Genomic DNA, 111154 nt, shown 5'->3' with positions numbered 1-111154 from the left:
CAGCCGGTCCTGATCTCCCTGGCCATCACCCGGGAACTGGACCTGCGCGGATCCTTCCGCTTCAACAACGAGATCGACGACGTGATCGCCGCCCTCGCCGACGGCACCCTCCACATCAACCCCGTCATCACCCACGAATACCCCCTCAGCCAAGGACTCCAAGCCTTCGAAACCGCCAAAAACTCCGCCGCATCAGGAAAAGTCCTCCTCAACTTCACGCCCGCAAGCTGAGACTGAGACGTTTGAGCGCGAACGCACACTTAAGGCCCCGCGCCCAGAGGGATTTGGGGCGCGAAGTGTACGTTCGCGCTTCAGGACGCCGGCAGAACGAATGTCGCTGTGGTGCCAGCGCCCGGGGCGCTGGTCAGGCTCATGGAACCGCCGTGGCCCTCGACGATGGTCTTGCTGACGGGGAGCCCCAGGCCCGCCCCGGGGATGGCCGTTTCGCGGGACCGCGCGGAGCGGAAAAATGTGGTGAACGCCTGCGCCTGGTCTTCCGCGCTCATGCCGACGCCGGGATCGGTGATCGAGCAGACGAGGTCCGTGCCGGTGCGGTGCGCCCGGGCGGTAATGCGGCCGCCGTCGGGAGAGTATTTGATCGCGTTCGAGAGCAGGTTGTTGACCACCTGGCGGATCCGGGCGGTGTCCATCCGGGCGGTGAGCGATGGCTCGACCTCCAGTACCACTTCGAGGCCCCGGCTGGTCGCCTGGTGGAGCCTTGAATCGACGACGTCGGCGAGGAGACGGGCGAGATCGGCCTCCTGCAGGGAAAGATCCACACGCTCTGAGGCCACGGCAATAAGATCGTTCACGAGCCCCAGGAGATGGGTCGCATTCCGGTGCACCACCAACAATTCAGCTTCGATCCCTTCGTGCCCAGGTTCCTCCAGGACGAGTTCGAGGTAGCCAAGGATGGAGGTGAGCGGAGTGCGCAGCTCGTGGGAAACGGTGCCGACAAAGTCGTCCTTGGCAGCGAGCGCGGTGATCAGCGCTGTCACGTCCACGAACGTTATGACACCGCCGCTGCGCGCGCCGTCCTTGGAGCGAATGGCGTGGGCGCTCACGGAAAAGGCGCGCTGGTCCTTCTCATCGCCTGCCCACATCAGCTCGTCCGTGAATGCCTCGCCCCGTGCAATGCGGGCGGCAGGGAACCCGCCGGGAGCCACCGGTCTGGCTCGGTCGCCATGCAGCAGGGTGGCAGTGCCCTTCGCTTCGGTCAGTCGGGCCAACGTCGGATCATCGCGCATGGCCCGGTTGATCAGTACATTGTTTCCGTCCTTGTCCACCACCCAGACGCCCACTCCCACCGCGGCGAGCACGGCGTCCAGGAGCCGCTGGCGGTCCACGCTCTCTGCGAGGGTTTCCGCCAGAGCCTGGTCTTTCCGCAGCAGCGCCTTGCGCTGCCTGTGGAGAGTGCCCGAGACAATGTGCGCGGAGACGGCGATCGCAGCCATCACCAGGGGCAGGAAGATGGTCCGGATCATCGACCCCTGGGCGGGCGGGGAGCCAAGGGCCGCTGCCGGGACGACGGTACTGAGCAGGGTGCCCAGGACGGCGAGCAGAACCCGGCCGCGTTGGCGGCCAACGGACAGCCAGATCACGGGGAAGACGAGCATCAGGCCCAGGACATTGAAGCTTGGCCCGCCGGCTTCCCTCGTAAAGCCGATGGCAAGGCAATCCAGGACCGGAATCACGGCGAATACGCCGGCAGGCAGCCGTCCCCAGGGGATCGCCACGCATGCGGCAAAGATGGCAGCATGGCCTACTAGCGCCAGCCTGAACCGCTCATCCACGAAGGTTTCAGGGCTGAACAGCCCGGCGGCCGCCACCATAAGCACCACAGTGACCGTCAGCGGCAGCTGGCTCATCACCACCTGCCCCCGGGCGCCGAGGCCCCCGAATAGCGCGTCGATCCTCCCCGCGAGGAGACCGTCGTTTGGCGGTTCCTGGCCCGGCGTCGAGCCACTTCCTTGCGTTCGATGCATCAGTCTGTCCCCCCAGACACAGCCGCCTGTCCCTCAGACACAGCCGTGATCGCTCTCCGGCTGCCTGAAGGGTCGTTGTGAAAGCCTAGCGCGCCTACCCGATCAGCAGGCTCAACGCCTCCGTGAGATGTTCCACTTCGCGCACTGAGAAACCTGGCGGCACGGGGCCGGGCCCGTTGTGACTGGCCGGGACCACCGCGTGGGTGAAACCCAAACGGTGTGCTTCCTGGATGCGCTGGTTGATGCCGGGCACGGGCCGGACCTCGCCGGCCAGGCCTACCTCGCCGAACGCGATCAGCCGGATGGGCAGGGGTTTGCGGGCCTTCGCGGACGCGACGGCCAGGGCAACGGCGAGGTCAGTGGCCGGTTCGCTGAGCTTCACGCCACCCACCGTGGCCACATAGGAATCGTCCTTATGCAGGAGGCAGCCGGCACGCTGCTGCAGGACCGCCAGGAGCATGGACACCCGTGAACTGTCCAGGCCACTGGTGGCCCGGCGCGGCTGCGAGTTTGCACTCTCGGCAAGCAGCGACTGCACCTCGGCCAGCAAGGGCCGCCGCCCTTCCATGGTCACGGTGATGCACGTGCCGGACACGGGTTCCTTGGTGCGGCTGACGAAGAGCCCGCTGGGGTCCGTGAGCCCTTCGATGCCGTTTTCATTCAGGTCAAAGCAGCCGACGTCGTCCGTGGGCCCATACCGGTTCTTCACCGCGCGCAGCATCCGGAGCCGGGAATGACGCTCGCCTTCGAACTGGCACACCACGTCCACGAGGTGTTCGAGCAGCCGCGGTCCCGCGATGGACCCGTCCTTCGTCACGTGCCCCACCAGCAAAGTGGTCATGTTCCGGCGCTTGGCAGCCGCGATGATGGACGCCGCCACCTCACGCACCTGCGAGACGCCGCCGGCACTGCCGTCCACGTCAGCGCTGCTGAGCGTCTGGACCGAGTCCACAATCAGCAGCCGCGGCTCGATCTTCTCCACCTGCCCCAGCGCCTGCCCCAGGTCCGTCTCGGCGGACAGGTACAGGGAATCGGCGACGGCGTCGATCCGCTCGGCGCGCAGCTTCACCTGCGCGGCGGATTCTTCGCCCGTGACATACAGGACATCCTGGGCGGTGCGGGCAAACTTGGCCGCGACGTCCAGCAGCAGCGTTGACTTGCCCACGCCAGGTTCCCCGGCCAGCAGAATGACTGCGCCCGGGACCAGACCGCCACCCAGCACGCGGTCCAGCTCGTCCACGCCGGTGGGCAGGAAAGCCGCCGTGGTGGCATCCACCTCGGCAATCCGGCGGGCCGGCTCCAGAACCGTTGTTGCCGCCGTCGTGCGCGCTGCAGCGGCGCCGGTTTCCTCAACCGTGCCCCACGCCTGGCACTCGCCGCAGCGCCCCACCCACTTGACTGTGGTCCAGCCGCATTCGGCGCACTTGTATGCCGGCGCCTTGGACGCGCGGGAAGTCTTTGTTGCCATGGGTTCCACCCTACTGGCGGGGGCAGACATTCCTCTGGTGCCGGGTTTCGCTCAACCACCGGTCCGCTCAACCACCGGAGCACCGGCTATAGCCCCGGCAGCACGTCCCGTGCCTCGATCGGATCCATCCCGGTGGCCTCCAGGAGGTCCACCATCAGCGGCCGGAACAGCATCACCACAGTCTCGCCCTCAAGCCGCTGGACTTCCAGCAGCCTGGGGTGCAGCCGCAGTGCAATCTCGCTGAAGTCCTGCCGGGCCGTCCGCAGATGGGCCCGCCGCGCGCCGTCGTGCGTTTCGGCGAGGCCCAGCGAGAGCTCATCAATCGCAGCCGCAGTATCCTCGAGCACCTCCGCGATGTTCTCGGTTGCCTCATCGGAAAGCGCGGCATGGTTGATGGCGCTGGTCAGCCGCCGTGCGAAGACGCGGCTGTTCCTGAGCGCAAGGTCGATGGAGTCCAGAGATTGCTTGAGCCGGTCCAGTTCGTCGCGGTGCCGGCGGTGGGCCGGCGCGAGCGTGGCCACCTCGCCGGAAGCGCGCAGGGAATGGCGCATCGCGTCCACCAGCGGCTGGCAGTTCCGGCCGCGGATCAGCGCGTGCCACGCCTGCGTGGAGTCGCTGTTGCTCAGGGCGCCGGCGCATTCCCTCAGCACTTCGGCCAGTTCGTGCAGCAGCTTCCGCACATCCTTGCGGGGCTCCCGGCGCGGATCCTTCGGAATCAGGATGGTCACCAGAAGCGCGAACACCCCGCCAACAATGGCGTCAATGCTGCGGGTGAACGGCCCGCCGTCGGGCGCCGGCAGCAGCACCACCAGCAAGGATTGCAGCCCCAGCTGCGTGGTGAAGATGTTGCCGCTGTCCAGGAAACGGGCCAGCAGGATGGAGAAGAGAAGTACGACGGCGGCCTGCCAGATTCCGCTGCCCAGCCAGTGCAGCAGCAGATCACCCACCGCGATCCCGATGGTGCAGCCGAGGCCCACCTCCATGACCCGGCGCAGCCGCGGGTCACGCGAGAAGCCCAAGGCGATCAGTGACGATGTGGCCGCAAACAGCGGGCCGGAGTGCCCCAGGACAAACTCGGCGAAGGCGTAGGCCCCCACCGCGCACGCGGTCATCTGGATAGCGGGGAGAAGAGAGTTCCGGCTCCGGACCAGGCCGGTGCGGATGCGTCCGCGCAGGAAACGCCTGCTTGCTGAGAGTCCTGCTGCTGCGGCCATGTTCTCCAGTCTATTTGCCGCCCGGGCACCCAAGACCGAAAATGTGACGCGCGCAATGGTGGCGCCGCAGTTGTAAGCCAATATGCCGCCGTCGTTAATCTTCTGTTCACCTATGGCCGCCCATCGCTTAACCTGCGGGACCTAACTTCGATGAAGGTACAAAACATACGCATCGCGCTGCAGGGCTTCTCCGGGTCCTGCCCGCAACTGAATAACCCTGGAAGGGGTACATCTAGTGAAGGCTCTCCGTTTCGGTCGCCACGCGGCTATTGCTGTAATCGCTGCCGGCGCACTCGCGCTCACCGCCTGCGGTTCAGATAACGCCACGGGCAACACGCCTGCGGGCAACCAGACTTCTGCCGGCCCCAAGGTCACCGGCACGCTGACCGGCATCGGAGCATCCTCCACCGGCGCGGCCATGGACGCCTGGAAGGCCGGTTTCGCCACCGCCAACCCCGGCGCCACCGTGCAGTACTCCCCGGACGGTTCCGGCGCAGGCCGCAAGGCAATCATCGACGGCTCGGCCCAGTTCGCCGGCTCCGATGCGTACCTCAAGGATGAAGAGCTGGCCAGCTCCAAGGCCAAGTGCGGCCCCGAAGGTGCCATCAACATCCCGGTCTACATCTCCCCGATCGCTGTCGCGTTCAACCTCCCCGGTGTCACTGAGCTGAAGCTTGACGCCGCCACCGTGGCCAAGATCTTCCGTGGCCAGGTGGCCACCTGGAATGACCCCGCAATCGCCGCCCTGAACCCGGGCGTCACCCTGCCTGACCTGAAGGTCACCCCGGTGAACCGCTCTGACGATTCCGGTACCACCACAAACTTCACCGAGTACCTGGCCGCTGCTGCTGCCGATGTCTGGACCGACAAGGCTGCCGGCATCTGGCCCGCAACCCTGCAGGGCGAGAACGCCAAGGGCACCTCCGGTGTTGTCAAGACCGTCACCGACACCCCGGGCGCCGTGACCTACGCGGATGACTCCGCGGTGGGCGGCAAGCTGGGCACCGCCTCCATCAAGGTGGGCGAGGAATTCGTCAAGATCTCCGCCGACGCAGCTGCTAAGGCTGTTGAAGCCGGCAAGCCCGTCGATGGCCGCTCCGCCACTGACGTCGCGATCAAGCTTGACCGCAAGACCACCGCCAAGGGCGCCTACCCGGTGGTCCTGGTTTCCTACCACGTTGTCTGCACCACCTACGACAAGCAGGAAACCGTTGACCTCGTCAAGGCCTTCGAAAGCTACGTAGTTTCCGACGCCGGCCAGAAGACGGCTGCTGACTCCGCGAAGTCCGCGCCGCTCTCCCCGGCCCTCGCCGAGAAGGCCGTCAAGGCCATCGAATCCATCAAGGTCAAGTCCTAGTACCTGTACCTGAACCACGTTCCCCGCCACGCCGACAGGCGGGGCGGGGAACTTGGCTTTGTACGCTCGATTTAGGCACCGCCCACAACCGAAGGGTCTGGAATGACCGCCACCCCCCTGAATAGTTCCCAGGGCGCAGGCCGCGCCGGGGATAGAATCTTTTCCGGCGCCGCCCTGACCGCCGGGTGCCTCATCCTCGCTGTCCTGTTCGGCGTGGCCCTGTTCCTTGTTGTCCAGGCCATTCCGGCGCTCACTGCCCCGGCTGCCGATATCCAGGGCGGCAAAGGCTTCTTCGCCTACATCTGGCCGATCGTTATTGGCACCCTTATTGCCGCCATCATCGCCCTCGTGATCGCAACACCCGTCGCAATCGGCGTAGCCCTGTTCATCTCGCACTTCGCGCCGCGCGGCCTCGCCTCCGGCCTTGGCTACGTGGTGGACCTGCTGGCCGCCATCCCGTCAGTGGTTTATGGCGCCTGGGGCGCGGCATTCCTCGCCAAGGAAATATCCCCGGCCTACAACTGGCTGGCCGCGAACATGGGCTGGCTGCCCATCTTCCAGGGCCCCGCCTCCGCCACCGGCAAAACCATCCTGACCGCTGGCATTGTGCTCTCGGTGATGGTCCTGCCGATCATCACGTCCCTGAGCCGTGAAATCTTCCTGCAGACGCCCAAACTCCACGAGGAAGCCGCCCTGGCCCTCGGCGCCACGCGCTGGGAAATGATCAAAATGTCGGTCCTGCCGTTCGCCCGCCCAGGCATCATCAGCGCCGTAATGCTGGGCCTGGGCCGCGCGCTGGGCGAGACCATGGCCGTTGCTCTGGTCCTCTCCTCCGGTGCCCTGACCGCCAGCTTGATTACGTCCGGCAACCAGACCATCGCCGCGGAGATCGCCCTGAACTTCCCCGAAGCCAGCGGCCTCAAGGTCAGCACGCTGATCGCTGCAGGCCTGGTCCTGTTTGTGATCACGCTGGGAGTCAACATGATCGCGCGCTGGATCATCACCCGGCACAAAGAATTTTCGGGAGCAAACTAAATGTCCTCCACTCTCACTCCCGTGCGCAGTAAGCGCTCTGCCCTCACCAAAGGCCAGCTGCCCAAGTACGCACCGTACGTTGTCCTGGCGCTCGCGCTCATCGTGGGCGCCGCGATCCTGGCACTGATCGGCTTCAACGCCTTCGGCTGGGGCATCGTCTCGGCCATCCTCTTCGCCGCCGGCCTGGTGGGCTGGAGCGCCGCGGTGGAAGGCTCCCGCAAAGCCAAGGACAAGCTGGCCACCTGCCTGGTGGTGGGCTCGTTCCTGGTTGCGATGCTCCCGCTGATCTCCGTGATCTGGACGGTGCTGGTCAACGGCGTTCCCGGCCTGATCGCCCCGGGCTTCGTCACCAGCTCCATGAACGGCGTCACGGGCGTCTACGACAATAGGGCCGTCGAAGAGGGTGCCCCCGTTATCGGCGGTATCTACCATGCCCTGTTGGGCACCATCCAGATCACGCTGGTAGCCACCGTGATCTCCGTGCCCGTGGGCCTGCTGACCGCCATTTACCTGGTGGAGTACGGCAACGACGGCCGTTTGGCACGCGCCATCACGTTCTTTGTGGACGTCATGACCGGCATCCCGTCCATCGTGGCCGGCCTGTTCGCCGCCGCGTTCTTCTTCGCTGTGGTGGGGCCCGGCACCAAAACCGGTGCCGTTGCCGCCGTCGCACTTTCCGTCCTGATGATCCCCGTAGTGGTGCGCTCCAGCGAGGAAATGCTCAAGATCGTCCCCAACGAACTGCGCGAAGCGGCGTACGCGCTGGGGGTGCGCAAGTGGCGCACCATCCTCAAGGTGGTTATCCCGACGGCGATCTCCGGCATCGCGTCCGGCGTCACCTTGGCGATCGCCCGCGTGATCGGTGAGACTGCGCCCATCCTGGTCACCGCCGGGTTTGCCACCAGCATCAACAACAACGTGTTCGGCGGCTGGATGGCCTCGCTACCCACATTCATCTACACCCAGATCCTCAACCCCACCTCGCCGGCCAACCCGGACCCGTCCTCGCAGCGGGCCTGGGGCGCCGCCCTGGTGCTGATCATCCTGGTGATGGTGCTCAACCTTGGCGCCCGGCTGATCGCCAGGACCTTTGCACCCAAGACCGGCCGCTGAAAGCTTTCCAGCAGGCCATTCCGGTCCGCGCGGCCAAACCCTAGACTTCAATCCGTACCCCAGCAAGTGAAGGAACACCATGTCTAAGCGCATCGACGTCAAAGACCTGAACGTGTACTACGGCGATTTTCTGGCCGTGGAGGATGTCAGCATCGCTATTGAGGCCAAGTCCGTGACGGCCTTCATCGGTCCCTCAGGCTGTGGCAAATCCACGTTCCTGCGCACCCTGAACCGCATGCACGAGGTACTGCCCGGCGCCCGCGTTGAAGGCGAAGTCCTGCTGGACGGCGAGAACCTCTACGGCCCCGGCGTGGACCCGGTGACGGTCCGTTCGCAGATCGGCATGGTCTTCCAGCGGCCCAACCCGTTCCCCACCATGTCCATCCGGGACAACGTGCTGGCCGGCGTGAAGCTGAACAACAAGAAGATCTCCAAGGGCGAGGCCGACGTCCTGGTCGAAAAGTCCCTCCAGGGCGCCAACCTCTGGAACGAGGTCAAGGACCGCCTGGAGAAGCCCGGATCCGGCCTGTCCGGCGGCCAGCAGCAGCGCCTGTGCATCGCCCGTGCCATTGCCGTGGAACCGCAGGTGATCCTCATGGACGAGCCGTGTTCGGCCCTGGACCCCATCTCCACACTGGCCATCGAGGACCTCATCAACGACCTCAAGGACCAGTACACCGTGGTGATCGTGACCCACAACATGCAGCAGGCCGCCCGCGTCTCGGAAAAGACGGCGTTCTTCAACATCGCGGGTACGGGCAAGCCGGGCAAGCTGATCGAATACGGGAACACCCAGTCCATCTTCAACAACCCCACCGTGAAGGCCACTGAGGACTACGTCTCCGGCCGCTTCGGGTAGGCCCCAGCCGCTCCCCAGGCTCCCCAGGCTCCCCAGGGGACCCCTGCGGCTGTGGGCCACGCCGGCAGGGTGCCCTGGCCGAGCTTGCGAGGCAAGGGAGCCGGTGGGGACAATCGATGCGGCGTTTAAGCCAGGTAGGTGGCGCTCAGGGTGTCAGCGGTGACAGCGCCAGGGCCAGCACGAAGGCCCCGGCCGCGGCTGCCGCTGGCGTGAGGACCCACAGACCCAGGATCTGCAGGACCAGCTTCCGGTTGGTGACTGAGAAATGCTGGTTCTCGCCGGCTCCCAGCACGGCCGCAGTCACAGTGTGGGTGGTGGACAGGGGCCAATGCAGTGCGATCGCCCCCATGAACAGCATCACGCCGCTGAATGTCTGGGCCACGGAGCCCCGCAACGGGTCCACCCTGGTGATCTTGTAGCCGATGGTGTGAGAAATCCGCCAGCCGCCAAAGAGTGTTCCGGCCGTGATCATCACGGCGGAAACCAGCGCCACCCACAGGGGGATGCTGTCGCCGTCGGAATAGCCCGCCGCGAGGAGGGCAAGCAGAAGTACGGCGCCCACCCGCTGGCCGTCCTGCAGGCCGTGGCCGAATGCCACAGCTCCGGCCGCGATGGCCTGGCTGCGGCGGAAGCGATGGTTGACGACACTGGGCTGGGCGTAGCGCGCCGCCCAGGTCACCGGGAAAACCAGCAGGTACGAGCCAATGTAAGCGACGGCGGGCGAAAGCAGCAGCGGCAGGAGAACCTGGACCAGCAGGGAATGATTTACGCCGCCGACTCCCACTCCGCCCACGGCCAGGCTGGCGAGGCCGGCCCCTGCCAGCCCGCCCACCAGGGCGTGCGTGGAGGAAGCCGGGATGCCTCGCCACCACATAAGCAGGCCCCAAGCGCACGCGCTGGCCAGGGCTGCCACCAGGATGCTGAGGCCGCTCACGCCGGCGGGCAAATGGATCCAGGTGTGGCTGATCGCAACCACCGCGGTAGCGCTGATCAACGCGCCCACGAAGTTGAAAAGTGCGGCCAGCAGAACAGCGACGCTGGGCGTGAGAGCCCTGGTGCGGACAGCCAGCGCCACGGACGTGGAGACGTCCCTGAAACCGTTGAGGAAGGCAAACGCTGCGGTCAACAGGACCACGGCGCCGAAAATCACTGCTGTCACGTCAGGATTCCTTGACGATGATGCTGCCTACCTGGGTAGCGATGCGGCGCATGTCCTTGGTGACTTCGACCAGCTGGTTGGCGACGTCCCGGTTACGGGAATACTGCGCCCACTTCATGTCCCGGATCATGTCCGCTACCCAGACCCTGTGGGTCCGTTCGGCGCGTTTTGCGAGCCTGAGGATCTCAATCCAGTAGTCCTCGAGGTCGTCGAGGTTGTTGAGCCGGCGCATGGCGTCGACGGTGAGTTCGGCCTGTCGGCTGATGATCTCGAGCTGGTCTGCCGCCCGCCGCGGCAGGCGGTCCAGCTGGTAGAAGGACACAAGTTCCGCGGCGCCGTCCAGTTTCTCGAGGGCCTCGTTCAGGTAGCGGGACAGTGAGTACATGTCTTCGCGGGGGAGCGGGTTCACAAAGCTCGTGCGCATGTGGGTGAGGAGGGCAAAGTGCAGTTCGGCGGATGCGGCCTCGTGGTTATGCATGTCTTCCACAAGCTTGGCGTGCTCGGACGCGGGGACGCCCAGGATCTCTGCCATGGTGGCGCTGGCGTTCACAATTTGCTGGGCCATCTGGGACAGCAGGGTCAGCCCTGCGGGCTCCTGGGGGAAAAGGCGCAGCTTCACGTTGGGATACCGGTCTCCGGGGGTGTACTGGGGTCGGGGGCCGCCCACTTGTGACTTGACGCAGGCCAGCAGCTGTGTAGATTCTACCGGCCAGCGCCTGCAGCCTGTAAACAGGCAGAAAAAATGGTGCCGAACCGGATACGCCTCTCGGCGGTAGGCCGCTCTAGGCGGCTATTTGTTGAAGCCCGGGGGTTTCGCGGCTCGACACCAGTTTCAGTGTTCTACGTTGCCCGGTCCAAGTCAACATTGACAGATCGGCGCTAGTGGTTCAGTCGAGCTCGCCCAGACGCCAGGCATTTGCTGCGTGTTCAAGGTCCTCGGCGGTCTTTACGAGCTGGTGCGAGTTGCGCGTGAGCTTGCTGGCATGGGCCGAGTTGCCGATCTCGGCGCCGTCGGCGATGGTCGCCTGGCCAAGCGCCACGACGCGGCAGAACGCGGCGGAACGTTCCAGCGCGACGTCGAACTCGCCGTCGAACGCTCCGGAGAGAATGGCGTCAGCCATGGCCCGCATCTCCTCGGCTCCCGGCGGTTCGGCGGCACCGGCCACCACATGGGAAACCTGCGCGGTGTCCTTGCCGGCGCGGAAGTACACGGAGATCCGTTCCGGGTCCTGGACGGTGGCGGCACGCAGGGCGTACAGCCGCCAGAGGGCGCCGGGCAGCGAACGCGCTGGGCTTTCGGCCCACATCTCCGCAATGGCTTCCAGGCCCTGTTCGTCCGTCAGCTTGACCAGCCGTTCGGTGATGACGGGGTCGTCGCTGTCGCGTCCGTGGCGCACCAGCGCCTGGGCGGCGAGGTGTGCGGCCTCGGAGACGCGCGCAGGATCGGGGCCGCCGGCGAACGGCTCAAAGTCGATGGGGGCGAACGGCTTGGGCTTGTGATGCCGGTTGGCTCCGCCGTAGTGACTGGGTCCTGCTTGTTCGCTCATGCCCCCACGCTACTCCTGTGCCGCGCGGGAAATCGAGTGCTGTTCGTAGCCGGGATACGCCGTGCCAGTGCCGGTGACGCTGCGCGGAACCCGGAACGTACGACGGCGGCGCACGCCTGCGTGCCAAACCCGCCCCGTGTGTGGGGTAAAGTATTTTACGTCCAGAAATGGACTGGGCTGATCGGTCGCTTGACCGTTCGGCTGGGGCCTTTAGCTCAGTTGGTAGAGCATCGGACTTTTAATCCGTGGGTCGTGGGTTCGATCCCCACAGGGCCCACCCACGCAGAAGACCAGAGACACTCCGTCTCTGGTCTTCTTCCGTTAACTGGCAGCCTAATGTTCGAAATGAGTGACCGGCGCACCGCCCGGCAGGTTCGCCAGGATCCCCTCCGCCACCTTGCGGAGCTTGATGTTCCGGTGGCTGGATGCCTTGGAGATGATGGCAATCGCGTCGTTGTAGGAGCACCTGTTCTGCGCCATGATGACGCCGCAGGCAATATCGATGGACGTCCGGCTTTCCAAGGCCGACTGCAGGTCCGACGCTCTGGTGCTGGCCGAATGCAGCTCAAGGGCCAGCCTGAGGCCGCGGGAAGCGAGGTCAGTGAAGCTGCGGGCCTCGGCGATCACGGGCAGCGGGAACGCCTGGGAGCTGGCCGCGAAGAAGGCGAGGGCAGCCTCGGTGCCCTCATCCAGGGAAAGCCGAAGACCCAGAACGCTGGCGAAGCCCGCCTCCTGCAGGTACGGCCTGTAGCAGGCCCAGCGGAAGTCGGAGGCCACGTGGTTCATGGCCGCGGTACCCGTGCCGGTGAGGGCCTCGGTCAGGGGGCCTTCGCCGACCTCCGTTTCCAGCCGGGCCAAAGCTGCGGTCTGCGTGCCGGTTCCGGCGGTGGACCGGGCGCGTTTGACCCGGTTCAGGACCAGCGCACATTCGATGGGGACACCCGCGAGCCGGCTCAGGGCGGCCGCCGCGAGGTGGACCAGGGATTCCAGGGAGTCGGAGAGGTCCGTCGAGCCGGTGACCAGATCGGGGATCAGTCCGTCGGTACCGAGCATCCCGAGGGTGATCGCTTTCGCAGCCGATTCCGTGCCCGGGTGATCGCCCGGCGCCGGGTTGGATCTGCGGTCCGGGACTGTTGCCGGCCCCGGATGGGGGACGCCATGCTGGATGACGTGTTGCGTCGGATGAGCGGACGCCGGACGCCTGCCCGCCGTCGTGTGCGCCTGGGCAGCTTCGGAATGGGACTTCATGTCCGTCTCGCCATGGTCCGCCGGGATCCAGTTGGTGGCGTTCGGTGGATGTGATCAGCGGAGATCGGAGGGCCGGCGACGGCTGGGGGAGAGGCCTTGGTCTCGAAGACCTCCTCGTCGCCGGCCCCGCTTACTTCCCGTACCCCTTGGAACGGGAAAGCGCGGTTGCCAGGTCGTGTATTCATCCTTCTCACAACCCCCTAGTGAGACATCCAATCCAGTGCGATGTGTGAGTCTTTGCTCCTAGTAGACGGTAGTTCGGGCGTGGTACCCAGCGACCGCGTAATCGGTACTTGTTTTTCAAATTAGGTAGTACTTGGTTTCTTGGCCACCTTCAAATATTTCTCCTCCGCCGAACTCCTTGACTCTCACGCCGACAGCGCCAAGACTTAGCTTCTATAACGTTGTAAATGCTTGGAAACAAAGGACTGACCGTGAGCACAGCAAAGACCACCGCCGGCAAGATCACCATCGATCCGGCGTTCACCGTAGGCCCCGTCCGGCGGAGGACTTTCGGCGCCTTCGTGGAACACCTGGGACGCTGCGTCTACACCGGCATCTTCGAGCCGGAACACCCCCAGGCGGACGCGGACGGGTTCCGCACGGACGTCCTGGAATTGACCCGCGAACTCGGTGTTTCCACAGTGCGGTACCCGGGCGGCAACTTCGTGTCCGGGTACCGCTGGGAAGACGGCGTTGGCCCGGTGGAGCAGCGCCCGGCACGGCTTGATCTGGCCTGGCACTCGACTGACCCCAACCTGGTGGGCGTTGACGAGTTCGCCAACTGGTCGGGCAAGGCGGGCGTGGAACCGATGATGGCGGTCAATCTGGGCACGCGTGGGATCCAGGAGGCGCTGGACCTGCTCGAATACTGCAATATCGACGGCGGCACGGCCTTCTCGGACCAGCGCAAAGCCAACGGAGCTGAGAGCGGCTATGGCATCAAAATGTGGTGCCTGGGCAACGAGATGGACGGACCATGGCAGATCGGCCACAAAAGCGCCCTCGAATACGGCCGGCTCGCGGCCGATACCGCCCGCGGCATGCGTATGGTCGATCCCGACCTTGAGCTGGTGGTCTGCGGCAGTTCGGCACCCACCATGGCCACCTTCGGCGAGTGGGAGCGCGTGGTGCTGACTGAGACCTACGACCTCGTGGACCTGATCTCCGCCCACCAGTATTTCGAGGATGCCGGTGACCTGCAGGAACACCTGGCCGCGGGGCACAAGATGCAGTCCTTCATCCGGGACATCGTGGCCCACATTGACCACGTGAAGTCGGTGAAGAAGTCCGCCAAGCAGGTGAACATCTCCTTCGACGAGTGGAACGTCTGGCACATGAGCCGCGCCGAATCAAAGGCGCCAACCGGCACGGACTGGCCGGTGGCCCCGGTATTGCTGGAGGACAAATACACAGTGGCGGACGCCGTCGTGGTCGGGGATCTCCTGATTATCCTGCTCCGCAACACCGACCGCGTGCACGCAGCGAGCCTGGCCCAGCTGGTCAACGTCATTGCCCCCATCATGACCGAACCGGGAGGCCGGGCGTGGAAGCAGACCACCTTCCACCCGTTCGCCCTTACCAGCCGCCACGCTGCCGGCACGGTGCTGCAGCTCGCCGTTGAATCCCCGTTGGTCAGCGGCGGCACAACAGCGGACTTCCCCGCGCTGTCCGCGGTGGCAACCCTTGACGCCGACAAGCGCGAGGCAGTCATCTTCGCGGTGAACCGCTCGGCCACCGACACCCTGACGCTGGACGCCGCCGTCGCCGGCCTCGGCAGCGTCCGGGTGGTGGAAGCGGTCACCTACGCGAATAAAGACCCATACTGGCAGGCCACCGCGGAGGACTCGACGTCGGTCCTGCCAGCGCAGAACGGGAGCGTCAAGGCCGACGGCGGCAGGCTCACCGCGGAACTCCCGGCGGTGTCCTGGTCCATGATCCGGCTGGCCCTCGATTCCTAGCCGCGGGAGGTGGAAAGATGAGGGCCATGGAACTGCATATCACCGGGGATCCGGCTGCCGACCAACTGCTGACAGATGATGCGTTTGCGCTGCTGACAGGCATGCTGCTGGACCAGCAAGTGACCATGGAATCCGCTTTTGCGGGGCCGGAGAAGATCCGGGCCCGGATCGGGTCCATCGAACCGGCCGCGGTGGCCGCGTATGAACCCCAGGCCTTCGTCGAGGTGTTCAAGGAACGGCCCGCGGTGCACCGGTTCCCCGGCTCGATGGCGGGGCGCGTCCAGGCGCTCGCCGAAAGCGTTCAGCACGACTGGGACGGCGACGCGACGCTGATCTGGACCAAAGGCGATCCAGACGGCCCGGAGGTGCTGCGGCGTCTGCAGGCACTGCCGGGATTCGGGGAGCAGAAGGCAAAAATCTTCCTTGCGCTCCTGGGGAAGCAGCGCGGGCTGAGCGCCCCCGGCTGGCGCGAGGCCGCCGGCCATTACGGCCAGGAGGATGCCTTCCTTTCGGTTGCGGACATCGTGAGTCCTGAATCGCTCGCCAAGGTGCGGGCCAGCAAGCAGGCAGCAAAGGCGGCGGCCAAGGCTGCCAAGGGCTGACCGCGCATGGCAGTGACCATGAACGATGTGGCGCGCGCCGCCGGAGTGTCGTTGAAGACCGTGTCGAACGTGCTCAACGACTACGAGTTCATCCGGCCGGCCACCAAGCAACGGGTGCAGGACGCCATCGCCGAACTGGGCTACGAGGCGAACCTGACGGCCCGCAGCCTGCGTTCCGGGAAGACCCGCATGCTGGGCCTGCTGCTGTCCGACCTTGCCGCACCGTACTACGCGGAACTGGCATCGCGGGTGATGACGGCGGCGGAGCGGCGCGGCTACCGGGTGCTGGTGGAACAATCCGGCGCCCTGGAAGCCAACGAAATCGGCGCCCTGCAAGGTCCGCTGCGGCAGCTGACCGACGGCCTGCTGTTCACACCCCTGGTGATGGGGGCCGACGCCGTCGCCTCCCTCCGCGGCACCAAGCCGGTGGTGCTGCTCGGGGAGCACATTCTGGATCCCCGGCTGGATCTGGTCACCATGAGGAACCACGACGCCGCCCATGCCCTTACCGCCCACCTGCTGGCGGCGGGCCGCCGTCGTATCGCCGTGCTCGGCGCCCAGCCTGGGGAGTCTGCCGGCTCTGCCGGACTGCGGCTAAACGGTTACCGGAGCGCACTGGAGGACGCCGGCGTCCCCTTTGACCCGGCCCTGGTGGCACCCGGTAAATGGCGCCGCGACGGGGGAGCAGCCGCCGTCGCCGGCCTCCTGCAGCGCGGAATTCCGTTCGATGCCGTCTTCGGCCTGAACGACGCCCTCGCCTTGGGCGCCATGCATGAACTGCTCGTCCGTGGCGTAAAGGTGCCCCAGGATGCTGCGGTGGTGGGCTTTGACGATATCGAGGAGGCGCGGTTCGCCTCGCCGGCGCTCACCACCGTCTCGCCCGGCATGGACGAGATTGCGGAACGGTCTGTCGGGTTGCTGATTGACCGGGTTGAGGGGTTGGAAGCCAGGGAGGACGGCGTCCATGCGGAGGCGGGCTTTGTCCTGAAAATCCGGGATTCTGCGCCCTGAGGATTGCCGCCGGACATCGGCTCCTCTAGACAACGACGGCGGCAGCCGCCGTCGTTCCTTCGCGCATCTCCGCGCCAGGCAAGGCAGTCTCCGGCAGGTCCGTTTCCGGCAGGTCCGCCGTCAGTTCGGCGGCCGTGGGCGGGTTCGCGCCCGGCCGGCGGACGGTGATGGCGGCTGCTTTCGACGCCATGCGCCCGATAGTGGTCAGGACATCCTGTCCCAGGCCCTCGGTGCGGCGCGACAGCAGGCCGTAAATCAGGGCCGCCATGTACGAATCACCCGCACCGATGGTGTCCGCCACCGTGGACCGGATGGCGGGGATGAAAAGCTGGGTGGCGGGCGTCGCCAACAATGAACCTTCCCCGCCGCGGGTGACCACTGCCAGTCCGGCGCCCAGCCGCAGGATCCGTTCGGCGGCGTCGTCAAGGGTGACTCCCGGGTACAGCCAGGCGGCGTCCTCATCGCTGAGCTTGACCACGTCCGTCAGCGGAACCAGGTCCTCGAAAATGCGCACGGCCTCTGCTTGGCTGCCCAGCAATGCCGGCCTGATGTTCGGATCGTAGGTGACCAGGCAGTCGCGGTGCGACTGTTCCAGCAGTGTCCGCACTGCCGTCGCGCCCGGAGCCAGGAACGTGGCGATGGATCCGGTGTGGAGGACTTTGGGCAGGTGGGCAGGGGCCACTGCCGGAAGTTCCCAGCTGATGTCGAAATCGTAGGTGGCGGAGCCGTCCGCGGCGAGCGTTGCCGTAGCGGACGCGGTCCGCGCCGCGGACTTTGAGCCCGGCAGGAGTTCGACGCCGGCACGCCGCAGGTGCGCCTCGATCGCCTCGCCGCGGGCATCTGCGCCCAGCGACGTCAGCAGAGCGGTGGCAACGCCGAGGCGTCCCAGGCCGTAGGCCACGTTCATCGGCGAGCCGCCCGGATGCTCGACGGGGCCGCTGGCTGAGGCGACAACGTCAACGAGGGCTTCGCCGATGACGACCACGTCGACGGCGGCCGCCGGGGCAGCGGGGGGAGTCGCGGACAGGGGGCTGGGGGAGTTGCTGTGCACGGTGGAGCCTTTCATAGGGCCGTCCACGGGCCTGGTGCAGGCCCGCGGACGGAGGTGGGGAGTGAATCGGGTGGTGCAGGGCCAGACGGTGCGGTCAGGCCGTGGCGGCACCGGTCATAATGGCCACGGCGTCAGTCATGTTGTGGGACTGCGGGGTGATTGTTGCCGCGCACTTGCCCAGGCGCTGGATGTGGATCCGGTCCGCCACATCGAACACATGGGGCATGTTGTGGCTGATCAGGATGACGGGCAGTCCCCGGTCCCGGAGGTCCCTGACCAACTGCAGGACCTGGTTGGATTCCCGGACGCCGAGCGCCGCCGTCGGCTCATCCAGCACCACTACCTTGGAGCCGAAGGCCGCGGCGCGGGCCACCGCCACTGCCTGGCGCTGGCCGCCGGAAAGGTTTTCCACCGGGACGGTGACATCCTGCAGCGTGGAGATGCCCAGCCGGGTCAGTTCCTCCTTTGCCTTGCGGCGCATGCCTTTGGTGTCCAGGACCCGGAAGATGCTGCCGAGAGGTCCGGCCAGGCGTTCTTCCCGGCCCAGGAAGAGGTTGGAGGCAACATCGAGCGCGGGCGAGACCGCCAGGTTCTGGTAGACGGTTTCGATGCCGTGGACCCGGGCGTCCTGCGGCCGCTTGAAGTGCACCGGCTGTCCCGAGACAAAGAGTTCGCCGGAGTCCGGTACTTCTGCTCCGGTGAGGCACTTGATCAGGGTGGATTTGCCGGCGCCGTTGTCGCCGATGATTGCCAGGACTTCACCCGGGTACAGGTCCAGGCTGACGCCGTCCAGGCCTACGACGCGACCGAAGGTCTTAACCAGGTTCCGGGCTTGCAGGATGGGTTGCCGGACTTCCGTCCCCGCGGACTCCAGATGCATGGCGGTCATGATTTCACCTTTCGGATCCACTGGTCGATGGACACAGCGAGGATGATGAGGACGCCCACTGCGAGGGTCTGGTAGAGCACATCGAGGCCTGCGAGGGAGAGTCCATTGCGGAAGACGCCTACGATCAGGGCGCCCAGCAGGGTTCCCCAGACTGAGCCGCGCCCGCCGAAGAGGCTGGTCCCGCCAATGACCACGGCGGTGATGGAGTCCAGGTTCAGTTCGACGCCGGCGTTGGGGCTGGCTGCGTTGGTGCGGCCGATCTGGATCCAGGCGCCGACGGCCAGGACGGCGCCGGCGGCGAGGTAGACACTCATGAGGACTTTGTTCACCGCGATGCCGGCCAGGCGGGCGGCTTCCTTGTCATCGCCTACGGCATAGACGTGCCGGCCCCAGGCGGTCTTGCCGAGGATGAACGCGATGGCGATGTAGAGCAGGAGCATCACGACGACGCCGGTGGAGATCCTGACCGGGCCTACCGGGAAAGTGGTACCTGTCCAGGTGAGCAGGTCCGGCATGGCCGAGCCGCGCACTGTCGCTCCGTTGGAGTAGAGGAGCGTCAGTGCGATGAAGATGTTCAGCGTGCCGAGGGTGACGATGAACGGGGGGAGCCGGAACCTGGTGACCAGGAATCCGTTGAGGGCTCCGGCGGCGAGTCCGACGACGAGGCCCGCGAGCAGCGCGAGAGGTGCGGGTAGTCCGTTGTCGACGGCGACTTGGGCCACGACCATGGAGGAGAGGATCATGACCGCTCCGACGGAAAGGTCGATGCCTGCCGTGAGGATGATGAGCGTCTGGGCGATGGCAAGGGTGCCCACCACGGACACCTGCTGCGTAATCAGGGAGAGGTTTTCAACCCGCAGGAACCTGTCATTGAGAAGTCCGAATACGACGACGGCGATGAGGAGGACGAGGGCGGGGCTGACGGCGGGGTAACGGTGGAGGATATTGCGTATCCGGCTAAGCGGCGTCTGCCGGTCAAGGAATTCCTCCGCCAGGTCGGCATGCCCTGCGGCGGGCGGACCGGCGGTCTGTTGCTGGGTCACGATGGATCCTGATCTTTGGTGATGGCTGCTAGGGCGGAGCTAGCTCGGTGGATGGATTGCGGGGAGACCGAAAGCGGCTCCGGTCTCCCCGCGTGACGCTGGGTGGCTACTTCTTGCCCCAGCAGATATCGGAAGCCGCGGTCGTGGTGATGCTCTTGACGCCATCTGCGGGCTTGTCCGTGACCAGCTCAACGCCGGTGTTGAAGAAGTCCAGGCCCGCGGTGTTGGCAGGCTTCTTGCCGGTCTTGGCCAGTTCAACAATCGCCTTGACGCCCATTTCGGCCATCTTCACGGGGTACTGCTGGGCGGTGGCACCGATGACGCCGGACTTGACGTTGTCCACGCCGGCGCAGCCGCCGTCGACCGAGACGATCAGGACGTCCTTCTCCTTGCCGGCGGACTTCAGGGCCTCGAAGGCGCCTGCTGCCGCGGGCTCGTTGATGGTGTACACAACGTTGATGTTGGGGTTCTTGGACAGCAGGGTCTCCATGCCGGTACGGCCGCCGTCCTCGGCGCCCTGGGAGGCCTGGCTGCCGACGATCTCGTACTCGCCGCCCTTGCCGCCGGTGTACTTGCCGGTCTTGGCTTCGTCGCCGTTCTTCTTCTTGTCGGCGGTGTCGATGCCGAGTCCGGTCAGGAAGCCCTGGTCGCGGTTGTAGTCAACGGAGACAACCTTGTCGTCAAACAGATCCAGCAGGGCGATGGTGGCCTTCTTGCCGCCAAGCTGCGCGGCGGTCCACTTGCCGATCAGCTCGCCGGCAGCGAAGTTGTCGGTGGCGAAGGTGATGTCCGCGGCGTCGGCGGGGTCCGGCGGGGTATCAAGGGCAATGACAAAGAGTCCGGCGTCCTTGGCCTTCTTCAGGGCATCCACCACGGAGGGGCCGTTGGGGGTGATCAGGATGCCCTTGTCACCTTTGGAGATGGCGTTCTCGATGGCCTGGATCTGGGTGTCCTCGTCGCCATCTGCCTTGCCGGCGGCGAGCTTCAGGTCAACGCCGTCTGCCTCCGCTGCCTTCTTGGCGCCTTCCTGCATGGAGACGAAGAAGGGGTTAGTGGTGGTTTTAACGATCAGGGAGACGCCGATCTTTTCGTCAGCGGTACCTCCGCTGGCCCCGGGTGCGCTGGAATTGCCGCCACAGGCGGTGAGGCTGAGGGTACCGAGGGTCAGGACTGCGCCGATGGCCAGCAGGCGGTGTGAAAGCTTGGGTGTGGCTTTGGAACTCAACATTGAATCTCCTACGTTCGTGGCACATCCTGTGCCTGACAACGATGTCAGAAGCTATGTAATCAACGTCACAGGGTAGAGTCAAGACAAATTCGATGATGAAGGGCGAGTTAATGACAACGATGTCGAATCGTTACCAGGCGGACTCCGCCAAGAACCGGCCCACCATGCGCCATGTCGCCGCGCTGGCCGGGGTGGGCATCAAAACCGTCTCCAGGGTGATGAACGATGAAGTGGGCGTTTCAGAGGCCACCCGGCAACGGGTGCTCGGGGCGTCGCAGCAGCTCAACTACCAGCTGGATATGGCGGCGGGCAGCCTGCGCCGCACGGGCCGTCAGACGCTTTCCATCGGGCTTCTGCTCCCCAGCGTGGCCAACCCCTTCAGCAGTGAGATCCACCGGGCAATGGAAGACGCCCTGGCGGCACGCGGGATAGCCGTTTTCGCAGCCAGCCTGGACGATGACCCCGAGCGGGAAAAGGCGCTCGTGTCCGCGTTCCTCGGCCGGCGCGTGGACGGACTGGTCCTGACCCCCATTGCCCGGAGCCAGGCGTACGCCATCCCGGAACATTCCCGGGACCTGCCCATGGTGTTCATTGACCGCGAGCCCGTGGGCATAGAGGCCGACTCTGTGGTGACGGATAACGCCGTCGGCGCGGCTCGGGCGGCAGCCCATCTCATGGCGCATGGCCACACGAAGCTTGCCTATCTGGGCGACCGCCCCGACATCCAGACCGCCCGGGAACGGCGTCGCGGATTCATTGAGGAACTGGGCCGGGCAGGGCAGGCGACGGCCGCCGTGCCGGTGCGGGAAGGACTCCACAACGAGGAATCAGCCCGGCTGGCCGCCCTGGAGATCCTGACGGCAGAGAATCCGCCCACGGCGATCTTCTCCAGCCAGAACCTCATCACGTTCGGCGTCATGCGCGCGCTGAAGGAACTTGGCGCCAGCCGCCGTGTGGCACTGGTGGGCTTTGACGACTTCACCCTGGCGGACATGATGGAGCCCGGCATCACCGTCATCGCCCAGCACCCGGAGCGGATCGGGAAGCTCGCCGCGGAACGGCTGCTGGCCCGGATCGACGGCGACGGCGGTGCGCCGCAGACCTACGTTGTCCCCTCCGAGCTCATCCAGCGCGGTTCCGGGGAGCTCCCGCCGCCCGCAGGCTGAGCCCAGATCCAATGCACAGCAGACCCAACCACCAGCAGATCCAAACAATCCAGAGGGGACAACCATGACTAAAACGCTCTACGCCGAATTCACCGTCAAGCCCGGCAGCGAAGACCGGGTGGCGGAGATGATGCGCGAACTGACCGACGAGGTAAGGCGTGAACCGGGAAACCAGCTCTTCCTGCCCTACACCCGGGAAACGAACCCCCGTGAGTACTTCGTGTTCGAGGTCTACGACGACGACGCCGCGTTTCAGGAGCACATCAGCGCAGACTACGGTGCCCGATTCAACGGCGAGCTCGCGGATCTGATCGAAGAGGACGGCTCAGTGCTGACCTGGCTCCAGCCGGTTCACTAACGCCAAATCCCGGGCTTGTCCGCGATCCTAACCTTCAAGGCAGGGAACCGAGGACAAGCCCGGGACGGATTAGCCTACTTCTGGCGGTCCTTCCCCGGTTTGGTCAACGTGCTGAACATTGACTGGGCCAGTGGCGTGACCGTGATCGACTTCAGCTGCGCGGTGCCGCCGTCGGCGAAGAGCGCCACCTGGTTGGCTCCCGCTGCAGGGAACACCTGGTCTGTGATGGTCCGCTGCCCGCCCTGTGTGAAGACCTCGACTGAGGACCTGTCGAGGTACACCCGGAGGGTCACGGTGCCGTCTGCGTCGAGGGTGACGGGCGGAGAGTCCACTGAGGTGAAGAGCGGGTGGAAGCTGGTGTCTCCCGAGTTCTGCCGGTCCACGTACACCTCGCCGGTGGTCCGGTCGTACCCGATCTCGGTGGCGGTGCCACCGTTCCCCAGCACGGTGATTCCGGCCCGTGACGCCGTGCCCGGTGCGAGCGTGACATCAATCCGCTGGGTCTGGCCCCAGGCCGCCGCAGGCAGCGCCGTGGTGCCGGGGGCAATGTCCCGCGCCCGCTTCTCTGCGTAACTCGCCTTTGAGGCAAGGTCATCCACTTGCTTGACGGCCTTCTGGGTGAGGCGCGGTCCGGCCGGAGTCTGCGTCAGTGCAACTTCCCGGGGCAGTGACATGGCGCTGCGCCACGGCGAGGTGGGGATGGCCTGGGCGTAGTCCCAGTTGTTCATCCAGCCCAGCATGATGCGTTTGTCCTGCGGCATGTTGGCGAAGGAGACCGAGGCATAGTAGTCCCGGCCGTAGTCCAGCCAGTCGTAGGTCTGGATCCGCGGTGTGGCCGCCTGCTCCGAAGCTATGAACTCATCGGCCAGGATGTGGCCCCAGCCGAAACGGTTGTTGTCGACCACCTTGATGCTGGCCTGCCGTCCCTTGAATTCGGCAACGTTCCAGGACGCCCAGTCCAGGACCTCACTGTTGGCGCCCGTGGCGGTCCGGACCACCTGGCCGTCCACCACCAGGTTCACGGTGGTCTCGTCTGACCGCGGCACCGCGGCCTGGTCGGTGAGCATCACGTGGTCCAGTGTCAGGTGGCCCCAGCCGCCGGTGGCCTGGTCCACGATCCGCAGCTGGGCCTGCTGTCCGGCGAACTCGGAAACGTCCCAGCCCTTCCAGTTCAGGGCGCCCGCGTCATCGCCGGCCAGGCTGCGGACAACGTTGCCGTCCACCAGCAGCTGAACCTCCAGCTGCTGACCTGAGCCGGCGGCCCGCTGGCCGCCGCCCACCAGCATGCTCATAAAGTTCCGGGAGAGCGTGAACGACGGCGACGTCATGGTTCCCTGCCTGTCGTCGCCCGGTGCGCCGCCGGTATCAAACGTGTTGATCCGCTTGGCGCCGATGTAGAAGTCACCGCCGGACGTGGCGGGCTGGAACGAAGGTGCGAGGTCGGCGGTACCGGTCCAGCCGGCGTCGGCCATTGACGTTCCGTCCGGAACCTCGAACCCGTTGAACAGCAGGTCGCCGGCCGGCGGGGTGTTGTCCAGCTTGTCCGAGACGCGGGGATGCTGGCCGCCGCCCACCAGGAAGTTCAGGTAGTCGCTGCTGACCGTGAACTGTGGTGATTCCGCGGTGCCCACGGGCCAGTCGCCGTCGTTGAAGGAGTTGATCAGCCCGGCCCCGGCAAAGCCGCTCACCGTGTTTTGTCCCGGCAGCGGTCCGGTGGCCGGAGCATCTCCGAACGGGCCGTTCTTCCAGTTTCCTGGTTCGTTGGCCACTGCCCAGCCCTCGTAGCTGCCGTTGTTGAAGCCGGCGAGCGGGGTTCCGGCGGGGAGGGTATCGCTTGCTTTGGTTGTCTCGGAGGTGAAGGTGGTGCCGTCGAAGTCGCCAACAAAATACTGTCCGGCCGATCCGCCCGCAACGCCGCCGGGGTTGATGTTGACCACCATGACCCACTTGATGTTGGCGGGGTCGCCGTCGACGGCCAGGGGGAAGAGGTCCGGGCATTCCCAGAGCCCGCCGGTGGCGTTGGCCGGCCCGAATTCGCTCAGGAGCGTCCAGTCCTTGAGGTTCCCGGATTTGTACAGCAGGACCTTGTGGTCTGTGGCCTCGACGGCGGCCATCACCCAGTAGCCGCCGCCACCCGGGGTGCTGTACCAAAAAACCTTGGGGTCGCGGAAGTTTGCAGAGTTCCGGTTCAGCACCGGGTTTGCGTCGTACTTGGTCCACGTCTGGCCGTCGTCCAGGCTGTAGGCCAGCGACTGGGCCTGCAGTCCCTGATAGGGCGAGCCCGGCTTGTACGCGCTGGTGTAGACGGCCACCAGCGGCGGGTTCTCGGCGGTTCCGAACCCTGAAGTGTTGTCCTTGTCCACCACCACACTGCCGGAGAAGATGTCCTGCTGGTCATCGGTGGCGATGGCCAGCGGCTGCTCCGTCCAGTGCGTCAGGTCCTTGGAGGTGGCGTGCCCCCATGACATGTTGCCCCACGCATTTCCCGAAGGGTTGTGCTGGTAATACAGGTGGTAGACGCCCTTGTGGAAGACCATTCCGTTGGGATCGTTCATCCAGTTCTGCTTCGGTGAGTAGTGGAAGGCCGGCCGGTACTGTTCCCCGCCGAGGGGCGTTCCGGAACCGGCGTCGGCCTCGGAAACGGTTCGCGCGGCTGGTGCCTGGGTTTCAGCGGAAGCCTGCGCTGCGCCCCAGGCCGGGACCGACCCGGCGAGTGTTGCGGCGAGGCTGAGGCCTGCCAGGGTGAGTGCCGAACACGTCATGACCGTTCGGGATTTGTTGATTTGCATGGATAGGGGTTGCCCTTCATCGCGCGTGCCTAGTGGATAGACAACGTTGTCAGTGACAGGAACGGTAGGGGATGTCCACAAGACAAGTCAACGGTTCGAAGCGGTCATGGACCGATGGTGAAGCAGACCGGTGCGGCCCCTGCAATAATCGGAACCAACGTGTGTCCGGGGCGCAGCGAAGCCCCGGCGTGCAAAGCAGCAATGTAAGTTCGGGCCCCACACACCAGGCGAGGCGGACATTCCATGAAGGCTCCAGACCACCAGCAAGCTCAAATTTTCGGAACACCGGTACCTCCGGGCGACGCTAATGCGGCCGGTCATGGGCGCGTGGACCAGCACCTTCTCCAGCGCCTCGCCGACGCTCACGGCGTTGGCACGTCGTTCCACGGCTGGGACGGGCTGCCGCACAGCGTCGCCGCGGAGACACTGATCAAGGTCCTGGCAGCACTCGGCGTCCCGGCCCACACCAACCAGCTGATCGAAACCGCCCTGGTCGAGGCGGAAGCGGCGCCGTGGCGGCGGATGCTGCCTCCCGCCGTCGTGGTTCAGCAGGGCGAAGCCGCGGTGGTTCCCGTCCACGTCCGGGACGGCGCCACGGCACGCCTGCACGTGGAGCTTGAAACGGGCGCGGGCGGTCCCGTGGAGGCAGTCCAGCAGGATGTCTGGGTGGCACCCCAGGACGTGGATGGCGTGGCCACCGGCCGGGCCACCTTCGCCGTACCGGAGGGGTTGCCGCTGGGCTGGCACACGCTGCGGGCAGAGTCCGACGGCGTCACAGCCGAGGGCACGCTGGTGGTGGTTCCGGCGCGGCTCACCACCGCCGATTCCCTGACGGAGCGTCGCGGCTGGGGCCTGGCCACCCAGCTCTACTCCGTGCGGTCCAAACGGTCATGGGGGATCGGCGACTTCGCCGACCTCGCGGACCTGGCCACGCTCAGCGGCGCCCGCGGAGCAGACTATGTCCTGGTCAACCCGCTGCACGCCGCCGAACCCGTGCCGCCGGTCCAGCCCTCGCCGTACTCGCCGTCCACGCGGCGTTTCTTCAACCCGCTGTACATCCGGGTGGAGGCCATCCCGGAAATCGCCTACCTGAAGCCGCGCAAGCGCGCAACGGTGGACAGGCTGCAGGAACAGGTCCAGGCCCTGAACAAGGACGGCGAACGGCTGGACCGCAACGCCGTGTACGCAGCCAAGCTCCAGGCCCTGGAACTGCTGTATCACGCCCGGCGCTCGCTGGCACGGCAGGCAGCGTTCGACGAATTCTGCCGGATCTCCGGCTCCGGACTGGATGACTTCGCCCTGTGGTCCGCCATCCGGGAAGACCTGGCACCGGACCATCCGCTCTGGACCGATCCGGACTGCGCCCTGGGATCCGCTGAAGCGGAGTCGCTGCGCGGGAAGCTTGCGGACCGGATCGGGTTCCACCGCTGGCTGCAGTGGATCTGCGACGAACAGCTTGAGAACGCGCAGCAGGCGGCACGCCGGGCCGGGATGCGGCTGGGTGTGGTGCACGATCTCGCCGTCGGCGTTGACCTCAGCAGCGCCGATGCCTGGACCCTCCGTGACGTCCTGGCGCCCGGGATCAGCGTGGGGGCGCCGCCGGACATGTACAACCAGCTGGGCCAGGACTGGAACCAGCCGCCGTGGCATCCCACCCGCCTCGCGGAGGCCGGCTACGCACCGTTCCGCAACATGCTCTCCACCGTGCTCCGGCACGCCGGCGGCATCCGGGTGGACCACGTGCTGGGCCTGTTCCGCCTCTGGTGGGTGCCGGCCGGCAACTCCCCGCGCGACGGCGCCTATGTCACGTACGACCACGAAGCCCTGATCGGCATCCTGACGCTGGAGGCCCAGCGCGCCGGCGCCGTGGTGATCGGCGAGGACCTGGGGACCTTCGAACCATGGGTGCGCGACTACCTCGCTGCCCGCGGCATCCTGGGCACCTCCATCCTCTGGTTCGAGAACGACGGCGATTCACCCCTGCCACCGGAACGGTACCGGGTGCAGGCCCTCGCCAGCGTCAACACCCACGACCTGCCGCCCACCGCCGGCTACCTGGCGGGAGACCACGTGGCCCTCCGCAGCAGGCTGGGCCTGCTGGAACGTTCTGAGGCGGAGGAACGTGCGGAGCACACGGCCACGCTCGAAAAAATGATGGGGCTGCTGCGGGAACGCGGATTGCTGCCGGAGGGTGGTGCTGGCGGCAGCGGTCCCGACGGCGGCGACGGTAGCGAGGAACGCACCATAGAGGCGCTGCACCGCCTGCTGGCCCAGACGCCGTCGGTCCTTCTCGGAGTGGCGCTGGTGGACGCCGTGGGGGAGCGGCGCGTGCAGAACCAGCCGGGCACCACCGAGGCGCTGTACCCGAACTGGCAGGTCCCGCTCGGCGGTCCGGACGGCAGCCCGGTGTTCATCGACGACCTTCCTGCCAATCCGCGGTTCAACACTTTGCTGGGTGCGGTTGCGGAGGCGCTCCGCAGCTGACCATGCGGCAACTGAGCACTGCCGCAGCTGACCCCTGCTGCAGCTGTCCTCGACCGGTAATCCACTTGCAGAGGGTCAGCGGGTAACCTCCTCCAGGAGTTCCAGCACGTGGCGGTACTGCGCGCCGGTTGCCCGCGTCATGCCCAATTCGCAGGTCCGGTTGCAGGAAGCGTGCGCCGCAGCGCCCATGTCCGCCACTTCCGCGGCCTGTTTTGCGGTAGCTGATGCCGTCAGCTCCGGGTGCAGCATGCCACGGTCCCCTGCGAATGCGCAGCAGCCCCAGTTTTCCGGGACCTCCACGCGATCGGCGACCGCGCCGGCCACGGCACCCAGGGCATCGTTGAGCCCCATCCGGGTGGAGGAGCAGGTGGGGTGCAGGGCCAACGATTCCAGCTTCCCGTGATTGGGCAGTCCGGGAAGGATCCGGTCGGCAACGAAGTCCACGGCGTCCACCATGCGCAGTGGACGCTGCCCTGGTGCCGGCGTGTCAGATTCGACGGCATGGCGCAGGCCCTCGGTGCAGGAGGACGCGTCGCAAACGATCGGCAGCTCGCCGTCCCTGGTGGCCTCCCGGAGCGCTGCGACGGTCTTCTCCCGCATCGCTTCCTGGCCGGCGGCCATGCCTTTGGAAGACCAGGGGGTGCCGCAGCAGAGGCCGTCGATCCCTTCCGGCACAAGGAGAATCAGCCCTGCCCTGGCACAAAGCTGTTCGAAGCTGTATTGGACGCCTTTCCCTTGGCGATCCTGGACCGTAGCCGCAGGCCCGAACATGGTCCCCACGCACGCAGGGAAGTAGACAGCGTCCGCTTCGCCCGCCGGCGTCGGACGCTTCCGCACCGAACCGCCGCCCGGCAGTTCGGCCGAATACAGCGGGACTGTGTCTTGCCCAAGCACTGCCCGCGCGGCCTTATTGGGCGGGGCGATGACGGCGGCAGGGAGCTTATTGACCACAGTCAGGGCCAGCGAAGCACCCCGGGTGACGCCCTCCCAGTGCTTGGCGGCGGCATTCCACACGCCGTTGGCGAGCGGGCCGGCGTCGGCCTGCCGCAGCTTCTTGACGAGCGATCCGGTGTTGATGTCCACCGGGCAGGCGGTCTGGCACATCCCGTCCACGGCGCACGTATCCACAGACTCGTACTCGTAGTCCTTTTCCAGTTCCTTGACCAGCGCCGCGTCCCCGGCCAGCCGCGCGGATTCGATGGCGCGAAGCGTGACGATCCGCTGCCGCGGCGTCAGGGTGATGTCCTTGCTGGGACACACCGGCTCGCAATAGCCGCAAGAGACGCAGCGGTCCACTTCCTCGGCGACCGGCGGGGCTGTCTTGATGTGCCGCAGGTGCGCCAACGGGTCTTCGTCCATCAGCACTCCCGGGTTAAGCATCCCGGCAGGATCAAACAGCCGCTTGATGCTGCGCATGACGTCATAGAGCTCATCGCCGTATTGCCTGCGGACGTAGGGTGCCATGACGCGCCCTGTCCCGTGCTCGGCCTTCAGGGATCCGCCCTCGGCGAGAACCAGGTCCACCATGTCTTCGGTGAAGGCGCTGTAACGGTCCAGTTCAGCGGCGGTGGCGAAACCGTCGGTGAGCATGAAGTGGACGTTGCCGTCCTTGGCGTGGCCGAAGATCACGCTGTTGCCGTAGCTGTACTTGTCGAAAAGCCGGATCAGTTCCCGGCAGGTGCGGCCCAGCACCGGGACGGGGACCACAATGTCTTCCAGCAGCGCGGTGGTGCCCTGGGGGCGCGCACCGGCGACGGAGGCGTAGAGGCCCTTGCGCAACTGCCAGAGCTGGCCGCGTTCGCGGGAATCGCCGGTGAAGCGGGCGGGGGCGGACAGCCCGAGGCCGTCGAGGATGCCCTCGCCGTTGACCTGGAGCTCGGCCAGGTTCCCTGCGCTGCCGGCAGAATACTCCACCAGGAGTGCGGCATGGTCCCGCACGTCAAGGTCCTGCACGACGGCGGGAGTTCCCTTGAGCGTCTGGCCCACCTTCAATGACAGCGCATCCATCAGCTCAATGGTGGCGGCCCCCGTTTCAACGAGGGCAGGCAGCGCCGCGTTGGCGGCCTCGAGGTCAGGGAACACCAGCAGGCCCGCGGCGGCATGCTGGAGTCTTGGGATGGTGCGGAAGATCGCCTCCGCCACGAAACCCAGGGTGCCTTCGCTGCCGACGATCAGGTGGGCAATGATGTCCACTGGGGTCTGGAAGTCCAGGAGGGAGTTCAGCCCGTAGCCCATGGTGTTCTTCATGGAGAACTGCTGCCGGATCCGCTGCACGGAGTCCGCGTTGTTTCGGACCCGCTCTGACAGCCGGGCCAGGCCTGCGTAGAGTTCCGGTTCGAGGGCGCGGAGTTTCTGCTCGGCGTCCGGCGCTCCGGTGTCGATCACTGTGCCGGAGGGCAGCACCACGGTCAGGGACTCCAGCGTGCGGTAGGTGTTGTCCACGGTGCCGCAGTTCATGCCGGAGGAATTGTTGGCCACCACGCCGCCGATCGTGCACGCCGCCTCGCTGGCCGGATCAGGGCCGAACTTCCGTCCATAGCGGGCGAGCCTCGCGTTGAGGGCCCGGACCGTGACGCCGGGCTGGACGCGGACCCGTGCACCGTCGTCGAGCACTTCGATGTCCCGGAAGTTGCGCCGGACGTCCACCAGCACGCCATCGGTGACCGCCTGGCCGCTGAGGCTGGTTCCGCCGGAGCGGAACGTCAGAGGGACGCCCTGGGCGGCGCTCGCACGGAGCAGTCCGCCTACCTCGGCGGCGCTCCCCGCCGTGACCACTGCCTGCGGGATCAGCAGGAAGTGCGACGCATCATGGGCGTTCGAGTGCAGGTCGATCGCCCGGGTCTTCACCTGGGCGGGATCCTTCACCGCCGCGCGCAGGCCAGCCAAGTCCACGGGCGCCATCAGGGGACCATCCAGCCCAGGACGGGGGTGGACTGCAGGAAGATCAGCACGGTGATGAGCGCCAGCAGGCCAAGGCTCCAACCGAGGATCTTCCGGAACAGGGTTCCCTCGGCACCGTCAAGGCCCACCGCCGCCGAGGCTACGGCCAGGTTCTGCAGCGACAGCATCTTCCCCATCACCCCGGCGGAGGAGTTGGAGGCTGCCATCAGCACCGGTGACAGGCCGGTCTGCTCCGCCGCGGTGGCCTGCATCTGGCCGAACAGCGAGTTGGAGGATGTGTCGGAGCCGGTGAGTGCCACACCAATCCAGCCGATCAATGGCGAAAGGACGGCGAAGAAACCGCCCGCGGAGGCCAGCGCAAAGCCAAGGGTAGTGGTCTGGCCGGAGAGGTTCATGACGAAGGAGAGGCCCAGCACGGCCGTGACGGTAACGATTGTCCAGCGCAGCTGTACCAGGGTGTCCCGGTAGACGCGCAGGCCTTGTGATGCGGTGATTCTGTACAGCAGCATGGTGAGCAGGCCGGAGAACAGCAGCAGCGTGCCGGTCGCCTTGAGGTGGTCCAGCTTGAACTTCGTGGCCGCGACTGCCTTGCCGGCCGAATCGGTGATGTCCAGGCCCGGCCACGCGAACGTGACGCTGCCAACCTGGCTCAGCCAGGCTTTGACGAACGGAATCTGCGCCACCGAGAACACCGCGATGATGATCAGGTAAGGGGCGATCGCCATCCAGATCTGCCGAGGCTCGGGCCGCGAGTTATCCGTGGGGACTGCGCTGTCAGTTCGTTCAGCACTGCCCGTGGCGGGCTGTTCGGCAGAGTGTTTCGAGTTGGCTCGGCTCACTGAACCGCCACCTGCGCGGGAACCGACGGGGGCTGCCTCGGCTGCTTCCGGTGCAGCCTGAACTGAGCCACCCATTCCGATGGTTTCTTTCGGCTGCCACACCTTCAGCATCAGGAGCACGGCGGCCACTGTTACCACGGCGGCCACAACGTCAGTGAGTTCCACGGCGAAGTAGTTGGAGGTGACAAACTGCGCCGCACCAAAGGCGACGCCTGCCACGAGGGCTACGGGCCAGGTCTGCTTCACTCCGCGCCGGCCGTCGACGATGAACACCAGCAGCAGCGGAACGATCAGGGCGATGAACGGAGTCTGGCGGCCGGCCATCGAGGAAAGCTCGTTCAGCGGCAGGCCTGTTACGCCGTTCAGGGCGATGATCGGCGCGGCCATCGCGCCGAACGCTACCGGGGCGGTGTTGGCCAGCAGCGAGACAATTGCTGACTTCAGCGGCTTCATTCCTGCAGCCATCAGCATGGCGGCGGAGATGGCAACTGGCGCGCCAAAGCCGGCCAGGGATTCCAGCAGGGCCCCGAAGCAGAAAGCGATCAGGATGGACAAAATCCTGAGGTCGTTCGAGATGGAACGGATAGTGCGTCCCAGCACTTCAAACCAAGGCGTGGCCACGGTGAGGCGGTAGATCCACAGCGCATTCACCAGGATCCACAGGATGGGGAACAGGCCGTAGAAGATGCCGGCCGCGGTGGCGCTAAGGGCCTGGGCCGCCGGCATCTGCCAGCCAACGATGGCAAGCACGAGGGACAGGGCGAGGCTGGACAGGGCTGCTTTGGGTGCCTTGACCCTAAAAACGCCCAGCAGAACAAATAGCAGGACGAGGGGAAGCGCCGCGAAAAGGGCGGAAAGCACTAGGGACCCGGCAATGGGGTCGAGGATCTGCTGAAACATGTGTCTCCAGATTGTGTTAGGCGTCACAACACCGTGGCGCCTTTCGATTGTCTAACAAGTACACATGTTGGTCAAGTGCATGTGTTGACTTGTCTGGCAAGATTGAAGGAATTGGGTTTTGGTTCAGTTGGTTTGGTGGTTCGGGAGGACACGCGCATGGTCGGCCGTATTGCAGCAGTTTCGATCGTGGACGCCATCGCTGCGGATCTGCGGAGCCGCGTCTTCTCGGGTGAGCTGGGTTCCGGCGAGGCGCTCACTGAGACAGACGTCGCCACGTCGTATGAAGTGGCACGCCCCACCGCCAAGGCCTCGATTGAGAAGCTCGTGGCGGAGGGGCTGCTGGACCGCGGCACGCACAAGACAGCACGTGTTGTTGATCTCGGGCCGGAATCAGTGCGGGACATCTACCTGGCACGCGCCTATCTGGAAAGCGAAGTACTCCGCCGGCTGGCGCGCACCAAAGACGTTCCGCAAGGGGCGGTCCAGGCCAACCGCGATATCGCGGCAGTGAAGTCGGGCGCGCCGCTGGACGTTGTGGAACCGGACATGCGTTTCCATACAAGCCTGATCGACGCAGTGGCCAATGAACGCATCAGCCGGATGTACCGCTCGCTTGTGGGTGAGGTGCGGCTGTGTATGGTCCGGGTCCAGTCGCTGCACCTCCTGGACACGGAGCTGATACTGGCCGAACACCAGAAGATCCTCGAGCTGATCGAGGGCGGCCAGGGCGAGGCCGCCGCCAAACTGCTGGACGAGCACCTTGGGCGCGCGCGTGAACGGCTCGTCGCCGCTATGGGGGGAACAGCTGGCCCAGAGGCTGAGTATCCGTCGGGGCTGCAGGAGTAGTCGCCAACCCGCGGTGAGCTAGCCCGCCGTGAGCAGGTGGGTGGTGTGGTCGTAGCGGAAGGTGACCGGGCCGCCGTCGTGCGTGTAGGAGATGTTGCCGCCGTTGGGAACCCCGCCAGCCCCGTAATTCACGTCCCAGCTGCGGTTCAGCGCCGCCTTGAACTCGTACGTGCCGGCCGGCAGGTCCGGCGCGGACAGCTTCCACACCAGCGTTGCCGGGTCCAGCGTCAACTGGGCCTGGTCGCAGGTGGGCTCCCAGTCGGCAGCGCACCCGAGTTCGTTGTCCAGGCTTCCCGCGATGGCAACGGCACCCGGCTGTTGTGAGGCATACCCGGCGCTGAGGACGTGCGTGCTGTTGTCGTAGCGGAACGTGACGGCCCCGCCGGGATGGTCCAGCACGATGTCGCTGCCGCCAAGCACTCCGCCGGCGCCGTAGTTCACGTCCCAGCTGCCGTTGAGCGCTGCCTTATACGCGTACTGACCGGCTGGCAGGTCTGCCGTGAGCCGCCAGATGTTGTCCGCCGGGTCCAGGGTCATGAACGCCGCCGGGCAGGCCGGGTCCCAATCCGCGGGGCAGCCCATCCCGGAGTTCAGCGTCCCGGCCACGGTCACCGAATCGGGCTGCGGGGCCTCACCCACAACGACTGTCCGCGTCTCGCTGACCACGCTGAAGCCGGCGCCGCTCATGCTGGCTCGGTACTGCACCTTCGTGCCGTCCGCGAGCTCGAGTGCCGCCAGGTCGTCAACCACGGAGTACACCGGCGAGGAATCGTCGGAGCCCACGGCCGCCCACCCGCCGCCGGCCACGCTGCGCTCGAAGGACACCACGTGGCTGGATTTTTCCGGATCGGCCGTGGCACCGAGTTCAACGGCCCCCTTCACGCTGCTTCCTTCCAAAGGCGTCTGCATTGTCAGGACCGGCGCCGGAACTGCGGCCGCCCGGGGCTGGCTGGTGGCCCGGTGGCCCCCGTTGTCCAGGACGGTGGCCCGGTATTCCAGGGCGGTGCCTGCATCCAAGGCGGCCACATCGTGGAACACCTGGTACGGCGCAGTGTCGTCGGTGCCGATCGGCGCCCAGCCACCGCCCGCTGTCCTGGCCTCAAAGGTGACCTCGTAGAACGAAGCACCGCCGACGTCGGCCGTTACGTTGATCCGGCCGTTATCCGCCGGTGCCGCGGCAGGTTCCTGGAGTGCGACGGCAGGAGCCGCCTTGGAGTGCGGAATGCGGCCCGATGACTCGTAGACCACAGCGGACAGCGGCGGGACGGTGACCGTCAGCTTTCCGTCTGCGGAGGTCTTGGATTCCTCGGCGGCGTCGCCGTAAATCCGGGTGTAGGTGCGCTTGCCGATGTACGTAGGAGCCTCGGCGGTCTGCGGCTGTTCGCTGTTGTTCAGGGCCACAACGTACTCACGCTGGTCCTCCGCGTCGGTGCGGGAGAAGGCGTAGATCCCGGGCCCCTCGGCGGCGTAGCGGTGCTGGTGGGCGCCGTCGCGCAGGGCAGGGTGGTCCTTGGCTAGGGCGGCGAGTTGGCTGATCTTCGAGTACAGCGGGTGGCCGGCGTTGAAGTTGTCGGTGGCGTGCGTGGCCTCGGTGCCTAACAGGTCGTCGTCGAGGTACTCCGGCACCTGGCTGGCGAAGAGCGTCTGCCGGGCGTCCTGGTCGCCGCCGGGGCCGGTGAAGCCCTGCTCGTCGCCGTAGTAGATCACCGGGTTGCCGCGGGAGAAATACATCAGCTCGTGGGCCAGTTGGTCGCGGGCCACCTGCTCCGTGTCGGCTGAACTCGGGTTGTCGGCCGCGATGAAGCTGCCGATCCGGCCCATGTCGTGGTTGCCCAGGAAGGTGGGCAATTGGTAGACGTTGGAATCGGCGTCGGTGTACCAGTCGTCGCCGGCAAAGAAAGTCTCCAGCGAGCGGGTGTCATGGCTCTTGGACGCGAAGTTCCGGGCCGCCTCCTGGAACGGGAAGTCCAATACGGCCTGCATCTGGTTGCGGGTGGTGAACTGCGAGGTGAAGGACTTGGTGGTGTCGAAGACCTCGCCGAACATAAAGAACTCGTCCTTGCCCTGGGCCTTGGCGTAGCTGAGCATTTCCGGGCCGAATTCCTGCCAAAACTCGTTGTTGACGTGCTTCATGGTGTCGATCCGGAAGCCGTCCACGCCGAAATCGCCGATCCAGGACTTGTAGATCTCCTCCATGCCGTCCACCACTTTGGGGTTCTCGGTGAAGAGGTCATCCAGGCCGAAGAAATCGCCATAATAGGAGTCCTCACCTTGGAAGGTGGTGTCGCCGCGGTTGTGGTACAGCGTGGGATCGTTCAGCCAGGCGGGAACTTTCAGGTTTTGTTCGGCCGGGTCAAGGACGGGAACGTAGGGGAAAGACGTCTTGGCATCAAGCTCCGGGAACTCCTTCGACCCGGCGAAGTCGCGGTCGTCGAACTCGTCGCCGGCAGCCGACTTGTACGGCTCGGCGTCCTTCGAGACGTAGGTCTTGCGGGCGCCCTCTTCGTAGCCGATCACGTCCGCGGTGTGGTTGGTGATGATGTCGAAGTACACCTTCATGCCGCGCGAATGGGCTTCGTCGATAAGGGCCTTCAACTCGTCGTTGGTGCCCAGATGGGGATCGATCTGGGTGAAGTCGGTGATCCAGTAGCCGTGATAGCCGGCTGACTTGTCCTCGGGCTGTACCGCCTTGTTTTTGAAGCTGGGAGTGAGCCAGATGGACGTGGTTCCCAGGCCCTGGATGTAGTCGATCTTGTCCAGCAGCCCGGCCAGGTCGCCGCCGTTGTAAAAACCCTTTTGGGTGGGGTCGAAGCCGGACACCATGGGGTCGGTGCCGAGGCCGCCGTCGTCATTGGTTGTGTCCCCGTTGCTGAACCGGTCAGCCATCACAAAGTAGAAATTCTCGTCCGTCACCGGGGCGCGGAGGGAGTGAAGGGCCGACGGCGACCCCGGGTCCTTCGGGCCCGGCGCGGCGTGCGCCGGGAGGACGGAAGTGGACACGAGCATGGCTGCGACGAGCAGTCCCAGCCATGGTGTGGTGGGGTGGTTGAGGCGTGGGTTGGAGCCTCTGCGGGTGCGTGTGTTCACGTCAGGAGACCTTCCTGGTAGCGGCGTTGCTGTACAGGCTGCTGGGACATGTGCTGGGGAGATGTGAGTGCGGGCGTCAGTTGGCGGTCAGGTGTGCGGTTCGCGATGGCGATTACGGAACGATCGCCAGGTGAACCACGGCACACTGTAAGCGCTTGCACCGAATAAATCCAGTCTTTTTAGACATGCCGCCGGAGGCTACCTTCGCGTACATTCAGAGGCGGGCGACGGCGCCCGGAGCCATCAGTTCGCGGAAGGTGTACTCATGTCAGCCACGGAATTTCATGTTGAGACCCTTGCGGGGATCGCTGAGCGGCTTCGCGCGGCAGGGTGCGTCTTTGCGGAGGAGGAAGCCCGCCTTCTCCTCGCCGAAGTGTCTGGCCCCGACCGCGTCGCTTCGGCGTTGGAGAGGCGCGTTGCCGGGTATCCGCTGGAACACATCCTCGGCTGGGCAGAATTCTGCGGACTCCGGATTGAGCTCGATGCAGGGGTTTTTGTCCCGCGCCGGCGCACCGGGCTCGTGGTGAACGAGGCCGCAGCGCTGCTCTGGGCGGACCCGGGGCGGGAGCGCCGGCATGGTTCGGAGCCCGCCATAGTCGTGGACCTTTGCTGCGGGTCCGGTGCCGTGGGTGCCGCCATCGCCGCCCGGATTGCAGGCCTGGAACTCCATGCGGCGGACATTGACCCGGCCGCTGTGGCCTGCGCCCGCCGGAACATTGGCCGTTTGGGTGGTGAGGTCCACCAGGGCGACCTGTTCGAGGCACTCCCGCACACCATCAGGGGACGGATCCGGGTGCTGGCTGTCAACGCCCCCTATGTCCCCACCGGTGCCATTGATTCGATGCCGCACGAGGCACGCGACCACGAGCCGTTGTGGTCGCTCAACGGCGGCCCGGACGGACTGGACTTCCACCGCCGCGTCGCTGCCGAGGCCAACGAATGGCTGCAGCCGGGCGGAAACCTCATCATCGAAACCAGTGAGCGGCAGGCCGCGGGGACGGGGTCTATCCTGGCGGGTGCAGGCTTCGCGGTCAGGGCTGTCCGCTCGGAAGAACTGGACGGCACCGTTGTAGTCGGACGGGCAGATATAAAGTGATTTGACTCACATTCAACTCTGCAATACCCTTCTTGTTAGCGCTAACAACACTAAGGCGGAAATAGGCTTCCGGGACACGAGACCTCAGCGCCTGCCTGTTGGCAGCTCTTCAGATGTCCAGGGCTCGGGCCCTGCACACCAAGGCAGTACCGCTCTACCGGCAAGCGCAGACGCCTGCCGACCCAGCACCACTTCGCGGACAAGCTTCCGCGGGAGGAGAAATCGTGAGAATTAGGAAATTCCTGGGCGCCGTCGCCGTCGTCCTCGCAGTCACTGTGGGTGCCACAGGGTGCGGAAGCCGGGGCGGAACAGCCACCCCGGAAGCCACAGCGAATCCCAGTGAGTCCCTGGTGGGTATCTCGATGCCCACCCAGACGTCCGAGCGTTGGATCGCCGACGGCGGAAACGTGGAAAAGTCCTTGAAGGGGCTTGGTTACAAGACTGACCTGCAGTTCGCCAACGACGACATCCCCACGCAGGTATCGCAGATCGAGAACATGCTGACCAAGGGCGCCAAGGCGCTCATTATCGCCGCCATCGACGGAACCACCCTGACCGATGTGCTCGCCAAGGCGAAGGAACAGAACGTCAAGGTCATCGCCTACGACCGCCTCATCAACGGCACCCCGAACGTTGATTTCTACACCACGTTCGATAACTACACGGTGGGCGTGCAGCAGGCAACGTCCCTGCTGACAGGTCTAGGCCTGGTTGATGCCAGCGGCAAGAAGGTGGAGGGCAAGGGCCCGTTTAACGTTGAGCTTTTCGCCGGCAGCCCGGATGACAACAACGCCAACTTCTTCTGGACCGGCGCCATGGACACGCTGAAGCCGTACCTGGACGCCGGAACCCTCAAGGTCCCCAGCGGCCAGACCAAGTTCGAGCAGGCAGCCATCCTGCGCTGGCAGGCCCCTGTTGCCCAGAAGCGGATGGAGGACGTCCTGACCGCGGCGTACAGCTCCGGGACCAAGCTCGACGGTGTGCTCTCCCCCTATGACGGCCTCTCCATCGGCATCATCTCCGCACTGACCAGCACCGGCGGCTACGCCAAGGGCGACCTGCCGGTCGTCACGGGCCAGGACGCTGAGAAGGGCTCCGTGAAGTCCATCATCGCCGGTGAGCAGTACTCCACCATCTTCAAGGACACCCGCCAGCTGGGTTCCCAGGCAGTGAAGATGGTTGACGCCCTGCTGAAGGGCCAGGAGCCGGAGGTCAACGACACCAAGACCTACAACAACAAGGTCAAGGTGGTTCCGGCCTACCTGCTCAAGTCCGTGATCATCACTGCGGAAAACTACAAGAAGGAACTCATCGACTCCGGCTACTACACCGACGCCGACGTCAAGTAACGCTTCTTGCGGGGTTGCGGCCAGGCCGCACGGCCTGGCCGCAACCCTTTCCCGTAGGCCCCTGCAGCCGCAGGCCGGTCCAGTTTTCCAACCAGTCAGTGGGAATTGACGATGAACACACCCATTCTTCAAATGCGAGGAATCACTAAAACCTTTCCGGGCGTGAAAGCCCTGCAGGATGTCACCCTGGACGTGAACCGTGGCGAGGTCCACGCCATTTGCGGAGAGAACGGGGCTGGCAAGTCCACCCTGATGAAAGTCCTGTCCGGGGTCTACCCGCACAACTCCTTCGACGGGGACATCCTTTTCGAAACCGAGCCCTGCAACTTCGCCAGCATCAACGACAGCGAGAAGCGCGGCATCGTCATCATCCACCAGGAGCTCGCCCTGAGCCCCTACCTCTCGATCGCCGAAAACATCTACCTCGGAAACGAGCAGGCCAAAAACGGCTGGGTGGACTGGCGGAAGACCAACCTGGAGGCCGCCAAACTGCTGGCCCGGGTGGGCCTGAGCGAAAACCCCATCACACCGGTCCAGCACATCAGCGTGGGCAAGCAGCAGTTGGTGGAGATCGCCAAGGCGCTGTCGAAGGAAGTCAAGCTCCTCATCCTGGACGAGCCCACAGCGGCGCTCAACGATGAGGACTCCGGCCACCTCCTGGACCTGATCCTGCATCTGAAGGGCCAGGGCATCACCAGCATCATCATCAGCCACAAGCTCAACGAAATCCGCAAAGTAGCAGACGCCGTCACCATCATCCGCGACGGCAAAACCATCGAGACACTTCGGCTCGATGAAGGCCAGATCACGCAGGAGCGGATCATCCGCGGCATGGTGGGCCGGGACCTGGAAAGCCTCTACCCGGACCGGGACCCGATAATCGGGGAGGAAGTCCTGCGGATCGAGGACTGGTCCGTCAGGCATCCGCAGGACCACACGCGCATGGTGGTGCACAACGCCAGCCTTAACGTCCGCAAGGGCGAAGTGGTGGGCCTCGCGGGCCTGATGGGAGCCGGCCGGACCGAGCTGGCCATGAGCGTATTCGGACGCACTTACGGTACTGCGGTGTCCGGGAAGGTGTACAAATACGGCAAGGAAATCAACACCTCCACGGTGTCCCAGGCGATCGGGCACGGGATCGCCTACGCCACCGAAGACCGGAAGCGCTACGGCCTGAACCTCATCGAGGATATCCAGCGGAACATCTCCATGGCCGCGCTCCGCAAGCTCGTCAAGGGCGGCTGGGTGGACAAAAATCGCGAAACGGTGGTGGCCAACGGTTACCGCAAGAGCATGAACATCAAGGCACCCTCAGTTGCAGCCATCACCGGCAAACTCTCCGGGGGAAACCAGCAGAAAGTGGTCCTGAGCAAATGGATGTTCTCGGACCCGGACGTGCTGATCCTCGATGAACCCACCCGCGGGATCGACGTCGGCGCAAAATTCGAGATCTACACCATCATCGCCAAGCTCGCGGCGGAGGGAAAAGCTGTCATTGTCATCTCCTCGGAACTGCCCGAACTCCTCGGCATCTGCGACAGGATCTACACCCTGTCCGCCGGCCACATCACCGGCGAAGTGCCCATCGCCGAAGCATCCCAGGAAACCCTCATGCACTACATGACCCAAGAGAAGGAATAGGACCATGTCCGCCCTACGAGAATCCCTCGGCTTCCTGACAAGCCGCCTCCGGCAGGTTGGCATCTTCGTTGCCCTGATCCTGATCGTCCTGCTGTTCCAGGTACTGACCGACGGCATCCTTCTGGAACCGCAGAACGTCACCAACCTGGTGGTCCAGAACAGTTACATCCTCATCCTCGCCATAGGCATGGTGATGGTAATTATTGCCGGCCACATCGACCTCTCGGTGGGCTCGATCGCCGGCTTCATCGGCGCTGTTGCCGGCGTCATGATGGTCCACTGGGGCTGGGCCTGGTGGCTTGCCATTCCGGCCTGCCTCCTGGTGGGAGCGCTCGTCGGTGCCTGGCAGGGCTACTGGATCGCCTACGTCGGCATCCCGGCGTTCATCGTCACCCTCGCCGGCATGCTGATATTCCGCGGCCTGACCCTGATCACACTGAAGAACCAGCAGATCACCCCGTTCCCGTCCGAACTCCGCGCACTGGGCGGCGGCTTCCTCCCGGACATCTCCGGGGGAACATCGGTGCTGGAATGGCTGACTGTCATCCTGGGCGTCGGTGCCACTGTTGCACTGCTCATCCAGGCACTCAAGGAACGCCGGATCCGCAAGAAGTTCGACCTCGAAAACGAACCCATGGCCTGGTTCGCCACCAAGACCACGTTCGTGGCCCTGCTCATGCTGATCATCACGTTCCTCCTCGCGAGCTACCGTGGCACGCCGATCGTCCTGATCGTGCTGGCCGTCCTGGTGATCGTGTACACGGCGCTCATGAACAACAGCGTCTTTGGCCGCCACACCTACGCGATCGGCGGCAACCTGCACGCTGCGGAGCTCTCCGGCGTTAAAACCAAAGCCGTCACCTTCCGGCTCTTCGTCAACATGGGCGTCCTGGCAGCACTGGCAGGCCTGGTGTTCACCGCAAGGCTCAACTCGGCACAGCCCGCCGGCGGCACCGGCTTCGAACTCGACTCCATCGCCGCTGCATTCATCGGTGGCGCGGCCGTCCAGGGCGGCATCGGCACGGTGGCCGGCGCCATGATCGGTGGCCTGATCATGGGCGTGCTGAACAACGGCATGTCCATCCTGGGCCTTGGCACCGACTATCAGCAGCTCATCAAGGGCTTGGTCCTCCTGCTGGCTGTCGGCTTCGACATCTTCAACAAGAACCGCAGTGGTGGCGGAGGCAGCACCATCGGGAAGCGGTTCAAACTCAGGACTTCTCCGCCGGCCACGTCGGAATCCCAGGCAACCGCGGGGACGAAGGACCAAACCAAGGACCGCCCGGTCCCCGTTTCCGCAGTCAAGCCTGAGTGACCAAAAACCCCTGCCCCAACTATTAATAAGGAACTGATATGTCTACCCCCATAGACCGCATCGATATAGATGTCGCCAGCCGGCACCTTCTGGATGAAGAGCTGGATGCTGCCGTCCGGAGACTTCAGGAAATCGCCCTCCCCGCCGGAACGCATGGCATCCTGGTGACCCGCATCGCCCCGGGCCGCTACACCGCAACACTGTCAGACCAGGTTCCTTTCGGGATGACCCGCGAACTGATTTCCTGAGGGCTGCCGGAACGGTGGACGAGGCCGCCAAGGAGCATCAGCTCATTGGCAGCTGGGTGGGTGGAACTGCGCGCTGGGGAGCGTAGTCCGCACCGGTGAAGCCCGGGAGACAGGGCGCCTGGATGGCCTATCAGTTGCGGCCGGTCCGTTGCGTCGGTCAGCTGATGCGCGGACGATGAGTCCATGAGGGAAAATCCATGAGCGGAACGCAAGCTCCAAACCGGCGCCGAACCTGGATCATCGCGGCGGTCGTTGCGGCGTTGGGACTGGTGATTGGGCTTGTGCTGTTCAAGCCCTGGCTTCTGTTTGTGGACGTGACCGTGGATGAACAGCTCCCCATCGTGGCCAGCGGTCCCGCGCAAGCACAACCGGCCCCGCCTACACCCCCTGCGCCGGGTCCGACGCCGGCACCCACGCCCGCGGGTCCGGTGCAGCTAGCTGTGGGTACTTTGATCAGCCATGAACACGCCACCACGGGAATGGTCCGGATCGTCCAGCAGCCTGATGGGGTTAGGCTGCTCACGCTCGAAAACCTGGATACGTCCAACGGCCCGGATGTTCACGTCTGGTTAAGCGCCGCGACGGTGGTGGAAGGGACTGCCGGGTGGTTCACCGCCGGCTCCGCTGACCACTATGACCTCGGCCCGATCAAGGGAAACCAGGGCAATCAGGTTTACCGGATTCCGGCCGACGTGGATCTGTCGAAGTACCCGTCAGTTGACCTCTGGTGCGTTCAGTTCAGCGTGTCGTTCGGTGCTGCCGCACTGCTCAACTGAGCCGGTAGGTGGCCCTGGCCTGAGACGTTGCTGGCCGCCGCGCCCCCCAAGGAGCGCGGCGGCCTGCAACGACCATTTTTAGCACAATTTCAACGCAGCTTCCGTGTCACACGGCGAATCCCGCGTAACGTCCCGGCAACGATCCCGGATCACCCCCGCCGGGGGTCAACGTTCGTGGCTGCGCCGGCAGCAGTGGCGCCGCCTTCGTCGGACCAGTCCTGGCCCTGGGTGTCGTTAAGCGCGGGGTCGGACTCGACGTCCGAGGTCCCCAGGTTCACCGTTTCCGGGTGCGTGCTGTGGGCGGGAACGTGATCGCCAACCGCAGTAGTACCAGCCGCACCGCTGCCACTGGCAGCGGTGCCGGAGGCACCCACCGAGGCGCCGGCGTCGGACGTTTTGGACTTGCTGTTTCCCGTCGCGCTGTTACCCGCCGTGGAGTCGTGGTGGACGGCGGAGCTGATGACTGTGCCCGCCCGGCGTGCGGCCTCACCCAGCTGGTCCGCCACGTCGGGAGCCTTCTCCTTGATGGCCTCCGTGGCGGCGCTGACTTTATCCTGCACCGGCTTGCTGTCCCAGATACTCGCCGCCCTGGCCTTGAGCTTGTCGTAGGCTGCCCGGCCGGACCGTGATCCCAGAACGTAGCCAGCCGCGATTCCAATACCCAAAAGAAGTTTTGATTTCATTGTGAACTCCTGCTCGTTGAGAAGGTGTCGGTCCCCGGTCCGCTTGGCCGGGGGAAAGAAAACCGGCCCCGGGAAGGTGTCCCAGGGCCGGTTTTCATGCCGGTGACGACGCTAGCTGCGGACGCTGCGCTTCGTGACCATGCCGTAAACCAGCAGCACGATGATCGAGCCGGCGATCGCCAGCAGCCAGGTCTGCAGCGAGAAGAACTCCTGCAGGCCGGTACCGAAAATCATTCCGCCAAGCCAGCCGCCGAGGAACGCACCAACGACGCCCAGGATGAGGGTGATGATCCAGCCGCCACCCTGCTTGCCCGGAAGGATAGCTTTAGCGATAGCGCCGGCAATAAGGCCAAGAATCAAAAATGCAAAGAAACCCATTTTTCGTTCCTTCTTCCTACATCAGGGAGGTGCCCGGATCCCGGGCACGCTTCATCCCTCTGCCCTAATACTAATCATGCTTACTTTAATTTCGCCACTCCGAATCTCTGCGGAATGCCTGTTCGGGGCCCCTCAGTGTCCTGTGGCGTCCGAATCGTTGCCGGCGCCGGGCCCCTCGTCCAGGATGGCAAGTTCCGCGAGATCCTGCCGGTCCAGGGAGAAATCGAAGATGTCCAGATTGTCCCGCATCCGCTCGGGATTTCCGGATTTTGGAATGACTACAAGTCCCTTCTCAATATGCCAGCGAAGCACCAGTTGAGCGGGCGATTTGTCGTACTTTTCGCCCAGTTGCGCAAGGAGGGGAGCGCCCAACAGGCTGGCCCCCGACCCGCCCAGCGGGCTGTACGATTCGGTGACGATTCCGTGCCCGGCATTGAACTCCCGTTCCGCCTCGCGGGTAATGGCCGGGCTCAGTTGGATCTGGTTTACGGCAGGTACAACGTCGGTTTCGGCCAGCAGCCGTTCCAGGTGTGCCGGCTTGAAGTTGGAGACGCCGATGGACCTGACTTTGCCGTCCGTCTGCAGCCGCTCGAATGTTTTCCACGTCGAGACGAAATCACCACGCGCGGGGAGCGGCCAGTGGATCAGCAGCAGGTCAACATAGTCCAGCCCCATGCGCGTCAGCGACCCCTCCAGGCCTGCCACCGCACGGTCCCCGCCTTGGAACTGGCCATCCAGCTTGGTGGTGACGAAGATTTCGCTTCGGTCCACCCCGCCTGCGCGGATGCCGTTTCCAACGCCTTCCTCATTGCCGTATTTCACTGCCGTATCGATGTGCCGGTACCCGGCCTCCAGGGCATGTACGACGGCGGCGGCCACCTGGTCGTCGTCCAGCGGCCAGGTGCCGAGCCCCAGCTGCGGGATGCTGTAGCCGTCGTTGAGCATGATGAGCGGTGAGAGAGTCATTTCAACAGTCTGCCGTGGTTTCGGCGTCCTAGCCTTCGAATGCCCGGAGAATATTTCCGGCCTGGTAGTCGAGGACTGTCCGTGCCACGCCGGATACCTGATCGGGCTTCTTTTGCTGGTTCAGGAACGGCACGAAGCGCTGGATGGCCTGCGCCGCTTGGGAGGCATCGCCGTTGTCCACTGCCTTTGCCGCCTGCTGCACACTCGCGGCCAACTGTTTCGCGACCGGGCCCGCCACATCGCCGGACTCAACCAGGTCCGCCAACGTTTGTTGGAGGGCCTTCACGCTGCCCGGGAGCCAGGCCGCCCGCAGCGGCACGTCACCGAAGTGCATGTCTGAGGCGAAGTAGAAGTCCGTGTAGGACGGCTGGTTGTAGGTGGTGTTCTGCCGGGCAACCTCCGCCCGGTACTGCGGGTCGTGCATGAGTGTGTAGAGCTTGTGGTTGGTCACTTCGGTGCTTATGTACATGCGGAGCGCTGAACTGTCGGCCGTCCGGACCAGCATTTCCTCCCGCCAGTCACCCACCACGTCTGCGACCAGGCTCGGCGTGCCTTTGGTGCCGTTGTTGGTCCGGGTATCCGTGGCGGTGAGCAGCCTGCCGCGCTTCCAGTCGTCAATGGTGGGGGTCTGGTCGCCGGAGCCGTTGATGATCTGGGTTGTCATGTCGGCAGCCCACTTGATGCTCATGTTGGTGCCCGGAGCGGCGGCGGAAAGCTTGTCGCCGTCAGCTGACTGCATGCCAATGGCCCAGTTCTCGATGCCGGGGACGGCCGGATCCACGTCGCCGATCATGCCGCGGCCGGTGTCTTTCCCGGAGTAGGCGCCAAACAGCACCTCGCCGGTGGCGGCGTCGCGCATGGCGTAACCGTAGGGGGCGTAGGTGCCGCCCTCGTGCACGGTGAAGATCTCCTTGCCCGGGCGGGCCGGATCGATGTCCGTGACGTGCATGGCGTCGCCGTGACCCAGCCGGGCTTCCTCTCCCGGGGTGGCGCTGCCGGCCGGCATGGTGTCGAACGAGCTGTACAACAGCGACCCGTCGTCGTCGATGGTGGCCGAGCCGTACACAATTTCCTGCTTGCCATCACCGTCCACGTCCGAGGCGCTGAGCGAATGGACACCCTGCGTGGTGAGCGTGCCGAACTCGGGGTCCGTGCCGTCGCGGCCGTGCGGGCTGTCATTGAAGGGGTTCGTCATGGGCGTCCAGCCCGAGTCCACGTTCCACACCGGGCTGAGGTTGGAGCCGTCCCAGGTGTAGGCCGCCAGGGTGCTGCGGGTGTAGTAGCCGCGGGCGAAAACAGCGGCCGGTTTCTTGCCGTCCAAATATGCGACGCCGGCCAGGAACCTGTCCACGCGGTTGCCGGGCTCGATCCGGGCCATGGCGTAATCGCCCCACATCAGGCCGTCGTCGTGCCTGCCGGGCTCGTACGCCACCGTCTTCAGTTCCTTGCCCGTGGCGCCCTCAAACACCGTGAGGTATTCCGGGCCGGAAACGATGAAGCCCTCAAAGGCCCGCAGGGCGTTCCGGGCGCTCCGGGCCGGCGCGTAGACATCCATGAAGTAGTCCGTCACCGCTTCGGCATCTGTCCGGGACAGGGGGTACTGGTACTTCGGGGCGGTGCCGAACGCTTCTTCCAGGGTGGCGGGCCAGCGGCCGGCCTTCACCTCGGGGTGGTCGCTCCAGCCCATGAACGTGTCCACCATGTGCTGGTAGTAGTCGGGCGCGCTCATCCGGTAATCGTCGGTGTTGGCGTAACCCGAGTCGAGGTCCTTCTGCAGCAGCGAGATGAAGGACTCGGCGGCCACAGAGCCGTCCGGGTTGTACGCGGTGGTCTTGGTGCCCGGGGCTGTCTTGAACATCATTTCGGAGCGTCCGTCGCCGTCGAAATCGTTCACCAGCATCTGGGTGTAGTGGGCGCCGGACCGGATGTTGACGCCCAGGTCGATCCGGTGGAGCAGTGTGCCATCGGCCTTGTACGTGTCCACATAGGTGTTGCCCGTGTAGCCCACCTGGGAGACGTCCTTGGAGTTGTTCGGATCCCACTTGACCACGAACTCGTACTGGCCATCGCCGTCGACGTCGCCCACCGAAGCATCGTTGGCCGAGTAGGTGTACGCCTGGCCAGCTGGCGTCACGCCGTCGGCCGGCTTCTTCAGCGGGATGTCCTTGAAGTTGCCGCCCCACGAGGTGGCAGTTGCACTCCGGTCCAGTTCAACACCGCCGACGACGGCACGCACGTCATACGCCGACCGCGCGGTTCCGCCGGCGTCAAGGTAGTTAGTGCTGTCCGTGACCGTTGCCAGTTTCTGTCCGTCGCGGTACACGTTGAAGTCGGTGCCGGTGAGGCCCGTGGCGGACGAGCCGGTTGCCTCGTGGCCCAGCAGGCGCCAGCTCAGGAAGACGCCCTCCGATGTGCCGGCAGCGACCAGCCCGCGGTCCAGGTAGTCCAGTTGGACTCCCGCGGAGGCGGGCTTCGCGGAAGGCTCGACGGCGGCTGCCGGAGTGGCGAGGCACCCCACCGTCAGGGCGAGGCCCGCAGCGGTGGCCACCGAAAAGTGGCGCACGGATCTCCTGCTCGGATTCATCGGTGAATCCTTTCAATTTTGGATTGGGAAAACGCTTCCCCAGTAACTTAGTGGGGGCAGGCACCATAAATCAACCCTTGCGCGCGGCGGGGATCCCGAGTATTTAGAACGTTGTAAATGGCCTGCCGGGGATGACGCGGCCGGCGTGGAGGGCGGCTTCGGGCTCCCCGGTCAGGCTGGCGCGGCTTCCTCTTCCCCGGGCTCCCAGCGCAGCAGGTCCCCGGGCTGGCAGTCGAGGACGTCGCACAGCGCCGCGAGCGTGGTGAAGCGCACGGCTTTGGCGCGGCCGTTCTTGAGAACCGCAAGGTTGGCGGGCGTGATTCCGATCCGGTCCGCCAGTTCACCCACGGGCATTTTGCGCCTTGCCAGCATCACATCGATGTCAACAATGATCGGCATCAGATCACCTCGCCCAGCTCGGCGCGTAGGTGATTCGCTTCGGCGTCGCGGGCCACGGCCTGGGCCAGCAGTACCCGCAGTACCCGAACGATCAGGGCCACTCCCGCAATCAACAGGGACATCCCGCAGATCAGCAGCACGACACCGGGAGCCGCGTCGCCCGGTGCGAGCATCACGGCAAGGGCGAACACCAATACCGACGCCGCCGCGACGGCCCAGAAGATGACGTCCACGTACCGGAAGGCGGCGTGGGAGAACAGTGTCCCGCGCCGCACCATCGTCAGTAGGCGCCACACGCACACCAGGGTGACCTGTACCGTGGCGATGCCCAGCACCACAATTACCAGGGCCAGAATGCGCACGCCCGCGTCGGTGCCGGATTCCTCTAGATCAATGGACAGCAGGGGCGCCATCCAGACCTGGACAAACAGTGAGCCGGCGAGCGCAAGTGCCAGCACGGCGTGCAGGGCGAGGGTGAGCAGCTTTCCCATTGGATCTCCTTGGGTATCGAATAACAACGGAAGTCTATCGATATTCGATGTATCCGGCAAGAACCCTGCATGGGCCGGAGCACGCAGGCCTGCGGGGGAGTGGCTGGTGACCGTGGTGAATACCGGATTTCAGGAGCACAATTCAAGGGTTAGCCGTCCCCACCATCGTCGAGGAATCAGGTCAACACCGTGGCTGAAGCAAACGCTAATGAGAACGTAGTCAACCGGCTGATCGCATGCATCAACAGCCGCCGCATAGAGATCATGGACGAGCTGTTTCACGACGACGCGGTGATGCATTGGCCGCAATCCGGGGAGCTTGTGCGCGGCGCGGAAAACCGGCGGGGAATCTACAACGCCTTCCCGCAGTTGCCCACCATTACGCCCCGCCGGATGCTGAGCGGCGGCAACCTGGTGGTGGCCGAAGCCCTGCTGGACTACAACGGGCCGCAGTACGAAACGGTGTTCATCTTCGAATTCCGGGACGGCCGGATTGCCAAGGAGACGGCCTACTGGAGCGAGCCTTTCGAGGCGCCCGAATGGCGGGCCCAGTGGGTAGAAAAGACCTAGTGCCGCGGCGCCGTCAGTCAGCCGCCCTTCGCGCCCACCTGACCAGCCGATCGCTCAGGTCCATGAATTGCTGGTCAACTGCCTGCAGTTCAGGGTGGGCGTCATACCAGTCCACGATCTCCCGGGCTCCGTCTGCGAACGGAATGGTGGCGGTGTAGCCAGGGACGAGGGACTTGATCTTGGTGTTGTCGAAAATGACCGAGTGGGAGCGGTCGCCCAACAGGTTGGCCCCCAGCTCGGCGCTGTGCGCGGCGATGGTTTCCGAAGCCACGTGGACCAGCTCAGGCTCGGGAACGCCGGCCGCCCGGGCGAACAACCGGTAGATCTGGTTCCACGGCAGGTATTCGTCGGAGGTGATGGTGTAGCTCTCGCCGACGGCCTGCGGCCTGCCCAACAGCCCCACAAAGGCTTTGGCGAAGTCGCGGCTGTGGGTGAGGGTCCACAGTGAGGTCCCGTCGCCGTGCACCATCACCGGCAGTCCTGCCCGCATCCGGTGCACGTCCGTCCAGCCGCCCACCATGGCGATCTTGGTGCGGTCGTAGGTGTGGGAGGGGCGCACCACGGTGACCGGGAAATCGTCCGACCGGTACGCCTCGAACAACAGGTCCTCGCACGCGATCTTGTCCCGAGAATACTGCCAGAACGGGTTCTTCAGGGGAGTGGACTCCAGGATCGGCAGCCGGGTGGGCGGCTTCTGGTAGGCCGACGCCGAGCTGATAAACACGTACTGGCCGGTACGGCCCCGGAACAGCTCCATACTTGACCGTGCCTGGTCCGGGGTGAAGGCAATAAAGTCCGCGACGGCGTCGAACTCCCTGCCCTGCAGCACAGCCCGCACAGCGTCCTGGTCGCGGATGTCCGCGTGCAGCACCTCTGCGCCATCCGGTACCGGCTTGCCTGAGTGGCCGCGGTTGAGGATGGCCACCCGGTGTCCCAGTACGACGGCGCGCTCCACCGCTGCGGCGCTGATCACCCCGGTGCCGCCCAGGAAGAGGACGCTCCGTGGTGCCACGGTGTCGGCCGCGGGATCCGACGCGGCGGGCTCCAACAGGGTCACCACGCGTAGTCTTCCGGCGCCGGCCGGTGTCCCGGGAAGATGTCGTCGAGCCGCTTGAGGGCATCGGCGTCGAGCGTGACCTCCAACGCCCGGATGCCGGCGTCGAGCTGTTCCTGCGTGCGAGGCCCCACGATCGGTGCGGTGACAGCGGGCTGGTGAAGCAGCCAGGCGAGCGCGACGTCGCCGGGTTCGTGGCCCAGTCCATCCGCAAGATCCTCGAACTGCTGGATCTGGTCCCGGTGCTGCTTGAGTGTTTCCGCGGCGCGTCCTTCGGTGCGCCGGACGCCCGCGCGTTCCTTCTTCAGGACGCCGCCCAGCAGCCCGCCCTGGAGCGGGGACCACGGGATCAGGCCCAGGCCGTACTGCTGTGCCGCGGGGATGACCTCCAGCTCCACCTCGCGGCGGAACAGGTTGTAGATGGACTGCTCGCTGACCAGTCCGGTGTAGTTCCGGCGGCGGGCGGCTTCCTGTGCCTGGGCGATGTGCCAGCCCGCGAAGTTGCTGCTGCCGGAATAGAGGATCTTGCCCTGCTGGACGGCCACTTCGATGGCCTGCCAGATCTCCTCCCAGGGTGTGTCCCGGTCAATGTGGTGGAACTGGTAGATGTCGATGTAGTCCGTCTGGAGGCGCTTCAGGCTGGCGTCCAGGGCCCGCCGGATGTTCAGCGCGGACAGCTTGGACTCGTTGGGGCGGTCGGTCATGGTGCCGTACAGCTTGGTGGCCAGGACGGTCCGTTCGCGGCGCTCGCCGCCCTTCGCGAACCAGCGGCCGATGATGTCCTCGGTCCAGCCCCGGTGTCCGCTGCCGCCATAGACGTTGGCCGTGTCGAAGAAGTTGATGCCCGCGTCCAGGGCGGAATCCATGATGTTGTGTGCGTCAGCTTCGTCGGTGTGCGGGCCGAAGTTCATGGTGCCTAGGCACAGGCGGGAAACTTTCAGGCCTGACCGGCCCAGGTGCGTGTACTGCATGGGGAAATCCTTCGTTGGTGGGTGGACCTAGCGGCGGCTAGAGCTGTGTGAAAGCGGCGACGGCGGGATCGGAACCGATGCGCGCGCCCCGCTCGAGGGCGGTGATGGAAGCGAGTTCGTCGTCGGTCAGTGTCAGGGACGCGGCAGCGAAGTTTTCGCGGATCCGGGACGGGTTGACCGACTTGGGGATGACGATGGTGCCGGCGGCAAGGTGCCAGGCAAGGACCACCTGCGCGGTGGTGGCGTTGTTGGCCTGCGCGACAGCGGTGACAGCGTTTCCGTTGAGGTCGCCACCCTGGCCCAGCGGGCTGTAGGCCTCCACAGCAATCCCGAGGGAGCGGCTCTTGGCGGCAAGTTCGGCCTGCTGATAGCTGGGGTGCAGCTCGATCTGGTTTACGGCGGGCACTACGTCCGTGGATTCGAGCAGGGTGTCCAGGTGGTCGGAGAGGAAGTTCGAGACGCCGATGGCGCGGATCTCCTTGGCCGCATACAGCGCCTCCAGTTCCTTCCATGCCTGGACGTAGAGCCCCTGCGACGGAACCGGCCAGTGGATGAGATAGAGGTCCACGAAGTCCAGACCCAGCGCCTCGCGGGTGTCCGCGAATGCGTCCCGGGCCCGGCCCTGGTCGCCGTTGCGGAGCTTGGTGGTCACGAAGATTTCCTCGCGCGGAAGGCCTGAGGCGGCGATGGCAGCTCCCACACCTGCTTCGTTGCGGTAGCCGGCGGCGGTGTCGATGTGGCGGTAGCCGGCTGCGAGGGCATCCTCGACGACCCGCTGGGTGTCTTCCGGCGGGACCTGGAAAACGCCGAAGCCGAGCTGGGGGATGGTGACGCCGTTATTCAGCGAGATTTCTGACATGGGGGACTCCTCGTAGTGCTGAACGGTGGTTCCTGGCGCGGGATGGCCGGCCAGAAACCGCTTTCGGGAATTGCTCCGGTACGAGCCTATGTACTTTCGCGCCGATAGTCAGTCCTTGACCATGTCCCTGTTTTTCCTAGGACTGGCAGTCCTACCTTCGTTGTAGAGCGTGGCTGCCGGGGCGTGCAGAATAGGGGCATGGGTCAGAGTGCCGAGTTCGGAAAATTCCTGAAGGCCATGCGGTCCCGGCTGAGTCCGGAAGACGCGGGGGCCGAAGCCACCTCGGGTGCGCGCCGGGTTCCGGGCCTCCGGCGTGAGGAGGTGGCCAGGCTTGCAGGTGTCAGCACGGATTACTACATCCGCCTGGAGCAGGGGCGGAACATCCACCCGTCGCGCTCGGTGCTTGACTCAGTGTCCCGCGCCCTTCGGCTGGACACGGGCCAACACGCGCACATGCTTGACCTCCTGGAAAACTGCGCCGCCAGTCCGCGGTCACCCGGACCGGCGCAGGCAGTGCGGCCAGCCCTGCGGCAGCTCCTGGAGGCGGTGGGGGACATCCCGGCCATGGTGCTGGGCCGTCGGACCGACGTGCTGACGGGCAACCGGATGGCCTACCTGTTGTTCACCGATTTTCGGGAACTGCCGGCGCACGAACGCAACCTGACACGGTGGCTGGTCCTCGATCCCGGTGCCCGGGAACTCTTCCGCGACTGGAAAACCGTGGCCGCGGATGCGGCCGGTGCCCTCCGCGTGGATGTCGGCCGGCACCCCAACGACCCGGAGGCCAACCAGTTGGTCGGCGAACTCGCCGTCCACAGCGAGCATTTCCGGCAATGGTGGGCAGGGCACCGGGTGGCCACACGGTCCGCCGGCAGCGTACGGCTCCATCATCCCGCCGTCGGAGACCTGGAACTGAACTTTGAAAACCTGGTCCTTTCGGACGATCCGGACCAGACGCTGAGGGTATATTCCGCAAAACCGGGCTCGCCGTCGTCGGACGCCTTGGCGCTGCTGAGCCTTGGCCTCGATGCCGGGACCGGCTCCGCAGTGGCCCGTCCGGGCACAACCCTGGACTCGGAGGCACTCCCTCCGGCCACCGCCGAAAGCTGACGGCTCTGCCGTTAGTGCGCCACCGGCGGGCTGTGCGTCTGCCCAGCTGACAACGCTGATTCTAGCCAGCAGTCCATGGGACCGTCTGCGGGTTTTTCCTAGGCTGGAGTGACGAACTTTTCACACCCAAGGATGGTCTCAACGATGAAACGCATCGCCCTGCTCAACGAACGCCAGGCCACTGCCGCCAGCCACTCGGCCAGAAATACTCAGGCCGAGACCGGTTCACACTGCCCGGCTTCCGGCCTCTGGAGCCCGGAAGCCGACCCCCACACGGTCCTTTCGTTTTTCGAGGGCCATGTTTTTCCGGCATTCGACGGCGCACCCACCGTCTGGCGCCGGCGCGCCGCAGGCGTTTCCTCCTCCAACTGAAGCCAAAGAGTGATGGCCGCGTCCAAAGGACGCGGCCATCACTGTTCAGACCCTGGAAAGGTCAGCCTTCGTGGCGGAAACCGAGCTTGATCCGCACCTGCCAGTCGGCAACTTTGCCGTCTTCGAGGTGACCGCGGATTTCCTTGACCTCGAACCAGTCAAGGTTGCGCAGCGTCTTGGAGGCCTCGGCGATCCCGTTACGGACTGCCTCGTCCACGCCTTGTTCGGAGGTACCGACAATTTCAGTAATGCTGTACGTGTGGTTGGACAACTTCGCTCCTCGTGATCGCCTTCGATTCCCGGTTGCGGGCCGTCCTTGAACACTAGTGGCACTTCTCAGGCGTGGCCAGACCCAATATTTCGGAGTGGATGCTGGTCAGGGCGCCTCGAGCACCAGGTTCTTGAGGTCATCCAGGGTCTGTTGCATGTGCAGGTCCATGGCTTCCCGCGACCGGCTCGGATCCCGTGATTCCAGCGCCTCGGCAATGTTCTGGTGGTGCCCGATGGCGTGCTCCTGGATGGCGGGCACGGCCGACGTTTCGGCCCGGCGCTTTTCCAGCACCCGGTGCAGCGGCGCGAAAAGGACCGCCACAAAAACGTTCTCCGAAGCGCGCAGGATCAGGTCATGGAATGCCAGGTCAGCCTCCACAAACGCGGCCAAGTCATTGACCTCATGGGCGGCCCGCATCGCCGCCACATGGCTGAAAAGTGCTTGGATGTCCGCGTCGCTGATTCGGGCTGCCGCGAGTTCGCACGCCCCGGTTTCCAGCATCCGGCGCAGTTCGATGAGCTGCACGGAGGCGGCGGCTTCGTTCTGGCCCTCCGACGCTGCGCGCAGGACTGCTTCCAGCGACGCCCACCGGTTCAGCGGGTTAACGAACGTGCCGCGGCCGCGTTCCACGCTGAGGATCCGCTGTGCTTCCAGGGTTTTCATGGCCTCGCGCACGGTCATCCGGCTCACCTCGTGTTTGGCGCTGAGTTCAAGCTCTCCAGGCACGCTGGATCCGGCCGGAAACTCCCCGGCAATGATCCGGTCCAGGAGCTCGTCTGCAACAACGCCGACCAGTGATTTCCGTGCCATATGTCCCCCTTGCGGCCTCGCCAGATATGTCAGACAAGTCTACTTGCGCGTTTCTATGTCCTGTGCCACACTATTTTCAAATGTAAGATGTCAGACATCTTACAGTTACGTCAATACTTAGAGATTTCCACACAACGGAGTGCACTGTGACGCTTGAAGCAGACATCCTGGCCGCTTTCCCGGCCGAAGTCCGGATTTCCGCCCGCCTTGTTGCGGACGCCGTCGCCGCGTCCAGCGCGGAGAACCCCCGGATGCTCGTAGTGCTCGACGACGACCCCACCGGAACGCAGTCCGTGGCGGATCTGCCCGTGCTCACCCGCTGGGAAGTGGAGGACTTCATCTGGGCCTTTGGCCAAGCGAAGCCCGCCGTATACGTGCTGACCAACACCCGCAGCCTGGACCCCGCTGAAGCCGCAGCCCGCAACGAGGAAGTGGTCCGTAACGCCCTGTCCGCCGCCGGTTCCGCAGATGCCAGTTCCGGTTCGGGCAGTGCCGGTTCGAGCCTGCGACTCGGGTTTGTGAGCCGCAGCGACTCCACCCTCCGCGGCCACTACCCGCTGGAGCCCGACGTTATCGCCGCCACCGTTGCTGACGCCAGCGGAGAAGCCACCGACTGCGTTGTGCTGGTGCCGGCGTTCCCCGACGCCGGCCGCGTGACCATCGGCGGCGTGCACTACATGCGCGGCACCGGGGACGATGCCGGCAAGCTCACCCCCGTGGCTGAGACCGAATTCGCCAAGGATGCAAGCTTCGGCTTCGCAAACTCTGACCTGAAGAAGTACGTGGAGGAGAAGTCGCGGGGACGATTCGCCGCGGAATCCGTGATTGTCCTTGACCTGAACATCATCCGCGCGGGAGCCTCCAGCGACGGTACCGACGGCGATCCGCAGGTCACCGCCAAGGCCATCGCCGACGCGATCCAGCCCGCCACGGACTCCACGCCGATCGTCGCTGACATCGTCACCGAGAACGACCTCCGCGCCCTGTCCCTGGGCCTGGAAGAAGCCGAACGGCGCGGCAAGAAGCTCCTCTACCGCGTGGGACCGCCGTTTGTCCGCGCCCGGATCGGCCAGGAAATCCGGGCCGAACTCACCGGCGCCGAAGCCTACGCCGGCAACACCCCGTCCGAGGCAGGAGGCCTGATCGTGGTGGGCTCCCACGTAGGCGTCACCACCCGCCAGCTCAAGGCCCTCACCGAGCAGCACAGCGCCGCACGGATTGTCGAGATCGACGTCGAGAAGCTGCTTGCCGCCGAAACCGAAGCAGCTGCGGACGCCTACCTGGACCAGACCGTCGGCACCGTCGTGGAGGCGCTCCACGGGGGAGACGTGATCGTCCACACCAGCCGCCTGCTGATCAAGACTGACAACCCCGCCGAAAGCCTGCGGATCGCGCGAACGGTGTCCGCCGCCGTCGTCGCCGTGGTGAACCGGACCCTCAAGACCTTCCCGCCTCGATTCGTCATCGCCAAGGGTGGCATCACGTCCTCCGACGTCGCCGCCCACGGCCTGGAAATCCGCCACGCCATTGTCCGCGGCCCCATGCTGCCGGGCATCGTCTCGCTCTGGGAGCCGGTGGACGGCCCCGCCAAGGGCATCCCGTACATCGTGTTCGCCGGCAACGTGGGCGATGACCAGTCCCTCGCCGCCGTCACCCGCAAGCTCAGCAACACTTTCTGATCCCGCCAGTATTCAAAGGAGAACACCATGACCAGCACCTACACCATCACCGTCCTGGGCCTCGGCGCCATGGGCCTGCCCATGGCCACGCGCCTGGCCAGCGAGCTCACCGTCCACGGCTTCGACATCGCCGAGCCGCGCCTGAAGCTCGCCGAAGAAGCCGGCATCCGCACCTTCGCCTCCGCCCGGGAAGCATCCAAGGGCGCTGACGCCCTGCTCCTGGCGGTCCGGAATGGCGAGCAACTCAACGACGTCCTCTTCGGCGAGGACGGTGTGGCCTCCGTGCTGGAGCCGGGCGCCGTTGTCATCCTCGGCAGCACCGTGGGCACAGAAGCGATCCCCGCCACGGTCGCCAAACTGGCCGAGTACGGTGTTGAGCTCGTGGACGCGCCGTTGTCCGGCGGACCCCAACGGGCCGGCGAAGGCGACCTGCTGATCGTGGTGGGCGCTTCCCCGGAAGCCCAGGAGAAGGCCCGTCCGGCCCTCGAACTGCTCGCCTCGACGCTCACCGTGGTGGGTGACAAGCCCGGCGACGGCCAGGCCCTGAAGACCGTCAACCAGCTCCTCTGCGGCGTCCACATCGCCGCTGCCGCCGAGGCCCTGGCGCTGGCCGACGCCTTGGGCCTGGACCAGGAGAAGACCCTCAAAGCCCTCGAAGCGGGTGCCGCGGGTTCGTTTATGCTCTCCAACCGCGGCCCCCGGATCCTTGAGGCCTACACCGAGGAAGGCGCCGAGGTCCTGTCCCGTCTGGACATCTTCGTCAAGGACATGGGCATCGTGGGCAAAGCCACCCGCGCCGCAGGCCTGGCAGCCCCCGTTGCCGCCGCGGCCGAGCAGCTGTACCTCCTGGGCCAGGCCCAGGGCCTCGCCGCCGCCGATGACTCCGCCGTCATCAAGGTTGTCGCGCCCACCAAGCGCACCGCCTAAGCGCTTTCGCCCTAAGCACGCCGGCTAAAGCACCCCCTAAAAACGTACGACGACGGCGGTCCCCCCTCCGCCGTCGTCGTATCTTCCAGCGTTCCCCAATAGAAACAGTTAGCGCCTGATTGCCCGTCTTCTGGAAGACTGGCTCGTCAAAGGAGACACCGTCATGAACCACCTGATGAACCCCCTGATAGTGCGGGCGGCCGACGCCCCCGCCATCAAACCGGCAGTAGAACTTGGCACTCCACTGCTCCTCACCATCGCAGCGATCGGCATCGCCGTCCTACTGGTGATGATCATCCGCTTCAAGATCCAGGCCTTCGTGGCCCTGCTGACCGTGAGCATCGCCGTGGCCGTAGCCTCGCAGATCCCGCTGAAGGACGTCTTCACCGTCGTCGCCACTGGTGTGGGCGGAACCATGGGCAAGGTGGCCCTGCTCATCGCGCTCGGCGCCGTCCTTGGCCGGATGATCGAGGTTTCCGGCGGCGTCCAGTCGCTGGCCGCGCACTTCACCGAGAAGCTTGGCGCCAAGCGCGTCGCGGTGGCGCTCACCGCCGTCGGCTTCCTGGTGGCCATTCCGGTGTTCTTCGAGGTGGGCATCATTGTGCTCGTCCCGATCGTCTACGCTTTTGCGAAGATCGCCAACGTGCACCCGGTCAAGTTCGGCCTGCCGATGGCGGGCATTATGCTCTCCATCCACGTCGCCGTGCCGCCCCACCCGGGCATTGTGGCCGGCGCCGGCGTGTTCGGCGCCGACATCGGGCTCATCACGCTGATCTCCCTGCTCATCTGCATCCCGCTCGGGTTCCTGTCCTACTGGGTTGCCAGCATCATGAACCGCAAGGAATACGAACTCCTCCCCGGTGTCAAGGCCCAGGTGGACGAATTCGGTTCCGACTCCCTGGTCAAGGTTGGCCACGAAGGCCCCGGCGCGGTAGGCATCGCCCCGCCGCGTCCGGCCCTGATCATCTTCCTCATCGCTGCCCCGATCGTGCAGATCCTCATCGGTACCCTGGGCACGCTCACCATTCCCAAGGACAACTCCTGGTACGGCCTCGCTGCGTTCATCGGCAACCCGTTCTTCGCCCTGCTGGTGGCCGTGGCCCTGTCCTTCTTCCTGCTGGCGGTCCGCCGCAACTGGTCCCTGAAGGAAACCGGCGAGATCTTCGAAGGCGCACTGCCTCCCATCGCATCAATCCTGATGGTTGTCGCGGCCGGCGGCGTGTTCGGTGAAGTCCTGCGGACCTCCGGCATCGGTGCCGCGCTGTCCCAGACGCTGGACCACCTGGGCCTGCCGGTGATTGTGCTTGGCTTCGTGATCTCCCTGGCACTGCGTGCAGCCCAGGGTTCGGCAACCGTCGCCATCGTCACCACCACCGGCCTGCTGACCTCCGCCGTCATGGAAGGCGGTTACTCGCCCGCCCAGATCGCCGTGATCGTTATTGCGATCGGCTTCGGCTCGCTTGGCCTGTCCCACGTGACCGACGCCGGCTTCTGGACCGTGGTGCGCTACTACGGCCTCACAGTCTCGGATGGCCTCAAGACCTGGACCGTCCTCACCACCGTCCTGGGCGTGGCCGGCTTCCTCCTGACCTTCGTGGCCTGGATCCTGGTGGGAGGCCTGAGCGTCTGATGCGCACCCGACTCGACCACCTGGTCACCTCCGCCCTCCAGCAGGGCTCTGCCGTTCCCGCGTTCACCTGCTACGACTTCACCACCGCCCTGGCTGTGGTGGGCGCGGCAGAGGACGCCGGCCACGGGGTCATCCTGCTGGTGGCCCCCAGAACGGCCGCCACGCCCAACGGCCTGCGGCTGATCGCCGCGCTCCGCGGCCTGGCAGACGCAGCATCCGTTCCCGTGGCGGTCCAGCTGGACCACGCCACCGACGTGAAAGTGATGGCCGACGCCGTCGCCGCGGGGGCGGATTCGGTCCTCGCGGACGGCTCCTCCCTGCCGTTTGAGGACAACATTGCGCTGGTCCGTGAGGCGCGCTCTGCGTTGGGTGCCGGCGTCGTGCTTGAAGCGGAACTCGGCGGTCTGGCCGGCGACGAGGACCGTGCCTTTGGTGCGGATGAAGCCGGTGTTGCAGTGGCCGGGCTGACCGACTCCGCCCAGGTGGAGGACTTTGTGGCCCGGACCGGCGCGGAACTGCTGGCTGTGGCGGTGGGCAACGTCCATGGCAAGTACAAGGGGGAGCCGCAGCTTCGCTGGGATGTCCTGCAGGACATTGCCGTGCGGACGCACATCCCGCTGGTGCTCCACGGCGCGTCCGGCATTCCGGCGGGGGAGCTGGTCAAGGCCGCCGCGATGAACGTGGGCAAGGTGAATTTCAATACCGAGCTCCGCACGGGCGTGCTGTCCACGCTCCAGGAGCAGCTTCCGGCACACCGGGCCGACGGCGAAAACCTCCAGGGCCTGCTGGGCCACTGGAACACCTCGGCCAGGGAATTCGCCACGTCGGCCCTGGGCATGCTCACCCGCTGAGGGTGGTACCGGCCGGTGTCCGGAAGGGAGGCTAGGATCAGCACATGATCCTGGCCTCCCTGCTTTTTGCCTTCCTCGCCGCCGCGCTCCACGTGTACATCTTCACCATGGAGTCCCTCACGTGGACCACCCCGGCCACCTGGAAACGCTTCGGCCTCGCCTCCCAGGCCGACGCCGAGACCACCAAACCCCTCGCCTACAACCAGGGCTTCTACAACCTGTTCCTGGCTATCGGCGCGTTCATCGGAGTGGGCTGCCTGGCCCTTGGCGCCGACGGTTCGCCGCAGCACCTGGTCGGCTGGACGCTGATCTTCAGCTGCTGCGGGTCCATGCTGCTCGCCGCCGCAGTGCTGGCACTCAGCGGGAAAAAGTATCTCCGCCCCGCGGTGGCGCAAGGCGCGACGCCGTTGCTCGCCGTCGTGCTTGGGTCGCTGGCCGTTATTGGCTGACTGACTGCGGAACCGACTACTGCCGAGGCGACGCACTACCTGTTTTCCGGCCCGGAGAACACTTTTCTCGCCGGGAGCACATCGCGGGCGGACAATTGAGTCAACAGCAGCATCGGCGCTTGTAGGGACTGCACATGAGTGGTGCGAAGGGGCTGGCCCCGCACAGTGAACAGGCGGTCCAGCGCGACCTGGTGATCGACCTTGTCCGGTTCTTCTGCCTGGCCCTGGTGGTGGTGGGTCACTGCATGATGGTCAGCCCAGTCCTCCAAAGGAACGGCACCGTGACCTCCGAAAACACCCTCGGCGATCAGCCGTGGTTCGTGCCCGTCATCTGGATTTTTATGGTCATGCCGCTCTTCTTCGTGACAGGCGGCACCACCGGGCTTCAGTCCTGGCAGCGGCTGCAGGCCCTTGGCGGCACCGGCTTCGAGTTTGCCCAGGCACGGCTTTTGCGGCTGGTCCGTCCGGCGGCGGCCCTCCTGGCGGTAATGTTCCTGGGCCTTTCGGCTGCGCTCCTGTTCGGTGTGGATCCCCAGGTGGTCCAGCTGATGGCCACCGGAGCCGGCATGCCCCTGTGGTTCCTCGCCGCCTACCTGGCAGCCCAGCTCAACATCCCGCTCCTGGCCCGGTTCCACAGCCGTGCGCCCTGGCTGACCGTTGCCGTCCTGGCAGCCCTGGTGGTGGCCGTGGACTGCTTCCGCGGGGCCCTCCCCATGCTCGCCTACGCAAATCTTGTCTTCCTGTGGTGCGCCGTGCAGCAGCTCGGTTTCCTGATGGCCGACGGTCACCTCGCCAGGCTGTCGCGGTCCGGCCTGGTGGGGATCATCCTGGCGGCCAACCTGCTGCTCGGGCTGATCACCGGCCTGGGCCTTTACTCCGGAAACATGCTGGTCAACCTCAACCCGCCCAACCTGTGCCTGCTGCTCCTGGGCGTGTCCCAGGCCGCCGTGCTGCAGCTTTTCCGGCCGGTGCTGGGCTGGGTTTCCGGCGTCCGCTGGGTGCGTGCCGTGGTGATGGTTGCCGGCCGCCGCTCCATGACCGTGTACCTCTGGCACCTGCCGCTGCTCGTGGCCATGTCCGGACTCCTGCTCCTCACAGATTTCCCCAAACCCGCGGCAGGCACCGCTGAATGGTGGTGGGCCCGCCCACTCGTCTTCCTGGGGGTTGTGGCCCTCCTGCTCCCGGTGCTGGGCGCGTTCGGTCGCCTTGAGGAACGTCCGACGGCGTCTGTCCACACCCGCGGCAGGCCCGCCGCCGCGGTGGTGACGGCCGCCGTCGTCGTCTTCATTCCGGTGGCGGACGCTGCCCTGAACGGCCTGACGCTGGGACTGCTCGGAGGCGGCGCGGCATGCTTTGTGATGGCCGTCCTGTTGCTGGGCAGGATGCCGGAACGCGTTCCGGGCGATGTCGGTGCCGAACGGGCCGCCCACCACGGACGGCAGCCGGATGGGCCATTGCCAGCCGGGCCAAGTAGTGCCAGTGTCGAACCATGACTGAGAACATGATTTCCACCGAGGACCAGTTCAGCCCTGACGTCTCGCTCTCCAGGGATGACGAGCACCACTTCTACGCGTTGCGGGTGGGCGGGAAGATCGCGGTCCAGTCCTTCTTCCGGGACCTGCCCGGACATGTGGATTTCCTCCATACCGACACCGCCGAAGACTTCAAGGGCCAGGGCCTGGGCAAGGTGCTGGCTCACTTCGCGCTCGACGACGTGGTGGCTTCGGGTAAGCGGATCATCCCGCATTGCCCCTTCATCGCCGGGTACCTCCGCAAACATGAGGGCGGCTACGAACAGCACATCGACTGGCCGGACGACTAGCGCGAACGGTCCTATAAGCCCCCGCCCACCTGCTAACCGCAACGCGGGGTCACTTCTTGCCCGATAACGGGACTTTATCGGGCAAGAAGTGACCCCGCGTGGCTTGGTTCCGGGCAGGGCGTGCGGAGTATTTTGCACCCGATCAGTGACGAGGGCCAGTCAATGACGCGTTCCCGCCTTGAGAAAGCCCGTATTCCCGCAGCTTAAGATAAATAAGTCACTAAAGTTTGACGAAAAGGTTCACCTAAGTAAGGCTTACCTTGCTAAAGACAACCCCACCGTCGAACTAAGGATGACCACTGTGCCGCTGCTGCCCCGTGTTGATGAGATGTATGTGGACGAAAATCGGGTGAGGGAAACCCTGCCTGGGCAGGATTTCGGCTCCCGCGTGGAACTGGCCCTCGCTGCCACCAACCATCTGTTCAACACCAGGAACTCCACCCGGTACGTGGCGCAGGTGCTGCAGGGCGTCAACGCCGTGGCCACCAAGCTGGACCGCACCACCCGGCCGTTCACCGGTGTCGGGCCTGCCGAAATGAAGGCGCGCATCGGCGCCGTTGACCTGGACCAGCCGCTCCCGGACACCGCCGCGGCCCTGGAGGAGCTTGAGACCGTCTACCTCCGAGACGCCATCTACTTCCACGATGCCAAGTACGCGGCCCACCTGAACTGCCCGGTGGTGATCCCGGCGCTGGTAGGGGAAGCCATCCTGTCCGCGGTGAACTCGTCGATGGACACCTGGGACCAGAGCGCCGGGGCCACCATGATCGAGCGCCGGCTCATCGACTGGACCGCCGAACGGCTGCAGCTGGGGGCTGCAGCCGACGGCGTATTCACCTCCGGCGGAAGCCAGTCAAACCTGCAGGCACTGCTGATCGCGCGCAACCACGCCGTTGCCGGGCTGCGGCAGGAGCCGGCCAACGCCGGACTCCGGCTGCCTGCCTTACTGGAAAAACTGCGCATTTTCACGTCAGCGGACAGCCACTTCAGCATCCAGAAGTCCGCGTCCATGCTGGGCATGGGCTTCGACGCCGTCATCTCCGTCCCCTGCACCGCGGACCACAAGATGGACCCGGCAGCGCTTGCCGGGGCCATGGCGGAAACGCACGACGCCGGGCTGGTGCCGATGGCGGTTGTGGCCACCGCCGGGACTACCGACTTCGGTGCGGTGGACCTGCTCGCGGACCTCGCCGCCCTGTCACGCGCCTACGGTGCCTGGTTCCACGTTGATGCGGCTTACGGCGGCGGACTGATGGTTTCCGGCCGCTACCGCCACCTGCTGGACGGGACCCGCCTGGCCGATTCCGTCACCGTGGACTTCCACAAAACGTTCTTCCAGCCCGTCAGTTCCAGCGCCCTGCTGGTCCGCGACCGCGCCATGCTCCAGCACGTCACCTACTACGCGGACTACCTGAACCCGGAAAGCGCCGCCCTGGCCGAGATCCCCAACCAGGTGGACAAAAGCATCCAGACCACCCGGCGCTTTGACGCACTCAAGCTGTGGCTGACCCTGCGCATCATGGGCGCGGATGCCATTGGCGCCCTGTTTGATGAAGCGATCGATCTCGCCGCGCGCGTGGGATCCGTGCTGGCCGCCGACGATGACTTTGAGCTCGCCACCGCTCCGCAGCTCAGCACGCTGGTCTTCCGGTACCGGCCCCGGGTCTCCGGTACTGAACTCAGCGGTACTGAACTCACCGGCGCTGCGTCCGACGCTCACGGGCGGCTGTCCGAGGACGCGGCCGACACCCTCAACCCGGCCATCCGCGCGGCGGTCTTCGCGTCTGGGCAGGCCGTGGTGGCCGGCACCAAGGTAGCCGGCAGGCACTACCTGAAGTTCACCCTCCTCAATGCCGAAGCAACCCTGGAGGACATCAACCAGATCATCAAACTGCTGCGCCGCACCGGCTCGCAGCTGCTGGCCAGCGACAATGCCAGCCCCAGCACCAGCGAGGTGTCCGCATGAGCACCCCGGACTTTAACAGTTCTGCAGAAGCGCGCATTTTCGACTTCGCCGGGATCGGCGTCGGGCCTTTCAACCTGGGCCTCGCCGCCCTTAGCGAGCCGGTGGACGGGCTGGACGGCGTCTTCCTGGAACAACGGGAATCCTTCGACTGGCACCCCGGCATGATGCTGGAGCCGGCCCATCTCCAGGTACCGTTTATGGCGGACCTGGTGACGCTGGCCGACCCCACCTCGCCGTATTCGTTCCTGAATTTCCTCAAGCAGACCGGCCGCCTCTACCGGTTCTATATCCGCGAAAACTTCTATCCGCTGCGCGCGGAGTACAACCAGTACTGCCAGTGGGTGGCCGGCCAGCTGCGGTCCGTCCGTTTTAGCACAGCTGTGCTGGATGTAACGTACGACGCCGGCGTGTACCGCCTTGCGGTAGAAGGTCCGGACGGGCCCGAGGTGCTGCTGGCGCGGCGGCTGGTGCTGGGCACCGGCACCTCGCCGTACGTGCCGGCGGCCTGTGACGGAATAGTCGAAGCGGCCGCCAACGGCGGGGGACTTGTCCTCCACAACGCCGATTACCTGTCGAGGAAGAGTGAACTGCAGGCCAAACGCAGCATCACCATCGTGGGCAGCGGCCAGAGCGCCGCGGAAATCTACTACGAGCTCCTGCAGGACATGGACACCTACGGCTACCAGCTGAACTGGGCCACCCGATCCGGGCGTTTCTTCCCGCTGGAATACACCAAGCTCACCCTGGAGATGACGTCGCCGGAGTACGTGGATTACTTCCATGGGCTGCCTCAGGACCAGCGCGACGGCCTCATCAAGAGCCAGAAGAACCTCTACAAAGGCATCAACTCCGAGCTGATCGACGCCATCTATGACCTCCTGTACACCAAGAGCCTCTCCGGCATGGTGGACACCCAGCTCATGACCCACTCATCGCTCACCGGTGCCGTGTGGGATCCAGCCGCAGGCGCCCACACCCTGCAGCTCCGGCACGAGGAGCAGGGCTCCGATTATGTGCTGGACAGCGAGGCCGTGGTCCTGGCCACCGGCTACACCTACCGGGAACCGGAATTCCTTGCCGGCATCCAGGACCGGATCGCCAGGGACACCGCCGGCCGGTTCGCCGTGGCACGCAACTACAGCACCGGCGTCGAACCCGGCGAAATCTTCGTCCAGAATGCCGAACTGCACACGCACGGCTTTGTCACCCCGGACCTCGGCATGGCCGCCTACCGCAACTCGTGCATCCTGCGTGAGATCACCGGCCGCGAGGTCTATCGCGTGGAGCGCAGCATCGCGTTCCAGCAGTTCGGCCCGCCGGGTGGCCTGCCCGAATCTGCCGAAAGGCTCGCAACCGGAAAAGCAGGGGTGTCAGCATGAGCTTCACGTTCCGCTGTGTTGACGCCGTTGCCGACGCACCCCTCCTCCACAGCTGGGTGACCCAGCCGTACGCGTCGTTCTGGGGGATGCTGTCCTCCACAGTGGAGGGCGTGGTGGAGGAGTACTCGAAAATCCAGGCAACGGGGCATCACCATGCCTTGCTGGGGATCAACGACGACGGCATCCCCGCCTTCCTGATGGAGGAATACCTTCCGGCCGCCTCGCCGCTGGCCGCGGTCTATGCCGTGCAGGAGGGTGACATTGGCATGCACCTGCTGGTGGCGCCGCCGTCGGGAGATCCCCAACCGGGGTACACGTCCGCGGTGATGGACGCCGTGCTGGAGCGGCTGTTCGAAAAACCGGGAGTGGAACGCGTGGTGGTGGAACCGGACGCCAGGAACTCCAAGATCCATGTGCTCAACGAGCGGCTGGGCTTCCAGCCGGCGGGGGTAGTCAACCTGCCGGACAAGGAAGCGCTGCTCAGCTTCTGCACACGCCAGGACTACCTCGCCGCCCGCGCGGCCCTGCGCCACCCCCAAGACCTTTCCGCCCCGATCCACCAGGGAGCATCACTGTGACCACCATCGAGCTCAACCCCGCCGCTGTCATTGACGCCGCGGACGATTTTGACACCGCCGCGGACCGGCCGGACAGCACCGCCAACACCGTTCCCCACCTCGCACCCGAGCGCTGGGCCACGGCCAACCGCCACCTGGTCCGCAAGGCACTCGCCGAATTCCTGCACGAACGCATCCTGGAGCCGCAGCGCCTACGCTCCGGCGGGGGTACCGCAGGTCAGGAGGAGCCCGCGGTGTACGTGGTCCGCAGCGATGACGGCTCAACGGCATACTCATTTACCGCCCGCGTCCTGGAGCTGGAGCACTGGTCCGTGGACGCCGGTTCCATCCGCTGCACGCGCGGCGGCGAGGATGCCGCCCCCGATGCCCTGCGTTTTATCACCGAGTTCAAGGACACCCTGGGGATCCGCGACGAGATGCTTCCGGTCTACCTTGAGGAGATCAGCAGCACGTTGGCCGGCCACTCCTACAAACAATGGCTGGGGCAGCCGTCAGCAGAAGAACTCGTGGCAGGAGTCACCGGCGGAACAGACCCCGCAGCCGACTTCCAGGCCATCGAACGCAGCATGACGGAGGGCCACCCGTGTTTTGTGGCCAACAACGGCCGGCTGGGCTTCGGCATCAGCGACTACCGGGCGTTCGCGCCGGAGACCGGAGCCCCCGTCCGCCTGGAGTGGATCGGGGTCCACCGTACCAAGGCTGTCTTCACCGCCAGCGCAGGACTGGACTACCGCGCCCACCTGGAGGCCGAGCTCGGCGCCGCTGCGCTGCATTCCTTCGACGCCGAATTCGCGGACCAGGGCGTTGACCCCGCACAGTACTTCCTGATGCCGGTGCATCCCTGGCAGTGGGAGAACAAGCTCACCGTCACGTTCGCGGCCGAGATCGCCCAGCAGCACATCATCCACCTGGGGACGGGAACTGACAGCTACCAGGCCCAGCAGTCCATCCGCACGTTCTTCAACACGGACGCCCCGGCAAAGAGCTACGTCAAGACGGCGATGTCCGTCCTGAACATGGGCTTTATGCGTGGACTCTCGCCCCAGTACATGAAGGCAACCCCCGCCATCAATGACTGGCTGCAGGACCTGATCCGGTCAGACGCGGCCCTGCAGAAGCGCGGCCTGGCCATGATCAGCGAGATCGCTGCGATCGGCTACCACAACAGTTACTACGAGGCCGCGTCCGCCAAAGGCTCGCCCTACGGGAAGATGCTGTCTGCGCTGTGGAGGGAAAGTCCGCTCCCTCTGCTGGAGGACGGCCAGCAGCTGGCAACCATGGCGTCCCTGCTGCACGTCGATTCGGCCGGCAAGCCGATGGTGTCTGCCCTGATGGAGCGCTCCGGGCTAGAACCCGTCGAATGGCTGCGCCGCTACTTCGAGGCTTACCTCGTCCCGCTGGTCCACTGCCTCTACCGGTACGAACTCGCTTTTATGCCGCACGGCGAGAACGTGATCCTGGTGCTGGAGGACGGCGTCCCAGTACGGGCCGTTATGAAGGACATCGCCGAGGAAATCGTGGTGATGGGGCGCCGGCTGGACCTGCCCGAGGAGGTGTCACGGATCCAGGTGGACATTCCCGACACCGAAAAGGTGCTGGCCATCTTCACGGATGTGTTCGACTGCATCTTCCGCTTCCTCGGTGCCCTGCTGGTGGAGGACGGGAAACTCAGCGAGGAGGAGTTCTGGGGCACGGCCGCCCGGGTTATCCAGGACTACCAGGCTGAGAACCCGGAGCTCGCGGACCAGTTCGCCCGCCACGACCTGTTCGCGGCGGACTTCGAACTGTCGTGCCTGAACCGGCTGCAGCTGCGGAACAACCAGCAGATGCTTGACCTCACGGACCCGTCCGGCGGGCTGCAGATGGCAGGCCGGCTCGCCAACCCGCTCGCCAGGTTCGCTTAGCGCCCGCTGAACCGCCCTTGATGAAGCGCGAACGTACAGTTGGCGCCCCGCGGCGAGGGCCCCAACTGTACGTTCGCGCTGTGTTGTGAGCTCGGCGGTCGAAGTCAGCTGAGCTCGTCCACCTTGCGCTCCAGCACCGCGCGCTCGGCGGCATTCGCGCAAAGGGCAAGGGCCTGCAGGAGTGCGGTCCGTGCGTCGTCACGCCGGCCGAGCCGGGTGAGCAGCTCGCCGCGGACCGCGGGGAGCAGGTGCGTGCCCGCCAGTTCGCCGCGCGCGGCGATGGCCTCCACCAGTTGCAGCCCGTGCGCCGGGCCGGAGGCCATCGCGACCGCGACCGCTCGGTTGAGTTCGATGACAGGAGACGGGGCGAGCCGGCCCAGGGCTTCGTAGAGAATGACAATCCGCGGCCAGTCCGTTTCGGCAACCGACTGGGCCACCGCGTGGCACTCGGCGATGGACGCTTGGAGCCCGTAAGTCCCCAGACCGCGGGCGGACCCTGCCGCCCTGGCGAGGGCTGCACGTCCGCGCCGGATCGCGGCCTGGTCCCACCGCCGTCGGTCCTGGTCTTCCAGAAGCACCGGGCGCCCGGACGTGTCGAGCCGGGCCGGGAACCGCGCGGCGGTGAGTTCCATAAGCGCAATCAGCCCGAACACCTCGGGCTCCGGCGAGATCCGCACCAGCACTCGGGCCAGGCGGCGGGCTTCGCCGGCTAGGTCCGTACGGATCCACTCGGCGCCGCCCGACGCGAAGGAGCCCTCCGTGAAGATCAGGTAGATAACCTGAAGGACAGACCCGAGCCGTTCAGCCCGCTCGCGCGGTTCGGGGACCGCGAACGGCACCTGCGCAGCGGCCAGCGTCTTCTTGGCGCGGGTGATGCGAGCCTGGATGGTGGCCACCGGCACCAGGAAAGCCTTGGCGATCTCCTCGCTGGCCAGGCCGCCCACCACTCGCAGCGTCAAAGCGATCCGGGCCTCCTTGGACAGCACCGGATGGCAGGAGATGAACATCAGTGACAGTACGTCGTCGTCGATCGCAGCGGGGTCGAAAAGTGCATCCGCTCCGGGTTCTTCCGCCGAAAGATCGCGGGCCAGCAGCCCGTACTTTTCGTCCCTGGCGGCCCGCCGCCGGAAGGTGTCAATCGCGCGACGGCGGCCGGTGGTGAGCAGCCATCCCGCCGGTTGGGCAGGTATCCCGTCGACGGACCAGGAGACGAGGGCCTCGGCGAGTGCCTCCTGCGCGAGGTCCTCGGCCAAGGGGAAGTCACCTGTATAGCGGGCCAGGGCGCCGACGATGCGGGCAGACTCCATCCGCCACACCGCCTCGACGGCGCCCCGCGCCTCAGCACCGCTCATTACCGGTCAGACCTGTCGGTCACAGCTGCAGGTCCGGGCTGCCGTTCAGAGCTGCCCGGTCTGCTCACGCCAGGCGCGTTCCTTCTGGATCCATTCGTTGTCCTGCGGGAACTCGTCGATGGTGGGCACACGGCGGATTTCGGTTTTGGTGCCGGCCGTCATCGGGGCCCGCTTGGCCCACTCGATGGCTTCCTGCTTCGACGCCACATCGAGGAGGTAGAAGCCACCGAACAATTCCTTGGTTTCGCCGTAGGGGCCGTCGGTGACCACGGGTGTTTCGCCGGTGAAGTCGACCACAACGCCCTCCTTCGGGTCGTCGAGGCCTTCGGCCGCCAACAGGACGCCTGCATGGATCAGCTCGTCGTTGAACTTGCCCATGGCGTTCATGGCTTCTGTGAAGTCGACGTTCGTGAACTCCGCGAGTGACTCGTCGGTTGCCCGCATGATCAGCATGTACTTTGCCATTTCGCACTCCTTGGTTATGGAAGGTCGCCCTTCGACCTTCTCACCCATAGGTCGAACGGCGCGAGGCCGGATCGACACAACATGAAAATTTTTCCGTAGTCTGGGGCGCATGGAGACTCCCACCACAGCGCTCGTAACAGGTGCAACCGCAGGCTTGGGGGCGGAGTTCGCCCGCCAACTCGCGCAGGAAGGCCACCACATGGTGTTGGTGGCCCGCGACGCCGCCCGGCTCCAGCAGATCGCCGAAGAACTGGAGCGTGATTACAGCGTTTCCACGGAGGTGCTGTCTGCAGACCTGACGGACGACGCCGGCGTGGCTGCCGTCGTCGGGCGCCTCACGGACGCCGCGCGGCCGGTAGAAGTCCTGGTCAACAACGCGGGGATCGGGCTCCTGCATTCCTTCGAAAACAATTCCTTGGACGACGAGAAACGGCACCTGCGGCTGCACGTGGCGACCCCCATGGAGCTTTGCCATGCCGCCCTGCAGGGGATGCTTGAACGGCATTCCGGCCGGATCATCAACGTGGCCAGCGTGGCGGCTTTCGCCAACCGCGGCAGCTACTCGGCTGCGAAAGCCTGGCAGGTCAGCTTCAGCCGCTGGGCCAACCTTGCCTATGGACCGAAGGGCGTGCATGTCACGGCGTTGTGCCCCGGATTCACGCACACCGAATTCCATGACCGGATGGGCATGGACAAGTCGGTCGCCCCGCACTGGATGTGGCTGCGGGCGGACTGGGTGGTCCGGGACGGACTGGCGGACAACGCCCGCGGGAAGGGCGTTTCGATCCCCACCAAACGCTACAAACTGGTGGCTGCCATCTCACGCGTACTGCCGGCACGGTTTACCTCCGGGCCGCCGCGGCGTCCGAAGCAGTAGTTTTCCGTGGGGCGCGCACAGCCACCACCACCGCGATACCGATCACGGCGCCCACGAAGGTCTCCACCGCGCGCTCCGTGACCAGGAGGCCCGGGTCCGCGGGCGCGGCAAGCTGCGTCATCAGCAGGATCACCGGAGTGAAAAAGACCATGGCCCAGCCGTAGTGCCGCGCCATGAACAGTTCGGTGGGGAACTGGAACGCGATCACCAGCAGCGCCAGCACGGCGGCGGTGTGGCCGGGGAAATACTGCAGCGGAGAGAGCGGCCCCGGGAAAAGTACGACGGCGACCAGCGCCAACCCGACGAACGTCCCCACGATGCGGTGGATGCCGCGGTGGACGCGGCTGGGCAGGTCGGCTCCGGCGAGGGGAACAGCGGCCGCGGCCATCGCCCAGTGCGGGTGTCCGCTGCCGCTCAGCACCCCGCAGGCGCCGGCGGCACCGACGGCCAGGACATAGCGGGCGGCGTGCACCAGCGCGGCCTGCCGGAGTTCACCGTTGAGACGCGGAACGTCCCGCATGGCGCCAGCCTGCCAGGCACGTACCCGCAGCCAGCCGGCGAAGCCCACGAGGATTGAGAATGCAGCCGAGGCGGCACCGATCAGCACGGCCGTCAGGAACGGAACGCTTGTCGGGACCGAGGCGCAGGCGCCTAACGCGAGGATGCCGAAGAACGGTCCGTTCGGCTTGAGCCGCACCTTGTCGGAGAACAGGGACCCGACGCCGGCCAGCAAGGCCTCCACCAGCACCAGCCACCAGGAGTGGATGTGGTTGACGGACAGGAACACGCCTACCGTGATGCCGCTGACCAGGACCACTGCCGCCTGGGCCTGGTGCTTGAGGCGCAGCTGATGGGATTCCGAGCGCCCGTACATGCCCGTCAAGGCACCGAATACTGCGTACATGGTGAGCTCGGGGCGGCCGATGGCCAGGAGTACCAGCGATGGCACTGCCACGCTGAGGGCAACCCGTACGGCCGAGAGCCGGTCGTTGTGCGCCGGACCCAGGACGTGCATGGTGCGGGCATGGGCCATGACTCTGCGCACCGCCAACACCACCTATCCTTCAGACTCTTGTTCGAAAATTAGCAGACGCCCGGACTGGCCACCATTAGCTGGGTCACAGGGCGTCGCGTAGGCCGGGCGGATCAAAGCCCGTCCGGCCGGGCCGGATCAGGGCGGGTCGGGCACGGCTAAGGCCCGCCCTTCGTGCTTCCCCCCAAGGGAAGCGCGTAGGACGGGCCTTTGAGCGCGGGCTACAAGACGGCCCAGTCAGGCCGGTTTGTTGTGCGGTGCTTAGGCTCCGGCAGGAACCTTGGCGGCCGCGGCATCGGTGACGTCCTGGGATTCGAACGGCATGTCGGCCAGGTTGATCAGAGGGTTCTCGTCCTGGGTGGCAACCAGTTCCTTGGCCTCCGCCTGGGTGTCCACGCTGGGCATGGAGCCGGGCAGCGGACGCTTGGCTGATTCCTTCAGGAAGTAGATGGCCACAGCCCCGATGGCTGAAGTCACCATGAGGTAGTACGCCGGCATCATGTCATTGCCGGTGGCCTTGATCAGCGCAGCAACGATGAACGGGGTGGTGCCCCCGAAGATGGCAACGGCGAAGTTGTAGGCGATACCCATGGCGCTGTACCTGTTGGCTGTCGGGAACTGCGCAGGCAATGCCGACGCGAGGTTCGCAACATAGAACGTCACGGGGAAGGCGATCAGCGAGAGGCCTGCCAGCGTGGACCACACCTCACCAACACCGATGAGCAGGAAGGCCGGCGTAGCCAGCACCACGGTGCTGATGGCGCCGATCCACAGGACCGGACGGCGGCCGATGCGGTCGGACAACTTGCCCGTCAGCGGGATGCACAACGCCATGATGACCAGCACGGGGATGGTCAGGAGCGTGCCGTGGACCTCGTCGTAGCCCTTGGACTCGGTGAGGTACGTGGGCATGTAGGACGTCAGGGCGTAACCGGCGGTGTTGGCAGCGGCGACAAGGATCATCGCCACGAGGAGTGAGCGCCAATAAGCCTTGACGATTCCGACCGGAGTCTTGGCGGCGTCCACGTCAGCTGCTGCTGCTGCGGCGGCCTGTCCGATGGATTCCTGCGCGTCCAGGGTGGCCTGGAACTGAGGGGATTCCTCGATCTTGTTCCGGAAGTAGATCGCGATGAGGCCCAACGGACCTGCAATCAGGAATGGAATGCGCCAGCCCCATTCCTCCATGGTGCTCTGGCCGAGGGTCAGCTGCAGGACGGAAACCAGTGCCGCACCCAGGGCAAATCCGAGGTAGCTGCCCATGTCCAGGAAGCTTGCAAAGAATCCACGGCGCTTGTCCGGAGCGTATTCGCTGACGAACGTGGTGGCGCCGGCGTATTCACCGCCGGTGGAGAAGCCCTGTATGAGCTTCAGGATTACCAGCAGTGCCGCGGCCCAGATGCCGATCTGCGCGTATCCGGGCAGGAGTCCGACGGCGAACGTGCTCGCCGCCATGATCATGAGTGTTGCGGCGAGGACCTTTTGGCGCCCGATCTTGTCGCCGAGCCAGCCGAACACGATGCCGCCGAGTGGACGGGCGATGAACGTGGCGGCGAAGGTTCCAAGCAGGAACAGCGTCTGGACGGACTTGTCGGCTTCGGGAAGGAAGACGGGTCCCATGGTGGTGATCAGGTAGCCGAACACGCCGACGTCGAACCATTCCATGGTGTTACCCACGATGGTTCCGCCGAGCGCCTTCTTAAGCATGGGCTGGTTGACCACGTTCACGTCGGACTCTTTGAGTCGGCGACGCGAAAGGATCTTAGGTTTCCGCGCACTTGTTGGCGCGGTAGGTCGTGCGTTGTTGGGTCCTGCATCGTTGGGTCGGCCGGCGTTGTTCACGCCTGCTGAAGAGTCGGTCGTGCTTCGGTCTGTGGGCATTTGGGCGACTCCTATGGAGGTCATTTGCTTGCGACTTGTAGCTGCCCCGCTCTGGGCAGGCCTTCAATTTTACGCGGTTTCCGTGGCAATTGAGAGTTTCATGCCGTAAAGTTCCCTCCTTAGAGAGCGTTTCCACTGGTTTTGAGCGATTTCTTTTGGCGGGTCTCGCCCCGTCGTTACTGGGATTCTGGCGATTCGGGCTCATCGTTATCGAATCTTTTGTTCCGGACGCATTTTCGGGACCATTTTTCCCCTGAATCACGCGGAAAAGTGACAGCCGCCACGGCCGTCCGGGCTGCGGTCCTGCCTGCCTTGCAGACCGTCATCCGGCCCCACGTAGAGGCCGGAAGCCGGGGGTTCACAACCGAGCCTGAAACTGCCTATTGTTGAGCCATGGGAACACTGATTCTTGAGTAGGCGGACGCCTGCGGCCTGGTACCACCGGCCCCGTCCAGCTGATCTCGTCAGACACACTGATTCTCCTCAGAAAGGTTCCACCAAATGACTGAAAACAACACTCCCAGCCAGCCCGACTCCGCGCAGGACGAGGCCGACGAAAAGGGCATCCGGGCCGGACTCACCGACGCACAGCGGGCCATGCTCGCCAGCAAATCCCGGGGCGGCGACGCCGGGCTGCAGAGCGTCGGCAAGAGCCACAAGCCCACGCATGCCAGCGGCAAGCAGGGCCCGGCGGAGAAGAAGGTCCGCTGGTAATTCCAGCGCCGGCACAGCACGCCAGACCTACTATTGGTAACCACTTCATTTCATTGCGGAAGGAAGAAAAAATGGCTGAAAAACATGCTGGAGAAAAGATCGAACCGGAGGTCGCGGGCCATCTCGCGGCAGCCATGGACACCCCGTCCATGCCGGACCCGGCCACCATTGCGGTGACTACTGCCATGGCAGGCGAACGCCAGTGGCCGGACGGCAACGGCAAGCGCCGGCACCCCAAAGAGCGGGGTACAGGCCACGGCCGCATGGGGCAGGAAACTGCAGTCACGGCCGTGCACCGCACCGGCCGCCCCCAGATGCCGCACTCGTCCTAGGCACAATCCCGCTGACGACGCGGATCTAACCTGACGACACAGAAACGGCTTGACGACACCCGAATTCGGGTGTCGTCAAGCCGTTTCGGTGTCCCAGGAAAATTTGCGCGTCATGGGCGAGCCGTGGCTACCCCTCCGGCACTACTTCGTCCGGGGACTTGTCCAGCCGCCAGCCCCTCCACACCGGATGCCTGAGCTTGCCGCTGCCCGTCCATTCCCCGAAAGTCACCTCGCCCACCATCCGGGGCGTCACCCAATGGGCATCCGAGGCGTCCTCGTGGGGAACGTCGTCGAACGGTGACGTCTTGCGCGCCAGATCGTCCACCTTCCGCCGGAGTTCCTCCAGTTCGCGCATGCTGAACCCGCTGCCCACCCGGCCCACATAGCGCAGCTTGTTGCCCTCGGGGATGCCCACCAGCAGCGAACCTACCGAACTTTGCCGCCCGCCTTTGCCCGGCCGCCAGCCACCCACCACCACTTCCTGCGTCTGCTCCAGCTTGATTTTGATCCACGTCCGGGTCCGTTGCCCGCTGACGTAGCGGCTGTCGGTCCGCTTGGCCATCACGCCCTCGAGGCCCAGTTCCTGTGCGCTGTCCAGGATGTGCTCGATCCTCTCGTCCAGGATGGTGGACAGCTCCACGGGAGACTCCGACGGGCGATGGAACTCCTCCAACCGCTGCCGCCGCTTCGCGAAAGGCAGCCGGCGGAGGTCCTCGCCGCCGTCAGACAGGAGGTCAAAAAGCATGAGCCGGACCGGAATCGCTGCGCGGGCCCTTGCGACGTCGCCGGGCCGGGTCAGCTTCATGCGTCCCTGGAGCAGCCCGAAGTCGGGCTTCCCGGAACGCCCGACGGCGATGATCTCACCGTCCGCGACGAACGGCCTCGCCGGCCAGCAGGCCCGGTCCGTCAGCTCCGGGTAGGTTGCGGTGACATCAATGCCGTTGCGGCTGAAGATACGGACCTTCTTTTCGTCCGCGACCAGCAGGGCACGCACACCGTCCCACTTCAGCTCAAACTGCCAGTCGCTGCCGTGGAGGTCGGCGGCGGTGCCCGCAGTGGCCATCATGGGACTGAAATCCTCCGCGCGACGTGGCGGGGAAGGCGTGGCTGCGGCCGGGGCAACTGCGGCGGCCGGCTCAGTCCTGGAAGTGCCGTCCGCCGAATCACCCGCCGCCGAATCACCCGCCGCGGAATCCGCCGTCGAAGCATCGTCCGGTTCCTCCGCCGGTTCATCTTCCATGTGGGCCCGCCGCGGATGGAACGTGTGGTGGTCCTTGTCCATCAGGTGGATGAGCCATTGCCCTTCGGCGTCCTTGCCCTGCCCGCGGCCGGTGTGGATGAGGGCGAACTTCCTGGTGCCGCCGAGGCCCCCGCCCTCAGAGCCCGTCAGGGTGGCGATGACCTCCCGGCCGTTGATCCATTTCTCCAGTTCATACGTGCCGTGGTCCCAGATGGTGACTTCACCGGCGCCGTATTGGCCTTTGGGAATGGTGCCCGCAAAAGTGGCATAGTCCAGGGGGTGGTCCTCGGTCTGGACCGCCAGGTGGTTCTTGCCACCGGATTCCGGGACGCCTTTCGGCAGGGCCCAGGACACCAGCACGCCCTCGTGCTCCAGCCGGAAGTCGAAGTGCAGCCTGCTCGCGTGGTGCTCTTGGATCACAAAGGTGTCGCCGTTTCCGGAAGCGCCGGAGAACGGTTCCGGCGTCGCGTGGGGGTCCCGCATCGACCGGTACCGCTCCAGACGGGTGTGCGCGCCGCCGTCGTCCGTCTTCCCGTCTGGGGAGCCATGGTCCCCGGCGTCCCCCGGGTGCCCGGCACCGCGGCCGACGGCGGCAAAGGCGTCCTTGCCCGCTTTCACCCGGCGCAGCACGGCGTTGTAGTCGAGGTGCTGGAGCTTGGGGGAGCCGATCTCCTGCCAGGTCCGCGGGGCGGCCACCGTGGGGGTGAGCCGGCCGCGCAGGGAGTACGGCACGATGGTGGTTTTGGCGGCGCTGTTCTGGCTCCAGTCCACCAGAACCTTGCCTTTGCGCAATGTCTTTTTCATGTCGCTGACGGCAAGATCCGGGTGGTCCGCTTCCAGCGCGCGGGCCAATTCGTGGGCAAAATCCGAGATCTGATCGGAGGTCTGGGTGCCGTCAAGGCCGGCATAGAGGTGAATGCCCTTGCTGCCACTGGTCACCGGCACAGGTTCCAGGCCCACGTCCTGCAGGATGGCCCTCGCCAGGAACGCCACCTCGGCGCATTCCGCCAGGCCTGCGCCCTCGCCGGGATCGAGGTCCAGGACCAGGCGGTCCGGATTGAGCTGCCTGCCGTGGGAGTCCACTTGCCACTGGGGGACGTGGATTTCCAGGGAATTGATCTGGCCGAACCAGGTGAGCGTGGCGGGATCGTTCACCATCGGGTAGTAGATGGTCCGGTCCTTGTGCTTGATGGCAGCCCGGGGGAGCCAGCCGGGCGCTGAATCCTCCAGGTTCTTCTGGAAGAACACTTCGCCGGGCTGCCCGGCGGTGCCCACGCCGTTGACCCACCGCTTGCGCGTGGCGGGCCGGTTGGCCGCTGCGGGAATCAGGACATGGGCCACGGCGGCATAGTAGGCCAGGACGTCGGCCTTGGTAGTGCCGGTCTCCGGGTAGATGATTTTGTCCAGGTTGGTGAGGGTCAGTTCCCGGCCCGCCACCCTGACACGCTCCTTAGGACCGGCCATGGGTCTTCACCTCCGGCCCCGCGTGATGTTCACTTGAGGGATGAGAGCCATCTGGAAAGGTGCCATTGCGTTTGGCCTGGTGAACGTGCCCGTGAAGGTCTACAGCGCCACCGAGGACCACGACATCAGCCTCCACCAGGTCCACAATGCCGACGGCGGCCGGATCCGGTACCAGCGCCGCTGCGAGGTGTGCAGCAAGATCATCGATTATTCGGACATCGACAAGGCGTTCGAGGACGACGGCCGGACGGTGGTCCTGTCCAAGGATGAACTCAAATCCATCCCGGCGGAAAACAGCCACGAGATCGAAGTGGTCCAGTTTGTTCCGTCCGAACAGCTCGAACCCATGATGTTCGAGAAGAGCTACTACCTGGAGCCGGATTCCAAGTCGCCCAAGGCCTACGTCCTGCTTCGTCGGGCGCTCGAGGATACGGACCGGGTGGCCATCGTCCAGTTCGCCCTGCGCGAGAAGACCCGGCTGGGGGCGCTGCGCATCAAGGACGACGTCCTGGTCCTGCAGTCCCTGCTGTGGCCCGATGAGGTCCGGGAGGCCAGCTTCCCGGCCCTGGATACGTCCATCCGGATTTCCGCCCAGGAACGCGAAATGTCCGCCGCTCTGGTGGAGTCCATGGCCGCCGATTTCGAGCCCGAGCACTTCACCGATGACTATCAGGTGCAGCTCCGGAAGCTCATCGAGGCCAAGCTGGAGAAGGGCGATTCGCTCGATACCGATGAAACGTTTGGCGCAGAAGCCGGTGAGGGCGGCAACGGCGAGGTCATCGACCTGATGGAGGCGCTGAAGCGCAGCCTGGAGCGGAAGCGCGGCGGCGGGAAGCCTTCCGCCGCTGAGGATGCGGGCACCGCGGATGCGGCCTCCGGGGACGCGGACGACGCCGGCACGGAAGAAAGTGCCGGCAGTTCCGGCGGGAAGGCTCCAGCCCGAGCCGGCGCCAAGACTGCAGGGGCGAGGACAACCGGTGCCAAGACGGCTGCGGCGAAGTCCTCCGGAACCAAGTCCGCCACCAAGTCCGCCACCACGGCCGCCGCTGCGAAGCCTGCGGTGAAGGCCACCACCACGCGGGCGCGAAAGGGTGCTTGATGCGGTGCGCGAACACGTTGCGTTGGGGGAGATGGCCGCCGCCTAGGATTTCCGCAGGGCGGAGATAAGCTCGCTCTTCTTTTTGGCTGAGTAACCGGTGAGGCCTATTTCCTTGGCTTTGGCCTTCAGCTGCGGGACGGTCCAATCCTCGTAATCGCCGGATTTGCCGCCCTTGCGTCCCACCGCGGAGCGGCCTTTGTTGGCGGCCGCGTTCGAGATGCGGGCGGCCTTCTGCTTGGACGCGCCGTCGTCGCGCAGCTCCTCGTAGAGTTCGGGATCTTTCAGGCTCGGGTTTTTCTTTCCGGGCATGTCGTCCTCCTTCACCGCGTCCGGAATTTCGACAGGCTCAATCTCCGGTGACTGTGCCTGTCGAAATCCCGGACGCCGTCGCACCGTATTGGCTGGTCAGGCTTCCACGCTAATTCCGGGACTCTGGAAACACAAGGAAGCAACCTCAGCACAATGGCGTCGTCGATTTCCTGCCGGTCATCCGGCGCAGAATCACCCGGACCGGTTTTGTCATCGACCATGGTCGGTCGGCTCAAAGAGCGTTCGCAGAGCGTCCGTCATGCGGCCAGCTCGTCGAACGAACGGTCTCGCCATTAGGTGATTGGGCACGGCTTGGACCAGACGGGGACAAGCTGCTTGACGTCAGGGGGGCCCAGAAGCAAAGGGGTGACCTCGTGCTGGTAGTCGCGGTAGGCCGCAGTGGTCAGGAAAGCGGCGGAGGCGGCGGCATCGCGGTACAACTGGAAGGCGCACACGACGTCTGGGTCGGCAGGGTCGACGCAGTAAAAGTAGGCGTCATGGCCGTCGTTGGCCTGGACGGCCGGGGCCATATGCCGTTGCCAGATGGCACGAACGGCATCGCGTTGACCAGGCTTGGTCCGGTGCGTGATGAATACGGCGATCTGAGACATGGTGGTCCTTTAGATTCTGACGAAACGAAGCGTTTCGGTTTGCAGCCTACACGAATCGTTTCGTTTCGGTAGACTCACGTCATGACCGATCAGCACCGCGAGAAGCCGACCCCTCCGTCTCGGCGTTCGTCACGCACGCAGGAAGCGGTTTTGAGGGCAGCGATTGGGCTATTTGAACAATCTGGATACTCACGCATGACCATCGACGGGATCGCGGACCGGGCTGGCGCGAGTAAAGCGACCATCTACCGGTGGTGGCCGGGTAAGGGAGCGATACTGCTGGAGGCGTTCTTGTCAGAGGTCGAAGCTGACCTTGCTTTTCCTGACACTGGAACCCTGCGGGAGGACCTTGTCGCACAGGTGTCCGCTCTCGCGCACGTGCTCGGAGAAACCAGTCTGGGGCAGATGGCTGTTGCGCTCTTGGGCGAGGCCCAACATGACACTCAGTTGGCGGCGGCCTTTCGGTCGGGCTGGCTTGAGCCGCGGCGGACAGTGGGGCGCGAGGTCCTCATCCGCGCCATTAAGCGTGGAGAACTGCGTGCTGATCTCGACCTCGAAGTCGTACTCGACGGCCTTTACGGACCCGTGTACCTGCGGTTGTTGTTCGGACACGGGCCTCTGGACAGGTCCACGGTCGAGGCGTTGGTTGATCAGGTTCTGCAGGGAATCGCGCAGCAGGACCAGCCCTGACCTGGCGGCCGTGCAGACGACTTCTGGGATGACACCGTTTGTAGCTCCAGACGCTTTACAGCCCGCACCGCTGCGGCCACAATGGGTCGCATTACAGCTCTGTGGAACAGCGTGCTGTCACTGGAAGCCTGTCAAGGGAAAAGCCTGTCAAAGGAGAGGGGCGCCACCATGAATGACAAAGCGGACGTAGACGAGGCAGACCGGGCATTAAAGCAAAAGCACCGGGCCATGTGGGCCTCCGGGGATTACCCGGCACTTGCCAGTGAACTGGTCCAGGATCTCGGGGCCATTTTGGTTGATGCCTGCGGAATCAAGCCGAAGCAGCACGTTTTGGACGTGGCGGCCGGTGCCGGCAACGCGGCCATTCCTGCGGCCATGATGGGCGCCCATGTGGTGGCCAGCGACCTCACCCCGGAGCTGTTCGACGCCGGCCGTCGGCAGGCTGCCGATCGCGGCGCCAGGCTTGAATGGCTGGAAGCAGACGCCGAGTCGCTGCCGTTCGAGGACCACGCCTTTGACGTGGTCACGTCCTGCATGGGCGTGATGTTCGCTCCGCACCATCAGGCCGGAGCGGACGAAATTGTCCGGGTGTGCAAGCCCGGCGGCACCATCGGCCTGCTCAGCTGGACGCCCGAAGGCTTCATTGGAAGGATGTTTGCCACCATGAAGCCGTTCGCGCCGCCGCCTCCGCCCGGAGCCCAGCCGCCGCCGCTGTGGGGCAGCGAGGATCATGTGCGGGAACTCTTCGGCGACAGGATCACCGATATCCAGGCGAAAAAGCGCACGTTGGCCATCCGCAGTTTCCACCAGCCGGAGGACTTCCTGCGCTATTTCAAGTCCCACTACGGTCCCACCATCTCGGTGTACAAGTTCATCGGCGACGACAAGGACAAGGTCCAGGCGCTGGACATGGCCCTCACCGAACTTGCCGACTCCTTCGGCGACGCGCACGGCGACGCCGTATGGCAGATGGAATGGGAATATCTGCTGTTGACCGCCAGGAAGGCCAAATAATGCCCACGAACCTTGTGGCCACATCCACTATCACCATTGATGCTCCGGCGGACCGCGTCTGGGAAGTCATCACCGATCCGGCCGCCGTCAAGGAATTTATGTTCGGCGCGGACCTGGAGACGGACTGGACGGAGGGTAGCCCCATCGCGTGGCGTGGCGAGTGGGAAGGCAAACCCTACGAGGATAAGGGCGAGATCCTTGAGGTGGATCCTGGCCGCAAGCTGGTCCACACGCACTTCAGTCCGCTGGGCGGCCAGGAGGACATGCCGGAAAATTACCACACGCTCACCTGGACCCTCGAGGGCCAGGACGGTGCAACAGTGCTTACGCTGTCGCAGGACAACAACGCCAGCGAAGACGCGGCGGAACACTCCAAGGGCATGTGGGACATGCTCGTGGCGGACGTGAAGAAGATCGCCGAACGCGGCTAACCGCCCCTACTGAAAGTGCACGAGAAAAACTGAAAGTGCACGAGAAAAGCCAGCGGCCGCCGTCGTGCCTGCCCTACGAGAGGGGACAGGCACGACGGCGGCCGCTGGCGTCCGGCTGTTTACTCGGCGTCGTGGTCCGTTTCCAGGATCTGGACCAGACGCTCCAGGGCGTCATCCGCGCCTGTGCCTTCGGCGCGGAGCACCACAACATCGCCGTGGGCGGCACCCAGGCTCATGAGGGACAGGATGCTCGCGGCGTCCATTGCCTCATCGACCGGCTCGCCTTGGCGGGCGATGGTGATGTCCAGGTCGAACTCGCCGGCGGCCTCGGCAAAGATGGCGGCGGGGCGGGCGTGCAGGCCTACTCGGCTGGCGACGGTTGCGGTGCGTTCTGACATTATTGCTCCTTCTTGTCTTTCGGCGCCGGGTTCAGCGCCGTGAATCTGTGGTGGGTAAGGCAGTGTCAGACCGTTGCGGGAACGGACTCCACGGTAGCAGCGGGCTCGCGGACGGCCCATCGCTTGAGGGCGATGACTGCCAGCGCGCTGACCACGGTTCCGGCCAGGATGGCGATGACGAACATCGCCAGGTTGCCAATGGCGAAGAACACGAAGATACCGCCGTGGGGTGCCTGGGAGGTGACGCCGGTGGCCATGCAGAGGGCTCCGGTGAGGGCGCCGCCCACCATGCTGGCGGGGATCACTCGCAGCGGGTCGGCCGCTGCGAACGGGATGGCACCTTCGGAGATGAAGGAGGCGCCCAGCAGCCAGGCTGCCTTGCCGTTTTCGCGTTCAGCCAGGCTGAAGAGCTTCTTATCGAGGACAGTGGCCAGGGCCATTGCCAGCGGCGGGACCATGCCTGCGGCCATCACGGTTGCCATGATCTGCCACGGGGCCTGGTTGGTGGCGCTGCCGGCGCTCAGGCCGGCCACTGCGAAGGCGTAGGCAACCTTGTTGACGGGGCCGCCGAGGTCGAAGCACATCATGAGGCCGAGAATGATGCCCAGAACGACGGCGGACGCACCGGACATGCCGGACAGCCATGTGTTCAGTCCAAGCGTGATACCAGCGATCGGTCCGCCGAGGAACAGGAACATCAGCCCCGAGGCCACGATCGATGCCAGCAGAGGAATGATGACCACTGGCATCAGGCCCCGCAGCCACCGGGCGACCTGCCATGTGCCGATCAGGTGGGCGATGTAGCCGGCCAGCAGGCCGCCCACAATGCCGCCGAGGAAGCCGGCGCCCATGAATCCGGCAACCGCGCCAGCGACGAAGCCCGGTGCAATTCCGGGCCGGTCGGCGATGGCGTATGCGATGTAGCCGGCCAGCGCCGGTACCAGGAAGCCCATCGACAGGGCGCCGATCTTGAAGAAAACGGTGCCAAGGTAAAGGGCCAAATTGCCGTCGGGCAGGTTGAACAAAGTGTTATTGGCCAGGATGTCGTTGGCCTTGGTGCCCAGGGCGATGTCAAAGCCCGCCAGCAGGAAGCCCAACGCGATCAGCAGGCCGCCACCGGCCACAAACGGGATCATGTAGCTGACGCCCGTGAGGAGGGCCTTCTTCAGCTTCTGGCCGATGTGCTCGCCCTTTTCGGTGGCCTCGTTCTCGGCCTGCTCCTCCGCCCCGAAGTGGGGGACGCGGCGCGCATTCGGATTCTCAGCCGCAGCGAGTGCTTCCTGGACCATCTTGGCGGGCTCGTCGATGCCGCGCTTGACGGGGGCGTTGATGACTGGCTTGCCGGCGAAACGCTCCTTGCCGCGGACATCCACGTCCACCGCGAAGATCACGGCTTCGGCGGCGGCGATGACGGCGGGGTCAAGCGGCTTCGCGCCGGAGGAACCCTGGGTTTCCACCTGCAGGTCCACGCCCATTTCCTGGGCAGCGGCAACCAGTGAATCGGCGGCCATGTACGTGTGGGCGATGCCGGTGGGGCACGCGGTCACGGCCACCAGGCGCCTGGGACCCGCGGTGGTTGAGCCTGTTGCAACCGCGCCGGCGGCAGGCGCCGCATCAGCAGAAGCAGCAGGCGCAGCAGCCGCAGCAGCCGCAGGAGCAGCATGCGCGGCCGGCTTGTCCGCCAAAGCGCCATCCACCAGTGCCACGATTTCCTCGCGGGAAGAAGCCGCACGCAACGACGCCGTGAAGTCCTTTTTGATCAGGGACCGGGCCAGTTTCGACAGCAACTTCAGGTGTTCCTGATCGGCGCCGTCGGGGGCGGCGATGAAGAAGATCAGGTCCGCGGGGCCGTCTTTGGCGCCGAAGTCCACCTTGGGGTTGAGGCGGGCCATGGCCAGCGTGGGTTCGATGACCGCGGCAGAGCGGCAGTGCGGGATGGCAATGCCTCCGGGGATGCCGGTGGCGGTCTTCTGCTCCCGGGCGAAGGCGTCGGCGAAGAGGCCTTCAACCTCTGATGCGCGTCCGGTGGCCGCTACTTTGCTGGCCAGGTGCCGGATCACGTCCTCGGGCGAGGTGCCCAGGTTCTGGTCGAGCTCGACCAGTTCGGTGGTGATGAGCTGAGTCACTGTCAATCCTTTCGAAGGGCCGTGATGGTTACGGCATCCGGGGTGGTTTGGTGGACTGCCGGGACAGTGGAACCCGGCAGCGAAGCGGCGGCGGCACCATGTGCCACTGCCTGACGGAGGCAATCGGCCGGGGCGGCGCCCTGGCCGTGGGCGAGCAGATAGCCAGCCAGCGACGAATCGCCCGCGCCGACCGTACTGACCGCGGCGACCGGCGGATGCGTGGCGAGCCACGCGCCGTCGGCCGTTACCAGGACAGCTCCCTTGGATCCGAGAGTTGCCAGCACAGCACCCACACCGGAACGCACGACGGCGGCGGCGGCCGCTGCTGCAGCCTCCGGATCCGCTTCCAGTTCGTCTGCGGTGGACGCCGTGGCGAAGCCGGCTGCTGCAGCCAGTTCCGCCAGTTCCTCGGCGTTGGGTTTGAGGAGGTCCGGTTTCCCGGACATGCCATCCAGCGACGTGCCGGAGACGGCGCCGGCGAGCGGCGCCCCGGAGGAGTCGACGGCGATGAGCGGCACGCCGCCGTCGGCCCCGGAACCAGCTGAACGCAACCGCCGGGTGACGGTGGCGTAAAAGTCGGCCGGGAAGCCCGGCGGCAGGGATCCTGCCAGGACCACCCAGCTGGCGTTGCGGGCGCGCTCCAGCAGCAGGGCGATCAAGGCTTCCTGCTGCTCTTCGCTGAGCAACGGCCCGGGCTCGTTGATCTTGGTGGTCACGCCACCGGGCTCGGTGAGGGCCACGTTGGTGCGCAGCGGCTCGTCAATGGGCAGGGCGGCGAACGGGACGCCGTCGTGCTGCAACCCGGCCAGGACGGGATCGCTGTCGCCGCCGGGGAGTACCGCGATGGTCTGCAGGCCCGACGCGACCAGCGCCCGGGACACGTTAACGCCCTTGCCGCCTGATTCCTGGCTGACCGAGATGGCCCGCTGGACCTCGCCGCGTTCCAGGGGTCCGGGCAGGGCCACCGTGCGGTCCAGGCTGGGGTTGGCCGTGAAGGTGACGATCATGCGATCACCACGTCAACGCCGGCCTCGGCCAGGGCCGCTGCCAGCTCGGGGCTGGGCTCGCTGTCTGTAATCAAGGTGTCCAGATCTTTCAGGGAGGCGAACTGGACCAGGGTTTCTGCGTCCAGCTTGGAGGAATCGGCCAGCACCACGATGCGGCGGGCCGAATGGACGAAGGCTGCCTTGACGGCGGCTTCTTCAGGATCGGGGGTGCTGAGGCCAAAGCTGGGGTGGATGCCGTTGGCGCCGATGAAGGCGATGTCCGGGCGCATCCGCTGCGCCGCCTCCACCGTTGCCTGCCCCACGGCGGCCTGGGTGAGGCCGCGGACCCTGCCGCCCAGGATCTGGAGGGCGATGCCGGGGGTGCTGGACAGCTTCGCTGCAATGGGAACGGCGTGCGTGATGACCACCAGTTCGGCACCGGCTTCGGCGGAAGGCTCGACGGCGACGCGGCGGGAGAGGAGGTCGGCCAAGGCCTCGGTGGTGGAACCGGCGTCGAGCAGGATGCTGCCGGACTTTGCCTGGGGGATCAGGGCAAGGGCCGCTTGCGCGATGCGCATCTTCTGGTCCGGGCGCTGGATGGCCCGTTCGTTGATGCTTTCTTCGGTGGTGCTGAAGCGGTCGGCCGCAACTGCTCCGCCGTGGACCCTTCGCACAGTGCCTGTGGTTTCAAGGGTGGCGAGGTCGCGGCGGACGGTTTCGGTGGTGATGCGGAAGCGCTCAGCCAGCATGGTCACGCTGACCCGGCCGGTGCCGGCAACAAGCTCGGCAATCTTTTGCTGGCGCTCCTCGGCGAACACGTACCCTCCATTGCGTAAAGTCTGGGTTCCATCCGTGACTGGTATCACATGATGTGGAATTACTTGACTTTATCTTTGCTTATGTTGGTTTGTCAATGGAAACCCACCCGAAACAAAGATGGCGGACCGGTCTTATGGACGAGCCGGTCCGGGGGACGAAAAAGCCGGACCGGACCCCGGGGGGTCCAGCCCGGCCTAGCCGGTTTCATGACGGGCGCTTCCGGTCCGGAACGCTAGATGCCGCCGTCGCGGCTTTCGTTGCGGGTGATGCGCTCGCCGGTGTTGGGATCAACCACTGAACGGGTTTCGCTGACCCGGCGGCTGCGGCCCGGTGAGGCCAGGATGAGGGAGGCGATGAGCCCGATCACGCCGACGACAATCAGGATGTAGCCCACCATGACCTGGTCTATGAAGGGGATCAGTCCCGGGGCGACGGCCCAGGCCAGGATGGCGCCGAGTGCGATAAGGAAGATGGAAGAACCGATTCTCATGACTTGCTCCTTGTTGTCCGCTGATCTTGGAGGGGCGGTACTACGCGCGCAGCGTCCTGTGCGCCGCACTTACTAAGCATGCTTTCCAGCGTCAGGCTACATCATGTGTCCCCGTGAAGGGTGGAAGGCCGGCCTCAATTCCCTGGCGGCAGAAAGGAGCAGGGATTTCGTTGGTTGACGGGATCCCCTGAGACATCGTGGCTCCAGGGGCCGCCGCTGTAAAAACCTCCTGAAGAAATTTCTGTGCATGCGCATCCATATCCGCTGCTGCGCCAGTAGTAGGGGTGTAAGCAAAACGCCCGCCAAGCGGGCCGATGAAGGAGAAGGACATGCGCAAAAGCATTTTCACAGCAGGAGCAGGCGCAGCGGCAATTGCGGCAGCAATCGCCCTCGCCGGCCCGGCCCAGGCGGCCGAAGGGGACGCCCAGCTTTCAGTTCTGCACGGCGTGCCGGGGCTGACAGTGGACGTCTGGGTCAACGGCGACCGCACCCTGGACGATTTCGCCCCCGGCAGCCTGGCGGGCCCGCTGGCACTACCGCCCGGTGCCTACGAACTCGCCATCACCGCTTCGGATGCCGCCGACGCGTCGGCACCCGTCATCGGACCTGTCAGCGTAACCCTGGCCGCGAGCGGGAACTACACCGCCGTCGCCAACCTGGACGCTGCCGGCAAACCAACGGCCAACCTCTTCACCAATGATGTGTCACAAATTGAGCCGGGCAAAGGCAAGCTGACCGTCCGGCACACTGCCGCGGCGCCCGCCGTGGATGTGCTCGCCGGTGGCGCCGCCGTGGTGTCCAACCTTGCCAACCCCAGCGAACAAACCCTCACCCTGGACCCGGGAACCATCTCGGCTGCAGTCGCCGCCACCGGCACCACCACCCCGGTGATCGGCCCGGCCGACGTAACCGTCTCCGAAGGGACGCACACCGTTGTTTATGCCTGGGGCAGCCTGGCGGACAACAACCTGCAGCTGGCCGTGCAGACCATCGAAGGCCTGCACTCGGCTCCGGGATCGGTACCGGGAGCCCGTGATGGCTCATCGGAAAACGGCACGTCCGCCGGCGGCTTCCCGGGCAGCGCTTCGGCAGGACAGGTCGTCCTCACGGTCGGATTCGCCGCTGCAGCCCTGGTCCTGCTCCTTGGCGGCATCGGTATGGCCCGCACCATCGCCGAACTGCGGGAAGGGTGAGACCAGCGCGACACGCAGCGAGGCAAGAGCAGCAAGAAGAAGCCCGGCCGCCGGCGCAATCAGGTGGCCGGGCTACCCCTCATCAGCCAAGGCAGCAAGCGCTTGTTGCGGGAAGGCACGTCATGAAGAAAAGCACGACGACGGCAGGGGAGTCCCGCCGTCGTGTTTCCGTTTTGTGGCGGGTTGCTTTTGCCGCAGCGGCGGCACTGCTCCTTCCCGCCTGCGCCCCCGAAGCGCCGTCCGTGCCGGCGGCACCTTCCACGGCGGCCACAGGCGATAGGGCAGTAGGCGGGAATCCTTCGGCTGCAATCACTGCACCGGCAGAAGTCACGGCCCCGGTCCGAACCCGCGCCACAATTCCGGTGCGGCCCGCAGCGCCCCCAGCTCCGGCAACCATTGTGCCGCCTCCGACATCGCTCACCGTGGCCGGAACGTCAATAAACATGACCGTTGTGCCGGTGGGCGTGGCAGCCAAGGCCGCCATGGAAATACCGGAGGCTTTCGACCAGGCGGGCTGGTACCGGTACGGCCCGGCTCCCGGAGCGCCCGCAGGCACCGCGGTCATCGCAGGGCATATCGACACCACGTCCGACCGGGCGCCTTTTTCCCAACTGACGACGTTGGCCGCGGGAACCGCCATGCAAGTGGGCCGGCAGGGTGCGCCTGCGTTGACCTACCGGGTAGTCAGTGTGGATCTGATGGCGAAGGACAGCTTTGACGGTGATTCACTCTTCCGCCGCACGGGCCCGCACGAACTGAAAGTAGTCACCTGCGGCGGCCGGTGGCTGGACGAACGAATGGACTACAGCGACAATGTGATTGTCACCGCGGTCCTTGAGTGAACGGTGATCCAGCCGTGGTTCTCGTCACCGATGCCGGGAAGGAGTCCAGTTTGGCACTCCCTGACCAGGCGTCTTCCGGGTGGAACGATGGGCTGACCTCCTCCTTCGTGGCGGGAGATGAGCGTGCCTTGGCAGCGGCCTACCGGGAGTTCGCTCCGCTGGTGCATACGCTGGCTGTGCGTTCCCTGCGGGACCGATCCGCGGCTGACGACGTGACGCAGGAGGTCTTTATCCGGGTCTGGCGTTCCCGGAGCACCTTCAACCCGCAGGTGGCACGGCTCCCCGCCTGGATCGTGGGCATTACACGGAACGTCATTGCGGACGCCCAGTCCGCCTCAACCCGGGAAATCCGGAAGGTCCTGGCGGTCGCCGGGGTACGGGGGCCGGGCGAGGCAGACCCGGCGCAGGAAGCTGCCGAGGTCCTGGCCGACAGGCTGCTCCTGGATGGAGAACTGGACAGGCTCGGCGAACCCCAAGGCTCCATCATGAAGCTGGCTTTCTTTGAAGACCTGACGCATGAGCAGATCTCCCGGAAACTTGAACTTCCTCTTGGTACCGTCAAGAGCCATATCCGCCGCAGCTTGTCGCACTTGAGAAAGAGATTGGAGGTAGACCATGCCGCATCTTGATCCGGACCGGTTGAGCCTCCTCGCGCTGTACGACGACTGGTTGGACGAGGACGGCCGGGAGCACCTGCGCAGCTGCAGTGTCTGTTCGGCGGAATATGCGGCCCTGCGCCGCACAGTGAACGCCGTGAAAACTACGCCGGACGCCAGCAGCCTCGAGGCCCCCGGTGCGCAGGTGTGGGCAGGCATTCATCGGGAGCTGGGCCTGTCCCAGGCAGTGCAGGAAGATCCCTTGGCACCAGCCGGGCGAACTGCCCGGATCCCCCTAGCTGGACCAGCACCCGAAGCGTCGCAGCCGCGGGAACCGACGAAGTTGCCTGAAGCGACGCAGCCGCGGGAACCGACGAGGGCCGCACGTTTCCCGCGCAGGTCCACACCCTGGTGGCAGCGCCCCAGCACCTGGCTGGCCGCCGCGGCAACGCTGCTCCTTGCTGGCGCTGCCGTATGGAGTCTGAATCAGGCCCCCATGCCGCTGGCCCAAGCGGAACTGACACCGCTGGACCAGCACTCCGCCACAGGCTCCGCCAAGGTGGTCAGGGCATCTGACGGCTCCCGCACGCTGGAAGTAAAGCTGAGCAAGGACGAAGCCCAGGGCTACCAGGAAGTCTGGCTAATAGCCCCCGACCTCTCGCGGCTGATCAGCCTTGGCATCATGAATGCGGACTCGGGTACGTTTGCGGTGCCAGCGGGCTTGGAACTTGCCGACTTCCCCATTGTGGACGTCTCGGACGAGCCCCTGGACGGGAATCCAGCGCACTCAAGCGTCAGCATCGTCAGGGGCACGCTCAATTCCTGAGACGCTCCGCCGCGGTTCCAAACACATCCGCCAAATCGTCGTCCTCGGCGACGGGGCGCACTGAATCTGGAACCTGGCCACCGCCCGCTTCCACGAAGCCGCCACACGACCCCGGAAACCATCCCAAAGCTCACCGACCTGCAAATCTGACGCACAACCGCTTTCCGGCACATTCGCGGCAATTGTCGGTGCGTGCGACTGGCCTGCCGATCGTTAGGCTGATCCGATGGAAACAGTTGTTTGGTCCAAGCCGGAGGCTGAACGGGCGGGAACCCCGCTGTTGGTCATGATGCACGGCTACGGCACTGACGAATCCCGGATGGTGCGGCTCTTCGAGTACCTGCCGTCCGAATTCACCTGTGCGGCGCTGCGGGCACCCATGGTGATCGGAGACCACTACGGCTGGTTCCTGCTGGACTATTTCCTGGCCAACGATTTCGCGGATGTCATCTCCGCCACCAACGCCGTTCAGACCTGGATCAACGTGGTCAGGGGCCAGCACAGCAGCGTGAGCCTCCTCGGCTACTCCCAGGGGATGGCCATGGCCAGCACACTCCTGCGCCTGCACCCCAACGATTACACGGCGACGGTGGGGCTGTCCGGCTTCGTGCTGGAAAACGAGCTCCTGTCCCTCAGCGAAACATTTACCACTCCGCCGCCGTTTTTCTGGGGGCGGGACAAGGCTGATCTGGTCATCAACGAGGACGCCACCGCCTACACCGAACAGTGGCTGAACGAAAACACCCGACTGACCGCAAGGACATATCCGGGCATGGGCCACGCCATGAGCAAAAGGGAGATGGTGGACGTCAGCGCTTTCCTGCGCCAATACGTCCTCGGCTGAACGGTCTGCTTGGTTGAGCTGTGTGCTCGGCCAATCGGGCGCGTTCCCGACGAGAATTCCGTCACAATCCAGGCCGAAGAGTGAGCGAAGCGAACGCCAGGTAAAAACAGTTGCGCGTCAAATTTGTAAGCGCTTACACTCATCGTTGGCCCACTCCTGCGGGCCGCTGAAACCATCGGAAGGGAAGTCGGACACATGCCAGGTGCCATGCCTCCCGTTTGCCTTGCGCTGCCGGCCCTGCTCCGTCAGGTTGTCAGGCCGTGCCAAGGCGCTCATGATGGAAGAAGACGTTCAACAGCAGCCCACCGGCCCGCCTGGGTTTTAACCCTGGCCCCCAGCCGCCCCTGCTGACCCGGCGGCATCGTGGCCGCCCTCCTCGCTTCTGCTCGGCCCCTCATTGCTGCCCAGCGCTTTTCTGCCCGCTCGACATTTTCTTCCAGTTCGATTTCTGCCTATTGACGTACCGCCCACTGACAACCGCCCGTGACATCCCGCCTGTTGCCCGCCGTCTGAAAGGACACCGCGCATGACTGACGTTCTGAAAACCCAAAGCACCAGCTGGACCACGGCCTCCGCCATCCTGTTCGATCTCGACGGAGTGCTGACGCCCACAGCCACGGTCCACGAACAGGCGTGGAAGGAACTCTTCGAGGGCTTCCTGGCATCCCGTCCGGATGTGCCCGGCTACCGCGAAGGCGACTACTTCGATCACATCGACGGCAAGCCACGGTTCGACGGCGTCCGGGACTTCCTGGCGTCCCGCGGCATCGTGCTCCCCGAAGGCGCGCCAAGTGACGGCACCACCGAGCAGGCTGCCACCGACGCCGCCCAGCAGGATGTCACACGTCTGGACGCCGCCAACGCCACCGTCCAGGGTCTGGGCAACCGGAAGAACACGGTCTTCAACGACCTCGTCAGCGCCGGCGTCGAGCCGTTTGAAGGCTCGGTGCGCTTCCTGGAAGCCGCCGTGGACCGCGGACTCAAGGTCGCCGTCGTATCCTCATCCCGGAACGCCCCTGCTGTCCTGAAGGCTGCCGGCCTCAGCGGGCACTTCGAAATAGTGGTTGACGGCGTGGTGGCTGCGGCCGAGGGCCTGCCCGGCAAGCCGAGCCCGGCCACGTACCAGTACGCCGCCGAACTGCTGGGCCTGCCCAGCGAAGAATGCGTGGTAGTTGAAGACGCTGTCTCGGGCGTCCAGGCCGGAAACGCGGGACAGTTCCACTCGGTGATCGGCGTGGACCGCGGCGCCGGCCGGCAGACCCTGCTCGACGCCGGGGCCACGAGTGTGGTCAACGACCTCGACGAACTGCTCTAGCACCAATCGCCGCCAGACGTTCCCCGGCCTCAGGCACGACGCACCTCCCCGCCCCCGCACAACGCCAAAAGGACCCCAACACCATGGCACTTATTACCGCGGACCGTGAACGGTTCCCCAACAACCCCTGGCAGCTAGTGGAAACACAGCACCAGCCGGGCAGCGCAGGCACGCTGGAGACGCTCTTTGCCCTGGGTAACGGGCATCTGGGTATCCGCGGTGCGCACTGGGCGGCGGCGGACGCAGATCTTCCGGGCAGCTTCATCAACGGCCTGCACGAGATCTGGGACATCAAGCATGCGGAGAACGCGTTCGGTTTTGCCCGGACCGGACAGCGGATCATCTACATCCCGGATGCGAACAACTTCACGGTTATCATCGACGGCGAGAGCCTCACCCTCGCCGAATCAGCCGTCCTGGACTACCGCCGGTCCGTTGACTTCGCCACCGGCATCTACGAATGCCGGATCACCTGGCTGTGCCGGTCCGGCGCCACGGTGACCACCACCGAACGCCGCGCCGTGGGCTTCGCCTCACGGGGCAGCCTGGGCATCTCGCTGGAAGTAGCTTCGGACCGCGAGGTCTCCGCCGACGTGACGTCCTCCGTCATCAACCGCCAGGACCAGCCTGTGGAGGACCACTCGGCGCATGACCCGCGCCGGGCAGGCCGCCACGCAGGCCGGGTCCTGCTGCCGGTAAGGACCGACGGCGGCGACGGCTCGCTCCGTCTTTCGTGGGAAGCGGCGGAATCCGGGCAGCGCGTCGGAATCGCCGTGGACCACTGGACATCGGCCGGCCACCAGCCTTTCGAGACCTTGGCAGACGTAGACGACAGCAGCGTCCGGTACGTCCTTGCCGTCCGCGCTGACGAGCCGTTCCGGCTGGAAAAGAACGTCAGCTACGCCGCCGGCCGCGGCGTCCAGGACTCGGACCGGGACGCGGCGGAGGCCGCCGAAGCCGGGCTCCGGTCTGTCGAGGACATCTTCACCGAGAGCCGGGAGCACTACCGCGCGTACTGGGCCACCTCGGACATAGTGGTGGGCAGCCAGTCCGAGCTCCAGCAGGCCATCCGTTGGAACTTGTTCCAGCTGGCCCAGGCCACTGCGCGGGCGGACATCGCCGGCATCCCCGCGAAGGGCGTCACGGGATCAGGCTATGAGGGGCACTATTTCTGGGACCAGGAGGTCTACCTCCTGCCTTACCTCACCTACACGAACCCCGACGGCGCCCGCCAGGTCCTCGAGTTCCGGCATGACATGCTGCCGGCCGCCAAGATCAGGGCCAAGGAGCTCAGCGTGGACGGCGCACTGTTCCCCTGGCGCACCATCAACGGCCTGGAAGCCAGCGCCTATTACGCTGCCGGCACCGCGCAGTTCCACATCGCGGCCGCCATCGCCTTCGCCACCAACCGCTACCTGTGGGCCAGCGGCGACGAAACGTTCCGCGAGGGCATGGGCGCCGAGCTGCTGATCGAAACCGCCCGCATGTGGAGCTCCCTGGGCTTCTTCGGCAAGGACGGGCAGTTCCACATCCACGGTGTTACCGGTCCGGACGAATACACGGCCGTTGTCAACGACAACCTCTACACCAACGTGATGGCCCGGTTTAACCTGCGCGCCGCGGCAGCGTTGGACCACACAGGGATCGACGACGCGGAACGCGAGCTGTGGGAGCAGGCCGCGAACCGCATGCAGCTGCCCTTCGACGAGGACATGCAGGTCTATTCGCAGGACAACGACTTCATGGCCCTGGAGCCGTGGGACTGGACCACGCCGCGGTCGAAGTACCCGCTGCTGCTGAACTTCCACCCGCTGGTGATCTACCGGCACCAGGTGCTGAAGCAGGCAGATACTGTGCTGGCTATGTTCCTGCAGTGGCAGGATTTCTCCGCCGACGAGAAGCGCCGCGCGTTCGATTTCTACGACCCCATCACCACCGGCGATTCCACCCTGTCCGCCTGCGTGCAGGGCATCATGGCTGCCGAGGTGGGGCACCCTGAGGCTGCCCTGGAGCACTTCACGAACGCCGTTTTCATCGACCTGGACGATACCCACGGGAACACGATCGACGGCGTGCACATCGCCTCCACCGGGGGTGTCTGGAGCTCGCTGGTCTCCGGCTTCGCCGGGCTCCGGGACCAGGGCCACCTGCCGTACTTCGATCCGCGGCTTCCGGCGGAGTGGGAGACGCTGTCCTTCCACCTGAAGATCCAGGGCCGGCTGCTGCTGGTGGAGCTCGACGCCGGCGCACTCACGCTCAGCGTCCGCAGCGGCGGACCGCTTGACGTGGATGTCCGAGGCCAGGTGCACACCATCGGTGAAGAAGCGGTCCGGATTGCCCTGGAGCCTGTTGTGTGTCCGGAGCGTACTGTCTTCCCCAGCGGACCCCCGACGGCGAGCCTCCCCATTGTGGGGTCTCGCGCCTGAGTCGCGGGGTGACCGGCTTGCGGTGACTGCGCTCCTGAGGTGACTGCGCGCGTGAGGTGACGCTGAAGCGTCAGTCTCCTGCCGCCGTCGTGCGTTCCACTTCTGCTGGCTTGTCCAGCGGGTGGGCCAGTTCGTCGGTGGGCATCCGGGCGGCGATCATGGCGATCACCGCAAGGACGGGGCAGACGACGCCGGCGGCAAGGAAAATCGCCCAAATGGGGAAGACCTCGGCAGCCGGTCCGGCCAGTGCCATGGAGATTGGCATCAGGGCGAGGGACACAAAGAAGTCCAGGCTGGAGACCCGTCCCAGCAGGTGGCCGGGCACGCGTCGTTGCAGCAGCGTGCCCCAGATGACCATGCCTACGCTGCCGGTGGCCCCGAAGACAAACATCGCGGCCGCTAAGGTCCAGAAGCTGTCCAGAATGCCGACGGCGGCCAATGGAAGGCTGCCCGCACCCCAGGACACCATCATGACCGTGAGGTAGCGGCGCGGCAGTTTCAGGGACGCGGTCACCAGCGAGCCGACAGCCCCGCCTACGCCCATAACGGCGAGCAGGAAGCCGAACATGCTTGAGTCGCCGGCAAGCTGGTCGCGGACCACAAACGGCATCAGCACTTCGATGGGGCCAATCAGGAACAGCACCGAAACGCATGCCCACAGCAAGGTCCACAACAACCACGGGGTGCGGATGGTGTAGCTGACGCCCTCGCGCAGGTCATGGAAGACGGACGTCTTCGCGGCGCCCGTTGTCCCGGCGTCGGCGTCGGCGCGTCCGAGATCGCTCCCGCCGTGAGCCCCGCCGTCGGCCACGTTGTGGGGCGCCGCCAGGGCATGGCGGCCCAGGAAGTTCAGGATGATGAACGCCAGCAGGTGGCAGGTGGCCACCCCAGTGATGGCGTGCGACGGCGACAGCGCCGCCACCACCACGCCCGCGACGGCGGGTCCGGCCGCTTGCTGGAGGATGGGCCGCATGGTCCCCTCCATGCCGTTCGCGGCGAGCAGATCTTCGGGCGGCAGGATGCGCGGCAGGATCGCGGAGTAGGCGGGGAAGAAGAACGCGGCGCCCACACCCAGGACAAAGCCGCCCACGGCGAGGTGCCACAGCTGCAGCCACCCTGCCATCGCCAGCCCGCTGATCGCCGCGATAACGGCCAGGTTGGCGCCTTCGACGGAAATGATGAGGAACCGCTGCGGCACGCGGTCGGCGGCGATCCCGCCGGCGAGGACAAAAGCCACCAAGCCGATGCTGCCGGCAGTGGCCACCAGGGACAGTTCCAGCGGTCCGCCGCCGAGGTGGATCACCTGGTAGACCATGGCGACAGCCCACATACCCGATCCGAAAATGGAGATGGCCAGTGCCGCGATGAGGACCCGGTACTCGCGGTGCGCAAAGGGCCGCAGGGCTTGGAGGGTGGGCATAGGGCAAGTCTAGGCTCGGCCGGTTTCTGGCGGAACTCAAAGGCATAGTTCGGGTGGGCCGGGACGGCTTAGTCTTAAGCACCCTTAGTGTTAATGCAGGGCCGCAGCCAAAACTGCCGGCGGACACAAGCAGTACAGAAGCAGAGGTGACCATGGCCAAGCGCAGCAATCCCGCAGTACGTATCGCCCAGGAGACCGCCCACAACGCGGTGTTCGACGCCGAAGGCAAGCCGAAACCCGGAGTGCACAACATGCTTCTGCGGGCAGTCGAAATCCAGCGGCCGCTGGTGCTCGCCTACGTCCGGCGGCTGCAACGCAAACACCCGCGCGCCAGCGCCGCCAGGCTCGCGGACATCCTCGAACGCGACTACCTGCGGGCGGTGACCGGCGGCGGTGCGATCGTCGGGGCAACTGCCGTTGTGCCCGGCGTCGGAACCGTGGCCTCCCTGGGACTCTCCGCGGCGGCTACCGTCGGGTTCCTGGAAGCCACGGCACTTTATGCCACCTCGCTGGCGGAACTTCACGGCATCCGGCTGACCAACCCGGAAAAGGCCAGCACCATGGTCATGGCCATCATGCTGGGCGAAGAAGGCACCGCCCTGCTGGGGACGCTGAGCGGCCAGGCCATGGGCAAGGGGTCCAGTGCCACGCAGGCGTGGGGCAACGTACTGACCAAGTCCATGCCCTCGGGTTTCGGTGCCATCCGGAACAAGATCCAGAAGGCCTTCCTCAAAAACCTGCTCAAACGCCAGGGCACTGCATTGCTTGGCCGGGCGCTTCCGTTCGGCATCGGAGCGGTGGTGGGCGGTGCCGGTAACCTCATAATGGGCCGGGCCGTGGTGGCGAATGCCAAGGACGCTTTTGGCCCCATGCCGGACACCATCCCGGGGGAACTCAAAGCTGTGGCCGCGGAACCCGAAAAACTTACTCTGGAAGGCAACAACCTTGGATCTTAACGCTGACCTCGGCGAATCGTTCGGCTCGTGGAACATGGGGGACGACGCCGCGATGTTCCGGCTGGTGACGAGCGCCAACGTGGCCTGCGGCTTCCACGCAGGCGACCCCATCACCATGCTGGACAGCTGCCGCGCCGCCTTCGAGCTTGACGTGACCGTCGGTGCGCACGTGGGGTACCGGGACCTGGCCGGGTTCGGCCGCCGGTCGCTGGACATGTCCTTCGACGAGCTTTTCGGCGACGTCCTTTACCAGCTGGGCGCGCTCGACGGCGTGGCGCACGCCGTGGGTGCCTCCGTTGACTACGTCAAGCCGCATGGCGCCCTGTACAACCGACTGGTTCAAGACGCCGAGCAGGCCTCCGCCGTGGTTGCCGCCATCCAGGCCTACGACCCCGGCCTGCCGATCCTCGGACTGCCGGGCTCGCAGCTGCTGATCCAGGCGAAGGAGGCAGGCCACCCGGTTTTTGTTGAGGCTTTTGTGGACCGCGCCTACCAGGCGGACGGGACCTTGGTGCCGCGCTCCCAGGACGGTGCGGTGCTGCACGACGTCGACTCGATCGTTGAGCGGGCCGTGCGGCTCGCGACGAAGGGCGAAGTGGTGGCCGTGGACGGAACGGTGGTTCCGGTCCGGCCCGATTCCCTGTGCATCCACGGCGATACCCCCGGGGCCGTGGAGATGGCCGCCGGTGTTCGCGCCGGCCTCGAAGCGGCAGGTGTAGGGCTGGAATCTTTCGCGTAGTCCCGCCGCCCACTGCAACGCGGGGTCACTTACTGCCCACCGGGGGCCGTTTATCGGGCGTTAAGTGACCCCGCGTTGCTTTGGAAGGCGCGGCTAGCCGAAGACCAGGTGCGCCGCGCTGAAGATGACCAGCCCGGCCAGTGAGCCCACCACCGTGCCGTTGATCCGGATGAACTGCAGGTCCTTGCCCACCTGGAGTTCGATCTTCTGCGACGTTTCCTCGGCATCCCAGCGGGCCACGGTATCGGTGATCACCCCGGCGATGTCGGAGCGGTAGGTCCGCACCAGGTAGCCGGCGGCGTCGCCGATCCAGGCGTTGACCTTGCCGGCAAGTTCGGCGTCGTTCACCAGCCGTGAGCCGAAATCGCGCACTGCCGTCTTGAATCGCACTGTCAGTTCACTGTCCGGATCGTCCACCGCAGACAGCAGGGCGCTCTTCACGGTTCCCCAGGTGCGGGAGGCCAGCTCGCGGACCTCGGGGTCTCCCAGGACCTGTGCCTTGATGTCCTCAGCCCGGGCGATCATCGCGGGATCGTGCTGCAGGTCCTGCGCGAGGTCCTTCAGGTACTTGTCGATCTGTTGCCGCACCTGGTGGTTCGGATCGGACTGCACGGCGCGCGCGAACTTGAGGATCTCCACGTACACCTTGTCGCCCACCAGCCCGTCCACAAACTGCGGCACCCAGGTGGGGGAGCGGTCCGAGACCAGCCGGCTGACGGTTTCGTGATTGTCGTCCACCCAGTCCGCGGCGCGGTCCACCAGCAGGTCCACCAGTTTGTGGTGGTGCCCGTCGGCAAAAATCCGTTCCGCCATCCTGCCTACGGGCGGTCCCCACGGCGGAGTCAGCAGGTGCCTACGCACCATTCCCTCGATGACCGCCTGGACGTCGTCGTCGTTCAAAACCTTGAACGCACCGCGGATGACGGCGGCGCCCTCCTTGGCCACGCGCTCGGCGCCGCCGGGACCGGACAGCCATTGGCCGGCCTTCCGGGCGACGTTGACACTTGCGAGCTTGTCCTGGACCACCTGTTCGGACAGGAAGTTGGTCTCCACAAACTCACCCAGCGACGCCCCGATCTGGTCCTTGCGGCGCGGGATAATGGCGGTGTGCGGGATTTTGATGCCCATGGGGTACTTGAACAGCGCGGTAACGGCGAACCAGTCGGCCAGCGCGCCCACCATGCCGCCCTCGGCAGCGGCGCGGACGTACTGCAGCCACGGATACTCCTTCTGCAGCGCGAACGCGAACACAAAGATGACCGCCATGGCAATGAGGAGTGCCAGCGCCAGCAGCTTCATTTTCCGCAGCGCTGCCGCCTTCTCGGCGTCCCCGGCGCTGAGTTGGTGACCGACGACGGCGGCCCTCGCCTTGGGGGAGTGCGGGGCGGGACCTGCGGGCCCGGCCGGGGGCTGGCGGGTAGTTGGCTCAGAGTTCACCTGCATGTGCCCAGCCTAGCCCCGCGCCGCCGGGCCGCGTCCGCTAGCGTGTCCTCATGACATTCGAGGAGTCTGAGCCGGAACGGCCACTGGTGTATGCCCACCGGGGCGCCAGCGCGGCATTTGCCGAGCACACGCGCGCCGCCTATCTCCAGGCGATTGCCGATGGTGCGGACGGGGTCGAGTGCGATATCCACCTCACCCGGGACCAGCACGCCGTGCTGCTCCATGACGCCAACCTGGACCGGACCTCGGACGGGACCGGGCCAGTTGCGGACCGGACACTGGCGGAGCTGCGGCAGCTGGACTTTTCGTCGTGGAAAGGCGCCAGGATCCCGGAGAAGTACGGCGCCCGGTCTGAGCAGTTCCTCACCCTGCCCGAGCTCCTGGACATCCTGCGCGGAGTTGGGCGCCCGATCGGACTGGCCATCGAGCTCAAGCACCCCAGTCCCTACCAGCTGAAACTGGAAGACCGGGTGCTGGACGTGCTCCGGGCCGAAGGTTGGGACGCCGGAACTTCCATGGTGGACAACGTCCGGGTGACGTTCATGAGTTTCAGTCCGGACTCGGTGAAGCACCTGCTCCGGAGCGTGCCGGCCGAATTCATCTGCCAGTTGGTGGACGACATCGACGTCGACGAACTCCGCGACGAACTGAGCCTCGGCCACCTGGCGGGCGGCGCACTCGCCAACGTGATGAAGGCCGCGCAGCTGGAAGGCGAACGCATCCTCGATGACTGCGAGGTGGGGCTCGCGGGGCCGGGAATCATATACATCCGCGAGCACGCCCGGACCGTGCAGCGCTGGCTGGAGTCCGGCCGCCGCTTCCGCGTGTGGACCGTGGATTCGGAGCGGGATGTGGCGCTCTGTCAGGGGCTGGGGATCCACGAGATCACCACGAACAAGCCAGCCAGTGTGCTGGCGCAGCTCCAGTCGAGCGGGCAACAGGTCCAGCTGCCGTCCTGAGCTGCTGCTATTTCGCCACCGCTGTTTAGCGGGCGGGGCGGCGCTGTGATTGAGTGGACCCATGCCTTTCCGCTGGTCCGCCCGGGCCACCCAGACAGCCTCCGCGGCGGCCATGAGCGCGCTCCTGATGACCAGCGCCATGAAGCACTTCCGTGAGCCCGGGTTCTTCGAGCAGGTGGTCCCCGATTACCTGTGCCGCGAGACTCCGGGTGCTGTTGGCGAGTCGCCGGAGGGGAATGGAGTACCAGCGCACGACGGCGGTACGCGGCCCCTGGCCGTCATGTCACGGGAGGAATGGATTGCGGTGAGCGGACTGCTCGAGGCGGGTGCCGCCGTCGGCCTCCTGATCCCGGTGACGCGGCGGGCAACTGCCACCGCCGTGACAGCAATGTTCGCGGTCTTCCTAGCCGGCCACTTGGACGCCCTGCGCCGCGCCTACGGTCCTGCCGGTTCGCTGACGCAGCGCAAAGTGCACACCGTCCGGCTGCCGCTGCAGGTGCCGCTGATCCTGTGGGCCTGGAGCCTGCGGAAACCGGGACGACGGCGATGAAGCTGCTCGCCTCGCCCGCTGTTCGGGTGGGAATCTCGATCAGCATTGCAACGGGACTTTACGGGATTTCCTTCGGCGCCCTGTCCGTCACCTCAGGACTCGATTTCTGGCAGACCATGGCGCTCAGCCTGCTGCTCTTCAGCGGCGGTTCGCAGTTCGCGTTCATCGGTGTGGTGGCGGGCGGAGGATCCGGTATTGCCGCCATGAGCGCGGCCACGCTGTTAGGTATGCGGAACGGCATCTACGGCATGCAGCTCAACGCTCTCCTGCATCCGACAGGCTGGCGGCGGTATGTCGCCGCGCAGATCACCATCGACGAGTCCACCGCCACCAGCAGCGGGCAGACTGATCCTGATGAGCAACGCCGCGGTTTCTGGACGGCCGGTATCGGCATCTACATCCTTTGGAACCTTTTCACCGCCGTGGGGGCCCTCGCCGGGAGCGGATTGGGCGACCCCAAACAGTGGGGCCTGGACGGTGCCGCGGTGGCCGCATTCCTGGCCCTGCTGTGGCCGCGGCTCAAAGGCCGGGAACCGGCGGCGATTGCCGTGGTGTGCGCCCTGGCTACCGTCGTGGCCGTGCCTTTCGTTCCCGCGGGCGTGCCTATCCTGATTGCCGCCGTCGTAGCTGCCCTGATCGGCTGGTTCAGCCACGGACGCAGTGACGAAGGCCTGGAACCGGATGTGGATCCCTACGACGAGCACCACGGGCGCCGGGACAAAAATCGGAACACACAGCTGGACTCGCGTCGGGACAAGCAGGGGGACGGCCTCGGCCAGGCGGGGAAGGCGGGCACATGAATCTCTGGATTTGGTTGTTGCTGGCGTGCGTCCTTGCCTACGCGTGGAAGCTGGTGGGTTATTTCGTCCCGGCGAAGCTGCTGCAGGACCCCCGGATGTCGCGTATTGCCGGCACCATGACCATCGGACTTCTTGCCTCCCTGACCATCGTCAATACCGTGGCGTCCGGCCAGACGCTGGCCGCCGACGCGCGGCTGGGGGCGCTCGCGGCCGCAGCCCTCGCATTGGCTTTCCGTGCGCCCTTCCTCGTGGTGGTTGTGGTGGGTGCCGGCGCTGCAGCCCTGCTGCGGCTGATCGGATGGAACTGACCGTCCATCGGATGAAACCGACACCAAAACAGTGGTGGTGCGGCTCACATGCGCTGTAGCATGAGGCTGGCTATGCAGTTGGCCGTGGACTCTCGTGAGAGCGCTGACCATGGAAATATGCCTGCACCCAGCTGGTTCAAGACCCGGCAAGGCCCGCCGTCGAGCATCTGACGGATGGCGCGCAGGTCTGCCGGTCAAGCGCTTCTTTACCCGGTTCCGGTCCCTGGCCGATCTGCCGCCAGAGGATCTGGATTTACTTTCCGAGCGCATACGACTGGCTCTGGACGTCAGCCAGGAAACGAATATCACTGCCCTGCACGCGGCGGTTCGGGCCGAACTCCGAAACCGGGAAATGGAACCGGACGATTGAAAGCCGGAAGAATTTCGCCGTGATCCGGTTTGCAACGCCTAAAGGAGCCACATAAATGAATGATCAGCCTGATTCCAACGCGCCTGACCCGGACGTCGGCACCGCTAACCCGCAGGGTTCGGATCCGAAGCCGCGGCCGGTGTACGACACCAGTGTCTCCGAATCGACGCGGGAACTGCGGGATACTTCCCGCCGCCGCCGCGACGCGGAGGAGAAGCTGCAGCAGCACCTGTTGGAGGCCAAGGAGCACGTGCCCCACGACTACGATCATGAGCATCACGAGCAGGAGCAGGGGCCCAGTACGCCGGATGGGAAAGACACCGCGGGACGCCAGGATGCCCCGCCCGAAGAACTCCAGCCCTAGGACGGGGTTCGCTACCGTCGGCTTTCCAGCTCCACCCCCGAGGCTCGGAGCGTAGGCCGGTCAGGCCGTTTGCTCGTCCTCTGGCGTCCCGGTCCGGCGGGCGCTTTCTTCGACGGCCAGCTCGTACCACGCCTGCGCACCGAACACCGGAGTGGGAGTGTCGAGGTTTTGGTAGAGGGCGTCCAGCAGATTGGCCAGTTCCTCCGCTGCCAGCGAAGGAAGAATTTTCACCGGGCCGCGGGGGTCGTGAATAAGCCGCGACAAGTGCGCTTGGTTCATCGGCGGACGATGGTGTTGGATTGGCTGCGCTGGACGTATTTCACGAGTGCTCCCACTGAAGATTCAGAGGCTGGCTGCGTAACCCTACCTGAGTCTAATCCAACGTTTGGGCACCAACAATGGGCGCCCCCGGGCACGCGGGTGCTCGCTGGTGCTCAGGCACGCGCCCGCAGGTGCTCAGGCGTGGGCTGTCAGGTGAACTGCGGGCCCTGCAGCTGCGGGGCGGGTAACGGCACATGCGCTGGCAGCGGGCGGCGGGGCCGTTCCGTGCGGATGGCGTCCTCGATCAGTGCCAAGGGGCGGCGCCAGGCGTCGGAACCCGGCTCCATGGTGTCCACAACGCCGATCAGCATGGCGAGCAGGCGGAACATGTCAGTCATGGAAATATCGGAACGCAACGTGCCTTGACCTTGGCCTCGGCCCAGCAGGACGCTCATGGAATCCATCAGTGAGCCGGTGATGCCGGTGAGGAGTTCGCGGCGGCCCGCAACGGCGCCCAGCAGGTTGGCATCAGCACTGGCCGCGGCCATGATGGCTTCGAGGACGCGCAGCAGCCCCGCAGTTGCGTCGATGTCAGCCAAAGCCCCCGCCATGACGGGGTCCACGGTCTCGCGGAGTTGCCGGTTGAGGGCGGTAAGGACCAGCTCTTCCTTGTCGGCGAAGTTCCGGAACAGGGTGGCCGGGCCAACGCCAGCGGTCAGTGCGATGGTCTGGAGGGGAACGTCGGGCCCATGCTCGCGGAAACACTGGCGCGCGGCCAGGATGATCTTGTCCACGTTCCGGGCAGCGTCTGCGCGTAGTGGCTTGCGGACGACAGCAATGCTCATTCGTTAAGGTTAGCAACGCCGCAGGCAGCCACCATGGTTACCGGAGGGTAGTCGGCTATGTGACGCTTCGCCCGCCTCGCCAAAACCGTTTCGGGTTGGGCTGCGTGACAGACTTGCCCTATGTTGCTTGCATTTTCAGTCGCCCCGTCCGGTACGCCCGCCGGAGGATCCCGTCCCACCGACGCATCAGTTCACGACGCCGTTGCGGCCGCCGTGCGGATCGTCCGGGAATCCGGGCTGCCCAACCAGACGGACTCGATGTTCACCACCATCGAGGGAGAATGGGACGAGGTGTTCGACGTCGTTAAGCGCGCCACCGAAGCGGTGGGCAAGTTTGGCAGCCGTGTCTCACTGGTCATCAAGGCCGACATCCGGCCCGGTTATGAGGGCGAGCTCAGTGCCAAGGTGGACCGCCTCGAAGAGGCACTCTCCGACGGTTCCTAAACAGGTTTCCTGCGCCGGGTCCTAGACCGGCACATGCCTGCGTGCCAGACTGTGGCCATGTTTGAGCATAAGACCCAGCCGGGATGGGTGGCTGTGGAGGACTTCCTCACAACCACAGTGGTGCACCCGGACGCTGCGCATAAACAGGCGGCGCGCTCCGCCGTCGACGCCGGGATGCCGCCCATTGAAGTGACCCCCAACGCCGGCAAGCTGCTTAAGCTCCTGGTCCAGCTGTCCGGCGCCCGGCGAGTGCTGGAAATCGGCACGCTGGCCGGGTTCAGCACCATCTGGATGGCCCAGGGATTGCCCGACGGCGGACGGCTGGTGACGTGTGAATACCTCGCCAAACATGCGGACATAGCCAAAGCGAATGTGGAGGCGGCCGGGTTGGAGGACAAGGTTGAGGTCCGCGTAGGCGCCGCCCTGGACACGTTGGCCGCGCTGCAGTCTGAGGGCCAGGAGCCGTTCGATTTTGTGTTCATCGACGCGGACAAGGAAAACGACGCCGCGTACCTCGAATGGGCCGTGCGCCTGGGCAGGCCGGGAACCGTGGTGGTCCTGGACAACGCCGTCTGGGAGGGCGCCGTGCTGGATCCTTCCATCGACCAGGTCAACGCCCCGGGGATCATCAGCGCCCTGGAACTGCTGGGCCTGCATCCCCAGCTCGATGCCACCGTGATCCAGACGGTCGGGTCCAAAGGCTGGGACGGGTTCGCCCTGGCGCGCGTCCGCTGAGGACTGACCGCAAGCATCTAACGGCAGGCATTGACCGCGAGCTCGTGACCCCCGGCAGCTGAGTCTTGGCGCGGACCGGACCCTTCCCCGAATATTGCTAAGTATGCTTAGAATGACTGTCCGGATGATGTCCCGTCCGGAACCGCCTGCAGTGGAGGAACACGATGAAAGCGTCACCGGCCCTTGCCAGCAACCTTCAGATGGTCCTCACGGACCTGATCGAGCTGCATCTCCAGGCCAAGCAGGCCCACTGGAACATCGTGGGCACCAACTTCCGTGACCTTCACCTGCAGCTGGACGAAATCATCGCCAGCGTCCGGCTGTTTGCCGACCAGATGGCGGAACGGATGCGGGCACTGCACGCCCTGCCCGACGGACGGAGCCGCAGCGTAGCCGCAGACACGCGCCTCGAAGAGCTCAACGGCGGACTGATTTCCACGAAGGATGCCGTCAAACTCGTCACCGCCCGGCTGGAGCGAACGGTGAAGACCATGCGGGATGTCCACGATGAGGTAGATGAAGAGGATCCAACCAGCGCCGATTTGCTGCATGCCGGCATCGAACGCCTGGAACAGCTCGCGTGGATGGTCAACGCCGAAACCATGTCTCCGTCCGCGGCCGTCACCGAACCGGCGCCAAAGTAGGCCGGGCCGGAGAAAAGCGACCATGCCTGCATCATCCCACCGGCCCGTCCGGCTGATCTCAACACAAGCGGAACTGGCTGGGGCAGTGCCCCTGCTCGACTCCGTGGCCTCCGCGGCAGGCGATGTTCCCGCGCTGCTGTTGTTGGCTCAAGACGCGGGGGGCAACTGGCCGCAGCCAGGGGGCGGGCATACTGCCCGTCTCTGGGAGCTGCTCGCTTCCGTCTCGGCCGTTGACGTTGCTGCAGGCCGCGTTTTTGAACCGCATATGGATGCCCAAGCGATCCTTGCCCAAGTGGGCATGGACCAGACGGGACAGGCTCAGACGGGGAACTATCAGCCGCGCCTTGATCCGGCGGGCCCTGTTCCTGCGGGCCTTGTTCCCACCGACGTTCCCGCCGATGTTCCCACCGACGCTCCCACCGACCCGGCGGGTGCGTGGGGAGTGTTTGCCGCCGAGGGGCCGGGGCTCCGTCTCGATGCCAAGACCGGCGACACTGGAATCCTGCTCAGCGGGTCCAAACCGTGGTGCTCACTGGCGCCACTCCTGGACCGGGCGGTCATCACTGCCCACGCCGAAACCGGGGGAAGAGCCGCTTTTGCGGTGGACCTTCGGCATCCGGGAGTGACGTGTGAGGAGCCGGCATGGGTGGCCCGCGGGTTGCGGGAGATTCCCAGCGGAACGGTCCATTTCAGCCAGGTGCCAGCACAGCAGCTTGGCAGCGGCGGCTGGTATTTCAGCCGGCCCGGTTTTGCCTGGGGCGGCATGGGGGTAGCTGCCTGCTGGCTCGGGGGCGCCGTGGGCGTGGCGCGGGACTACAAGGACTCCTTGGCCGCCGCCGCTCAGTCCGGCCGCGAACCTGACCAGATTGCGCTGGCCGCGCTGGGTGAGACAGACAGGATCCTCACTGCCTCGCTCCAGTACCTGGCGCGAACGGCAGCTCTCATTGACGACGGCCAGCTGTCCAACCACGGCAGTCTGTTCGCCGGGGAAGACGCACTGGAGGCGGGATCGCGCTCCACAGTGGAACGGACCGCGTGGAGCGAAGCGCTACGCGTGCGCGGAACTATAGCGGCCGCCGTCGAGCGTGTCCTGTCCCTGGTCAGCCGCAACCGCGGACCGGCGCCGCTGGCGTTCGACGAACCGTATGCCAAACGTATGGCCGACCTGGCGCTTTACGTGCGCCAGCACCATGGCATGCGGGACGATGCGCAGCTGGGAAGCCTGACGCTGAAGGGGGAGTATCTGTGGTGACTTTCTCGCACACAGACCAGGGGACCGACGAGGCCCGCTGGGCGGCGAGCGGGCTCGCAGCTATGGCGGAGTTGCCCTTGGGCCAGCACGAATTGGCTGCCATGAGGTTCGTTGTGCTGGCAGCGCACCCCGACGACGAGACACTGGGCGCGGGTGGGCTGCTGGCGCTGCTGCACTCGCTGGGCGCCGACGTCGAGGTGCTGCTGTGCACGGCGGGGGAAGGTTCGCACCCGGACTCGGCGACAACTACGCCTGACCAGCTCGCCGCCGTGCGGCTTGAGGAGTTTGCTGCAGCGATGGGGGTCCTGGGGCTGGCCGGACGCTGGCATTTCCTCGGGCTGCCGGACCGGGGCCTGCAAGAACTGACGCCGGAAATCGCTGTCCTGCTGCGCGAGGCCATCTGCCGGCTCCCCGGACCACCGCAGCAGCTGGCAATTGTGGCACCGTACCGGGACGACGGACACGCGGACCACAACGCCCTCGGAGCCGTAGCCGCCGACGTCGCCAACGAAGGTGGGCACGCCCTGCTGGAATATCCCATCTGGTACTGGCTGTGGGCTTCCCCGGAGGACCCGGCCTGGCAGTCCTGGCAGCGCCTTCCGCTGAGTACTGAACAGCAGGCGGCCAAGACGTCGGCGATGGCCTCACACACGAGCCAGATACGTCCGCTGTCTGGGCTGCCCGGGGACGAAGTGCTCCTCGGCGAGGGCCTGCTGCAACATTTCAGGCGCGCCTTTGAGACATTCGCCTGGACGCCGCCCCGGGCCATCCCGGTTCAATCCCTGCCACATACCAGCGCCGACGCGCAGCGGATCTTCGATGCCGTGCACTCGAAGTCCCAAGACCCTTGGGAGTACGCCACAAGCTGGTACGAGAGGCGCAAGCGCGCTTTGACGCTCGCCGCACTGCCCCGGGAGAAGTACCAGTCGGGCCTGGAAATCGGATGCTCCATCGGAACCCTGACAGCCGAACTGGCTACCAGATGCACCAGCCTGCTTGCCGTGGATGCCAGCAGCACCGCGCTTGAGCTCGCGGCCCAACGGCTCGCGCAGTTTCCCGGGGTCTCCACGCGGCGGCTGACGCTCCCCGTTGACTGGCCGGGCGGCAGCTACGACCTCGTGGTGGTCTCCGAGGTTGGCTACTACCTCTCGCCTGCGGAGTTTGAGCTGCTGCTGCAGCGGATCCAGGAATCGATGGCGCCGGGCGGCACGCTGTTGCTGTGCCACTGGCGGCACCCGGTTTCCGGATGGGCGCTCGACGGCGACTCGGTCCACGCGCTGGCCCGGGGCCGGCTGCGGTGGCCCACCGCCGGTTTCTACCAGGAACGTGATTTTGTGCTGGAAACGCTCGTAGCTCCCCGTGATGCCGGCGATCCCGGACCGCCGGTGGCCTGAAGTGGACGGGATCGAGCAGGTTGGCGTGGTTATTCCTGTCCACAACGAGGAACCGCACCTGGCACGTGCCTTGGCTGCGGTCAGTGCCGCAGCCGATGCCCTGCAGCACAGCCAACCGGACATGAGGGTCGCCATCGTGGTGGTCTTGGACGCCTGCACGGACGGATCGGACGCCGTTGCGGCGCGTTTTGCCGCTGCGGATCACCGCATCACCCTGCTCCGGGTCGGCTTCCAGAGCGTCGGCAGGAGCCGGCGTGCAGGCATCAATCTGCTCCTCGCAGGACGCTTGCCGGACTATGTGGCGGCGGGCCGCCCGCGGACGGCCGGACGGGTATGGCTGGCTAATACCGACGCCGATTCCTGCGTACCGGAAAACTGGCTCCTGCGCCAGGTAGAACTGGCTGACCGCGGCGCCGACGCAGTTTTGGGGACGGTGGAGCCGGATCCGGCGGGGATGGACGGCGAACTCCTGCGGCGCTGGCACGCCCGGCATCCGCTGGGGGAGGGACACCCCCATGTGTACGGTGCGAACTTCGGGGTGCGGGCCTCGGCCTACATTCGCGCCGGTGGCTTTCCCCGTCAGCGCTCGCAGGAGGACCGGGCGTTGGCCGCACGGCTGCGCCGCTACGGGTACCGAATTACTGCCACGGATACGGTCCGGGTAGTGACCTCAGGGCGGACCGAGGCCCGGGCACCGCAGGGATTCGGCGCCTATCTGCTGGCCCTTGGCATGGAGTCCGCTGTGGCGTTCGAACGCTGAGCAGGCATGAACCGTTGAAGCCATATCCATGCTGAGCCGCTAACAAAATGAGGGGGCCGACGACGACTGGGGGGACTGGCCTCGGTCTCAGAAGAGGCCACCTCGCCGCCGACCCCGCCTGATACCCGGGGCACCAAGCAACCGGGAAACCCTGGAGGAATCTGTTGATATTGATCTTCCTCCAAGTAGTGGTCCCTGCCTAGTCCCGCGTGGCGCTGTCTCGTCCCACGGCGCCGTCCGATCCTGACTGTTTGGTGCCGTTTTGATGGCGCTCCCGCAGCTCGCGGCCGCGCCGGATGTCGTCTTCTTCCTGTTCCTGCATCTTCTCGCTCTTTTTGGTGTCCCGCGGCGGGAGCTGAATGGTTTCTTCAGCCTCGATTCCCGCCTGGAGTTGCCGTCCCCGCTCCATCTCGGCGTCGAATTCTGCCCCGAACAGCAGCGACATGTTCAGGATCCACAGCCAGAGCAACATAACGATCACGCCGCCAAGCGCGCCATACGTCTTGTTGTAATTCCCAAAATTGCCAACGTAGAATCCGAACCCCAGCGAAGCCAGCAGGAAGATCAACAGTGCTATGCCGGAGCCCAGGCTCATCCATTTGAACTTGGGTTGCTTGACGTTGGGAGTGGCGTAGTAGAGCACCGCGATGATGACGATGATCAGCGCCACCATCACTGGCCACTTGGCGAAGTTCCAGACGTTGAGGAATGCACCGCTGAGTCCGATAAGTCCGCCGACTGCCTCTGCCACGGGCCCGCTGAGCACCAGCATGCCCGCCAGGAGGGCCACGATGACCACGGCGAGGAGCGTCACCGCCAGCATGGTCCCGCGAAGCTTGAAGAAGGGACGGCCCTCGTCCACTTCATAGACCCGGTTCATGGCCCGGCCGAACGCGCCCACGTATCCTGAGGCGGACCAGAGCGCGGTGGCGAGGCCGAGGAACAGTGTCAGCCCTGCCGCCGGAGCGCTGGCCAACTCCGCAACTGGGCCGCTAACGGTACTTACCGTCTCAGCAGGGGCGAAGCCCCGCACGATCTCCAGCAGGGCAGTGGTTGTTTTCGCGGGGTCCCCGAAAAGACCTATCAGGGAAACGAGCGCGAGCATCGCAGGGAACAAGGACAGCACTGCGTAGTAGGTCAGGGCAGCCGCGAGGTCCGGGCACTGGTCCCTGGTGAACTCCCGAAGGGTCTTTTGGGCGATGTACTTCCAGGAAGGCTTGGTGACGTCGGTGGGGCTGTCCGGTTTCCGGGAGTCGTCGGGCGCCGGTGCTTGGTCCGCCTTGGCTGTGCTGGTTTCTGATGAGTCTTGAGCGGCCATGGGGTGTCCTCTCGGGTTGAAAATGGACAGGCCGGTTCCGCCGGGGGAGGCGGAACCGGCCTGTCTGTCCTGCTGGCGGGGCTGCCGCCGGTGCTAGGGCTGGTGCCGTTACGTGTTCTGGACGTGGTCCTTGGCGTCGGTAGCACGGTCCTTAACGTCGGCCGCCGCCATCTGGCCTTCGGCCTTGACATGCTCGGCGGCATCGGTTGCCGTGGCCTTGACGTTCTCCATGGCTTCCCGTGCCGGTTCCTTCAGGCCTTCGGCCATGTCCTTGGCGGCCTCGGTCAGCTCGGTGGTGAGCGGTTCGGCCGCGGACTTGAGGGCATCTGCTGCTTCGCGCTCCTTCTCGCTGGCAGGGATCAGTGAGGACAGAAGCAGGCCGGCCCCGAACGCAATCAGGCCTGCGGCCAGAGGATTCCCTTGGGTCTTGGTCTTCACCTGGTGCGGCGCGTCACCAATGGCGGCGCCTGCATCGCTGAGTGCGTTTCCGGCACTGTCGGTGCGGGCGTGAGCGCCACTGTGCACTCGGTTGGTGACGTCGTCGGCTGTTCCCATGACTCTCTCCTTCACTCCGAAGACGGCGTCTTTCACTTTGTCTGTCTGACGATGGACGATGTTCGACGGCGTCACTTTGTCCGCGACCGCGTCCACGTTCGTGCCCAGCCGGGCACGGGTTGCCTCAATATCTGAACGGATATCGTCCGGGTTATCGCTCATCGTCTTACCTCACCGGGTTTTAGGGTTGGGGGAATTTCCTGGAGTGTTTCAGCGGTTTGGGGCATGCCCTTTACAGTTTTGAGCTCCCGGCGGCCCACTGACGCCAGCACTGCCGCGATGACGCCCCAGATGACTGCGACGACGACGGCGGACCAGCCGAGTCCCATCAGCTCGCCCAACGCGTACCAGAGGGCGATCGAAAGGAACAGCAGGACGAAATGACCGGCGACTCCGGCGCCTGCCAGCATGCCGCCGCCTTTACCGGCCTTGCTGGCGGATTCCTTCAGTTCGGCCTTGGCCAGCTCCACTTCCTGGCGCATCAACGTGGACAGGTCGCGGGTCACCTCACCGAGCAGGTCACCCAACGACGTGTTGTCCGCCTTCGCGTGCGCAGCCGAGGGGGGAGGCTCCGGTATCTGGCTGCTCATCACAGCCTGCCAGTCTGGCCGTCCGCCGAGCGGTCCTTGGTCAGGGGGTCGTTGGCCATTGGATCGTCGGCGAGCTCGCGGTCGCCCAGCGGATCGCCGGCGAGGCGGTCCCCGGAGGAAGGCTGCTGAGCGAGTTGGGGGCTGTCCAAAGGACTGGCGGGACGCGACGGGTCCCCGTAGCTGCTTCCCGGAGCGCCGCCGTCGAACCCTGCCGTGGTGGTGGACGGGCCGGGCAGCTGTACCGGCGGGGGCGGGACGGTGCCACCGCCCGACGGCGTATAGCCGGACGCGCCGGCGCCGCTTTGTCCGCCAGTGCCGTACTGCCCGGTCGCGTCGTATTGGCCGCCGGCCCTGGTCGTGTCAGACTCCGGTGCGCCTGCGCTCAGGCTGCGGCTGAGCCGCCCGGCGAGGACCCCGGCACCGGCTGCCAGGAGCAGGAAGGTTCCGGGCCGCTGCCTGGCGAAGCTCTTGACTTCGTTCAGGAGCGATCCGGGGTCGCGGCCGTCCAGCCAGGACGCGACGGACGCGGAACGCTCCGCTGCCTGGCGGACCAGATCCGTGGCCACTCCGGGCTGGTCCGACGCCTGCGCCATCGCGTGCAGTTCGTCGGAGACTGACCGGAGGCCGGTGGCCACCTTCTGCTGTTGCGCGCCGGCCTGTTGGGTGAGGTCGTGGCGTGCCTGGTGGAGGAGGTCCTTGGCGTTCGCCTTCGCCTCCGAAGCGACGTTGGCCGCTTCGGACTTGGCGGTTTCAGCGACGCTCTGCGCGGAATCCGCCGCAGTCCGCGCGACGTCCCCGGCTTCCTCCTT

106 protein-coding genes and 1 tRNA gene (2 of these 107 running past the window's edge) are annotated in these 111154 nt (G+C 65.6%); 61 read left to right on the top strand and 46 right to left on the bottom strand.

Annotated features, from left to right (window positions below):
- Positions 1-231: the 3' portion of an L-idonate 5-dehydrogenase gene (locus ACZY0Q_RS15580; protein WP_463918191.1), read on the top strand. 861 nt of this gene lie to the left of the window's left edge; 231 of the gene's 1092 nt are visible here — the last part of the coding sequence; the start codon falls outside the window, past its left edge; the stop codon is at positions 229-231.
- A gap of 80 nt (positions 232-311) precedes the next feature.
- On the opposite strand, the gene ACZY0Q_RS15575 is transcribed toward ACZY0Q_RS15580, so the two are convergent.
- From ACZY0Q_RS15575 to ACZY0Q_RS15565, 3 genes are all read right to left on the bottom strand, one after another.
- Complete coding sequence (locus tag ACZY0Q_RS15575; RefSeq protein WP_463918190.1) at positions 312-1985, bottom strand: sensor histidine kinase; 1674 nt, start codon at positions 1983-1985, stop codon at positions 312-314.
- A gap of 94 nt (positions 1986-2079) precedes the next feature.
- Positions 2080-3453, bottom strand: a complete 1374-nt coding sequence (radA, locus tag ACZY0Q_RS15570) for a DNA repair protein RadA (RefSeq protein ID WP_463918189.1) — start codon at positions 3451-3453, stop codon at positions 2080-2082.
- A gap of 86 nt (positions 3454-3539) precedes the next feature.
- Positions 3540-4667: an FUSC family protein gene (locus ACZY0Q_RS15565; RefSeq protein ID WP_463918187.1), complete on the bottom strand. Its 1128-nt coding sequence runs from the start codon at positions 4665-4667 to the stop codon at positions 3540-3542.
- Positions 4668-4902: 235 nt separating this feature from the next.
- On the opposite strand from ACZY0Q_RS15565, the gene pstS reads away from it, so the two are divergent.
- From pstS to pstB, 4 genes are all read left to right on the top strand, one after another.
- Positions 4903-6024, top strand: coding sequence for a phosphate ABC transporter substrate-binding protein PstS (pstS, locus tag ACZY0Q_RS15560; RefSeq protein ID WP_463918185.1), 1122 nt, complete (start codon positions 4903-4905; stop codon positions 6022-6024).
- Positions 6025-6126: 102 nt separating this feature from the next.
- Positions 6127-7059, top strand: a complete 933-nt coding sequence (pstC, locus tag ACZY0Q_RS15555; RefSeq protein ID WP_463918184.1) for a phosphate ABC transporter permease subunit PstC — start codon at positions 6127-6129, stop codon at positions 7057-7059.
- Positions 7060-8172, top strand: coding sequence for a phosphate ABC transporter permease PstA (gene pstA / locus ACZY0Q_RS15550; protein WP_463918182.1), 1113 nt, complete (start codon positions 7060-7062; stop codon positions 8170-8172).
- A 79-nt stretch (positions 8173-8251) separates the two neighbouring features.
- Positions 8252-9031: a phosphate ABC transporter ATP-binding protein PstB gene (gene pstB / locus ACZY0Q_RS15545; RefSeq protein WP_463918181.1), complete on the top strand. Its 780-nt coding sequence runs from the start codon at positions 8252-8254 to the stop codon at positions 9029-9031.
- A gap of 145 nt (positions 9032-9176) precedes the next feature.
- Here pstB and ACZY0Q_RS15540 read toward each other — a convergent pair whose 3' ends face one another.
- The 3 genes from ACZY0Q_RS15540 to ACZY0Q_RS15530 form a co-directional block, all read right to left on the bottom strand.
- Positions 9177-10190: an anion permease gene (locus ACZY0Q_RS15540; protein WP_463918179.1), complete on the bottom strand. Its 1014-nt coding sequence runs from the start codon at positions 10188-10190 to the stop codon at positions 9177-9179.
- 1 nt (position 10191) lies between these two features.
- Complete coding sequence (locus ACZY0Q_RS15535; protein WP_463918177.1) at positions 10192-10809, bottom strand: nuclease PIN; 618 nt, start codon at positions 10807-10809, stop codon at positions 10192-10194.
- Positions 10810-11077: 268 nt separating this feature from the next.
- Positions 11078-11737, bottom strand: a complete 660-nt coding sequence (locus tag ACZY0Q_RS15530; RefSeq protein ID WP_463918176.1) for a hypothetical protein — start codon at positions 11735-11737, stop codon at positions 11078-11080.
- Positions 11738-11941: 204 nt separating this feature from the next.
- On the opposite strand from ACZY0Q_RS15530, the gene ACZY0Q_RS15525 reads away from it, so the two are divergent.
- A tRNA-Lys gene (locus ACZY0Q_RS15525) sits at positions 11942-12014 on the top strand.
- A 56-nt stretch (positions 12015-12070) separates the two neighbouring features.
- Here ACZY0Q_RS15525 and ACZY0Q_RS15520 read toward each other — a convergent pair.
- A complete protein-coding gene (locus ACZY0Q_RS15520) occupies positions 12071-12985 on the bottom strand; it encodes an ANTAR domain-containing protein (protein WP_463918174.1) in 915 nt (304 codons plus the stop codon).
- A gap of 434 nt (positions 12986-13419) precedes the next feature.
- Here ACZY0Q_RS15520 and arfA point away from each other — a divergent pair, with 434 nt between their 5' ends.
- From arfA to ACZY0Q_RS15505, 3 genes are read left to right on the top strand one after another with little or no spacing between them, the layout of a single operon-like run.
- Complete coding sequence (arfA, locus tag ACZY0Q_RS15515; RefSeq protein WP_463918172.1) at positions 13420-14946, top strand: arabinosylfuranosidase ArfA; 1527 nt, start codon at positions 13420-13422, stop codon at positions 14944-14946.
- 17 nt (positions 14947-14963) lie between these two features.
- A complete protein-coding gene (locus ACZY0Q_RS15510) occupies positions 14964-15548 on the top strand; it encodes an HhH-GPD-type base excision DNA repair protein (RefSeq protein ID WP_463918171.1) in 585 nt (194 codons plus the stop codon).
- Positions 15549-15554: 6 nt separating this feature from the next.
- A complete protein-coding gene (locus tag ACZY0Q_RS15505) occupies positions 15555-16559 on the top strand; it encodes a LacI family DNA-binding transcriptional regulator (RefSeq protein WP_463918170.1) in 1005 nt (334 codons plus the stop codon).
- 25 nt (positions 16560-16584) lie between these two features.
- On the opposite strand, the gene ACZY0Q_RS15500 is transcribed toward ACZY0Q_RS15505, so the two are convergent.
- From ACZY0Q_RS15500 to ACZY0Q_RS15485, 4 genes are all read right to left on the bottom strand, one after another.
- Entirely contained in the window at positions 16585-17625 is a 1041-nt protein-coding gene (locus tag ACZY0Q_RS15500) for a carbohydrate kinase family protein (protein ID WP_463918168.1), read from the bottom strand.
- Between the two features lie 79 nt (positions 17626-17704).
- Positions 17705-18499, bottom strand: coding sequence for an ATP-binding cassette domain-containing protein (locus ACZY0Q_RS15495; RefSeq protein WP_463918167.1), 795 nt, complete (start codon positions 18497-18499; stop codon positions 17705-17707).
- Complete coding sequence (locus tag ACZY0Q_RS15490; protein ID WP_463918166.1) at positions 18496-19542, bottom strand: ABC transporter permease; 1047 nt, start codon at positions 19540-19542, stop codon at positions 18496-18498. Before ACZY0Q_RS15490 ends, ACZY0Q_RS15495 begins: the two co-directional genes overlap by 4 nt.
- A 106-nt stretch (positions 19543-19648) precedes the next feature.
- A complete protein-coding gene (locus ACZY0Q_RS15485) occupies positions 19649-20770 on the bottom strand; it encodes a substrate-binding domain-containing protein (RefSeq protein ID WP_463918165.1) in 1122 nt (373 codons plus the stop codon).
- A gap of 164 nt (positions 20771-20934) precedes the next feature.
- On the opposite strand from ACZY0Q_RS15485, the gene ACZY0Q_RS15480 reads away from it, so the two are divergent.
- Together ACZY0Q_RS15480 and ACZY0Q_RS15475 are read left to right on the top strand one after the other, a co-directional pair.
- Complete coding sequence (locus tag ACZY0Q_RS15480; protein WP_463918673.1) at positions 20935-21936, top strand: LacI family DNA-binding transcriptional regulator; 1002 nt, start codon at positions 20935-20937, stop codon at positions 21934-21936.
- A 64-nt stretch (positions 21937-22000) separates the two neighbouring features.
- A complete protein-coding gene (locus ACZY0Q_RS15475; protein ID WP_463918164.1) occupies positions 22001-22294 on the top strand; it encodes a putative quinol monooxygenase in 294 nt (97 codons plus the stop codon).
- Positions 22295-22368: 74 nt separating this feature from the next.
- Here the strand turns inward: ACZY0Q_RS15475 and ACZY0Q_RS15470 are convergent, their stop codons facing one another.
- Positions 22369-25083: a GH32 C-terminal domain-containing protein gene (locus ACZY0Q_RS15470; protein WP_463918162.1), complete on the bottom strand. Its 2715-nt coding sequence runs from the start codon at positions 25081-25083 to the stop codon at positions 22369-22371.
- 243 nt (positions 25084-25326) lie between these two features.
- On the opposite strand from ACZY0Q_RS15470, the gene malQ reads away from it, so the two are divergent.
- Positions 25327-27567, top strand: coding sequence for a 4-alpha-glucanotransferase (malQ, locus tag ACZY0Q_RS15465; RefSeq protein ID WP_463918159.1), 2241 nt, complete (start codon positions 25327-25329; stop codon positions 27565-27567).
- 75 nt (positions 27568-27642) lie between these two features.
- Here the strand turns inward: malQ and ACZY0Q_RS15460 are convergent, their stop codons facing one another.
- Positions 27643-30468 (bottom strand): FAD-binding and (Fe-S)-binding domain-containing protein, encoded by a 2826-nt coding sequence (locus tag ACZY0Q_RS15460; RefSeq protein WP_463918157.1) that lies wholly within the window; start codon positions 30466-30468, stop codon positions 27643-27645.
- Positions 30468-32207: an L-lactate permease gene (locus tag ACZY0Q_RS15455; RefSeq protein WP_463918156.1), complete on the bottom strand. Its 1740-nt coding sequence runs from the start codon at positions 32205-32207 to the stop codon at positions 30468-30470. Before ACZY0Q_RS15455 ends, ACZY0Q_RS15460 begins: the two co-directional genes overlap by 1 nt.
- A gap of 156 nt (positions 32208-32363) precedes the next feature.
- Here ACZY0Q_RS15455 and ACZY0Q_RS15450 point away from each other — a divergent pair, with 156 nt between their 5' ends.
- A complete protein-coding gene (locus tag ACZY0Q_RS15450) occupies positions 32364-33053 on the top strand; it encodes a GntR family transcriptional regulator (protein WP_463918154.1) in 690 nt (229 codons plus the stop codon).
- An 18-nt stretch (positions 33054-33071) separates the two neighbouring features.
- Here ACZY0Q_RS15450 and ACZY0Q_RS15445 read toward each other — a convergent pair whose 3' ends face one another.
- Positions 33072-36059, bottom strand: a complete 2988-nt coding sequence (locus ACZY0Q_RS15445) for an alpha-amylase family glycosyl hydrolase (protein ID WP_463918672.1) — start codon at positions 36057-36059, stop codon at positions 33072-33074.
- 346 nt (positions 36060-36405) lie between these two features.
- Here ACZY0Q_RS15445 and ACZY0Q_RS15440 point away from each other — a divergent pair, with 346 nt between their 5' ends.
- The 6 genes from ACZY0Q_RS15440 (at position 36406) to ACZY0Q_RS15415 (ending at position 42565) form a co-directional block, all read left to right on the top strand.
- On the top strand, positions 36406-37236 hold the full coding sequence (locus tag ACZY0Q_RS15440) for a putative protein N(5)-glutamine methyltransferase (protein WP_463918152.1): 831 nt from the start codon (positions 36406-36408) through the stop codon (positions 37234-37236).
- A 224-nt stretch (positions 37237-37460) separates the two neighbouring features.
- Positions 37461-38585 (top strand): multiple monosaccharide ABC transporter substrate-binding protein, encoded by a 1125-nt coding sequence (gene chvE / locus ACZY0Q_RS15435; RefSeq protein ID WP_463918150.1) that lies wholly within the window; start codon positions 37461-37463, stop codon positions 38583-38585.
- Positions 38586-38696: 111 nt separating this feature from the next.
- The gene (gene mmsA / locus ACZY0Q_RS15430; protein ID WP_463918148.1) at positions 38697-40226 is read left to right on the top strand and encodes a multiple monosaccharide ABC transporter ATP-binding protein; all 1530 of its coding nucleotides are present in this window, start codon (positions 38697-38699) and stop codon (positions 40224-40226) included.
- A gap of 4 nt (positions 40227-40230) precedes the next feature.
- Complete coding sequence (gene mmsB / locus ACZY0Q_RS15425) at positions 40231-41541, top strand: multiple monosaccharide ABC transporter permease (protein ID WP_463918147.1); 1311 nt, start codon at positions 40231-40233, stop codon at positions 41539-41541.
- A 38-nt stretch (positions 41542-41579) separates the two neighbouring features.
- A complete protein-coding gene (locus ACZY0Q_RS15420) occupies positions 41580-41789 on the top strand; it encodes a hypothetical protein (RefSeq protein WP_463918145.1) in 210 nt (69 codons plus the stop codon).
- Between the two features lie 197 nt (positions 41790-41986).
- Positions 41987-42565, top strand: a complete 579-nt coding sequence (locus ACZY0Q_RS15415) for a DM13 domain-containing protein (RefSeq protein WP_463918144.1) — start codon at positions 41987-41989, stop codon at positions 42563-42565.
- A 149-nt stretch (positions 42566-42714) separates the two neighbouring features.
- Here ACZY0Q_RS15415 and ACZY0Q_RS15410 read toward each other — a convergent pair whose 3' ends face one another.
- From ACZY0Q_RS15410 to ACZY0Q_RS15385, 6 genes are all read right to left on the bottom strand, one after another.
- Positions 42715-43248: a hypothetical protein gene (locus ACZY0Q_RS15410; protein ID WP_463918142.1), complete on the bottom strand. Its 534-nt coding sequence runs from the start codon at positions 43246-43248 to the stop codon at positions 42715-42717.
- A gap of 111 nt (positions 43249-43359) precedes the next feature.
- Complete coding sequence (locus ACZY0Q_RS15405) at positions 43360-43626, bottom strand: GlsB/YeaQ/YmgE family stress response membrane protein (protein WP_056347899.1); 267 nt, start codon at positions 43624-43626, stop codon at positions 43360-43362.
- Between the two features lie 132 nt (positions 43627-43758).
- The gene (locus ACZY0Q_RS15400; RefSeq protein WP_463918139.1) at positions 43759-44592 is read right to left on the bottom strand and encodes an aldo/keto reductase; all 834 of its coding nucleotides are present in this window, start codon (positions 44590-44592) and stop codon (positions 43759-43761) included.
- A gap of 28 nt (positions 44593-44620) precedes the next feature.
- The gene (locus ACZY0Q_RS15395; RefSeq protein ID WP_463918137.1) at positions 44621-47176 is read right to left on the bottom strand and encodes a rhamnogalacturonan lyase; all 2556 of its coding nucleotides are present in this window, start codon (positions 47174-47176) and stop codon (positions 44621-44623) included.
- A gap of 171 nt (positions 47177-47347) precedes the next feature.
- Positions 47348-47575 carry a helix-turn-helix domain-containing protein gene (locus ACZY0Q_RS15390; RefSeq protein ID WP_463918135.1) on the bottom strand — a complete coding sequence of 76 codons (228 nt, stop codon included), beginning with the start codon at positions 47573-47575 and terminating at the stop codon, positions 47348-47350.
- Entirely contained in the window at positions 47575-48066 is a 492-nt protein-coding gene (locus ACZY0Q_RS15385) for a DUF2975 domain-containing protein (protein ID WP_463918134.1), read from the bottom strand. The genes ACZY0Q_RS15390 and ACZY0Q_RS15385 overlap by 1 nt, the downstream gene beginning before the upstream one ends.
- A gap of 189 nt (positions 48067-48255) precedes the next feature.
- Between ACZY0Q_RS15385 and ACZY0Q_RS15380 the strand changes: the two genes are divergently transcribed.
- A complete protein-coding gene (locus ACZY0Q_RS15380) occupies positions 48256-48636 on the top strand; it encodes a nuclear transport factor 2 family protein (RefSeq protein WP_463918132.1) in 381 nt (126 codons plus the stop codon).
- Positions 48637-48649: 13 nt separating this feature from the next.
- Here ACZY0Q_RS15380 and ACZY0Q_RS15375 read toward each other — a convergent pair whose 3' ends face one another.
- Genes ACZY0Q_RS15375 through ACZY0Q_RS15365 form a run of 3 tightly spaced genes read right to left on the bottom strand, consistent with a single transcriptional unit; the run spans position 48650 to position 51520 of the window.
- Entirely contained in the window at positions 48650-49693 is a 1044-nt protein-coding gene (locus ACZY0Q_RS15375) for an SDR family oxidoreductase (protein ID WP_463918131.1), read from the bottom strand.
- Positions 49690-50661: an aldo/keto reductase gene (locus ACZY0Q_RS15370; RefSeq protein ID WP_463918130.1), complete on the bottom strand. Its 972-nt coding sequence runs from the start codon at positions 50659-50661 to the stop codon at positions 49690-49692. The genes ACZY0Q_RS15375 and ACZY0Q_RS15370 overlap by 4 nt, the downstream gene beginning before the upstream one ends.
- Before the next feature lie 37 nt (positions 50662-50698).
- Positions 50699-51520 (bottom strand): aldo/keto reductase, encoded by an 822-nt coding sequence (locus ACZY0Q_RS15365; RefSeq protein ID WP_463918128.1) that lies wholly within the window; start codon positions 51518-51520, stop codon positions 50699-50701.
- Positions 51521-51718: 198 nt separating this feature from the next.
- Here ACZY0Q_RS15365 and ACZY0Q_RS15360 point away from each other — a divergent pair, with 198 nt between their 5' ends.
- A complete protein-coding gene (locus ACZY0Q_RS15360) occupies positions 51719-52630 on the top strand; it encodes a helix-turn-helix domain-containing protein (RefSeq protein WP_463918126.1) in 912 nt (303 codons plus the stop codon).
- 144 nt (positions 52631-52774) lie between these two features.
- Positions 52775-53002 (top strand): hypothetical protein, encoded by a 228-nt coding sequence (locus ACZY0Q_RS15355; RefSeq protein WP_463918124.1) that lies wholly within the window; start codon positions 52775-52777, stop codon positions 53000-53002.
- A gap of 61 nt (positions 53003-53063) precedes the next feature.
- Here ACZY0Q_RS15355 and ACZY0Q_RS15350 read toward each other — a convergent pair whose 3' ends face one another.
- Positions 53064-53273, bottom strand: coding sequence for a dodecin (locus ACZY0Q_RS15350; protein WP_463918122.1), 210 nt, complete (start codon positions 53271-53273; stop codon positions 53064-53066).
- 105 nt (positions 53274-53378) lie between these two features.
- Entirely contained in the window at positions 53379-54083 is a 705-nt protein-coding gene (locus ACZY0Q_RS15345) for a FadR/GntR family transcriptional regulator (protein WP_463918120.1), read from the bottom strand.
- Between the two features lie 146 nt (positions 54084-54229).
- Between ACZY0Q_RS15345 and ACZY0Q_RS15340 the strand changes: the two genes are divergently transcribed.
- The 11 genes from ACZY0Q_RS15340 to ACZY0Q_RS15290 all read left to right on the top strand — a co-directional run bounded on the left by ACZY0Q_RS15340 (position 54230) and on the right by ACZY0Q_RS15290 (position 67268).
- The gene (locus tag ACZY0Q_RS15340) at positions 54230-55762 is read left to right on the top strand and encodes a four-carbon acid sugar kinase family protein (protein WP_463918119.1); all 1533 of its coding nucleotides are present in this window, start codon (positions 54230-54232) and stop codon (positions 55760-55762) included.
- Between the two features lie 27 nt (positions 55763-55789).
- Entirely contained in the window at positions 55790-56689 is a 900-nt protein-coding gene (locus ACZY0Q_RS15335) for an NAD(P)-dependent oxidoreductase (protein WP_463918118.1), read from the top strand.
- A gap of 163 nt (positions 56690-56852) precedes the next feature.
- Positions 56853-58319: a GntP family transporter gene (locus tag ACZY0Q_RS15330; RefSeq protein WP_463918116.1), complete on the top strand. Its 1467-nt coding sequence runs from the start codon at positions 56853-56855 to the stop codon at positions 58317-58319.
- Positions 58319-59170 (top strand): class II fructose-bisphosphate aldolase, encoded by an 852-nt coding sequence (locus ACZY0Q_RS15325; protein WP_463918115.1) that lies wholly within the window; start codon positions 58319-58321, stop codon positions 59168-59170. Before ACZY0Q_RS15330 ends, ACZY0Q_RS15325 begins: the two co-directional genes overlap by 1 nt.
- Positions 59171-59214: 44 nt before the next feature.
- Positions 59215-59619: a DUF1304 domain-containing protein gene (locus ACZY0Q_RS15320; protein ID WP_463918114.1), complete on the top strand. Its 405-nt coding sequence runs from the start codon at positions 59215-59217 to the stop codon at positions 59617-59619.
- Between the two features lie 134 nt (positions 59620-59753).
- A complete protein-coding gene (locus tag ACZY0Q_RS15315; protein WP_463918112.1) occupies positions 59754-61112 on the top strand; it encodes an acyltransferase family protein in 1359 nt (452 codons plus the stop codon).
- Complete coding sequence (locus ACZY0Q_RS15310; protein WP_463918111.1) at positions 61109-61441, top strand: GNAT family N-acetyltransferase; 333 nt, start codon at positions 61109-61111, stop codon at positions 61439-61441. The genes ACZY0Q_RS15315 and ACZY0Q_RS15310 overlap by 4 nt, the downstream gene beginning before the upstream one ends.
- 328 nt (positions 61442-61769) lie before the next feature.
- Positions 61770-63407: a pyridoxal phosphate-dependent decarboxylase family protein gene (locus ACZY0Q_RS15305; protein WP_463918671.1), complete on the top strand. Its 1638-nt coding sequence runs from the start codon at positions 61770-61772 to the stop codon at positions 63405-63407.
- Positions 63404-64786 carry a lysine N(6)-hydroxylase/L-ornithine N(5)-oxygenase family protein gene (locus tag ACZY0Q_RS15300; RefSeq protein ID WP_463918110.1) on the top strand — a complete coding sequence of 461 codons (1383 nt, stop codon included), beginning with the start codon at positions 63404-63406 and terminating at the stop codon, positions 64784-64786. The genes ACZY0Q_RS15305 and ACZY0Q_RS15300 overlap by 4 nt, the downstream gene beginning before the upstream one ends.
- Positions 64783-65364, top strand: coding sequence for a GNAT family N-acetyltransferase (locus ACZY0Q_RS15295; protein ID WP_463918109.1), 582 nt, complete (start codon positions 64783-64785; stop codon positions 65362-65364). The genes ACZY0Q_RS15300 and ACZY0Q_RS15295 overlap by 4 nt, the downstream gene beginning before the upstream one ends.
- Positions 65365-65393: 29 nt before the next feature.
- Positions 65394-67268, top strand: coding sequence for an IucA/IucC family protein (locus tag ACZY0Q_RS15290; protein WP_463918670.1), 1875 nt, complete (start codon positions 65394-65396; stop codon positions 67266-67268).
- A 104-nt stretch (positions 67269-67372) separates the two neighbouring features.
- On the opposite strand, the gene ACZY0Q_RS15285 is transcribed toward ACZY0Q_RS15290, so the two are convergent.
- Positions 67373-68620 (bottom strand): RNA polymerase sigma factor, encoded by a 1248-nt coding sequence (locus tag ACZY0Q_RS15285; RefSeq protein ID WP_463918107.1) that lies wholly within the window; start codon positions 68618-68620, stop codon positions 67373-67375.
- Positions 68621-68665: 45 nt separating this feature from the next.
- A complete protein-coding gene (locus ACZY0Q_RS15280) occupies positions 68666-69085 on the bottom strand; it encodes a YciI family protein (protein WP_463918105.1) in 420 nt (139 codons plus the stop codon).
- A gap of 109 nt (positions 69086-69194) precedes the next feature.
- Here ACZY0Q_RS15280 and ACZY0Q_RS15275 point away from each other — a divergent pair, with 109 nt between their 5' ends.
- Positions 69195-69962 carry an SDR family NAD(P)-dependent oxidoreductase gene (locus ACZY0Q_RS15275; protein ID WP_463918103.1) on the top strand — a complete coding sequence of 256 codons (768 nt, stop codon included), beginning with the start codon at positions 69195-69197 and terminating at the stop codon, positions 69960-69962.
- On the opposite strand, the gene ACZY0Q_RS15270 is transcribed toward ACZY0Q_RS15275, so the two are convergent.
- Positions 69928-71016, bottom strand: a complete 1089-nt coding sequence (locus ACZY0Q_RS15270) for an FUSC family protein (RefSeq protein WP_463918101.1) — start codon at positions 71014-71016, stop codon at positions 69928-69930. The two genes, ACZY0Q_RS15275 and ACZY0Q_RS15270, sit on opposite strands and share 35 nt — an antisense overlap.
- Positions 71017-71256: 240 nt before the next feature.
- On the bottom strand, positions 71257-72873 hold the full coding sequence (locus ACZY0Q_RS15265) for an MFS transporter (protein ID WP_463918099.1): 1617 nt from the start codon (positions 72871-72873) through the stop codon (positions 71257-71259).
- Positions 72874-73374: 501 nt separating this feature from the next.
- Between ACZY0Q_RS15265 and ACZY0Q_RS15260 the strand changes: the two genes are divergently transcribed.
- Entirely contained in the window at positions 73375-73587 is a 213-nt protein-coding gene (locus ACZY0Q_RS15260) for a hypothetical protein (protein WP_463918097.1), read from the top strand.
- Positions 73588-73658: 71 nt separating this feature from the next.
- The gene (locus ACZY0Q_RS15255; protein WP_463918096.1) at positions 73659-73919 is read left to right on the top strand and encodes a hypothetical protein; all 261 of its coding nucleotides are present in this window, start codon (positions 73659-73661) and stop codon (positions 73917-73919) included.
- A 127-nt stretch (positions 73920-74046) separates the two neighbouring features.
- On the opposite strand, the gene ACZY0Q_RS15250 is transcribed toward ACZY0Q_RS15255, so the two are convergent.
- Positions 74047-76623, bottom strand: coding sequence for an ATP-dependent DNA ligase (locus tag ACZY0Q_RS15250; protein WP_463918094.1), 2577 nt, complete (start codon positions 76621-76623; stop codon positions 74047-74049).
- Between the two features lie 40 nt (positions 76624-76663).
- On the opposite strand from ACZY0Q_RS15250, the gene ku reads away from it, so the two are divergent.
- Entirely contained in the window at positions 76664-77722 is a 1059-nt protein-coding gene (ku, locus tag ACZY0Q_RS15245) for a non-homologous end joining protein Ku (RefSeq protein ID WP_463918093.1), read from the top strand.
- Between the two features lie 42 nt (positions 77723-77764).
- Here ku and ACZY0Q_RS15240 read toward each other — a convergent pair whose 3' ends face one another.
- Positions 77765-78031: a DUF7218 family protein gene (locus ACZY0Q_RS15240; protein WP_463918091.1), complete on the bottom strand. Its 267-nt coding sequence runs from the start codon at positions 78029-78031 to the stop codon at positions 77765-77767.
- A gap of 293 nt (positions 78032-78324) precedes the next feature.
- Positions 78325-78642: a putative quinol monooxygenase gene (locus tag ACZY0Q_RS15235; RefSeq protein WP_463918089.1), complete on the bottom strand. Its 318-nt coding sequence runs from the start codon at positions 78640-78642 to the stop codon at positions 78325-78327.
- An 81-nt stretch (positions 78643-78723) separates the two neighbouring features.
- Between ACZY0Q_RS15235 and ACZY0Q_RS15230 the strand changes: the two genes are divergently transcribed.
- From ACZY0Q_RS15230 to ACZY0Q_RS15220, 3 genes are all read left to right on the top strand, one after another.
- Positions 78724-79332: a TetR/AcrR family transcriptional regulator gene (locus tag ACZY0Q_RS15230; RefSeq protein ID WP_463918088.1), complete on the top strand. Its 609-nt coding sequence runs from the start codon at positions 78724-78726 to the stop codon at positions 79330-79332.
- A gap of 168 nt (positions 79333-79500) precedes the next feature.
- On the top strand, positions 79501-80346 hold the full coding sequence (locus ACZY0Q_RS15225; protein WP_463918086.1) for a class I SAM-dependent methyltransferase: 846 nt from the start codon (positions 79501-79503) through the stop codon (positions 80344-80346).
- Complete coding sequence (locus tag ACZY0Q_RS15220; protein WP_463918084.1) at positions 80346-80777, top strand: SRPBCC domain-containing protein; 432 nt, start codon at positions 80346-80348, stop codon at positions 80775-80777. Before ACZY0Q_RS15225 ends, ACZY0Q_RS15220 begins: the two co-directional genes overlap by 1 nt.
- Positions 80778-80896: 119 nt before the next feature.
- On the opposite strand, the gene ACZY0Q_RS15215 is transcribed toward ACZY0Q_RS15220, so the two are convergent.
- The 5 genes from ACZY0Q_RS15215 to ACZY0Q_RS15195 all read right to left on the bottom strand — a co-directional run bounded on the left by ACZY0Q_RS15215 (position 80897) and on the right by ACZY0Q_RS15195 (position 85596).
- A complete protein-coding gene (locus ACZY0Q_RS15215) occupies positions 80897-81175 on the bottom strand; it encodes an HPr family phosphocarrier protein (protein ID WP_193340868.1) in 279 nt (92 codons plus the stop codon).
- A gap of 65 nt (positions 81176-81240) precedes the next feature.
- The gene (locus tag ACZY0Q_RS15210) at positions 81241-83301 is read right to left on the bottom strand and encodes a PTS fructose transporter subunit IIABC (protein ID WP_463918081.1); all 2061 of its coding nucleotides are present in this window, start codon (positions 83299-83301) and stop codon (positions 81241-81243) included.
- 2 nt (positions 83302-83303) lie between these two features.
- Complete coding sequence (locus tag ACZY0Q_RS15205; RefSeq protein WP_463918079.1) at positions 83304-84308, bottom strand: 1-phosphofructokinase family hexose kinase; 1005 nt, start codon at positions 84306-84308, stop codon at positions 83304-83306.
- The gene (locus ACZY0Q_RS15200; RefSeq protein WP_463918077.1) at positions 84305-85105 is read right to left on the bottom strand and encodes a DeoR/GlpR family DNA-binding transcription regulator; all 801 of its coding nucleotides are present in this window, start codon (positions 85103-85105) and stop codon (positions 84305-84307) included. The genes ACZY0Q_RS15205 and ACZY0Q_RS15200 overlap by 4 nt, the downstream gene beginning before the upstream one ends.
- A gap of 233 nt (positions 85106-85338) precedes the next feature.
- Positions 85339-85596 (bottom strand): DUF6458 family protein, encoded by a 258-nt coding sequence (locus ACZY0Q_RS15195; protein ID WP_463918075.1) that lies wholly within the window; start codon positions 85594-85596, stop codon positions 85339-85341.
- 329 nt (positions 85597-85925) lie between these two features.
- Between ACZY0Q_RS15195 and ACZY0Q_RS15190 the strand changes: the two genes are divergently transcribed.
- The 7 genes from ACZY0Q_RS15190 to ACZY0Q_RS15160 all read left to right on the top strand — a co-directional run bounded on the left by ACZY0Q_RS15190 (position 85926) and on the right by ACZY0Q_RS15160 (position 93638).
- Complete coding sequence (locus ACZY0Q_RS15190) at positions 85926-86789, top strand: DUF4397 domain-containing protein (protein ID WP_463918074.1); 864 nt, start codon at positions 85926-85928, stop codon at positions 86787-86789.
- Positions 86790-86911: 122 nt separating this feature from the next.
- Complete coding sequence (locus tag ACZY0Q_RS15185) at positions 86912-87631, top strand: class F sortase (protein WP_463918072.1); 720 nt, start codon at positions 86912-86914, stop codon at positions 87629-87631.
- Positions 87632-87681: 50 nt separating this feature from the next.
- Complete coding sequence (locus ACZY0Q_RS15180; RefSeq protein WP_463918070.1) at positions 87682-88260, top strand: RNA polymerase sigma factor; 579 nt, start codon at positions 87682-87684, stop codon at positions 88258-88260.
- Positions 88247-89053, top strand: a complete 807-nt coding sequence (locus ACZY0Q_RS15175; RefSeq protein ID WP_463918069.1) for an anti-sigma factor domain-containing protein — start codon at positions 88247-88249, stop codon at positions 89051-89053. Before ACZY0Q_RS15180 ends, ACZY0Q_RS15175 begins: the two co-directional genes overlap by 14 nt.
- 226 nt (positions 89054-89279) lie before the next feature.
- Positions 89280-89897, top strand: coding sequence for an alpha/beta hydrolase (locus ACZY0Q_RS15170; RefSeq protein WP_463918068.1), 618 nt, complete (start codon positions 89280-89282; stop codon positions 89895-89897).
- A gap of 526 nt (positions 89898-90423) precedes the next feature.
- The gene (locus ACZY0Q_RS15165; protein ID WP_463918066.1) at positions 90424-91212 is read left to right on the top strand and encodes an HAD family hydrolase; all 789 of its coding nucleotides are present in this window, start codon (positions 90424-90426) and stop codon (positions 91210-91212) included.
- 83 nt (positions 91213-91295) lie between these two features.
- Entirely contained in the window at positions 91296-93638 is a 2343-nt protein-coding gene (locus tag ACZY0Q_RS15160; RefSeq protein ID WP_463918064.1) for a glycoside hydrolase family 65 protein, read from the top strand.
- Positions 93639-93708: 70 nt separating this feature from the next.
- On the opposite strand, the gene ACZY0Q_RS15155 is transcribed toward ACZY0Q_RS15160, so the two are convergent.
- A complete protein-coding gene (locus ACZY0Q_RS15155; RefSeq protein WP_463918062.1) occupies positions 93709-95058 on the bottom strand; it encodes an MFS transporter in 1350 nt (449 codons plus the stop codon).
- 152 nt (positions 95059-95210) lie between these two features.
- Between ACZY0Q_RS15155 and ACZY0Q_RS15150 the strand changes: the two genes are divergently transcribed.
- Both ACZY0Q_RS15150 and ACZY0Q_RS15145 read left to right on the top strand, forming a co-directional pair.
- Positions 95211-96014, top strand: a complete 804-nt coding sequence (locus ACZY0Q_RS15150) for a hypothetical protein (protein ID WP_463918060.1) — start codon at positions 95211-95213, stop codon at positions 96012-96014.
- On the top strand, positions 96004-96753 hold the full coding sequence (locus tag ACZY0Q_RS15145; RefSeq protein ID WP_463918059.1) for a LamB/YcsF family protein: 750 nt from the start codon (positions 96004-96006) through the stop codon (positions 96751-96753). Before ACZY0Q_RS15150 ends, ACZY0Q_RS15145 begins: the two co-directional genes overlap by 11 nt.
- A gap of 93 nt (positions 96754-96846) precedes the next feature.
- Here ACZY0Q_RS15145 and ACZY0Q_RS15140 read toward each other — a convergent pair whose 3' ends face one another.
- The gene (locus tag ACZY0Q_RS15140; RefSeq protein ID WP_463918057.1) at positions 96847-98196 is read right to left on the bottom strand and encodes a DUF445 domain-containing protein; all 1350 of its coding nucleotides are present in this window, start codon (positions 98194-98196) and stop codon (positions 96847-96849) included.
- A 50-nt stretch (positions 98197-98246) separates the two neighbouring features.
- On the opposite strand from ACZY0Q_RS15140, the gene ACZY0Q_RS15135 reads away from it, so the two are divergent.
- From ACZY0Q_RS15135 to ACZY0Q_RS15110, 6 genes are all read left to right on the top strand, one after another.
- Positions 98247-99155, top strand: a complete 909-nt coding sequence (locus tag ACZY0Q_RS15135) for a glycerophosphodiester phosphodiesterase (RefSeq protein WP_463918055.1) — start codon at positions 98247-98249, stop codon at positions 99153-99155.
- Between the two features lie 61 nt (positions 99156-99216).
- Positions 99217-99705 (top strand): DoxX family protein, encoded by a 489-nt coding sequence (locus tag ACZY0Q_RS15130; protein WP_463918053.1) that lies wholly within the window; start codon positions 99217-99219, stop codon positions 99703-99705.
- Positions 99702-100505 carry an AzlC family ABC transporter permease gene (locus ACZY0Q_RS15125; RefSeq protein ID WP_463918669.1) on the top strand — a complete coding sequence of 268 codons (804 nt, stop codon included), beginning with the start codon at positions 99702-99704 and terminating at the stop codon, positions 100503-100505. The genes ACZY0Q_RS15130 and ACZY0Q_RS15125 overlap by 4 nt, the downstream gene beginning before the upstream one ends.
- Positions 100502-100813, top strand: coding sequence for an AzlD domain-containing protein (locus tag ACZY0Q_RS15120; protein WP_463918051.1), 312 nt, complete (start codon positions 100502-100504; stop codon positions 100811-100813). The genes ACZY0Q_RS15125 and ACZY0Q_RS15120 overlap by 4 nt, the downstream gene beginning before the upstream one ends.
- A 94-nt stretch (positions 100814-100907) precedes the next feature.
- Positions 100908-101183, top strand: a complete 276-nt coding sequence (locus ACZY0Q_RS15115; RefSeq protein ID WP_463918049.1) for a hypothetical protein — start codon at positions 100908-100910, stop codon at positions 101181-101183.
- Positions 101184-101238: 55 nt separating this feature from the next.
- Positions 101239-101547: a hypothetical protein gene (locus tag ACZY0Q_RS15110; protein ID WP_463918047.1), complete on the top strand. Its 309-nt coding sequence runs from the start codon at positions 101239-101241 to the stop codon at positions 101545-101547.
- 60 nt (positions 101548-101607) lie between these two features.
- On the opposite strand, the gene ACZY0Q_RS15105 is transcribed toward ACZY0Q_RS15110, so the two are convergent.
- Both ACZY0Q_RS15105 and ACZY0Q_RS15100 read right to left on the bottom strand, forming a co-directional pair.
- Positions 101608-101826, bottom strand: coding sequence for a hypothetical protein (locus ACZY0Q_RS15105; RefSeq protein WP_463918046.1), 219 nt, complete (start codon positions 101824-101826; stop codon positions 101608-101610).
- Between the two features lie 191 nt (positions 101827-102017).
- On the bottom strand, positions 102018-102653 hold the full coding sequence (locus tag ACZY0Q_RS15100; protein ID WP_463918044.1) for a TetR/AcrR family transcriptional regulator: 636 nt from the start codon (positions 102651-102653) through the stop codon (positions 102018-102020).
- A 120-nt stretch (positions 102654-102773) separates the two neighbouring features.
- Here ACZY0Q_RS15100 and ACZY0Q_RS15095 point away from each other — a divergent pair, with 120 nt between their 5' ends.
- The 6 genes from ACZY0Q_RS15095 (at position 102774) to ACZY0Q_RS15070 (ending at position 107882) form a co-directional block, all read left to right on the top strand.
- Complete coding sequence (locus tag ACZY0Q_RS15095) at positions 102774-103097, top strand: thiamine-binding protein (RefSeq protein ID WP_463918042.1); 324 nt, start codon at positions 102774-102776, stop codon at positions 103095-103097.
- 57 nt (positions 103098-103154) lie between these two features.
- Complete coding sequence (locus tag ACZY0Q_RS15090) at positions 103155-103832, top strand: O-methyltransferase (protein WP_463918040.1); 678 nt, start codon at positions 103155-103157, stop codon at positions 103830-103832.
- Between the two features lie 164 nt (positions 103833-103996).
- Positions 103997-104476 (top strand): Dps family protein, encoded by a 480-nt coding sequence (locus tag ACZY0Q_RS15085; RefSeq protein WP_463918038.1) that lies wholly within the window; start codon positions 103997-103999, stop codon positions 104474-104476.
- A 22-nt stretch (positions 104477-104498) separates the two neighbouring features.
- Positions 104499-105728: a hypothetical protein gene (locus tag ACZY0Q_RS15080; protein WP_463918036.1), complete on the top strand. Its 1230-nt coding sequence runs from the start codon at positions 104499-104501 to the stop codon at positions 105726-105728.
- Positions 105722-107122 (top strand): PIG-L family deacetylase, encoded by a 1401-nt coding sequence (locus ACZY0Q_RS15075; protein ID WP_463918034.1) that lies wholly within the window; start codon positions 105722-105724, stop codon positions 107120-107122. The genes ACZY0Q_RS15080 and ACZY0Q_RS15075 overlap by 7 nt, the downstream gene beginning before the upstream one ends.
- On the top strand, positions 107091-107882 hold the full coding sequence (locus ACZY0Q_RS15070; protein ID WP_463918033.1) for a glycosyltransferase family 2 protein: 792 nt from the start codon (positions 107091-107093) through the stop codon (positions 107880-107882). The genes ACZY0Q_RS15075 and ACZY0Q_RS15070 overlap by 32 nt, the downstream gene beginning before the upstream one ends.
- A gap of 199 nt (positions 107883-108081) precedes the next feature.
- Here ACZY0Q_RS15070 and ACZY0Q_RS15065 read toward each other — a convergent pair whose 3' ends face one another.
- The 4 genes from ACZY0Q_RS15065 to ACZY0Q_RS15050 all read right to left on the bottom strand — a co-directional run.
- Positions 108082-109200: a YihY/virulence factor BrkB family protein gene (locus ACZY0Q_RS15065; RefSeq protein ID WP_463918032.1), complete on the bottom strand. Its 1119-nt coding sequence runs from the start codon at positions 109198-109200 to the stop codon at positions 108082-108084.
- 108 nt (positions 109201-109308) lie between these two features.
- Positions 109309-109917, bottom strand: coding sequence for a DUF3618 domain-containing protein (locus tag ACZY0Q_RS15060; protein ID WP_463918030.1), 609 nt, complete (start codon positions 109915-109917; stop codon positions 109309-109311).
- Positions 109914-110345, bottom strand: coding sequence for a phage holin family protein (locus ACZY0Q_RS15055; RefSeq protein WP_463918028.1), 432 nt, complete (start codon positions 110343-110345; stop codon positions 109914-109916). Before ACZY0Q_RS15055 ends, ACZY0Q_RS15060 begins: the two co-directional genes overlap by 4 nt.
- Positions 110345-111154: the 3' portion of a hypothetical protein gene (locus tag ACZY0Q_RS15050; RefSeq protein WP_463918027.1), read on the bottom strand. The gene runs 159 nt beyond the window's last position; only the last 810 of its 969 coding nucleotides appear in the window; the start codon falls outside the window, past its right edge — the gene reads right to left on this strand; the stop codon is at positions 110345-110347. Before ACZY0Q_RS15050 ends, ACZY0Q_RS15055 begins: the two co-directional genes overlap by 1 nt.

It is taken from the genome of Pseudarthrobacter lactosi, assembly GCF_055412785.1.
Note: the sequence above shows the minus strand (reverse complement) of the source record. Positions and strands in the feature narration are given on the sequence as shown.

Bases quoted from the DNA above. Each gene is read 5' to 3' on its own strand.
- ku (WP_463918093.1), top strand. From the start codon at position 76,664: ATGAGAGCCATCTGGAAAGGTGCCATTGCGTTTGGCCTGGTGAACGTG.
- ACZY0Q_RS15445 (WP_463918672.1), bottom strand. From the start codon at position 36,059: ATGCTCGTGTCCACTTCCGTCCTCCCGGCGCACGCCGCGCCGGGCCCG.
- ACZY0Q_RS15080 (WP_463918036.1), top strand. From the start codon at position 104,499: ATGCCTGCATCATCCCACCGGCCCGTCCGGCTGATCTCAACACAAGCG.
- radA (WP_463918189.1), bottom strand. From the start codon at position 3,453: ATGGCAACAAAGACTTCCCGCGCGTCCAAGGCGCCGGCATACAAGTGC.
- pstA (WP_463918182.1), top strand. From the start codon at position 7,060: ATGTCCTCCACTCTCACTCCCGTGCGCAGTAAGCGCTCTGCCCTCACC.
- ACZY0Q_RS15495 (WP_463918167.1), bottom strand. From the start codon at position 18,499: ATGACCGCCATGCATCTGGAGTCCGCGGGGACGGAAGTCCGGCAACCC.
- ACZY0Q_RS15470 (WP_463918162.1), bottom strand. From the start codon at position 25,083: ATGCAAATCAACAAATCCCGAACGGTCATGACGTGTTCGGCACTCACC.
- ACZY0Q_RS15325 (WP_463918115.1), top strand. From the start codon at position 58,319: ATGCGCACCCGACTCGACCACCTGGTCACCTCCGCCCTCCAGCAGGGC.
- ACZY0Q_RS15060 (WP_463918030.1), bottom strand. From the start codon at position 109,917: ATGAGCGATAACCCGGACGATATCCGTTCAGATATTGAGGCAACCCGT.
- ACZY0Q_RS15250 (WP_463918094.1), bottom strand. From the start codon at position 76,623: ATGGCCGGTCCTAAGGAGCGTGTCAGGGTGGCGGGCCGGGAACTGACC.
- ACZY0Q_RS15100 (WP_463918044.1), bottom strand. From the start codon at position 102,653: ATGAGCATTGCTGTCGTCCGCAAGCCACTACGCGCAGACGCTGCCCGG.
- ACZY0Q_RS15155 (WP_463918062.1), bottom strand. From the start codon at position 95,058: ATGCCCACCCTCCAAGCCCTGCGGCCCTTTGCGCACCGCGAGTACCGG.
- pstC (WP_463918184.1), top strand. From the start codon at position 6,127: ATGACCGCCACCCCCCTGAATAGTTCCCAGGGCGCAGGCCGCGCCGGG.
- ACZY0Q_RS15310 (WP_463918111.1), top strand. From the start codon at position 61,109: ATGACTGAGAACATGATTTCCACCGAGGACCAGTTCAGCCCTGACGTC.
- ACZY0Q_RS15225 (WP_463918086.1), top strand. From the start codon at position 79,501: ATGAATGACAAAGCGGACGTAGACGAGGCAGACCGGGCATTAAAGCAA.
- pstB (WP_463918181.1), top strand. From the start codon at position 8,252: ATGTCTAAGCGCATCGACGTCAAAGACCTGAACGTGTACTACGGCGAT.
- ACZY0Q_RS15150 (WP_463918060.1), top strand. From the start codon at position 95,211: ATGGCCAAGCGCAGCAATCCCGCAGTACGTATCGCCCAGGAGACCGCC.
- ACZY0Q_RS15390 (WP_463918135.1), bottom strand. From the start codon at position 47,575: ATGCCGATCATTGTTGACATCGATGTGATGCTGGCAAGGCGCAAAATG.
- ACZY0Q_RS15410 (WP_463918142.1), bottom strand. From the start codon at position 43,248: ATGAAATCAAAACTTCTTTTGGGTATTGGAATCGCGGCTGGCTACGTT.
- ACZY0Q_RS15530 (WP_463918176.1), bottom strand. From the start codon at position 11,737: ATGAGCGAACAAGCAGGACCCAGTCACTACGGCGGAGCCAACCGGCAT.
- ACZY0Q_RS15460 (WP_463918157.1), bottom strand. From the start codon at position 30,468: ATGGCGCCCGTGGACTTGGCTGGCCTGCGCGCGGCGGTGAAGGATCCC.
- ACZY0Q_RS15485 (WP_463918165.1), bottom strand. From the start codon at position 20,770: ATGTTGAGTTCCAAAGCCACACCCAAGCTTTCACACCGCCTGCTGGCC.
- ACZY0Q_RS15055 (WP_463918028.1), bottom strand. From the start codon at position 110,345: ATGAGCAGCCAGATACCGGAGCCTCCCCCCTCGGCTGCGCACGCGAAG.
- ACZY0Q_RS15505 (WP_463918170.1), top strand. From the start codon at position 15,555: ATGGCAGTGACCATGAACGATGTGGCGCGCGCCGCCGGAGTGTCGTTG.
- ACZY0Q_RS15090 (WP_463918040.1), top strand. From the start codon at position 103,155: ATGTTTGAGCATAAGACCCAGCCGGGATGGGTGGCTGTGGAGGACTTC.
- ACZY0Q_RS15520 (WP_463918174.1), bottom strand. From the start codon at position 12,985: ATGAAGTCCCATTCCGAAGCTGCCCAGGCGCACACGACGGCGGGCAGG.
- ACZY0Q_RS15440 (WP_463918152.1), top strand. From the start codon at position 36,406: ATGTCAGCCACGGAATTTCATGTTGAGACCCTTGCGGGGATCGCTGAG.
- ACZY0Q_RS15140 (WP_463918057.1), bottom strand. From the start codon at position 98,196: ATGCAGGTGAACTCTGAGCCAACTACCCGCCAGCCCCCGGCCGGGCCC.
- ACZY0Q_RS15195 (WP_463918075.1), bottom strand. From the start codon at position 85,596: ATGAGAATCGGTTCTTCCATCTTCCTTATCGCACTCGGCGCCATCCTG.
- ACZY0Q_RS15500 (WP_463918168.1), bottom strand. From the start codon at position 17,625: ATGAAAGGCTCCACCGTGCACAGCAACTCCCCCAGCCCCCTGTCCGCG.
- ACZY0Q_RS15300 (WP_463918110.1), top strand. From the start codon at position 63,404: ATGAGCACCCCGGACTTTAACAGTTCTGCAGAAGCGCGCATTTTCGAC.
- ACZY0Q_RS15240 (WP_463918091.1), bottom strand. From the start codon at position 78,031: ATGCCCGGAAAGAAAAACCCGAGCCTGAAAGATCCCGAACTCTACGAG.
- ACZY0Q_RS15235 (WP_463918089.1), bottom strand. From the start codon at position 78,642: ATGTCTCAGATCGCCGTATTCATCACGCACCGGACCAAGCCTGGTCAA.
- ACZY0Q_RS15420 (WP_463918145.1), top strand. From the start codon at position 41,580: ATGTCTACCCCCATAGACCGCATCGATATAGATGTCGCCAGCCGGCAC.
- ACZY0Q_RS15370 (WP_463918130.1), bottom strand. From the start codon at position 50,661: ATGCAGTACACGCACCTGGGCCGGTCAGGCCTGAAAGTTTCCCGCCTG.
- ACZY0Q_RS15070 (WP_463918033.1), top strand. From the start codon at position 107,091: ATGCCGGCGATCCCGGACCGCCGGTGGCCTGAAGTGGACGGGATCGAG.
- ACZY0Q_RS15320 (WP_463918114.1), top strand. From the start codon at position 59,215: ATGATCCTGGCCTCCCTGCTTTTTGCCTTCCTCGCCGCCGCGCTCCAC.
- ACZY0Q_RS15475 (WP_463918164.1), top strand. From the start codon at position 22,001: ATGACTAAAACGCTCTACGCCGAATTCACCGTCAAGCCCGGCAGCGAA.
- ACZY0Q_RS15170 (WP_463918068.1), top strand. From the start codon at position 89,280: ATGGAAACAGTTGTTTGGTCCAAGCCGGAGGCTGAACGGGCGGGAACC.
- ACZY0Q_RS15135 (WP_463918055.1), top strand. From the start codon at position 98,247: ATGACATTCGAGGAGTCTGAGCCGGAACGGCCACTGGTGTATGCCCAC.
- ACZY0Q_RS15455 (WP_463918156.1), bottom strand. From the start codon at position 32,207: ATGTTTCAGCAGATCCTCGACCCCATTGCCGGGTCCCTAGTGCTTTCC.
- ACZY0Q_RS15125 (WP_463918669.1), top strand. From the start codon at position 99,702: ATGAAGCTGCTCGCCTCGCCCGCTGTTCGGGTGGGAATCTCGATCAGC.
- ACZY0Q_RS15450 (WP_463918154.1), top strand. From the start codon at position 32,364: ATGGTCGGCCGTATTGCAGCAGTTTCGATCGTGGACGCCATCGCTGCG.
- ACZY0Q_RS15255 (WP_463918096.1), top strand. From the start codon at position 73,659: ATGGCTGAAAAACATGCTGGAGAAAAGATCGAACCGGAGGTCGCGGGC.
- ACZY0Q_RS15335 (WP_463918118.1), top strand. From the start codon at position 55,790: ATGACCAGCACCTACACCATCACCGTCCTGGGCCTCGGCGCCATGGGC.
- ACZY0Q_RS15220 (WP_463918084.1), top strand. From the start codon at position 80,346: ATGCCCACGAACCTTGTGGCCACATCCACTATCACCATTGATGCTCCG.
- ACZY0Q_RS15065 (WP_463918032.1), bottom strand. From the start codon at position 109,200: ATGGCCGCTCAAGACTCATCAGAAACCAGCACAGCCAAGGCGGACCAA.
- mmsB (WP_463918147.1), top strand. From the start codon at position 40,231: ATGTCCGCCCTACGAGAATCCCTCGGCTTCCTGACAAGCCGCCTCCGG.
- ACZY0Q_RS15095 (WP_463918042.1), top strand. From the start codon at position 102,774: ATGTTGCTTGCATTTTCAGTCGCCCCGTCCGGTACGCCCGCCGGAGGA.
- ACZY0Q_RS15330 (WP_463918116.1), top strand. From the start codon at position 56,853: ATGAACCACCTGATGAACCCCCTGATAGTGCGGGCGGCCGACGCCCCC.
- ACZY0Q_RS15165 (WP_463918066.1), top strand. From the start codon at position 90,424: ATGACTGACGTTCTGAAAACCCAAAGCACCAGCTGGACCACGGCCTCC.
- ACZY0Q_RS15355 (WP_463918124.1), top strand. From the start codon at position 52,775: ATGAAACGCATCGCCCTGCTCAACGAACGCCAGGCCACTGCCGCCAGC.
- ACZY0Q_RS15175 (WP_463918069.1), top strand. From the start codon at position 88,247: ATGCCGCATCTTGATCCGGACCGGTTGAGCCTCCTCGCGCTGTACGAC.
- ACZY0Q_RS15400 (WP_463918139.1), bottom strand. From the start codon at position 44,592: ATGACTCTCTCACCGCTCATCATGCTCAACGACGGCTACAGCATCCCG.
- malQ (WP_463918159.1), top strand. From the start codon at position 25,327: ATGAAGGCTCCAGACCACCAGCAAGCTCAAATTTTCGGAACACCGGTA.
- ACZY0Q_RS15265 (WP_463918099.1), bottom strand. From the start codon at position 72,873: ATGCCCACAGACCGAAGCACGACCGACTCTTCAGCAGGCGTGAACAAC.
- ACZY0Q_RS15385 (WP_463918134.1), bottom strand. From the start codon at position 48,066: ATGGGAAAGCTGCTCACCCTCGCCCTGCACGCCGTGCTGGCACTTGCG.
- ACZY0Q_RS15345 (WP_463918120.1), bottom strand. From the start codon at position 54,083: ATGGCACGGAAATCACTGGTCGGCGTTGTTGCAGACGAGCTCCTGGAC.
- ACZY0Q_RS15295 (WP_463918109.1), top strand. From the start codon at position 64,783: ATGAGCTTCACGTTCCGCTGTGTTGACGCCGTTGCCGACGCACCCCTC.
- ACZY0Q_RS15365 (WP_463918128.1), bottom strand. From the start codon at position 51,520: ATGTCAGAAATCTCGCTGAATAACGGCGTCACCATCCCCCAGCTCGGC.
- ACZY0Q_RS15185 (WP_463918072.1), top strand. From the start codon at position 86,912: ATGAAGAAAAGCACGACGACGGCAGGGGAGTCCCGCCGTCGTGTTTCC.
- ACZY0Q_RS15565 (WP_463918187.1), bottom strand. From the start codon at position 4,667: ATGGCCGCAGCAGCAGGACTCTCAGCAAGCAGGCGTTTCCTGCGCGGA.
- ACZY0Q_RS15575 (WP_463918190.1), bottom strand. From the start codon at position 1,985: ATGCATCGAACGCAAGGAAGTGGCTCGACGCCGGGCCAGGAACCGCCA.
- ACZY0Q_RS15360 (WP_463918126.1), top strand. From the start codon at position 51,719: ATGGGTCAGAGTGCCGAGTTCGGAAAATTCCTGAAGGCCATGCGGTCC.
- ACZY0Q_RS15160 (WP_463918064.1), top strand. From the start codon at position 91,296: ATGGCACTTATTACCGCGGACCGTGAACGGTTCCCCAACAACCCCTGG.
- ACZY0Q_RS15230 (WP_463918088.1), top strand. From the start codon at position 78,724: ATGACCGATCAGCACCGCGAGAAGCCGACCCCTCCGTCTCGGCGTTCG.
- ACZY0Q_RS15275 (WP_463918103.1), top strand. From the start codon at position 69,195: ATGGAGACTCCCACCACAGCGCTCGTAACAGGTGCAACCGCAGGCTTG.
- ACZY0Q_RS15405 (WP_056347899.1), bottom strand. From the start codon at position 43,626: ATGGGTTTCTTTGCATTTTTGATTCTTGGCCTTATTGCCGGCGCTATC.
- mmsA (WP_463918148.1), top strand. From the start codon at position 38,697: ATGAACACACCCATTCTTCAAATGCGAGGAATCACTAAAACCTTTCCG.
- ACZY0Q_RS15110 (WP_463918047.1), top strand. From the start codon at position 101,239: ATGAATGATCAGCCTGATTCCAACGCGCCTGACCCGGACGTCGGCACC.
- ACZY0Q_RS15130 (WP_463918053.1), top strand. From the start codon at position 99,217: ATGCCTTTCCGCTGGTCCGCCCGGGCCACCCAGACAGCCTCCGCGGCG.
- ACZY0Q_RS15190 (WP_463918074.1), top strand. From the start codon at position 85,926: ATGCGCAAAAGCATTTTCACAGCAGGAGCAGGCGCAGCGGCAATTGCG.
- ACZY0Q_RS15480 (WP_463918673.1), top strand. From the start codon at position 20,935: ATGCGCCATGTCGCCGCGCTGGCCGGGGTGGGCATCAAAACCGTCTCC.
- ACZY0Q_RS15260 (WP_463918097.1), top strand. From the start codon at position 73,375: ATGACTGAAAACAACACTCCCAGCCAGCCCGACTCCGCGCAGGACGAG.
- ACZY0Q_RS15510 (WP_463918171.1), top strand. From the start codon at position 14,964: ATGAGGGCCATGGAACTGCATATCACCGGGGATCCGGCTGCCGACCAA.
- ACZY0Q_RS15280 (WP_463918105.1), bottom strand. From the start codon at position 69,085: ATGGCAAAGTACATGCTGATCATGCGGGCAACCGACGAGTCACTCGCG.
- ACZY0Q_RS15305 (WP_463918671.1), top strand. From the start codon at position 61,770: ATGTATGTGGACGAAAATCGGGTGAGGGAAACCCTGCCTGGGCAGGAT.
- ACZY0Q_RS15120 (WP_463918051.1), top strand. From the start codon at position 100,502: ATGAATCTCTGGATTTGGTTGTTGCTGGCGTGCGTCCTTGCCTACGCG.
- ACZY0Q_RS15415 (WP_463918144.1), top strand. From the start codon at position 41,987: ATGAGCGGAACGCAAGCTCCAAACCGGCGCCGAACCTGGATCATCGCG.
- ACZY0Q_RS15395 (WP_463918137.1), bottom strand. From the start codon at position 47,176: ATGAATCCGAGCAGGAGATCCGTGCGCCACTTTTCGGTGGCCACCGCT.
- ACZY0Q_RS15285 (WP_463918107.1), bottom strand. From the start codon at position 68,620: ATGAGCGGTGCTGAGGCGCGGGGCGCCGTCGAGGCGGTGTGGCGGATG.
- ACZY0Q_RS15105 (WP_463918046.1), bottom strand. From the start codon at position 101,826: ATGAACCAAGCGCACTTGTCGCGGCTTATTCACGACCCCCGCGGCCCG.
- ACZY0Q_RS15205 (WP_463918079.1), bottom strand. From the start codon at position 84,308: ATGATCGTCACCTTCACGGCCAACCCCAGCCTGGACCGCACGGTGGCC.
- ACZY0Q_RS15315 (WP_463918112.1), top strand. From the start codon at position 59,754: ATGAGTGGTGCGAAGGGGCTGGCCCCGCACAGTGAACAGGCGGTCCAG.
- ACZY0Q_RS15085 (WP_463918038.1), top strand. From the start codon at position 103,997: ATGAAAGCGTCACCGGCCCTTGCCAGCAACCTTCAGATGGTCCTCACG.
- ACZY0Q_RS15215 (WP_193340868.1), bottom strand. From the start codon at position 81,175: ATGTCAGAACGCACCGCAACCGTCGCCAGCCGAGTAGGCCTGCACGCC.